The 111,805-nt window shown below is 67.2% G+C and carries 106 protein-coding genes and 1 tRNA gene (2 of these 107 only partly in view); 72 read left to right on the top strand and 35 right to left on the bottom strand.

Annotation, left to right across the window (positions count from 1 at the left end):
- On the top strand, positions 1-1,437 hold the 3' portion of the coding sequence (locus AB4Y79_RS09470) for a phosphoketolase family protein (protein ID WP_441860678.1). It extends 1,020 nt beyond the left edge of the window; only the last 1,437 of its 2,457 coding nucleotides appear in the window; the start codon falls outside the window, past its left edge; the stop codon is at positions 1,435-1,437.
- 3 nt (positions 1,438-1,440) lie between these two features.
- Here AB4Y79_RS09470 and AB4Y79_RS09465 read toward each other — a convergent pair whose 3' ends face one another.
- The 3 genes from AB4Y79_RS09465 to AB4Y79_RS09455 all read right to left on the bottom strand — a co-directional run bounded on the left by AB4Y79_RS09465 (position 1,441) and on the right by AB4Y79_RS09455 (position 4,242).
- Positions 1,441-2,247, bottom strand: a complete 807-nt coding sequence (locus tag AB4Y79_RS09465) for a DUF429 domain-containing protein (RefSeq protein ID WP_441860677.1) — start codon at positions 2,245-2,247, stop codon at positions 1,441-1,443.
- 22 nt (positions 2,248-2,269) lie between these two features.
- A complete protein-coding gene (locus AB4Y79_RS09460) occupies positions 2,270-3,637 on the bottom strand; it encodes a carboxylesterase family protein (protein WP_441860676.1) in 1,368 nt (455 codons plus the stop codon).
- A 116-nt stretch (positions 3,638-3,753) separates the two neighbouring features.
- Positions 3,754-4,242, bottom strand: a complete 489-nt coding sequence (locus AB4Y79_RS09455; RefSeq protein ID WP_159823766.1) for an inorganic diphosphatase — start codon at positions 4,240-4,242, stop codon at positions 3,754-3,756.
- 154 nt (positions 4,243-4,396) lie between these two features.
- Here AB4Y79_RS09455 and dacB point away from each other — a divergent pair, with 154 nt between their 5' ends.
- The 15 genes from dacB to AB4Y79_RS09380 all read left to right on the top strand — a co-directional run bounded on the left by dacB (position 4,397) and on the right by AB4Y79_RS09380 (position 19,350).
- Entirely contained in the window at positions 4,397-5,917 is a 1,521-nt protein-coding gene (dacB, locus tag AB4Y79_RS09450; RefSeq protein ID WP_441860673.1) for a D-alanyl-D-alanine carboxypeptidase/D-alanyl-D-alanine endopeptidase, read from the top strand.
- A gap of 185 nt (positions 5,918-6,102) precedes the next feature.
- Complete coding sequence (locus AB4Y79_RS09445; protein WP_441860671.1) at positions 6,103-7,233, top strand: zinc-dependent metalloprotease; 1,131 nt, start codon at positions 6,103-6,105, stop codon at positions 7,231-7,233.
- Between the two features lie 114 nt (positions 7,234-7,347).
- Positions 7,348-8,421 (top strand): tRNA lysidine(34) synthetase TilS, encoded by a 1,074-nt coding sequence (tilS, locus tag AB4Y79_RS09440; protein WP_441860783.1) that lies wholly within the window; start codon positions 7,348-7,350, stop codon positions 8,419-8,421.
- Between the two features lie 30 nt (positions 8,422-8,451).
- Positions 8,452-9,003 carry a hypoxanthine phosphoribosyltransferase gene (hpt, locus tag AB4Y79_RS09435; protein WP_308928998.1) on the top strand — a complete coding sequence of 184 codons (552 nt, stop codon included), beginning with the start codon at positions 8,452-8,454 and terminating at the stop codon, positions 9,001-9,003.
- Positions 9,004-9,044: 41 nt separating this feature from the next.
- Positions 9,045-10,103, top strand: coding sequence for a LacI family DNA-binding transcriptional regulator (locus AB4Y79_RS09430; protein ID WP_441860670.1), 1,059 nt, complete (start codon positions 9,045-9,047; stop codon positions 10,101-10,103).
- 172 nt (positions 10,104-10,275) lie between these two features.
- Positions 10,276-12,339: an ATP-dependent zinc metalloprotease FtsH gene (gene ftsH, locus AB4Y79_RS09425; RefSeq protein ID WP_441860669.1), complete on the top strand. Its 2,064-nt coding sequence runs from the start codon at positions 10,276-10,278 to the stop codon at positions 12,337-12,339.
- Between the two features lie 9 nt (positions 12,340-12,348).
- A complete protein-coding gene (folE, locus tag AB4Y79_RS09420; protein ID WP_441860668.1) occupies positions 12,349-12,993 on the top strand; it encodes a GTP cyclohydrolase I FolE in 645 nt (214 codons plus the stop codon).
- A 6-nt stretch (positions 12,994-12,999) separates the two neighbouring features.
- Positions 13,000-13,938: a dihydropteroate synthase gene (folP, locus tag AB4Y79_RS09415; protein WP_441860667.1), complete on the top strand. Its 939-nt coding sequence runs from the start codon at positions 13,000-13,002 to the stop codon at positions 13,936-13,938.
- Positions 13,939-13,951: 13 nt separating this feature from the next.
- Positions 13,952-14,344: a dihydroneopterin aldolase gene (gene folB, locus AB4Y79_RS09410; RefSeq protein ID WP_441860666.1), complete on the top strand. Its 393-nt coding sequence runs from the start codon at positions 13,952-13,954 to the stop codon at positions 14,342-14,344.
- The gene (gene folK / locus AB4Y79_RS09405; RefSeq protein ID WP_441860664.1) at positions 14,341-14,886 is read left to right on the top strand and encodes a 2-amino-4-hydroxy-6-hydroxymethyldihydropteridine diphosphokinase; all 546 of its coding nucleotides are present in this window, start codon (positions 14,341-14,343) and stop codon (positions 14,884-14,886) included. Before folB ends, folK begins: the two co-directional genes overlap by 4 nt.
- Positions 14,883-15,428 carry a DUF3180 domain-containing protein gene (locus tag AB4Y79_RS09400; RefSeq protein ID WP_441860662.1) on the top strand — a complete coding sequence of 182 codons (546 nt, stop codon included), beginning with the start codon at positions 14,883-14,885 and terminating at the stop codon, positions 15,426-15,428. The genes folK and AB4Y79_RS09400 overlap by 4 nt, the downstream gene beginning before the upstream one ends.
- Positions 15,409-15,921 carry a PH domain-containing protein gene (locus AB4Y79_RS09395; protein ID WP_441860661.1) on the top strand — a complete coding sequence of 171 codons (513 nt, stop codon included), beginning with the start codon at positions 15,409-15,411 and terminating at the stop codon, positions 15,919-15,921. The genes AB4Y79_RS09400 and AB4Y79_RS09395 overlap by 20 nt, the downstream gene beginning before the upstream one ends.
- Positions 15,918-17,534, top strand: coding sequence for a PH domain-containing protein (locus AB4Y79_RS09390; RefSeq protein WP_441860660.1), 1,617 nt, complete (start codon positions 15,918-15,920; stop codon positions 17,532-17,534). The genes AB4Y79_RS09395 and AB4Y79_RS09390 overlap by 4 nt, the downstream gene beginning before the upstream one ends.
- The gene (locus tag AB4Y79_RS09385) at positions 17,527-18,420 is read left to right on the top strand and encodes a Rossmann-like and DUF2520 domain-containing protein (protein ID WP_441860658.1); all 894 of its coding nucleotides are present in this window, start codon (positions 17,527-17,529) and stop codon (positions 18,418-18,420) included. The genes AB4Y79_RS09390 and AB4Y79_RS09385 overlap by 8 nt, the downstream gene beginning before the upstream one ends.
- Positions 18,421-19,350 carry a 4-phosphopantoate--beta-alanine ligase gene (locus AB4Y79_RS09380; RefSeq protein ID WP_441860657.1) on the top strand — a complete coding sequence of 310 codons (930 nt, stop codon included), beginning with the start codon at positions 18,421-18,423 and terminating at the stop codon, positions 19,348-19,350.
- A gap of 64 nt (positions 19,351-19,414) precedes the next feature.
- On the opposite strand, the gene AB4Y79_RS09375 is transcribed toward AB4Y79_RS09380, so the two are convergent.
- Complete coding sequence (locus AB4Y79_RS09375; protein WP_441860655.1) at positions 19,415-19,681, bottom strand: hypothetical protein; 267 nt, start codon at positions 19,679-19,681, stop codon at positions 19,415-19,417.
- Positions 19,682-20,163: 482 nt separating this feature from the next.
- Between AB4Y79_RS09375 and AB4Y79_RS09370 the strand changes: the two genes are divergently transcribed.
- Together AB4Y79_RS09370 and AB4Y79_RS09365 are read left to right on the top strand one after the other, a co-directional pair.
- The gene (locus AB4Y79_RS09370; protein WP_441860654.1) at positions 20,164-20,730 is read left to right on the top strand and encodes a type 1 glutamine amidotransferase domain-containing protein; all 567 of its coding nucleotides are present in this window, start codon (positions 20,164-20,166) and stop codon (positions 20,728-20,730) included.
- A gap of 127 nt (positions 20,731-20,857) precedes the next feature.
- A complete protein-coding gene (locus AB4Y79_RS09365) occupies positions 20,858-22,357 on the top strand; it encodes a DHA2 family efflux MFS transporter permease subunit (RefSeq protein ID WP_441860653.1) in 1,500 nt (499 codons plus the stop codon).
- Positions 22,358-22,367: 10 nt separating this feature from the next.
- Here the strand turns inward: AB4Y79_RS09365 and AB4Y79_RS09360 are convergent, their stop codons facing one another.
- Both AB4Y79_RS09360 and AB4Y79_RS09355 read right to left on the bottom strand, forming a co-directional pair.
- Positions 22,368-23,204, bottom strand: coding sequence for an alpha/beta fold hydrolase (locus AB4Y79_RS09360; RefSeq protein WP_441860652.1), 837 nt, complete (start codon positions 23,202-23,204; stop codon positions 22,368-22,370).
- Between the two features lie 56 nt (positions 23,205-23,260).
- Positions 23,261-23,932, bottom strand: a complete 672-nt coding sequence (locus AB4Y79_RS09355; protein WP_441860651.1) for a TetR/AcrR family transcriptional regulator — start codon at positions 23,930-23,932, stop codon at positions 23,261-23,263.
- 230 nt (positions 23,933-24,162) lie between these two features.
- On the opposite strand from AB4Y79_RS09355, the gene AB4Y79_RS09350 reads away from it, so the two are divergent.
- Genes AB4Y79_RS09350 through atzF form a run of 5 tightly spaced genes read left to right on the top strand, consistent with a single transcriptional unit; the run spans position 24,163 to position 32,860 of the window.
- Positions 24,163-25,668, top strand: a complete 1,506-nt coding sequence (locus AB4Y79_RS09350) for an amino acid permease (protein ID WP_441860649.1) — start codon at positions 24,163-24,165, stop codon at positions 25,666-25,668.
- Between the two features lie 43 nt (positions 25,669-25,711).
- On the top strand, positions 25,712-26,587 hold the full coding sequence (locus tag AB4Y79_RS09345) for an urea amidolyase associated protein UAAP1 (protein ID WP_441860647.1): 876 nt from the start codon (positions 25,712-25,714) through the stop codon (positions 26,585-26,587).
- Positions 26,584-27,261: an urea amidolyase associated protein UAAP2 gene (locus AB4Y79_RS09340; protein WP_441860645.1), complete on the top strand. Its 678-nt coding sequence runs from the start codon at positions 26,584-26,586 to the stop codon at positions 27,259-27,261. Before AB4Y79_RS09345 ends, AB4Y79_RS09340 begins: the two co-directional genes overlap by 4 nt.
- Positions 27,258-30,989, top strand: coding sequence for an urea carboxylase (gene uca / locus AB4Y79_RS09335; RefSeq protein ID WP_441860643.1), 3,732 nt, complete (start codon positions 27,258-27,260; stop codon positions 30,987-30,989). The genes AB4Y79_RS09340 and uca overlap by 4 nt, the downstream gene beginning before the upstream one ends.
- Entirely contained in the window at positions 30,986-32,860 is a 1,875-nt protein-coding gene (gene atzF, locus AB4Y79_RS09330; RefSeq protein WP_441860642.1) for an allophanate hydrolase, read from the top strand. Before uca ends, atzF begins: the two co-directional genes overlap by 4 nt.
- On the opposite strand, the gene AB4Y79_RS09325 is transcribed toward atzF, so the two are convergent.
- On the bottom strand, positions 32,838-33,752 hold the full coding sequence (locus tag AB4Y79_RS09325; RefSeq protein ID WP_441860640.1) for an alpha/beta fold hydrolase: 915 nt from the start codon (positions 33,750-33,752) through the stop codon (positions 32,838-32,840). The two genes, atzF and AB4Y79_RS09325, sit on opposite strands and share 23 nt — an antisense overlap.
- Before the next feature lie 68 nt (positions 33,753-33,820).
- Between AB4Y79_RS09325 and lysS the strand changes: the two genes are divergently transcribed.
- The 10 genes from lysS (at position 33,821) to AB4Y79_RS09275 (ending at position 44,552) form a co-directional block, all read left to right on the top strand.
- Positions 33,821-35,359, top strand: a complete 1,539-nt coding sequence (gene lysS, locus AB4Y79_RS09320; protein WP_441860638.1) for a lysine--tRNA ligase — start codon at positions 33,821-33,823, stop codon at positions 35,357-35,359.
- A gap of 2 nt (positions 35,360-35,361) precedes the next feature.
- Positions 35,362-35,547, top strand: a complete 186-nt coding sequence (locus tag AB4Y79_RS09315; RefSeq protein WP_441860636.1) for a hypothetical protein — start codon at positions 35,362-35,364, stop codon at positions 35,545-35,547.
- A gap of 143 nt (positions 35,548-35,690) precedes the next feature.
- Positions 35,691-36,023, top strand: a complete 333-nt coding sequence (locus AB4Y79_RS09310) for a histone-like nucleoid-structuring protein Lsr2 (protein WP_308928980.1) — start codon at positions 35,691-35,693, stop codon at positions 36,021-36,023.
- Between the two features lie 342 nt (positions 36,024-36,365).
- Positions 36,366-38,858 (top strand): ATP-dependent Clp protease ATP-binding subunit, encoded by a 2,493-nt coding sequence (locus tag AB4Y79_RS09305; RefSeq protein ID WP_308928979.1) that lies wholly within the window; start codon positions 36,366-36,368, stop codon positions 38,856-38,858.
- A gap of 87 nt (positions 38,859-38,945) precedes the next feature.
- Positions 38,946-41,072, top strand: coding sequence for a prolyl oligopeptidase family serine peptidase (locus AB4Y79_RS09300; protein WP_441860634.1), 2,127 nt, complete (start codon positions 38,946-38,948; stop codon positions 41,070-41,072).
- Positions 41,073-41,232: 160 nt separating this feature from the next.
- Positions 41,233-41,742: an amino-acid N-acetyltransferase gene (locus AB4Y79_RS09295; protein WP_441860632.1), complete on the top strand. Its 510-nt coding sequence runs from the start codon at positions 41,233-41,235 to the stop codon at positions 41,740-41,742.
- 240 nt (positions 41,743-41,982) lie between these two features.
- Positions 41,983-42,984: a dihydroxyacetone kinase subunit DhaK gene (dhaK, locus tag AB4Y79_RS09290; protein ID WP_441860631.1), complete on the top strand. Its 1,002-nt coding sequence runs from the start codon at positions 41,983-41,985 to the stop codon at positions 42,982-42,984.
- A 3-nt stretch (positions 42,985-42,987) separates the two neighbouring features.
- The gene (dhaL, locus tag AB4Y79_RS09285; protein WP_441860629.1) at positions 42,988-43,620 is read left to right on the top strand and encodes a dihydroxyacetone kinase subunit DhaL; all 633 of its coding nucleotides are present in this window, start codon (positions 42,988-42,990) and stop codon (positions 43,618-43,620) included.
- Positions 43,617-44,309, top strand: coding sequence for a dihydroxyacetone kinase phosphoryl donor subunit DhaM (dhaM, locus tag AB4Y79_RS09280; protein WP_441860627.1), 693 nt, complete (start codon positions 43,617-43,619; stop codon positions 44,307-44,309). Before dhaL ends, dhaM begins: the two co-directional genes overlap by 4 nt.
- Before the next feature lie 69 nt (positions 44,310-44,378).
- Positions 44,379-44,552, top strand: a complete 174-nt coding sequence (locus tag AB4Y79_RS09275) for a hypothetical protein (RefSeq protein ID WP_441860625.1) — start codon at positions 44,379-44,381, stop codon at positions 44,550-44,552.
- An 11-nt stretch (positions 44,553-44,563) separates the two neighbouring features.
- On the opposite strand, the gene AB4Y79_RS09270 is transcribed toward AB4Y79_RS09275, so the two are convergent.
- The 3 genes from AB4Y79_RS09270 to AB4Y79_RS09260 form a co-directional block, all read right to left on the bottom strand.
- Entirely contained in the window at positions 44,564-45,046 is a 483-nt protein-coding gene (locus tag AB4Y79_RS09270; protein WP_441860623.1) for a hypothetical protein, read from the bottom strand.
- An 80-nt stretch (positions 45,047-45,126) separates the two neighbouring features.
- A complete protein-coding gene (locus tag AB4Y79_RS09265) occupies positions 45,127-45,558 on the bottom strand; it encodes a DUF3592 domain-containing protein (RefSeq protein WP_441860622.1) in 432 nt (143 codons plus the stop codon).
- Positions 45,559-45,618: 60 nt separating this feature from the next.
- Positions 45,619-46,563 (bottom strand): A/G-specific adenine glycosylase, encoded by a 945-nt coding sequence (locus AB4Y79_RS09260; RefSeq protein ID WP_441860621.1) that lies wholly within the window; start codon positions 46,561-46,563, stop codon positions 45,619-45,621.
- Positions 46,564-46,711: 148 nt separating this feature from the next.
- Between AB4Y79_RS09260 and AB4Y79_RS09255 the strand changes: the two genes are divergently transcribed.
- Entirely contained in the window at positions 46,712-47,395 is a 684-nt protein-coding gene (locus tag AB4Y79_RS09255; protein WP_441860620.1) for a hypothetical protein, read from the top strand.
- A gap of 172 nt (positions 47,396-47,567) precedes the next feature.
- Here AB4Y79_RS09255 and disA read toward each other — a convergent pair whose 3' ends face one another.
- From disA to AB4Y79_RS09240, 3 genes are all read right to left on the bottom strand, one after another.
- Positions 47,568-48,644, bottom strand: a complete 1,077-nt coding sequence (gene disA / locus AB4Y79_RS09250) for a DNA integrity scanning diadenylate cyclase DisA (RefSeq protein ID WP_441860619.1) — start codon at positions 48,642-48,644, stop codon at positions 47,568-47,570.
- A gap of 245 nt (positions 48,645-48,889) precedes the next feature.
- Positions 48,890-49,393 (bottom strand): 2'-5' RNA ligase family protein, encoded by a 504-nt coding sequence (locus tag AB4Y79_RS09245; RefSeq protein ID WP_441860617.1) that lies wholly within the window; start codon positions 49,391-49,393, stop codon positions 48,890-48,892.
- 40 nt (positions 49,394-49,433) lie between these two features.
- Complete coding sequence (locus tag AB4Y79_RS09240; protein ID WP_441860616.1) at positions 49,434-49,676, bottom strand: hypothetical protein; 243 nt, start codon at positions 49,674-49,676, stop codon at positions 49,434-49,436.
- Positions 49,677-49,870: 194 nt separating this feature from the next.
- Here AB4Y79_RS09240 and AB4Y79_RS09235 point away from each other — a divergent pair, with 194 nt between their 5' ends.
- Positions 49,871-51,484 carry a peptide chain release factor 3 gene (locus tag AB4Y79_RS09235; RefSeq protein WP_441860614.1) on the top strand — a complete coding sequence of 538 codons (1,614 nt, stop codon included), beginning with the start codon at positions 49,871-49,873 and terminating at the stop codon, positions 51,482-51,484.
- Positions 51,485-51,489: 5 nt separating this feature from the next.
- Entirely contained in the window at positions 51,490-52,719 is a 1,230-nt protein-coding gene (locus AB4Y79_RS09230; protein WP_441860612.1) for a beta-ketoacyl-[acyl-carrier-protein] synthase family protein, read from the top strand.
- 1 nt (position 52,720) lies between these two features.
- Here the strand turns inward: AB4Y79_RS09230 and AB4Y79_RS09225 are convergent, their stop codons facing one another.
- The 4 genes from AB4Y79_RS09225 to AB4Y79_RS09210 all read right to left on the bottom strand — a co-directional run bounded on the left by AB4Y79_RS09225 (position 52,721) and on the right by AB4Y79_RS09210 (position 56,917).
- Positions 52,721-54,328, bottom strand: a complete 1,608-nt coding sequence (locus tag AB4Y79_RS09225; protein WP_441860610.1) for an aldehyde dehydrogenase (NADP(+)) — start codon at positions 54,326-54,328, stop codon at positions 52,721-52,723.
- 37 nt (positions 54,329-54,365) lie between these two features.
- A complete protein-coding gene (kdgD, locus tag AB4Y79_RS09220; protein ID WP_441860608.1) occupies positions 54,366-55,280 on the bottom strand; it encodes a 5-dehydro-4-deoxyglucarate dehydratase in 915 nt (304 codons plus the stop codon).
- A gap of 165 nt (positions 55,281-55,445) precedes the next feature.
- Entirely contained in the window at positions 55,446-56,330 is an 885-nt protein-coding gene (locus tag AB4Y79_RS09215) for a LysR family transcriptional regulator (RefSeq protein WP_441860606.1), read from the bottom strand.
- A 98-nt stretch (positions 56,331-56,428) separates the two neighbouring features.
- Positions 56,429-56,917 (bottom strand): NUDIX domain-containing protein, encoded by a 489-nt coding sequence (locus AB4Y79_RS09210; protein WP_441860604.1) that lies wholly within the window; start codon positions 56,915-56,917, stop codon positions 56,429-56,431.
- Between the two features lie 115 nt (positions 56,918-57,032).
- Here AB4Y79_RS09210 and AB4Y79_RS09205 point away from each other — a divergent pair, with 115 nt between their 5' ends.
- Positions 57,033-57,272, top strand: a complete 240-nt coding sequence (locus AB4Y79_RS09205) for a hypothetical protein (protein WP_308928960.1) — start codon at positions 57,033-57,035, stop codon at positions 57,270-57,272.
- Between the two features lie 85 nt (positions 57,273-57,357).
- Here the strand turns inward: AB4Y79_RS09205 and AB4Y79_RS09200 are convergent, their stop codons facing one another.
- The 3 genes from AB4Y79_RS09200 to AB4Y79_RS09190 all read right to left on the bottom strand — a co-directional run bounded on the left by AB4Y79_RS09200 (position 57,358) and on the right by AB4Y79_RS09190 (position 61,709).
- Positions 57,358-58,974: a sensor histidine kinase gene (locus AB4Y79_RS09200; protein ID WP_441860602.1), complete on the bottom strand. Its 1,617-nt coding sequence runs from the start codon at positions 58,972-58,974 to the stop codon at positions 57,358-57,360.
- A 179-nt stretch (positions 58,975-59,153) separates the two neighbouring features.
- Positions 59,154-60,527, bottom strand: a complete 1,374-nt coding sequence (gene radA, locus AB4Y79_RS09195) for a DNA repair protein RadA (RefSeq protein WP_441860600.1) — start codon at positions 60,525-60,527, stop codon at positions 59,154-59,156.
- A 54-nt stretch (positions 60,528-60,581) separates the two neighbouring features.
- Complete coding sequence (locus AB4Y79_RS09190; RefSeq protein ID WP_441860599.1) at positions 60,582-61,709, bottom strand: FUSC family protein; 1,128 nt, start codon at positions 61,707-61,709, stop codon at positions 60,582-60,584.
- Between the two features lie 250 nt (positions 61,710-61,959).
- Here AB4Y79_RS09190 and pstS point away from each other — a divergent pair, with 250 nt between their 5' ends.
- The 5 genes from pstS to AB4Y79_RS09165 all read left to right on the top strand — a co-directional run bounded on the left by pstS (position 61,960) and on the right by AB4Y79_RS09165 (position 66,594).
- A complete protein-coding gene (gene pstS / locus AB4Y79_RS09185; RefSeq protein WP_441860597.1) occupies positions 61,960-63,081 on the top strand; it encodes a phosphate ABC transporter substrate-binding protein PstS in 1,122 nt (373 codons plus the stop codon).
- Positions 63,082-63,185: 104 nt separating this feature from the next.
- Positions 63,186-64,118: a phosphate ABC transporter permease subunit PstC gene (gene pstC, locus AB4Y79_RS09180; RefSeq protein WP_308928955.1), complete on the top strand. Its 933-nt coding sequence runs from the start codon at positions 63,186-63,188 to the stop codon at positions 64,116-64,118.
- Positions 64,119-65,231: a phosphate ABC transporter permease PstA gene (pstA, locus tag AB4Y79_RS09175; protein WP_441860595.1), complete on the top strand. Its 1,113-nt coding sequence runs from the start codon at positions 64,119-64,121 to the stop codon at positions 65,229-65,231.
- A gap of 87 nt (positions 65,232-65,318) precedes the next feature.
- A complete protein-coding gene (gene pstB / locus AB4Y79_RS09170) occupies positions 65,319-66,098 on the top strand; it encodes a phosphate ABC transporter ATP-binding protein PstB (protein ID WP_018763202.1) in 780 nt (259 codons plus the stop codon).
- 97 nt (positions 66,099-66,195) lie between these two features.
- Entirely contained in the window at positions 66,196-66,594 is a 399-nt protein-coding gene (locus AB4Y79_RS09165; protein ID WP_441860593.1) for a hypothetical protein, read from the top strand.
- A gap of 31 nt (positions 66,595-66,625) precedes the next feature.
- On the opposite strand, the gene AB4Y79_RS09160 is transcribed toward AB4Y79_RS09165, so the two are convergent.
- The 3 genes from AB4Y79_RS09160 to AB4Y79_RS09150 all read right to left on the bottom strand — a co-directional run bounded on the left by AB4Y79_RS09160 (position 66,626) and on the right by AB4Y79_RS09150 (position 69,218).
- Positions 66,626-67,636 carry an anion permease gene (locus tag AB4Y79_RS09160; RefSeq protein WP_441860592.1) on the bottom strand — a complete coding sequence of 337 codons (1,011 nt, stop codon included), beginning with the start codon at positions 67,634-67,636 and terminating at the stop codon, positions 66,626-66,628.
- Between the two features lies 1 nt (position 67,637).
- Positions 67,638-68,255: a DUF47 domain-containing protein gene (locus AB4Y79_RS09155; RefSeq protein WP_441860591.1), complete on the bottom strand. Its 618-nt coding sequence runs from the start codon at positions 68,253-68,255 to the stop codon at positions 67,638-67,640.
- Between the two features lie 303 nt (positions 68,256-68,558).
- On the bottom strand, positions 68,559-69,218 hold the full coding sequence (locus AB4Y79_RS09150; protein ID WP_018763206.1) for a hypothetical protein: 660 nt from the start codon (positions 69,216-69,218) through the stop codon (positions 68,559-68,561).
- Positions 69,219-69,429: 211 nt separating this feature from the next.
- On the opposite strand from AB4Y79_RS09150, the gene AB4Y79_RS09145 reads away from it, so the two are divergent.
- A tRNA-Lys gene (locus AB4Y79_RS09145) sits at positions 69,430-69,502 on the top strand.
- A gap of 107 nt (positions 69,503-69,609) precedes the next feature.
- Here the strand turns inward: AB4Y79_RS09145 and AB4Y79_RS09140 are convergent.
- Complete coding sequence (locus AB4Y79_RS09140; protein WP_441860590.1) at positions 69,610-70,113, bottom strand: GNAT family N-acetyltransferase; 504 nt, start codon at positions 70,111-70,113, stop codon at positions 69,610-69,612.
- 70 nt (positions 70,114-70,183) lie between these two features.
- Here AB4Y79_RS09140 and AB4Y79_RS09135 point away from each other — a divergent pair, with 70 nt between their 5' ends.
- Positions 70,184-71,197, top strand: coding sequence for a LacI family DNA-binding transcriptional regulator (locus AB4Y79_RS09135; protein ID WP_441860589.1), 1,014 nt, complete (start codon positions 70,184-70,186; stop codon positions 71,195-71,197).
- 61 nt (positions 71,198-71,258) lie between these two features.
- Here AB4Y79_RS09135 and AB4Y79_RS09130 read toward each other — a convergent pair whose 3' ends face one another.
- Positions 71,259-72,203 (bottom strand): ANTAR domain-containing protein, encoded by a 945-nt coding sequence (locus AB4Y79_RS09130; RefSeq protein WP_441860588.1) that lies wholly within the window; start codon positions 72,201-72,203, stop codon positions 71,259-71,261.
- Positions 72,204-72,511: 308 nt separating this feature from the next.
- On the opposite strand from AB4Y79_RS09130, the gene arfA reads away from it, so the two are divergent.
- The 11 genes from arfA (at position 72,512) to AB4Y79_RS09075 (ending at position 82,103) form a co-directional block, all read left to right on the top strand.
- Positions 72,512-74,038 carry an arabinosylfuranosidase ArfA gene (gene arfA / locus AB4Y79_RS09125; protein ID WP_441860587.1) on the top strand — a complete coding sequence of 509 codons (1,527 nt, stop codon included), beginning with the start codon at positions 72,512-72,514 and terminating at the stop codon, positions 74,036-74,038.
- A gap of 59 nt (positions 74,039-74,097) precedes the next feature.
- Positions 74,098-74,685 (top strand): HhH-GPD-type base excision DNA repair protein, encoded by a 588-nt coding sequence (locus AB4Y79_RS09120; RefSeq protein WP_441860586.1) that lies wholly within the window; start codon positions 74,098-74,100, stop codon positions 74,683-74,685.
- Positions 74,685-75,689, top strand: a complete 1,005-nt coding sequence (locus tag AB4Y79_RS09115) for a LacI family DNA-binding transcriptional regulator (RefSeq protein WP_441860584.1) — start codon at positions 74,685-74,687, stop codon at positions 75,687-75,689. The genes AB4Y79_RS09120 and AB4Y79_RS09115 overlap by 1 nt, the downstream gene beginning before the upstream one ends.
- An 87-nt stretch (positions 75,690-75,776) precedes the next feature.
- Positions 75,777-76,079, top strand: coding sequence for an urease subunit gamma (locus AB4Y79_RS09110; RefSeq protein WP_441860583.1), 303 nt, complete (start codon positions 75,777-75,779; stop codon positions 76,077-76,079).
- Between the two features lie 11 nt (positions 76,080-76,090).
- Positions 76,091-76,429 (top strand): urease subunit beta, encoded by a 339-nt coding sequence (locus tag AB4Y79_RS09105; RefSeq protein WP_441860581.1) that lies wholly within the window; start codon positions 76,091-76,093, stop codon positions 76,427-76,429.
- Positions 76,426-78,183, top strand: a complete 1,758-nt coding sequence (gene ureC, locus AB4Y79_RS09100; RefSeq protein ID WP_441860579.1) for an urease subunit alpha — start codon at positions 76,426-76,428, stop codon at positions 78,181-78,183. Before AB4Y79_RS09105 ends, ureC begins: the two co-directional genes overlap by 4 nt.
- A 17-nt stretch (positions 78,184-78,200) precedes the next feature.
- Complete coding sequence (gene ureE, locus AB4Y79_RS09095; protein ID WP_441860577.1) at positions 78,201-78,680, top strand: urease accessory protein UreE; 480 nt, start codon at positions 78,201-78,203, stop codon at positions 78,678-78,680.
- Between the two features lie 126 nt (positions 78,681-78,806).
- Entirely contained in the window at positions 78,807-79,475 is a 669-nt protein-coding gene (locus tag AB4Y79_RS09090) for an urease accessory protein UreF (RefSeq protein ID WP_441860575.1), read from the top strand.
- Between the two features lie 26 nt (positions 79,476-79,501).
- Positions 79,502-80,119, top strand: coding sequence for an urease accessory protein UreG (gene ureG, locus AB4Y79_RS09085; RefSeq protein ID WP_441860573.1), 618 nt, complete (start codon positions 79,502-79,504; stop codon positions 80,117-80,119).
- A gap of 122 nt (positions 80,120-80,241) precedes the next feature.
- Positions 80,242-81,072, top strand: a complete 831-nt coding sequence (locus AB4Y79_RS09080; RefSeq protein ID WP_441860572.1) for an urease accessory protein UreD — start codon at positions 80,242-80,244, stop codon at positions 81,070-81,072.
- Positions 81,072-82,103 (top strand): HoxN/HupN/NixA family nickel/cobalt transporter, encoded by a 1,032-nt coding sequence (locus tag AB4Y79_RS09075; RefSeq protein WP_441860571.1) that lies wholly within the window; start codon positions 81,072-81,074, stop codon positions 82,101-82,103. Before AB4Y79_RS09080 ends, AB4Y79_RS09075 begins: the two co-directional genes overlap by 1 nt.
- A 1-nt stretch (position 82,104) precedes the next feature.
- Here AB4Y79_RS09075 and AB4Y79_RS09070 read toward each other — a convergent pair whose 3' ends face one another.
- The 5 genes from AB4Y79_RS09070 to AB4Y79_RS09050 all read right to left on the bottom strand — a co-directional run bounded on the left by AB4Y79_RS09070 (position 82,105) and on the right by AB4Y79_RS09050 (position 86,742).
- Entirely contained in the window at positions 82,105-82,554 is a 450-nt protein-coding gene (locus AB4Y79_RS09070; RefSeq protein ID WP_308928944.1) for a transferase, read from the bottom strand.
- Between the two features lie 113 nt (positions 82,555-82,667).
- The gene (locus tag AB4Y79_RS09065) at positions 82,668-83,327 is read right to left on the bottom strand and encodes a GntR family transcriptional regulator (protein ID WP_441860781.1); all 660 of its coding nucleotides are present in this window, start codon (positions 83,325-83,327) and stop codon (positions 82,668-82,670) included.
- Positions 83,328-83,446: 119 nt separating this feature from the next.
- Positions 83,447-84,457 (bottom strand): transketolase family protein, encoded by a 1,011-nt coding sequence (locus AB4Y79_RS09060; protein WP_441860570.1) that lies wholly within the window; start codon positions 84,455-84,457, stop codon positions 83,447-83,449.
- Entirely contained in the window at positions 84,454-85,365 is a 912-nt protein-coding gene (locus tag AB4Y79_RS09055) for a transketolase (protein ID WP_441860569.1), read from the bottom strand. Before AB4Y79_RS09055 ends, AB4Y79_RS09060 begins: the two co-directional genes overlap by 4 nt.
- 39 nt (positions 85,366-85,404) lie before the next feature.
- Positions 85,405-86,742, bottom strand: coding sequence for an MFS transporter (locus AB4Y79_RS09050; RefSeq protein WP_441860568.1), 1,338 nt, complete (start codon positions 86,740-86,742; stop codon positions 85,405-85,407).
- A 186-nt stretch (positions 86,743-86,928) separates the two neighbouring features.
- On the opposite strand from AB4Y79_RS09050, the gene AB4Y79_RS09045 reads away from it, so the two are divergent.
- Genes AB4Y79_RS09045 through AB4Y79_RS09030 form a run of 4 tightly spaced genes read left to right on the top strand, consistent with a single transcriptional unit; the run spans position 86,929 to position 90,880 of the window.
- Positions 86,929-87,753, top strand: coding sequence for a sugar phosphate isomerase/epimerase family protein (locus AB4Y79_RS09045; protein WP_441860567.1), 825 nt, complete (start codon positions 86,929-86,931; stop codon positions 87,751-87,753).
- A gap of 39 nt (positions 87,754-87,792) precedes the next feature.
- The gene (locus AB4Y79_RS09040) at positions 87,793-88,566 is read left to right on the top strand and encodes an SDR family NAD(P)-dependent oxidoreductase (RefSeq protein ID WP_441860566.1); all 774 of its coding nucleotides are present in this window, start codon (positions 87,793-87,795) and stop codon (positions 88,564-88,566) included.
- 53 nt (positions 88,567-88,619) lie between these two features.
- Positions 88,620-90,389: a dihydroxyacetone kinase family protein gene (locus tag AB4Y79_RS09035; RefSeq protein WP_441860565.1), complete on the top strand. Its 1,770-nt coding sequence runs from the start codon at positions 88,620-88,622 to the stop codon at positions 90,387-90,389.
- Positions 90,389-90,880 carry an RpiB/LacA/LacB family sugar-phosphate isomerase gene (locus AB4Y79_RS09030; RefSeq protein WP_441860564.1) on the top strand — a complete coding sequence of 164 codons (492 nt, stop codon included), beginning with the start codon at positions 90,389-90,391 and terminating at the stop codon, positions 90,878-90,880. Before AB4Y79_RS09035 ends, AB4Y79_RS09030 begins: the two co-directional genes overlap by 1 nt.
- Positions 90,881-90,987: 107 nt before the next feature.
- Here the strand turns inward: AB4Y79_RS09030 and AB4Y79_RS09025 are convergent, their stop codons facing one another.
- Positions 90,988-91,596, bottom strand: a complete 609-nt coding sequence (locus AB4Y79_RS09025) for a TetR/AcrR family transcriptional regulator (RefSeq protein WP_441860563.1) — start codon at positions 91,594-91,596, stop codon at positions 90,988-90,990.
- Positions 91,597-91,749: 153 nt separating this feature from the next.
- On the opposite strand from AB4Y79_RS09025, the gene AB4Y79_RS09020 reads away from it, so the two are divergent.
- The 3 genes from AB4Y79_RS09020 to AB4Y79_RS09010 all read left to right on the top strand — a co-directional run bounded on the left by AB4Y79_RS09020 (position 91,750) and on the right by AB4Y79_RS09010 (position 95,383).
- Positions 91,750-93,204, top strand: a complete 1,455-nt coding sequence (locus AB4Y79_RS09020) for an APC family permease (protein ID WP_441860562.1) — start codon at positions 91,750-91,752, stop codon at positions 93,202-93,204.
- Positions 93,194-94,834 (top strand): amidohydrolase, encoded by a 1,641-nt coding sequence (locus tag AB4Y79_RS09015; protein WP_441860561.1) that lies wholly within the window; start codon positions 93,194-93,196, stop codon positions 94,832-94,834. The genes AB4Y79_RS09020 and AB4Y79_RS09015 overlap by 11 nt, the downstream gene beginning before the upstream one ends.
- 108 nt (positions 94,835-94,942) lie before the next feature.
- Positions 94,943-95,383, top strand: a complete 441-nt coding sequence (locus AB4Y79_RS09010; RefSeq protein WP_441860560.1) for an SRPBCC family protein — start codon at positions 94,943-94,945, stop codon at positions 95,381-95,383.
- On the opposite strand, the gene AB4Y79_RS09005 is transcribed toward AB4Y79_RS09010, so the two are convergent.
- Entirely contained in the window at positions 95,361-96,917 is a 1,557-nt protein-coding gene (locus tag AB4Y79_RS09005) for a carboxylesterase/lipase family protein (RefSeq protein ID WP_441860559.1), read from the bottom strand. The genes AB4Y79_RS09010 and AB4Y79_RS09005 overlap by 23 nt on opposite strands.
- Positions 96,918-96,966: 49 nt before the next feature.
- On the bottom strand, positions 96,967-97,389 hold the full coding sequence (locus AB4Y79_RS09000; protein ID WP_441860558.1) for a hypothetical protein: 423 nt from the start codon (positions 97,387-97,389) through the stop codon (positions 96,967-96,969).
- A gap of 127 nt (positions 97,390-97,516) precedes the next feature.
- Here AB4Y79_RS09000 and AB4Y79_RS08995 point away from each other — a divergent pair, with 127 nt between their 5' ends.
- The 3 genes from AB4Y79_RS08995 to AB4Y79_RS08985 all read left to right on the top strand — a co-directional run bounded on the left by AB4Y79_RS08995 (position 97,517) and on the right by AB4Y79_RS08985 (position 100,673).
- Positions 97,517-97,801 (top strand): hypothetical protein, encoded by a 285-nt coding sequence (locus tag AB4Y79_RS08995; RefSeq protein ID WP_441860557.1) that lies wholly within the window; start codon positions 97,517-97,519, stop codon positions 97,799-97,801.
- A gap of 35 nt (positions 97,802-97,836) precedes the next feature.
- Positions 97,837-98,274, top strand: coding sequence for a universal stress protein (locus AB4Y79_RS08990; protein ID WP_441860555.1), 438 nt, complete (start codon positions 97,837-97,839; stop codon positions 98,272-98,274).
- Positions 98,275-98,504: 230 nt separating this feature from the next.
- On the top strand, positions 98,505-100,673 hold the full coding sequence (locus AB4Y79_RS08985) for an amylo-alpha-1,6-glucosidase (protein ID WP_441860554.1): 2,169 nt from the start codon (positions 98,505-98,507) through the stop codon (positions 100,671-100,673).
- A gap of 6 nt (positions 100,674-100,679) precedes the next feature.
- Here the strand turns inward: AB4Y79_RS08985 and AB4Y79_RS08980 are convergent, their stop codons facing one another.
- Together AB4Y79_RS08980 and AB4Y79_RS08975 are read right to left on the bottom strand one after the other, a co-directional pair.
- A complete protein-coding gene (locus tag AB4Y79_RS08980; RefSeq protein ID WP_441860553.1) occupies positions 100,680-101,375 on the bottom strand; it encodes a methyltransferase family protein in 696 nt (231 codons plus the stop codon).
- 195 nt (positions 101,376-101,570) lie between these two features.
- Positions 101,571-102,830, bottom strand: coding sequence for a glycoside hydrolase family 1 protein (locus AB4Y79_RS08975; protein WP_441860552.1), 1,260 nt, complete (start codon positions 102,828-102,830; stop codon positions 101,571-101,573).
- Between the two features lie 218 nt (positions 102,831-103,048).
- On the opposite strand from AB4Y79_RS08975, the gene AB4Y79_RS08970 reads away from it, so the two are divergent.
- From AB4Y79_RS08970 to AB4Y79_RS08940, 7 genes are all read left to right on the top strand, one after another.
- On the top strand, positions 103,049-104,605 hold the full coding sequence (locus AB4Y79_RS08970; protein ID WP_441860550.1) for an ABC transporter substrate-binding protein: 1,557 nt from the start codon (positions 103,049-103,051) through the stop codon (positions 104,603-104,605).
- Positions 104,606-104,670: 65 nt separating this feature from the next.
- Positions 104,671-105,624 (top strand): ABC transporter permease, encoded by a 954-nt coding sequence (locus AB4Y79_RS08965; RefSeq protein WP_441860549.1) that lies wholly within the window; start codon positions 104,671-104,673, stop codon positions 105,622-105,624.
- Positions 105,621-107,720 carry a dipeptide/oligopeptide/nickel ABC transporter permease/ATP-binding protein gene (locus tag AB4Y79_RS08960; RefSeq protein ID WP_441860547.1) on the top strand — a complete coding sequence of 700 codons (2,100 nt, stop codon included), beginning with the start codon at positions 105,621-105,623 and terminating at the stop codon, positions 107,718-107,720. Before AB4Y79_RS08965 ends, AB4Y79_RS08960 begins: the two co-directional genes overlap by 4 nt.
- Positions 107,717-108,721: an oligopeptide/dipeptide ABC transporter ATP-binding protein gene (locus AB4Y79_RS08955; RefSeq protein ID WP_441860545.1), complete on the top strand. Its 1,005-nt coding sequence runs from the start codon at positions 107,717-107,719 to the stop codon at positions 108,719-108,721. Before AB4Y79_RS08960 ends, AB4Y79_RS08955 begins: the two co-directional genes overlap by 4 nt.
- Positions 108,722-108,758: 37 nt before the next feature.
- Positions 108,759-111,038, top strand: a complete 2,280-nt coding sequence (locus AB4Y79_RS08950; RefSeq protein WP_441860543.1) for a family 78 glycoside hydrolase catalytic domain — start codon at positions 108,759-108,761, stop codon at positions 111,036-111,038.
- A 71-nt stretch (positions 111,039-111,109) separates the two neighbouring features.
- Positions 111,110-111,574 (top strand): phage tail protein, encoded by a 465-nt coding sequence (locus AB4Y79_RS08945; protein WP_441860541.1) that lies wholly within the window; start codon positions 111,110-111,112, stop codon positions 111,572-111,574.
- A gap of 44 nt (positions 111,575-111,618) precedes the next feature.
- On the top strand, positions 111,619-111,805 hold the 5' portion of the coding sequence (locus AB4Y79_RS08940) for a glycoside hydrolase family 95 protein (RefSeq protein WP_441860540.1). 2,204 nt of this gene lie beyond the right edge of the window; the window shows 187 of its 2,391 coding nt (coding positions 1-187); its start codon is at positions 111,619-111,621; its stop codon lies off the right edge, out of view.

Below are 111,805 nucleotides of genomic sequence, written 5' to 3'. Positions count from 1 at the left end.
CCGCTGTCCGAGGTCCGCACCAACGGCGAACACCTGAAACAGCTGGAAGAGTGGCTGCAGTCCTACCGGCCGGAGGAATTGTTCGACGGCGACGGCCGGCTCCGGCCCGACATTGCTGAGGGCGCCCCTACCGGCGATTTCCGAATGAGCGCCACGCCGCACGCCAACGGCGGACTGCTCAGGCGGGCGCTGAAGCTGCCCGCCTACCGGGACCACGCAGTGGAGGTTCCCACCCCGGGGATCGAGCGGGTCAGCCCCATGGTCACGCTGGGCTCCTGGATGCGGGACGTGATCGCGGCGAACATGGAAAACTTCAGGCTGTTCGGGCCGGACGAGACAGCCTCCAACCGGCTCCAGAACGTCTACGAGGTCACCGACAAGGTGTGGCAGTACAGGATTGACGACGTCGACGAGCACCTTGCGCGCTCGGGCCGGGTCCTGGAGGTGCTCAGCGAGCACTTGTGCCAGGGCTGGCTGGAAGGCTACCTCCTGACCGGCCGGCACGGGGTCTTCAACTGCTACGAGGCCTTCGTCCACATTGTCGATTCCATGTTCAACCAGCACGCCAAATGGCTGAAAGTGTCGCGCGCACTGCCCTGGCGCCAGCCGGTGGCGTCCCTGAACTACCTGTTGTCCTCGCATGTCTGGCAGCAGGACCACAATGGCTTCTCGCACCAGGACCCGGGCTTCATCGACCACGCGGTGAACAAGAAGGCGGAGGTCATCCGGGTGTACCTGCCGCCGGACACCAACACGCTGCTGTCAGTCATGGAGCACTGCCTGGCCTCCACCGACTACGTGAACATCGTGGTCAGCGGCAAGCAGCCCTCGCCCACCTGGCTGGGGCCGGCCGATGCCGCGAACCATTGCCGGCGCGGACTGGGAATCTGGGCCTTCGCGGGGTCCGAAGTGTCAGGCGAGGAGCCTGACGTCGTCCTGGCCTGCGCCGGTGACGTCCCCACGGTGGAGACGGTGGCCGCCGCCGAGCTGCTCCGGGACGGCGCGCCCGGGCTCAAAGTACGCGTGGTCAACGTGGTGGACCTGATGCGGCTGCAGGATGACAGCGAGCACCCGCATGGCCTCCCGGCGCACGACTTTGACGGGATCTTCACCCCGGATAAGCCCATTATTTTCGCGTACCACGGCTATCCGGCGCTGATCCATAGGCTGGCGTACCGCCGCACCAACCAGCAGGGCCTGCACGTCCACGGTTACAAGGAAGAGGGAACCACCACCACGCCGTTCGACATGGCCATGATGAACGGGATAGACCGCTTCACCCTCGCCATCGACGCCATCGACCGCGTGCCCGGCATGGCGGGGAAGCACGCGCTGCTGCGCCAGGACCTGCAGGACCGGCGCAACCGGGCGCGTGAGCATACCCGCACGCATGGCGAGGACCCGGAGGAGATCCGGAACTGGAAGCTCGGCGGCTGAGTCCTAGCCGGGCAGTTCGTCGAGGCGGCAGTCCGGCAGGTGGATCCAGCCTTCGCTGCGCGCGGCCTCCGCATGGGCGCTGTCCGGCAGGAGCGTACGACGCCGGGCTGCGGCGCGGGCGGTCAGCGAGGCGATGACGGCGTCGAACAGGTCGTCCGAGGCCGCCAGGCTGTCGCGGTGCCCGGCCAGGTCCAGCCATGGTGCCTGCTCCTCGAGGGCAGCCAGGAGGAGGGCCAGGCGGTCGGCTTCCGGGATGCCGCGGCCCTTGTACCCGCGCCCGTTGAGGCCCCAGATCTTCAGGGACGCAGCCGGATACACCTCGGCCAGGCGGTCGGAGCCGTCCCTCGGTTGCGGGCCGTGGAGCTGGGCGATCTTCGCCTGGATGACCGCGCATCGCATGGCAGGGTGTGCCAGCCGGTCGGCGGAGACGCTGAGCGGGATGAGTCCCGTCCGGGTGGTGCAGAAACGGTCGGTGTCCCGGTAGGCAAGTAACCGGCGGCCAGCAATTCCGTCGTGATCCAGCACCGGTCCCGGAACGTTGTTCAGGTGGCCGGTAAGGAACGGAATCAGCGCGTCCGGCCAGCCCACGGGGCAGTCGACTCCGGTCATGTCGGTGCTGCCGAACAGCTCCACGATGTGCTGGTCGTCCACGTCCAGGGCAAGGTGCGTGAGCCGGGCCGAGCCTGCTGCTGGGACCCCGCCGGTTGCCCCGTCGCCGGAGCCCCACTCCTGGGAGCCGCTGTCCCATTCGATGACGGCAGCCGCGGTCTTCTTGGGGGCTGCCGCCAGATCCACGCCGAGGGTTCTCATGGGCTGCCTGTCACTACAGCGCTCAGATGGCCCGGTACCGCAGGACGCCCGGGATGCTGCCCGATCCCCCGAGGTCCTGGCCGGAGGCGAAGCCGGCCCACAGGGCCCGCGTCCTGCGGCCCGCCGCCTCCACATCCTCCCAGTCCGCGCCGGCGATGAGGCCCACGCCTTCCCAGGTTTTCCGGTTGCCGAGCAGCAGGGGCAGGTCGATGGTGTGGGCAGCGCCGAAGATGTTGCCGGGGGCGTGCCAGTCCATGACGTACCGGTGGGCACGGCCGCCCGCCTTCACGTGCCGGCGGGCAAAGCGGCGGGTGGCCCGGCCGTAGACAGTTTCGGTGACCACCCAGTCGATGGCGCGGACGGCTGCAGCGCCCACCAGCGGAACCGCGGCCAACCGCATGAGCCGCGGGCTGCGGGGGAGGAACAGCCGGGCTTCCTCCGAGGTGTGCCCGATCAGCACGTCGATTGCCGGCGCGGACCGGTCCCAGGCACCCTCGATGGCACCTTCCTCAGGGAGCGGCTCGTGGCCGTACTGCGTTCCAAACGGCATGGCCGCCAGCATCCCGAACTTCCGCGCCACCTGGGCAACCTGGGCCTCGCGCTCCACAACCTCCATGGCCGGGGTTTCCCCGGTCACGGTGTCGGCGGCGATTCCCATGGCGTGGCTCATTTTGGCGCGTCCCCGGGCAATGCCCAGTGGTGCGCTCTGGATGATGGCGCGCTGGAAGAGTGCCGGTGCCTCCGGGGTGGCCATGAGGTGGGCGATCGCGTCGCCGCCGGCGGACTGGCCGAAGGCGGTGACCCGGCCCGGGTCCCCGCCGAAGGCCGCGATGTTCCGCTGCACCCAGCGGAAGGCCTCAAGCTGGTCCAGGAGCCCCAGGTTTCCGGGCCGCCCGGCCGGCGTGGCCAGGAACCCGAACAGGCCCAGGCGGTAGGTCACGGACACCACCACCACGCGGTTTTCGGCCACCAGCCTGGCCGGATCGAAGATGGCCAGGTCGCCGGACCCGGTGGTGTAGGAACCCCCGTGGATCCACACCATGACGGGCAGCTGTTCTTCCGGCTGGAGGTCCCCGGGCATGGTGATCGAGAGGTTCTGGCAGTCCTCGCTGCCGGGAAGCTCCCCGTATGTGGTGCCCAGGACGTCGTCGAGGAATGGGACCGGGCCTTGCGGGCAAGCCGGGGCCAAGGCCGTGGCGGAGAAGTCGGAGGTCCAGTCCGGCGCCGGGACCGGCGGCTGGAACCGGCGCGCAGTGGCGTAGGGGATGCCGGTGGCGCGGAGGACGTCGCCGTCCCGCCAGCCGGTGACGGGACCGCAGGGAGGACTGAACGACAATGTGGAGTTAAGCGTCGGCTCGGTAGGCACAGGTCCACGATTCCACAGATTCATGGTGGCCGGAGAACAGAAATCCCCGCCTGCCGGACAATTCCCCCTCGCATGCGGCGGGGACTTGTCCGGTAGACGGGGACTTGTGCGAAGACCGCGCCAACGCGGCCCAGGGGGAACTAGTGTGCGGTGGGCACGTAGCGCTTGATGGAGGCTTCCAGCTCGGCTTCGGCGGCGGCGCGGTCGCCCCAGCCCTCGGCCTTGACCCACTTGCCCGGCTCCAGGTCCTTGTAGCGGGTGAAGAAGTGCTCGATTTCCTTGATCAGGAACTCGTTGACGTCGCTGACTTCCTGGATGTGGTCGAAGCGGGCATCCACCGGAACGCAGAGGATCTTGGCGTCTCCGCCGCCGTCGTCGGTCATGTTGAAGACGCCGATGGGGCGGGATTCGACGATGACGCCCGGGTGCAGGTCGAAGTCCTGCAGGAGTACCAGTGCGTCCAGCGGGTCGCCGTCCTCGCCGAGGGTGTTCTCGAAGTACCCATAGTGCGTGGGGTACTGCATGGAGGTGAAGAGGACGCGGTCCAGGCGGACGCGGCCGGTCTCGTGGTCAACTTCGTACTTGACGCGTGATCCCTTGGGGATCTCGATGGTCACGTCGTGCTTCATGGAATGCTCCTCGGCAATTACAGGGGGTGCGCGGCACACTTGACGGCCCACAAAAGCGAGTGTCGGTACCGCCGACTATTATTGAGGATATAGCGAGAGGCCCTGGAATCAGGAACTTGTGGGGAAATTTCAGGACTTGAGGACCAGCACCAGCATGAGCAACACAACCGGCACGGATTCGCGGCGTGCCCGCCGTTCGCGGGGCTCCGGCGGCCCGGTCCAGGGCTTGCGAACCTCCATCGCGCCGGTGCTGGTGACCCTGCTCCTGTTCGTTCTCGCAGTTCCGGCGGCCCTGTTGGTGGCACCCGGATTCGTTGGCCCGGGCTCGCCCGCCCCGGCCCCGCCGACGCCCGCCTGGCAGCAGCTCCCCGCCACCGTTTCCGCCCCGCAGGTCCTTGCCCCGCTCCAGAAGTCCGCGCCGGTGCCCGTACCCTCGGCGGTGACGGCCCAGGTGGATCCGTTGTTGAAGACCGACGGCGGCGGTACGTTCACCGGCATGGTGCAGGACGCGTCCACGGGCCAGGTCCTTTTTGACCGCGGCGGCGCGGAAGGCCGGGTGCCGGCGTCGAACCTCAAATTGCTGACGTCGGTGGCCGCGCTGCGGACCCTGGGACCGGACCACCGTTTCGCCACGAAGGTGCTGCGCGGTCCCGCCCCCGGGCAGGTTGTGCTGGTGGGCGGTGGCGACGTCCTGCTCGGTGCGGGGGAGTCGCAGCCGGAACAAACCCTTGGCCACGCCGGCATGGCCACCCTTGCCGCCCTGGCCGTGGATGCCCTGCGGGCCGCCGGCACCACCGGGGAGGTCAAAGTGCTGCTGGACGATTCACTCTTCACCGGCCCCGCGCTGAACCCTGCCTGGCTGGCCGGCGACGTTGAAGCAGGCGAAATCGCCCCGCTCTACCCGCTGGCCCTCAACTCTGCGCGCTTCGATCCCGCCGTCACCACGGGTCCCCGGCCCCAGGATGCCGCCATGGCCGCGGCCGAGGAATTCGCGGCCCGGCTCCGTGCGGCAGGTGCCGGAGCGGGCCTGACCGTCGCGGCCGGCGTCGACCGTTCACCCGGGGCGGCCACGGCGGCAGGCGCAGCCGGCCAGATGGCGCCGCCCGCGGTGCTGGCACAGGTTGAATCAGCCACCGTGGCCGAGCAGGTGGACCTCATGCTGCAGGTATCGGACAACTACCTGGCGGAAACGATGGGCCGGATGACGGCGGTGGCCACCGGCCGGCCGGGCAGCAACGACGGTGCCACGGCCGCGGTCGGTGCCGAGGCGGAAGCTGCGGGCGTCGGCACGGACACCATCAAACTGGCGGATGTGTGCGGACTCGCGTTGGGCAACCAGGTTTCTGCCCGCCAGTTCACGGACGTGGTCCGCGCCATCACCACTGGCGCAGATTCAAGGCTCCGCGGCGCGCTGAACGGCTTTCCGGTGGGTGGCCTGTCCGGAACCCTGGATACCCGGTACGGGGATGCCGCCACGGCGGGCGGCGCGGGGTTGGTGCGCGCCAAAACCGGGACGTTGAACACCGTCCTGGCGCTGAGCGGCTATGTGGTGGACGCCGACGGCCGGCTCCTGGTGTTCTCGTTCATCGGCAACGGGCTCACGCCGGGGGCTGCCGGGAACAAGCAGGCGCTGGACCGGGCCGCCACCGCGCTGGCCGGGTGCGGCTGCCGCTGACCTACTGCGGCTGCATGCCCAGCAACGTGGCCGTGACGACGGCGGCAGGCACCGCTGCCCGGCCCTTGCGCGGACCTGTGGTCAAGGGAGCGATGGGGCGGTAGGGGGATCATGGTGGCTGTGGAAGTTCGCCGGTCAGCGAACTTTAAGGACGTGCCCCGGGCTGCTGTGTTCTGATGGGAACCATGGAGTCCACTGCGCGCGAGTCCGCACCGACGTTGTCCCCAACGGCCCAGTCCCTGATCAATTGGGACCTCGCTGCTTCCACCGCGGCGCGGCTGGCTCCGGCCGGCCCGGTGCTGGATGAAAAGGCCATTGCCGAGGCGGTGGACAGCCTGCGCCGGCTCGCGGACGAGTCTGTCCCGCATGTCCACGAAATCACCGGCTTGGAAGCCGCGCGGGACTTGAGGGACTCCTCGGTCCTGGTGGTTGACCGGGCGTCCTGGGCCAAGGCCAACACCCAGAGCTTTGCGGTGATGCTCAAGCCCGCCATGCAGAAGATGCTGGACAGCCGCCGCGGGACCCTGAGCCCGTCCGCGGCCAGCGTCGGCGGCGCCATCACCGGCAGCCAACTCGGCGCCGTGCTGGCCTTCCTCTCCAGCAAGGTGCTGGGCCAGTACGACCCATTCGCGGCCCTGGCCGAGAACTCCACCGCCCCCGCAGCCGGCAGGCTCCTGCTCGTGGCGCCAAACATCGTCTCGGTGGAGCGCGAACTCAACGTCGCGCCGGAGGACTTCCGGCTCTGGGTGTGCCTGCACGAGCAGACCCACCGGGTCCAGTTCGCCGCGGCGCCCTGGCTGCGCCACCACATGCTGGAGCAGATCGACGAACTCAGCGGCCACCTGCTGGGCAACGTCGATTCCCTGATGGAGCGCGCCACCGCAGCCGCTCGGTCCCTCAAGGACCGCTCCGCCACCGGAAACACGCCCGGCCGCGGCGCCATCCTGGACCTGCTGCAGGACCCCGAGGAGAAGGCTGCCATCTCGCACCTCACCGCGGTGATGAGCCTCCTCGAAGGGCACGCCAACGTGGTGATGGATGCCGTTGACGCCAGCATCGTCCCTTCGGTGAAGACCATCCGGCAGCGGTTCAACGACCGCGGCAAGGACCGCGGCGTGATCGAGAAGTTCATCCGCAGCCTGCTGGGCCTGGACGCAAAGATGCGGCAGTACTCCGACGGCGCCCGCTTTGTCCGCGCTGTGGTGGACGTGGCCGGCATGGAGGGCTTCAACAAAGTGTGGGAGTCTGCGGACAACCTGCCCACGGAGCCTGAGATCCACGACGCCAAACTGTGGATTGACCGGATGGGCCTCTGATTGCCGGACGCCCAGCCGCCCCGCCCCTCCATGCCTGAAGCTCCCTCCACCCCGCGACGCAGCGGACGACGCCGGCCCGGAAGGCTCGCGCCCGTCGTCGGCACTGCACGCAAAATGCTGCAAAAAGCCCTCGCCGAAGCTGGATACCCGCGCCGCGTCACCGTGGCGTGCAGCGGCGGGCCCGACTCCCTGGCGCTCGCCGCGGTGGCCGCCTACTTTGCCCGTCGCGGAAACGTTGACGGCCACCCGCTGGCCGTGGGCGCCGTAGTAGTGGACCACCAGCTGCAGGCCGGCTCGGCCCAGGTTGCCGCCCGCACCGCGGAGGCACTGCGGGAGCTGGGCCTCGAACCCGTGGAAATCCGCTCTGTCACGGTCTCGGCCGCCGGCATGGGGCCCGAGGCCGCGGCCCGGGAGGCCCGGCACGCCGCGCTGGAGGCAGCAGCGGAGCAGCAGGGCGCCGGCGCCATCCTTTTGGGCCACACCCTCGACGACCAGGCCGAGCAGGTGTTGCTGGGCCTGGCCCGCGGCTCCGGAACCCGTTCCCTCGCCGGGATGCGGCCCGCCCGGGCAGGAAACGGAAAAAGCGTCCTGCTGCGCCCGTTCCTGGGGCTGCGCCGGGCGGACACGGAGGAGATCTGCGCCGTGGAGGAACTGGACCCCTGGCACGATCCCACCAACTCAGACCCCGCCTTTGCCCGGTCGCGGACCCGGGTGGAGGTGCTCCCGCACCTTGAGGAGAAACTGGGCCCCGGCGTCGCCGAATCCCTGGCCCGGACAGCCGCGATCCTGCAGCTTGACGCGGACTACCTCGAGGATGTGGCGGAAAGCACCTACGCGTCCCTCGTGGAGCGGGAAGGGAGTGCCCTGGCCTTGCCAGAGGAGGCGCTGCGCGCCCTGGCCCCTGCCATCAGGTTCCGCGTGATCGCCAAGGCAGCAGCCGACGTCGGCGGCCAGCAGCCAAGCTACCAGCGCCTTTTGGCGGCGGAAGCGCTGCTGCGGCGACACGGTTCCGCCGGCCCGGTGGAGCTTCCCGGCGGCGTGAGGGTGTACCGGTTATCACTGGCCCAACTGGAACGGCCGGCCGAGGCCGGCGGGCCGGGGAGCCCGGGAGGCGCCGGTTCCGTTCCCCGTGAACGGGTGCGCTGTGGGAAGCTAGTATTCCGGCCTCAAAAACCGCCCGAAAATTAGTCGCACCCCGCATCTAAACAGGAGCCATTGGTGGATTCAAACGACGTCCAGGCAGACCTCAAGCACGTTCTCTACACCAAGGAACAGATCCAGCAGCGGATCACCGAACTCGCCGCGCAGATCGACAAGGACTACGAAGGGCGCGAAATCCTCATTGTCGGTGTCCTGAAGGGTGCCGTGATGGTCATGGCGGACCTGGCCCGGGCCCTGCACAGCCACGTTTCGATGGACTGGATGGCAGTGTCCTCCTACGGCTCCGGGACCCAGTCCTCCGGCGTGGTGCGGATCCTGAAGGACCTGGACACCGACCTGATGGGCAAGGACGTCCTGATCGTCGAAGACATCATCGATTCCGGCCTCACGCTGTCCTGGCTGAAGACCAACCTGGAATCCCGCGGCACCGCCTCGGTGGAGATCTGCACAGCCTTCCGCAAGCCCACCGCCGCCAAGGTGCAGATCGACGTCAAGTACGTCGGCTACGACATCCCCAACGAATTCGTGGTGGGCTACGGCCTGGACTACGCCGAAAAGTACCGCAACCTGGACTTCGTGGGAACCCTCGCCCCGCACGTCTACGAATAAGCTGCCCGCGACCGCAGCCCCTGCTGCCCGAGGCAACCACCGTGAGTAGCAGGAACATCGGCATCAGGGACGTGGCACGGGCGGCCGGGGTGTCCGCCACCACCGTCTCCCACGTCCTCAATGACGCGCCGTATGCCCGCGTCAGCCCGGAGACACGCGAAAAAGTGAAGACGACGGCGGTCCGGCTGGGGTACGGGCCCAACCGGCTGGCCCGGGCCCTCCGCAGCCGCAAGTCCGGCGTGCTGGGCCTGGTCAGCGAGGATGTTGCCACCACACCGCACGCCGGCCGCATCATCCTCGGCGCCGATGAAGCGGCGCGGGCCCGCGGCTACACCCTGATGATCATCAATACCGCGGGCTCGGCGGACCACGGCTCCCGCGAAGCGGACGTTGAGTCCCTGCTGGAGCGGCAGGTGGACGGCATCCTCTACGCCACCATGTACCACCGGTACCTGGTGGTGCCCGCCAACCTCGGCAAAGTCCCTTCCGTCCTGGTGGATGCCGTCACGGCCGACGACAGCTTCCCGGCCGTGGTCCCGGACGAGTACGGCGGTGCGGCCGCCGCGGTGGACGCACTGCTTGCCGCAGGCCACACCCGGATCGGGTTCATCAACAACACCGAGCACGTTCCCTCCACCGTCCGGCGGCTCCAGGGTTTCCGGGACACGCTGACCCGTGCGGGCCTGGACGGTGCCTCCGCCCCTGTCCAGCCGGCGTCGTCCGATGCTGCCGGCGGATACGCTGCCGCCCTGAGGCTGCTGGGAGCCGGCCACCCGCCGTCGGGCCTCTTTTGCTACAACGACCGCATGGCCATGGGTGCCTACCGCGCGGCGGCGGAACTGGGCCTCTCCATCCCGGGCGACTTGTCGGTCGTCGGCTTCGATGACCAGGAATTGATTGCCGCCAGCCTCCACCCCGGCCTGACCACCGTAGCCCTGCCGCACTACGGGATGGGGGCCTGGGCGGCCGACCGGTTGATCGACGCGATCGAAGCCGGCCCGGGCGGCGCCGGCGACCCCGACGGGGCCACTGACCCGGTGCTCCTCAGCTGCCCGCTGGTCACCCGTGGGTCCATTGCAGCGCCGCGGGAACAGCCCTGACCGGGGCATTCCCGGATCTCCGGGCCGGCTACGCCCACAGGGAACTTTTGCTTTTCGCTATGCGTGATGTACTCCGGACGGTGTATAGCTAGAAGCTGACGCAGCACCATCACGCGCGCAGACTACTCGCCGTGAAGCACTACCGGAAGGGACGGGGCGAGCCCCCGAACAGATGAAAGCTAAGAACTTCTTCAAAGGCCCGGGCATCTGGATCGTCGTTGTGGTCGGTCTGCTCCTGGTGGCTTTTGCGACGCTCGCCCCCGGCGGTGCGGCCCGGATCGACACGGACAAGGGCCTGGAACTGCTCTCCAGCAACAAGGTGGAGCAGGCCAAGATCTTCGACGGTGAGAACCGCGTTGACCTCACCCTGAAGGACAACCTCCAGGTGGACGGGCAGGACAAAGGCAAGAGCGTGCAGTTCTTCTTCGTGGACGCCCGTGCACAGGATGTGGTGAAGGCCGTCACCGACGCCAAGCCGGCCCAGGGCTTCACCGACCAGCCGATCGAAAGCAATTGGTTCTCCGGCCTGCTCTCGCTCCTGATCCCCGTCATCCTGCTGGGCGCCTTGTTCTGGTTCCTGATGACCCGCATGCAGGGCGGCGGCTCGAAGATCATGCAGTTCGGCAAGTCGAAGGCCAAGATGGTCAGCAAGGACATGCCGCAGGTGACCTTCGCCGATGTCGCAGGTTCCGATGAGGCCGTGGAGGAACTGCAGGAGATCAAGGAATTCCTGCAGGAGCCGGCCAAGTTCCAGGCCGTCGGCGCCAAGATCCCCAAGGGTGTGCTGCTCTACGGTCCCCCTGGCACCGGTAAGACCCTGCTGGCCCGCGCTGTCGCCGGTGAGGCAGGCGTGCCATTCTTCTCCATCTCGGGCTCCGACTTCGTTGAGATGTTCGTCGGCGTCGGCGCCTCCCGCGTCCGCGACCTCTTCGAACAGGCCAAGGCCAACTCGCCGGCCATCATCTTCGTGGATGAGATCGACGCCGTCGGCCGGCACCGCGGCGCCGGCATCGGCGGCGGCAACGACGAACGTGAGCAGACCCTCAACCAGTTGCTGGTGGAGATGGACGGTTTCGATGTCAAGACCAACGTCATCCTGATCGCCGCCACCAACCGGCCTGACGTTCTGGACCCGGCCCTTCTGCGGCCGGGACGCTTCGACCGCCAGATTGGTGTGGACGCGCCCGACATGATTGGCCGCGACCAGATCCTGCAGGTCCACGCCAAAGGCAAGCCCATGGCGCCCGGCGTCGACCTCAAGGCCGTGGCCAAGAAAACCCCCGGCTACACGGGTGCCGATCTCGCCAACGTCCTCAACGAAGCCGCGCTCCTGACGGCGCGCTCCAATGCAAACCTCATTGACGACCGCGCCCTGGACGAGGCCATTGACCGCGTGATGGCCGGCCCGCAGAAGCGCAGCCGCGTCATGAAGGAACACGAGCGCAAGATCACCGCCTACCACGAGGGCGGGCACGCACTGGTGGCAGCAGCCTTGCGGAACTCCGCACCGGTCACCAAGATAACCATCCTGCCCCGCGGCCGGGCCCTGGGTTACACCATGGTGGTGCCGGACAACGACAAGTACTCCGTGACCCGCAACGAACTCCTGGACCAGATGGCGTACGCCATGGGCGGCCGTGTCGCCGAGGAGATCGTGTTCCACGATCCGTCCACCGGCGCCTCCAACGACATCGAAAAGGCCACCGGCACCGCACGCAAGATGGTTACCGAGTACGGCATGAGCGAACGCGTCGGCGCGGTCCGGCTGGGCCAGGGCGGCGGCGAGCCGTTCCTGGGACGCGACGCCGGGCACGAGCGCAACTACTCGGACCAGATCGCCTACGTTGTGGACGAGGAAGTCCGCCGGCTGATTGAGCAGGCCCACGATGAGGCATACGAAATCCTCACCGAAAACCGGGACATCCTGGACTTCCTGGCCCTCGAGCTGCTGGAACGGGAAACCCTGAACCAGGCCGAGATCGCCGACATCTTCCGTGACGTCCGCAAGCGTGATTTCCGTGAGGTGTGGTTGTCCAAAGAGACCCGCGCCGTGCAGCTCAACGGACCGGTGGAAAGCCGCCGGGAGAAGGCCGAGCGCGAGGCCCAGGAGGAAGCCAAGAAGGCCCGGATGGATGAGCCGCTGGATGCCCAGCCACCGCATTCGCAGGGCGTTCCGGAGGATGCACCGTTTCACGGAGGCGCCCCCGAATCGGGGCCCGGGACCCTTCACGGCTAAGCTTTCCCTGTGACTTCCTTCGACGACGACGACGTTTCCGCCTCCGCCGAACACCTGGCGGAGGACGGTCACCGGTCCTCAAAGCATGAAAAAGTGGACCGGCCACGGATCGAGGCCGCCGTCCGTGAGATCCTCCTCGCCATCGGCGAGGACCCGGACCGCGGCGGCCTGGTGGATACCCCCAAAAGGGTTGCGAAGGCGTACGCCGAGGTGTTCGCCGGACTGCACCACAACCCTGCGGACGTCCTGTCCACCACCTTTGACCTGGACCACGAGGAGCTGGTCCTGGTCAAGGACATCCCGTTCTACTCCACGTGCGAGCACCACCTGGTGCCGTTCCACGGGGTGGCCCACGTTGGCTACATCCCATCGCATGAGGGCAAAGTCACCGGGTTGAGCAAGCTGGCCCGGCTGGTGGACATCTACGCCCGCCGCCCGCAGGTGCAGGAGCGGCTGACCACGGAGATCGTTGAAGCGATGGTCCGCTACCTCAAGCCCCGCGGGGCGATCGTCGTCGTTGAATGCGAGCACATGTGCATGTCGATGCGCGGCATCCGCAAGCCCGGAGCGAAGACCGTCACCAGTGCGGTCCGCGGGCAGCTGCATGACCCGGCCACCCGTGCCGAGGCCATGAGCCTCATCCTCGGAAGGTAACAAACCATGGATTCACTCGCTGCAGCCCCCGGAACGGGGCCGGCAACCTCCCCGCTGCCCATCCTGCGCAAGCCCCGTCCGGCGGCGCGCTTCGAAGACCTCCCCACCGACCGCACGCTGGTCATGGGGATCCTGAACGTCACCCCGGACTCGTTCAGCGACGGCGGGAAGCACCCCACCGCGGACACCGCGATCGCGGCCGGCCTGCGGATGTTGTACGCCGGGGCGGACATTATTGACGTCGGCGGCGAGTCCACCCGGCCAGGCGCCGAGGACGTTACGCCGGAGGAAGAGCAGCGGCGCGTCCTGCCGGTCATCGAAGCACTTGTGAAGGCCGGTGCGCTGGTCAGCATCGACACCACCCACGCCTCCACCGCGGCCGCCGCGCTGAAGGCCGGCGCCGGCATCATCAATGACGTCTCCGGGCTGAGCATCGAACCGGAAATGGCCGAGCTCGTCGCAGCGTCCAAGGTGCCCTACGTCCTCACGCACCGCCGCGGGGACGCCCGGACCATGAATTCCCTCGCCGAGTACACGGACGTGGCCGGCGAAGTTGTGGCGGAGCTGGCGGGGGTACGCGACAAGCTTTACGCCGCGGGCGTCAGCCCCGAACAGATCATCGTTGACCCGGGCCTGGGATTCGCCAAGAACGATTCCCACAACTGGGAGCTGCTGCGGAACCTGGACCAGCTGGACAGCCTGGGGCACCGCGTGCTGGTGGCGGCCTCCCGCAAGAGGTTCCTTGGCACGCTGCTCACCGTCGCCGGCAAGTCCGCCGCTCCGGAGGAACGGGATGGTGCCACGGCGGCAATCACCGCCATCAGCGCCGCCCGCGGTGCCTGGGCCGTCCGCGTGCACGACGTCGGGTCAAGCCTTGACGCCGTCAAGGTGGCTGCCCGCATGGCTGCGGTACCCACGCCACAAACCGTACCCAAAACACACTAGGGCCGGGGGACCCATGGACAGGATTACGCTGACGGGTGTGACCGCCGTCGGCCATCACGGCGTGTTTGATTTTGAACGCCGCGAGGGCCAGCCTTTTGTGGTGGACGCGGTCCTCTACCTGGACTTCACCGCAGCGGCGGACTCCGATGACGTCCGTGACACCGCGCACTACGGCGAGGTGGCGCAGCGTATTACCGAATGGATCTCCGGGGAACCACTGAACCTCATCGAGGCCCTGGCCGTCCGGATTGCCGGCAGCCTTCTGTCCGAGTTCAAGCTCCAGGCCGTGGACATCACCGTGCACAAGCCCCAGGCTCCCATCGAGGTGCCCTTCGGCGACGTCGCCGTGACCGTCCACCGGACCTGCACCCCCGCCGGCAGCGGCCCGTCCGGGGAGCAGGCATGAACGGCGCCTACAGCAAAGCCGTGCTGGCCCTTGGCAGCAACCTGGGCGAGCGGAACGAAACCCTGACCGAAGCCGTCGCCGACCTGGTTGACCCGCCGGAAGTCCGGCTCCTGGCCGTGTCCCCGATCGTCCAGACCAAGGCCGTGGGCGGCCCGGCCGGCCAGCCGGACTTCCTGAACATGGTCATCACTGTGGAAACCAGCCTGAGCCCGCAAGACCTGCTGGAGCACTGCCAGGCGGTGGAGAACAAGCACCACCGCGTCCGCGAGGTCCGCTGGGGGCCGCGGACGCTCGACGTCGACATCATCACCTACGGCGACCTGCGCAGCGACGATCCCGCACTGACCCTCCCGCATCCCCGTGCTGCCACGCGCGCCTTCGTCCTGTATCCCTGGTCCCTCATCGAACCGGCCGCCACCCTGGACGGGGAGCGGATCAGCGCCCTGGCGGTCCGCGCCGAGGACTATGGCGACCTCGCCCCGTTCGACGGCTTCGGGGACTTCGACGGGATGCCGACAGCGGGAGCAGTGGAGCCGCGATGAAGCCCATCAACCCGCTGCGCCTGATGCTGATCGGCGTCGTCCTTGCCGTCGCGGGCTGGGCGGCGACGGTGGTGACCAGCCGCTACAGCATTGCCACGCCTGTCCTTCCGGCCACCGCGCTGGCCACCATGGGCGTCATCGTCATCATCACGTTGATCCTGGGCATCCGGGTTTGGCGGTGGCGCAACAGCCAGAAGCCCGGCAGCAAGGCAAAGAAGACCCAACTGGATCCGCTGCTGGCTGCGCGGACATTGATCCTTGCCCAGGCGTGCGCCTACGCCGGAACGGTTCTGCTGGGCTGGCACGTGGGCATCTTCCTGGACCAGTTGCGGATCTGGAGCCTGCGAAGCGACCAGGGCATCACCTGGCTGGCGCTGGCCATGGCCGGGGGCGGCCTGGTGATGATCGTGGTGGGACTGCTCGTGGAGCGGTTCTGCAGGATTCCCCCGGAGGACGGCGACACCAACAGTGCCGACGGAAAGGGCCGCCCTGCCCGCGGGGAGGCCGCCGGCGAAGGTGAATATGCGTACCGAGGCGATTGACCCGCCCGGTATTGCCTGGCAGCGGGTGTCAGCACGGTACGTCACGGTACGGCTGGCGGAATGGGCCCTGGGCAACCTGGTCGCGGTGCTGGTCCTGTCCGCTCCGCTGGTGTTTGTCCTCCTCGGCTGGTGGTCCTGGCCGCCGCTGTGGCTGGCCGTGACCGTCCCTGCCGCCATGCTGGTGCTGGCCTTGTGGCGGCTGGTGCTCATTCCGCGGCAGGTCCGGGCTATCGGCTACGCCGAACGGGATGAGGACCTGCTGGTCAGGGGCGGCATCTTCTTCCAGCGCACCATGGCCGTGCCGTATGGCCGCATGCAGTATGTGGATATCGCCGTCGGGCCGGTGGAGCGCGCCCTGGGCCTGTGCACGCTGAAACTCCACACCGCCTCGCCCGGCACCAACGCCCGCCTTCCTGGCCTCCCGGCGGCTGAGGGCGCCCGGCTGAGGGAAGAACTGACTGCCCGCGGCGAAGCCAGGCTGGCCGGGCTGTGACCGCTGACGGCCAGCTGCCTGCCAGGCCGACTGCTGCGGCCGGCCGGGACACCGCTGCAGCGTCCGACGACGGATGGCTGCGTGTGCACCCCGCCTCGCCGTTCGTCAGGGGCTGGTTTGCCCTTGCCGCCATTGCGTTCTTCTTTGGCCGGGACATCTTCGAACGGGTCCTGCAGGGCCAGCCCATTTTCGAGGAAGGCCTGGCCCGGCGCGCCCCGTGGCTCCTGGGCGGTGGAGCAGCAGTGCTGGCGGTGGCGGTGCTGGGATTCGTGCTGACCTGGTACTTCACCAAATACCAGGTGTCCGGCGGCTACGTCCGGGTCACCAGCGGCCTGCTGTTCCGCCAGCACCGGCAGGCCCGGCTGGACCGGGTGCAGGCCATCGACATCGTGCAGCCGCTGCTGGCCCGCATCTTCGGCCTGGCCGAACTCAAGTTCGAGGTGGCCGATGCGGGGGAGTCCGCGGTGCGGCTCGCCTACCTCAAGATCGACGATGCACGCCAACTCCGTGCCACCATCCTGGCCCGGGCGTCGGGTGCCGCAGCCGTCGCCGCGTCCGGAGCCGGCGTCGTTTCCGGGGCCGAACAGCCGGCCCGGCCCGCACCCGAGGCGCCGGAATTCCCGTTACTTTCCGTCCCGCCGTCGCGCCTTCTTGGATCGCTGCTGCTCAGTGAGCAGAGCTTCTTTGTTGTGGTGGGCGGCGCCGCCTCCGTGGTGTTGTCCGCGGTGACTGACAACCGGGCCTTCTACTTCTACCTGGTGCCGGCGGCCCTGGGCCTGGCGGCGGGCTACTGGAATTACTTCAACCGGGGCTACAACTTCAGGGCTGCGGTCTCGCCGGACGGTATCCGGCTGCGGTACGGCCTGCTGGACACCCAGACGCAGACCCTTCCGCCCGGCCGGATCCAGGCCGTGAAGGTTGCCCAGTCGCCGCTGTGGCGCCCCTTCGGCTGGTACCGGATGCAGGTGAATGTGGCCGGTTACGGGCAGTCCGGCAACGCCGTCGAGGGCAATACCAGGACCATCCTCCTGCCCGTGGGCACGTTGCCGGACGTCCTGGCCATGCTCTCCCTGGTGCTGCCGGACCCGGGAACCCACCGGCCCGCGGCGGTTTTTGCCGCCGGCCTGACGGGGCGGGATTCGGACGGTGGGTTCGTCACCACGCCGCGGCGGGCGTGGCTGCTGGCTCCCTTCACCTGGCGCCGCAACGGCTTTGCCGCCACGGACACCGCCCTGTTGATCCGCTCCGGGCGGTGGTGGCGGGAGCTCGTGGTGGTTCCCCACCAGCGAACGCAGTCGATGGCCCTTCAGCAGGGGCCCGTGGCGCGGCGGTTCCGGGTGGCAGACCTGGTGCTGCACACCACCGCCGGACCCGTCGCCCCGCGGCTGACGCAGGCGGGGCTGGATGAGGCACGGCAACTCTTCAACGACCAGTCCGCGCGTGCCCGGCTGGCGCGGAAGCGGCAAACCACGGAGCAGTGGCTGCGGCAGGTTGCCCCGGCCGTTGACCCGCACCACCCGTTTGGAACCGAACCGGTGGTTGAGCCTGGAGCCACCACGGAGCCTGTGAAAGCGAGCACCCCCTACCAACAGGAAGGCCAGCAGCATGGCTAAACCCGGACGCCTCGGCGTCGGAATTATTGGCGCCGGCAAGGTGGGAGCCGTGCTCGGTGCGGCCTTGCGCGCCGCCGAGCACGCCGTCGTCGGGGTTTCGGCGGTCTCGGACGCAAGCCGTGAACGTGCCGAGGCCCTCCTGCCGGGTGTTCCCATCCTGGAGGTGCAGGACATCGTGGAGCGCGCCGAACTGGTGCTGCTGGCCGTGCCCGACGACGCCCTGCCGGGCCTGGTGGAGGGGCTGGCGAAGCTCGGCGCCTGGCAGCCCGGCCAGCTGGTGGCCCACACCTCCGGCCGCTTCGGCGTGGGCGTGCTGCATCCGGTGCGTGCCGCCGGTGCCGTGCCGCTGGCCCTGCACCCGGCCATGACGTTCACCGGCATGAGCCTGGACCTCACCCGGCTGCTGGACTGCACCTTCGGTGTAACGGCCGATGCCGCCATGCTGCCCATCGCCCAGGCCCTGGTGGTGGAGATGGGCGCGGAACCGGTGGCCATCGCGGAAGCGGACAGGACCCTCTACCACGCTGCCCTGGCCCATGGTTCCAACCACATGGTCACCCTGGTGGCGCAGGCGTCACAGCTGCTGCGCGAGGTAGGGGTGGAGCTGCCGGAGCGCATGCTGGGCCCGCTGCTGCGGGCAACGCTGGAAAACGCGCTGGCCTCCGGGGAATCGGCACTGACCGGCCCGGTGGCCCGCGGGGATGTGGGGACGGTCCGGGCCCACGCCGAAGCGTTGCGGGAGTTCGACGGCGGGGGGCACGGTGACGTGCTGGCGGCCTACCTTGCCATGGCCCGGGCCACAGCCCTCCGGGCAGAGGGGCGTGGACTGCTCAAACCCGACCAGCTGAAGGGGCTGCGCGAGGCCCTCGATCCGAAGGAAGACTGAATGTCCATTCAACTCGTCACCACCGTCGCCGGCCTGCACGCCGAAAGCGCCCGGCTCCTCAGCGCCAAGCGAGGCGTTTCACAGGGGCTGGTGCCCACCATGGGCGCACTCCACGAGGGCCATGCAGCGCTGGCGCGTACCGCCGTCGAACATAATGACGTGGTGGTGGCGAGCATCTTCGTCAACCCCCTGCAGTTCGGCGACGCGGTGGACCTGGACCGCTATCCAAGGACGCTTGACGCGGACCTTGCCCTGCTGGAGGAACAGGGCGTGGACCTGGCCTTCGCGCCTTCCGTGGAGGAGGTCTATCCCGGCGGGGAGCCGCTGGTGCGGATCACCTCCGGCCGCCTCGGCGACAAATGGGAGGGCGCATCACGGCCCGGCCATTTCGACGGGGCGTTGACCGTGGTGGCGAAGCTCCTGCACTATGGCATGCCGGCGACAGGGCTTCCGGCCGGGTCCGCGGACGCAGCTTCCCCCGGCGGTGGCTTGCCGGCGTACCGGGCCTACTTTGGGCAGAAGGACGCCCAGCAGCTGGCCCTGGTGCGGCGGATGGCGGCGGACCTGAACTTCCCGGTGGAGATCGTCGGCGTGCCCACGGTGAGGTCGGCGGACGGGCTGGCATTGTCCAGCCGCAACCGGTTCCTCTCCGATGACCAGCGGGACGCCGCCCTGGTCCTGTCCCGGGCGCTGCGGCTGCTGGAAGAGCGGGCGAATGCCCACGAGCCCCTGGACCTTGAATCGGCGCTGGCCCTGGTGGAATCACAGCCGCTGGTGGAACTGGACTACTTCGATGTGGTGGATCCCGGCAGGCTCGAGCCGTTGGCGGAGAACTGCAGGGAGACTCCCTTCCGCGGCGACGCGCTGGCCCTCATCGCGGCCAAGGTGGGCCCGGTCCGGCTGATCGACAACCTGCCGCTCAGTTCCTAAGCGCCGGGTTCCGGGCTCCCCGGGTTGCCGCGCAGGCCGGGGGCGCGGGCGACATTGGTGCGGACTACAAGCCGGACTTGTCCGGGCTGGTCATGAGCTGCTCGAGCAGCGCGCGCTCCGGACGCCCGGGATTCCTGGCCACACACCCACGGAGCCGGTCCCGCACCCACTCTTCCCTCGGATCCTTGCTGCAGAGCACCTCATCGATGATCTCCTGCGCTTGCCATCGGAGCGATTCGATGGCGAACTGCCGGACGTCCTCAGGAGTGTCGCCGGTCATCCACGGATCCGGGTCCGAGGGAACGCCTTGGAACATCCGCTCTACTGTCATCGGGGCCTCCTTGCACCAATCCGAAGTGGCCCGTGGGGTGGCCGCTGCGGCTTCGAGAGCACTGCGCGTAGGTGAAACCTTACTGCCGGAAAGCGGGTTCTGTCTGTACTCGCGGGGCGCCTAAACCCGCAGCACCAGAGTCGAAGGTCCCGAGTACCGGGTGGGACCGTTGCCGAGGCTTGATTGGGGGGCTTGGCGGCCGGGGCTTGACGGGCGACACGCATATCTACCTGCGACACGCATCTTCACCTGCGAGGCAGACGTTCCTTTCCGCCCGCTATATGTCGGCGCGGCCAGGAACCTCTGCGTCGAAAATGGAGAAGCGCATCGCCAGGCACACCAAATTACGCGCATAAACCAATATAGTCAGCTTGCTTATTACTTTCACCTTTCCTAGGCTGGAAATCGTCAGGAAATCAACTCTGGAAGCGGAACGTCGTACGCCGCAAGGCTGCGTGGTCCGCCTCAGGCGAGGAGGAACAATGTCCGAGCACAGCATCGCAGGCAAGAAGGTCGCATTCCTGCTGACTGACGGCGTGGAGCAGGTGGAGCTGACCAGCCCCTGGCAGGCCGTGAAGGACGCCGGCGGCGAGCCCACCCTGGTGGCCCCCAAGAGCGGCAAGCTGCAAGGCTACAACGGTACGGAGAAGGGTGACACCTTCGACGTCGACCTCACGGTGGCGGAAGCAAACGCCTCCGACTACGACGCGCTGGTCCTTCCCGGCGGCGTTGTCAACGCGGACCACCTCCGCGTGGACAAGGACGCGCAGAGTTTCACGCGCAGCTTCTTTGAACAGCACAAACCGGTGGCATCCATCTGCCACGGTCCCTGGCTGCTGATCGAGGCCGGAGTCATCAGGGGCCGCAACGTCACGTCCTACTTCACCCTTGAAACCGACCTGAAGAACGCCGGCGCCAACTGGACGGACCAGGAAGTGGTGGTGGACCAGGGCCTGGTGACCAGCCGGAACCCGGATGACCTCCCGGCCTTCAACAACAAGCTGGTGGAAGAGATTTCCGAAGGGGAGCACGCAGGCCAGACGGCATAAAGCCGCAATTGTTCCCTCAGGATTTAGGAGAAATACCCGTGCCGGGGAATTACTCCAGCGGGTAGAGTGTTGCCATCTGCAGCGGCGCCGACCGCGCATCACTCAAAAAACCCCCGAGGGAACACCTATGTCTACCGAAATCTCTCCCAACGCCGGCGGCCAGCCCGTTCCGGTCGAAGGAACCCTCGCGGAACCCCGCGCAGGCACGCTGCCCGCTGCGCCGGAGAAGATGTCCCGGGAGTCGGTGACCATCATCAGCACGCTGCTGGTGGCGACGTTCGTGGTGATCCTCAACGAGACGATCATGAACGTTGCCCTGCAGCGGCTCATGGTGGACCTCCGCGTGGACCCGCCCACCGTCCAGTGGCTGTCCACCGGCTTCATGCTCACCATGGCCGTGGTCATCCCCACCACGGGCTTCATCCTGCAAAGCCTGTCCACCCGGGCCGTGTTCATGCTGGCCATGGGCCTGTTTGCCGGCGGTACCGCGCTGGCCGCGGTGGCTCCCGGGTTTGAAGTCCTGCTGCTGGCACGCATCGTCCAGGCCGGCGGCACCGCCATCATGCTCCCGCTGCTGATGACCACCATCCTCACCCTGGTCCCGCTGGCCAAGCGCGGCGCCGTCATGGGCAACGTCAGCATCGCCATCTCCGTTGCCCCCGCCATGGGCCCCACCGTTTCCGGGCTGATCCTTGAGCACTTCACCTGGCGCTTCATGTTCGTGTTCGTGCTGCCGGTGGCCCTCGCCGCCCTGGCCATCGGCGCGAAGTTCCTCACCAACGTGGGCGAGACGGAAAGGACCAAACTGGACTTCTTCTCCGTGCTCCTCACGGTCCCGGCTTTCGGCGGCCTGGTCTACGGGCTCAGCCAGATCGGCGGCAGCCACGGTGGCCAAGCCGGTCCCGGTGCCGCAGCCATCGCGGCCCTGGTCATCGGCGTGGCTGCCCTGACGGTTTTCGTCCTCCGCCAGCTCCGCCTGCAGAAGGCCGCCGCGCCGCTGCTGGACCTGCGCGCCTTCAACTTCCGGATGTTCACCGTCTCGGTCCTGCTGATGGTGGTGGCCATGATGGCCTTGTTCGGCGGGGTCATCCTGCTGCCGCTCTACCTGCAGGAAGTCCGCGGCCTTGGCTCGCTGGAAACCGGCCTCGCCCTGCTCCCCGGCGGCCTGGCGATGGGACTGCTCGGCCCGGTGATCGGACGAGCGTTCGACAAGGTGGGCCCGTTGCCGCTCACCGTGACCGGGTCCATCCTGATGGTGGTGACGCTCTGGCAGTTTTCAATGCTCGACGCCGGCACTGCGGTTTGGTGGATCATCACCCTGCACGTCGGGCTGAGCTTCGGCCTGGCCCTGCTGTTCACCCCGGCCTTCACCACCGGCCTGAACCCGCTGCCGCCGCACCTCTACTCGCACGGCTCGGCGATCATGAGCACCACCCAGCAGGTGGCCGGCGCTGCCGGCACGGCGCTTCTGGTGTCCATCTTCGCGGTGGTGAGTGCGACGTCGGGACTCGTCGCCGGGATGAGCGCCGCCTTCCTGACGGCAACAGTCATAGCCCTTGCCGCCGTCGTGCTGTCCGCGATGATGCGCAAGACTGAAGGCGCCGCGGCAGGGCACGGCGGCCACTGAGTCTGCGGGATCAGCCGGCGAAGAAGTCGCTCAGTTCCTTGATCAGCTTGTCCGGGGCCTTGATGGCGCCGTCGTGGCCGAAGCCGGGCAGGATGGTGTAGCTGGAGCCGGAGAGGACGTCGTGGATCTGGCCGCAGGCGATGCCGAAGTAGGCCGGGCTCTTTTCGCCCACCACGATCAGCGTCTCCAGGGGGAGTGCCTGGAACGGTTCGGCCGGCATGTCCGCGGCGATGATGGCCTTGATTTCGCGGACGCCGGTGCGCATCAGTTCGCGTTGCTGCTTGCCCTCGGTGGTGCCTGCGGTCAGCTTGTTGGCCAGCGTGAGCATGGACAGCGGCATCCTTGATGAGAACGTGCCGCCGGCCTCGAGGCCCCGCTGGATCACTGCCAGGGCGCGGTCGTCGTCTCCGGCGGCGACGGCGCGTTCGTATTCCACAATCCAGCTGGCCGTAACGCTGCCGTTCACCGAGACCGCGGGGTCGTAGACGGCCAGCCGTTCCACCGGCAGGGTCCGTGCCGCGTGCAGGGCAACGGCGCCGCCGAAGCTGTGGCCAAAGACGTCCGTGCTGGAGGTGTGCTTCATGACTGTGTCCAGGTCCCGTATGTCCACGTCCAGCGTGTAGTCCTCGGGCTGCGGGGACGAGGATCCACGCCCGCGACGGTTGAAGGTGTGCACCGGGCGGCCCAGGGCGGCGCTCAGTTTCTGGGCAAATTTGGTGTAATCCGCAGCCGTCACCATGGAGGGCGGCACTACCACCACGCCCGAACCCGCCGAAGCGAGATCCGCACCGGTGGAGAAGAGCTCCACAGTGCCGCCGTCGGGGGTCCTGATGTTCTCTCGCGTCATGTTCCGAGCCTAGCCGAGCAAGCCCGGTGCGGGCATCACGGACGGCGCGGGCGGGTTCAGGCGAGCCGCTCGATCAGGCGCCGGCTGGCCGTGCGGATGGCCGGCAGTTCCGGGCCGAGTCCGCAGAGGATGAGCCCGGCGTCCGCCGCCTGCAGTGCCGATTCGGCGTTTGCCGCTCCATCGGCGCGAAGGTAGATCAGCGATTCGACCAGGCGGAACGTGAAGTCCCCGCCGTCCGGTCCGGAGGCAGTGGCCGACAGTCCGCTGCCAAGCTCGCCGTAGAGCCGCCGCAGTTCCTGCCGGTCGGCCAGGAACCGGGCAAAGCGCGTGCTCCGGACCTCGGGCAGGTGGTAGAGGACGCCCAGGTTCCAGCGCGCGCTGCACAGTTGCGTCCCGTCATAAAGCGCGACGGCGTGCAGCCGGCTCCCGGCCGGGCTTTCGGTTCCTGGGCTGCCGGCGGGCAGCGCGGCCACGGCCCGGGCGAACTCCAGGCCGCCGGACACCGTTCCCTCGAGCAGGTCCTCGAGGATGTCGTCCTTGGTTTTGAAGTGGTGGTAGAGCGATGACTGCCGGATCCCGACGGCGTCCGCAATGGACCGGGTGGACGTGCTGGCGAAACCCTGGGTGGTGAACAGTTCCGCCGCGGCGTCGAGTATCTCGTCGCGGGCGGTGGCGCCTGGCCGTGAGGGCTGTTGGTGGCGGGGGCGTCCCGGTCCGGCGTAAGTCACTGCCTCATTCTTGCACTGCCGGGCACGCGCAGAGTTGCCCGGCCAGGACGGTGAGGGGACGGAAATCCGCCCGAAACACGATGTCTATCCGCCTTTTACAGAGGTGAAACTGTTTGGGGACATCCCGCTGGAAAACTATCAAGTGACCGGTAATCAGCAGCCTTCGGCCGAGCGCTGCAGTGCCGGGAGGCTTCGCCCCCAAGATCCCTTTCCAGTTCCGGAGATTCCCGATGACATCCACCGTTCTCCCCACCGTCCACCAGGACGATGCAGACCTGACGTCCCTTGGCTACCAGCCCACCCTGCACCGAAAGCTCGGCCGCTACGCTTCGTTTGCCGCCGGCTTCTCTTTCGTTTCCATCCTCACCACCATTTTCCAGCTCTTCGCGTTCGGCTACTCCTTCGCAGGTCCTGCGTTCTTCTGGACCTGGCCGGTGGTGCTGGTTGGCCAGCTGCTCGTGGCCCTCAACTTTGCCGAGCTCGCCGCCCGCTACCCCCTGTCCGGCGCCGTGTACCAGTGGGCTCGGCGCGTCGGCGGGGAAGCCGTGGGCTGGTTCGCCGGCTGGTTCATGGCCATCGCACAGGTGGTCACCGCCGCTGCCGCCGCCATCGCCCTGCAGGTGGTGCTGCCCCAGCTGTGGGACGGATTCCAGGTGGTGGGCGGTGACCCTGCCCTCAACACCGTCACCGGGGCTTCGAACGCCGTGATCCTGGGCGCCGTCCTGCTGGTGGCCACCACCATCATCAACTCCCTGGGCGTCAAACTCATGGCGCACGTGAACTCCGTCGGCGTCACCTGCGAAATCGTCGGCGTCGCGGCCGTGATCCTGGCCCTCATCAGCGCCGCCCAGCGCGGACCGGACGTGGTGGCGGACACCACCGTCCTCCAAGGCTCCGACCTCGGCGCCGTGGGAGCCTTCCTGGTCTCGGGGCTCATGGCCGCGTACGTCATGGTGGGCTTCAACTCCGCCGGTGAGCTATCCGAGGAAACCAAGGACCCGCGCCGCACCGCACCGCGGACCATCCTCTCCGCCCTGCTCATCTCCGGCATTGGCGGCGCCCTGATGATCATCACCGCCCTGATGGCCGCCCCCAGCCTGGACGACGGACGCCTCGCCACCGAAGGCCTGCCCTACGTCCTCACCGCGGTCCTGGGCACCTTCTGGGGCAAGGTCCTGCTGGTTGACGTTGCCATCGCCATCTTCGTCTGCACCCTGGCAATCCAGACTGCCGGTTCCCGCCTCGTATTCTCGATGGCCCGCGACGGCAAGCTCCCGGCGTCGGCCCTGCTCTCCTCCGTCCACCCCACCCGGGGCACGCCCATGTGGCCCTCCATCGTGATCGGCGCGCTCGCAGTTGCCGTGCTGGCCATCAACGTGGGCAATGCGGCGTTGTTCACGACCCTCTGCAGCGTCTGCATCGTGATGGTTTACATCGCCTACCTCCTGGTCACGGTCCCGCAGCTGGCCAACCGGCTCCGCGGGGACTGGGACCGGGTGGGGCAAACCATGCCCGCCGGCCTCTTTTCCCTGGGCCGGTGGGGACTGCCGGTCAACATCCTCGCCGTCCTCTACGGGGGCGTCATGGTGGTCAACCTGGCCTGGCCCCGTCCCGAGGTGTACGACCCCTCCGGCGAAAACGGGCTCCTCCTCTGGTCGGCACCCCTCATGGTGGCCGCCGTCCTGCTCCTGGGCTTCTGGGTCCGGAGCAGGAACCTGGCAGCCGCCAAGGCCTGACACCCATTTCTCCCATCGTTCCCGACATAAACCAGGACTGACCATGACACAGACCATCGAAACGGCCGCCACAGGTACCGCCACCACGGCCGGCGCCCGCGCCCACGCAAGGGAACAGCACGGCAAGACCGCCGAAACCATGCGCTTCGTCCCGGCGGCCTCCGCACCGGGCCACCTTCTGGCAGGAATGCCCGACGGCGCGTCCCCCACCTGGGCGGAGTCCCTCGCCTTTGGCCGCTACACCACCATGTCCCTGGCCCGCGGTACCCGCATCCGGCTTACGGACACCGCCGGCGACGCCTGCGTGCACACCCTCCTGTACCGTGCAGGTGCCCTGCATGAACGCCTCAACGCCGCGGACACCGTCAAAGTCCCGTGGCAGGCCTACCCGACGGCGGGCCACCCGCTGCTCTCCGACTCCGGCCGGCTGATGGCCACCCTCGTGGCCGATACCTCCTCCCGGCACGACGCCCTCACCGGCGCCACCACCCTCGCCGGAAACACCGCGAAATACGGAGCCGGCACCGTGCACAGCGCATCCCCGGCCGCGCGCGAGCTGCTCACGCTGGGCGCCCTGAAAAACGGGCTGGGTCCCCGGGACGTTGCCCCGTCGCTGTCCTTCTTCAAGGGCATCACCGTTGACCCGGCCGGCAGCATCACCTTCACCGGCAGCGCCGGGCCCGGTGCCGCCGTCGAACTCCTCCTCCACATGGACGCCGTGCTGGTCCTGGCCAATACCGCGCACCCGCTGGACCCGCGCGCGGACTTCACCGGCACCGCGGTGGACATCGTCGCGTGGCACGCGCCCCGAGACCTCGCCGCACTGGAAGCCGGCAGCCTTACCGGACCTCTGGCCCCCGAACACCTGCAGGCCCTCCGCAACACCGAACACGACCTCGCCGCAAGGAACGCCCGATGAACACCGCCATTGACACCCAGCCCATCCCGGACGCCGCCCACACCGCCCTCGCCCCAGGCGCCGTGATCCTTGACGAGTTCGTCGAAGCCCGCGGCCCCTGGTCCGCAATGGTGGCAGCCGGAGACGTCCTCACCATCGTGGACCTGGAAGGCAACCAGGCCGTGGACTGCCTGCTCTACGCCGCGGACGACACCACCGTGCGCTACTCCGCCGCCACCACCATCGCCGCGCAACAGTCGATCGTCCTCACCACAGGCTCTGTCCTGCGGGCAGACACCGGCGCGCCGCTGATGACGGTCGTGGCGGACGAAGTGGGCGTGCACGACACTATCGGCGGCGCCTGCTCGCAGGAATCCAACACCCTCCGGTACGGGCAGCACACCCGGGAGCAGCACGCCTGCGTGGAGAACTTCCTGATCGAAGGCTCACGCTGGGGCCTGGGCAAGCGGGACCTGGTGTCCAACATCAACTGGTTCATGAACGTCCCCGTTGACCCGGACGGCGCCCTGGGCATCGTGGACGGCCTGTCCGCCCCCGGCAAACGCGTGGCCCTGAAGGCGGAGGTGGACACCCTGGTGCTCGTCTCCAACTGCCCCCAGATCAACAACCCGTGCAACGGCTTCAACCCCACGCCCGTCCGCATGATCGTCACCCGGCCGGAGGCCGCCCTGTGAATACGTTCGACACCCTCCTGATCGCCAACCGCGGAGAAATTGCGTGCCGCATCATTGAATCCGCGAGGAAGCTGGGACTGCACACCGTCGCCGTCTTCTCCGAGGCGGACCGCGGCGCCAAGCACGTCCGGCTCGCCGACGAAGCCGTGCTGCTGGGGCCGGCGCCGGCCAAGGAGTCCTACCTCCGGATGGACGCAATCCTGACAGCGGCCAAGGCCACCGGAGCGGGCGCCATCCACCCCGGTTACGGCTTCCTGTCAGAGGACGCCGCCTTCGCCGAAGCCGTGGAAGCAGCCGGGCTCGTCTTTGTAGGCCCCACGCCTGAACAGCTGCGTATTTTCGGCACTAAGCACACAGCACGCGACGCCGCCCGCGCAGCAGGGGTGCCTATGATCGCCGGCTCGGGGCTGCTGGAGGACGTGGACGCCGCCGTCGCAGCCTCCGCAACCATCGGCTTCCCGCTGATGCTCAAGGCCACCGGCGGGGGCGGCGGGATCGGCATGACGGTCTGCCGCAACGAGGCCGAACTCGTTGAAAGCTTCCCCCGCGTGGCCCGCCTGGCCGGCGCCAGCTTCGGCACCGCAGGGGTGTTCGCCGAGCGGTACGTGGAGAACGCCCGGCACGTCGAGGTACAAATCTTCGGCGACGGCGAGGGCCGGGTGGTCAGCCTCGGCGACAGGGACTGCTCGCTGCAGCGCCGCCACCAGAAAGTACTGGAGGAAGCCCCGGCGCCGGACCTGCCTGAGGAACTGCGCGAGGAACTCCACCGCAGCTCCCGCTCCCTCTGCGCCTCCCTTAACTACCGCTCCGCCGGCACGGTCGAGTTCGTCTATGACTCCGCCCGCCAGGAAGCCTCTTTCCTGGAAGTCAACGCCCGGCTGCAGGTGGAGCATCCTGTCACCGAATCCGTCACCGGAGTGGACCTGGTGGAATGGATGCTCCGCCTGGCCCAGGGCGGCGCCGAAGCCGAAACGGTATTGGCGGACGTGCCGGACGCGTTGCCCGTGTCCGGCCACGCCGTGGAAGCCCGCGTCTACGCGGAGGACCCGGCCCGCGGTTTCCAGCCCAGCGCCGGTACCGTCACCAATGCCGCCTACCCCGCCCCGGCAGCGGCCCGAGTGGACGCCTGGGTGGAAACCGGCACCGACGTTTCCACCAACTACGATCCCCTCCTGGGAAAGATCATCACCTCCGGCCCAAGCCGCGCCGACGCGTTTGACCGGCTCGCTGCCGCCCTGGAAGGCACCCGGATCGACGGCATCGAGACCAACCTCGGCATGCTCCGCGCCGTCGCCGGAATGGAGGTGGTCCGAAGCGTCGGGCACTCCACCAGCACCCTGGACTCAGTGGGCGACCCCGAACCGCGGATCACCGTGGAACGCCCCGGGCTGCAGACCAGCGTGCAGGACTGGCCGGGCCGCACCGGGCTCTGGCAGATCGGCGTTCCGCCCAGCGGCCCCATGGATGACCTCTCCTTCCGCCTGGGCAACACAGCGCTGGGCAACCCGGAAGGGGCCCCGGGCCTGGAGTTCACCATGACCGGCCCCAGCCTGACTTTCACGCATGCCACCACCATCTGCGTCACCGGCGCGGAGGTCATGGTGACGATCGACGGCGCGGAGGTGCCCGCCTGGACGCCCGTGACCGTCCCGGCAGGAGGAACGCTCGACGCCGGCACGGCCACCGGCAAGGGCCTGCGCGGTTACATCCTGTTCCAGGGCGGCCTGGACATCCCCACATACCTGGGCAGCGCCTCCACCTTCACGCTTGGCCAGTTCGGCGGCCACGCCGGACGGGTGCTCCGGGCAGGTGACGTGCTCCGCGCGGTGAAGTACGCCGTCGAACCAGCCCCCACGGCCGCCGTCCCGATCGACAGCCGTCCGGCCCTCACCACAACCTGGGAGCTGGCCGTGGCCGAGGGGCCGCACGGTGCCCCGGAGTTCTTCCAGCGCGAAGACATCGAGGAACTGTATGCCGCGGAGTACGAGGTGCACTTCAACTCCGCCCGCACCGGTGTCCGGCTGATCGGCCCCAAACCCCGCTGGGCGCGGTCCGACGGCGGCGAGGCAGGCCTGCACCCGTCCAATATCCACGACACCGCCTACTCGGTGGGTGCCTTGGACTTCACCGGCGATACCCCCATCCTGCTTGGCCCGGACGGACCCAGCCTGGGCGGATTCGTCTGCCCGGTCACCGTGGTCACCGCCGAGCGCTGGAAACTCGGCCAACTCCGCCCGGGGGACAAAATCCGCTTCGTGCCCATCAAAGCCAGCCAGGCGCCGTCGGCCACGGACCTGGGACCCGGCCGCCAGCTGGTCCTGCCGGGCGACGCCGGCTGGCCGGGCGGTGCCTCAGTGAACCTTCCGGCGGGGGCTTCGGCAGGGCCGCGGCTGCTCCGCGGCGATGGCGACGACGGCGTGCTGGGCCGGGTGCCGGAAGAAACCGGCCGGCCCGCGGTCACCTACCGCCGCTCCGGCGATGACAACCTGCTGGTCGAATACGGTGACATGGTGCTGGACCTTGGCCTGCGTGCCCGGGTTCATGCCCTGCACCAGCAGATCGACGGGCTCCGTTTGCCCGGCATCGTGGACCTCACCCCGGGAATCCGGTCGCTGCAGATCAAGGTGGACCCATCCGTCCTGTCCACCGCCCGGCTGCTGGACCTGGTCCGGGAAATCGAAGCCGCGCTGCCCGCGAGCTCCGAGCTGGTGGTGCCCAGCCGCACCGTCCGGCTCCCGCTGTCCTGGGACGATCCCGCCACTCGCGAGGCGATCGAACGCTACATGGCAGGCGTCCGTGACGACGCGCCCTGGTGCCCGTGGAACATCGAATTCATCCGCCGGATCAACGGCCTGGACTCCGTCAAGGACGTCTTCGACACCGTCTTTGACGCCGAATACCTGGTCCTGGGCCTGGGTGACGTGTACCTGGGTGCGCCCGTGGCAACGCCGCTGGATCCGCGGCACCGCCTGGTCACCACCAAGTACAACCCGGCGCGCACCTGGACGCCGGAGAACGCGGTGGGCATCGGCGGCGCGTACATGTGCATTTACGGCATGGAGGGCCCCGGCGGCTACCAGTTCGTAGGCCGCACCACCCAGGTGTGGTCGCGGTACGCCGATTCCGCTCCGTTCGAACCCGGCTCGCCGTGGCTGCTCCGCTTCTTCGACCGGATCTCCTGGTACCCCGTCAGTCCCGAGGAACTCCTGGACCTGCGCGCCGACATGGCAGCCGGACGCGGCCGCGGCGTGGAGATCGAGGACGGCACGTTCTCGCTCGCTGAGCACGAACAGTTCCTTGCCGAAAACCGCACGTCCATCGATGCGTTCCGGGAAAAGCAGGGTGCGGCCTTCGCCGTGGAACGGCAGGCCTGGGCCGACGCCGGCGAGTTCGATCGTGCCGAGGCGCTCGCCGCCGTCGCCGCCCCCGAGGCGGACGACGTGGTGGTTCCGGACGGCGGGTCCCTCGTCTCCGCCCCGTTCGCCGCGAGCGTCTGGAAGGTGGATGTGGCCGAAGGCGACCGCGTGGCCAAGGGGCAGCCCCTGGTGTCACTGGAGGCCATGAAGATGGAAACGGTCCTGGAGGCACCGTGCGATGGCGTAGTGCTCCGGGTCCTGCCGGCGGCCGGCTCCCAGGTGGTGGCCGGCGAGGCAGTGGTTGTCCTCGGCGGCACCGACCTTGCGCTGATCGAGGTCGAGGACCTGGAACTGGAAGAGGCAACGGTATGAACCCGGCACCCATTGGCTCCGCCACACGGCGCGCCGAAGCAGCCCTCGCAGCGCTCGAAGCAGTGGACCGGCCCGAAATCTGGATCACCCTCCGCAGCGGGGAGGACCTGCTGGCCGAAGCGGCAACCATCGACGCCGCCGTTGCCCGCGGTGCGGACCTGCCGCTGGCCGGGCTGCTCCTGGCCGTCAAGAACAACGTTGACGTGGCCGGCATCCCCACCACGGCGGCCTGCCCCGGCTTCGCATATACGCCGGAGCAGGATGCCGAAGCGGTGTCGCGCCTCCGTGCCGCGGGTGCCCTGGTGCTGGGTGCCACCAACCTGGACCAGTTCGCCACCGGTTTGGTGGGGACCCGCAGCCCCTACGGCGCCGTCCGCGATTCCCGCCGGCCGGACCGGATCTCCGGCGGGTCCAGCTCCGGGTCCGCCGTGGCGGTGGCGCTGGGCCTGGTGGATATCGCCCTCGGCACCGACACCGCCGGCTCGGGCCGGGTACCGGCGGCCCTGCAGGGCATCGTCGGGATCAAGGCAACCCTGGACGTGGTCTCGACGGCCGGTGTGGTGCCGGCCTGCCGCTCGTGGGACGCCGTCACCATCTTTGCCCGCAACTTGGCCACCGCAGAGCTCGCCATGGGCGTCATGGCGGGCAACGCCCGGCCGTGGCCCGCGGACACAAAGCTCGCGGCGCCGGCCAGGGCGCGGGTGGCATACCCGGCCGTCCTCCCCGCCCTGCCGGCGGAATGGGCGGCGGAGTTCGGCTGCCAGGTTGACCGCCTGCGGGAGGCGGGAGTGGACGCCCAGCCGATCGAGTTCGACGCCTTCCTCCAGGCTGCACGGCTGCTCTACGACGGCGGGCTGGTGGCAGAACGCTATTCCGCGGTTGGCGGCTTCCTCGAAACGGCGCGCGGCACGGGAACGTCCGACGCCGGAGCGCCGGGGCATGCGGGCATCGATCCCACGGTGGCAGGCATCATCCGGGCGGCCGGGACAGTCCCGGCGCACCGGTACGTCGCCGATACCGCGCGGCTCGAGGAGCTGAAAGCCACTGCCATGGCCCAACTCCAGGGCTTCGATGCCCTCCTGGTCCCCACAGCACCTTTCCACCCCACCCTGGCCGAGGTGGCCGCGGACCCGGTGGGGGTGAACTCCTTGTTGGGCACCTACACCAACTTCTGCAACCTGTTCGATCTTTGCGCCGTGGCCGTCCCGGCCGGTGAAGTGGCCGGTGCCCAGTTCGGCGTCACCGTGGTGGGCCGGGCCTTCGATGACGCCGTGGTGGCGGACATCGCCCGCCGGATGGAAACGACGCCCGCCGCCCCCGAGCTGTATGCTTCCGGCGCGGTGGCCGCCGCGCCGGAAGACGGCTTCGAAGGCGCCCGGCCGTCGTCGTCCATTCCCTGGCCGGTTGCCGCCGGCGCAACAGCCCTGCCGCTGGTGGTGGTGGGCGCGCACCGCAAGGGCCAGCCGCTGGCCCACCAGCTGGAGGAACTCGGCGCCTGCTGGGATGGGCCGGTCCGGACCGCCGCGCGCTACCGGATGGTGGCCCTGGACACCGTGCCGCCGAAGCCGGGCGTGTACCGGTCCGACGACGGCGCAGAGCTGGCAGGGGAGCGGTGGCTGTTGCCGCCAGCGGCCTTGGGGACGTTCCTTGCCTCGCTTCCCGAACCCATGCTGCTCGGGTCCGTTCAGCTCCGGGACGGGTCCACCGCCGTCGGGTTCGCCTGTGACGCCCTGGCCGCCGCAGGCGGCGAGGACATTACCGCCTGGGGCGACTGGTTGGCTGACCGGAGCGTGGAACCCAAACCGCGGACCGTCTGGCGGGACTTGGGAGTTGCCGCCCTGGCCGGGTTCAGCCGCGGGGAACGGGCATAGCGTCGGTGGAATCCGGGCGGGGCGGGCCGTCCGGATTCCCTCCCGTGAAGTACGTGGAAATATCCGTCACAAGTTCCTTGACCGCCGCCGGGATGGAGCCGTGGAAGCATTTAGGGGAGAGCTGGTAGGTGCTGCCGGGAACGGCTGCGTGCAACCGCTCAGCCGTCGCCTTGTAATAGCTGGGGCTCTTCCCGCCGGCCATGAAATGGGTGCCGGCCGGCAGCACGCTGAAGTCGCGGGCGTGGTCCTTTTCGTCGAAGGCTGCGCGCAACTCGCCCACTCCGCTGGGCATCACCTGGCGGAACAAGGTGTTCACCTTGGTCCGCGACAGCACGGCCATCAGCCCTGCCAGCACGGGATCGGGGATCCGGGCCATGACGGAGCCGGGGCTGGTGGCCTTCTTCATGTACGCCAGGGCGCGGCCCACCTTGCCGTTGTTGACCGCGTCCTCGAATCCGTCCAGCCAGTCGGTGTCGATGCTGTCGTCGATGTTCACCGCGGCGTCGTACACCGCCAGTTTGTCCGGCACGCAGCCGGTGCCGGTGAACTCCTGCACGGCATTGAGCGCCACCGCACCGCCCAGGCTGTGGCCCAGGATATTCCGTGCGCCGGTCGCATCCATCACGGTCCGGACGTCGGAGATCTCGGTGGCCATGGAGTAGTCCGGGGGCTGCTCGGAGGAATTGCCCCGGCCCCGGCGGTCGTACACGTCCACCGCCCAGCCTTCGCCCAGGCCCTTCGCCAGTTCGATCGAGAAGGGGCGGTAAATCGAGGCGGTGAGGAACGCGCCGCCAATCAGCACCACGCGCCTTTCTCCCGGCGCATCCTCGGTGCCGTAACTGTAGAGAGCCAGCCTGCCGCCGTCGTGCGTTGGAAGTACCCGTTCTTTCACCCGCCCATCCTAGGGGGCAAGCCTGCGGGCCGGCTGAAAGTCCCGGTGGCCAAGTCCCGGTAAACTTGATGATTGTGACTTCCCAAAACACCCCCGCGCCCAAGAACGCCCCGGAGCCCCTCGACGCCAGCGAGCAGATGCGGGTCCGCATGGAAAAGCGCGCCAAGCTTCTTGAGCGCGGCGCGGAGGCGTACCCCGTGGGAGTGGAACGCACGCATTCCCTCGCCGAGATCCGGGAAAAGTACGCCCACCTCGAGGCGGACGACACCACCGGCGACACCGTGGGCGTCACCGGCCGGGTGGTTTTCGTCCGCAACACCGGCAAGCTTTGCTTCGCCACCCTGCAGGAGGGCGGTACGGACGGCAAGGGCACGCGCCTGCAGGCCATGCTGAGCCTGGCCAACGTGGGCGAGGAAGCCCTCGCGGAATGGAAGGCCCTGGTGGACCTGGGCGACCATGTGTTCATCAAGGGTGAAGTCATCTCCTCGCGCCGCGGCGAGCTGTCCGTCATGGCCGAATCCTGGTCCATGGCATCCAAGGCACTCCGCCCGCTGCCCGTCCTGCACGCGGACCTGAACGAGGAAACCCGGGTCCGCCAGCGCTACGTGGACCTGATGGTCCGCGACGAAGCCCGCGAAATGGTCTACACCCGCGCCGCCATCACCCGCTCCATCCGCGAAACGCTGTTCCGCCACCGCTACGTGGAAGTGGAAACCCCCATCCTCAACCTGGTCCACGGCGGCGCCCTGGCGCGTCCGTTCGAGACCCACATGAACGCGTTCGACCAGAAGATGACCCTGCGGATCGCCACCGAGCTGTACCTCAAGCGCGCAGTGGTGGGCGGCATCGACCGCGTCTACGACATGGGCCGCGTGTTCCGCAACGAGGGCGTCGACTCCACCCACAGCCCCGAATTCACCACCCTTGAATGCTACGAGGCCTGGGCAGACCAGTTCGTCATGGCGGAGCGGATCAAGGAGATCATCCTCGACGCCGCGGACGCCGTGGGGGCCGGACGCGTATTGCAGACAGAGTCAGGGGAGATCAACCTCGACGGCGAATGGGCCTGGCTGCCCGTCTATCCGGGCCTTTCCGACGCCGTCGGGCAGGAAATCACGCCGGACACGTCCGCGGAGGTGCTCCGCGAGCTCGCAGCCAAGCACGAGGTCAAGGTGGATCCCAAGTGGGATGCCGAGAAGCTGGTGGTTGAGCTCTTCGGCGAGATCGTGGAGCCCACATTGCTGAACCCCACCTTCGTTTACGACTACCCGCCCTCGGCCCAGCCGCTGGCCCGCCCGCACCGTGAGGACGGCCGGCTGATCGAGGCCTGGGACCTGATCATCGGCGGCATGGAACGCGGTACCGCCTTCTCCGAACTGATCGACCCCGTCATCCAGCGCGAGCGGCTCACCGAGCAGTCCCTGCACGCGGCCGCCGGCGACGTCGAGGCCATGCAGCTGGATGAGGACTTCCTGCGCGCCCTCGAGTACGGTGCTCCGCCCATGGGCGGCATCGGCCTTGGCATTGACCGGCTGGTAATGCTGTTCACCGGAGCCGGTATTCGCGAAACCATCCTGTTCCCGCTGCTGAAGCCAGAAGGGCACTGACCATGGAATACGTAGCAGTCATCCTTCCGTCCCTCGTGGTGGGCCTGATTTTCTGGTTTGCCATGAAGGCGATCTTCAACGCGGACAAGGCCGAGCGCCAGGCCGAGGCCCGCGCACAGGCTGAGGCCGATTCCCTCCCGGCACAACCGGTGCTGCCCGCGGACCGCCCGCGGCCGGATTCAAAATAGATTAAATCCCCGCCGTCTTTCTGCCTTTATCCACCGGGAACCAAAAGCCGCTTTGACGCGTTGCCAGCATAAGAGTCATACTTTTTAGGGAAACATCCTGCTTTTCTGAAAAATCGAACTTTCCAGCAAGAGGAAGACTTTTAATGGCACAGAAAGTAAACATCATCCTCGTTGATGATCTGGATGGGGGATCCGCAGACGAGAATGTGAAGTTTGGCCTCGACGGGGTCAACTACGAAATTGACCTGTCGGCAGCCAATGCCTCCGAACTCCGGTCTTCGCTGGAGCGGTTCATTGGCGTCGCACGCAAGGCTTCCGGAGCGGCCCGGGCCCAACGGGCCAAGGCACCCGCCGGCGGCCGCGGCCACGATTCGGCGCAAATCCGGCAATGGGCGCGGGACAACGGCTACACCGTTAACAGCCGCGGCCGAATTCAAGCCGAAATCCAGGAAGCCTACCAAAAGGCAAATTCCTAGGGCGGCTTTAGCTCCACGGAAAACCCCGCTTACCGCCGCCAGGCGGAGCGGGGTTTTCCATTTTTGAAAAACCGGCTGCATGGGCCGCCGCCCGCTTTGCCCAATTGGCTATTCAGGCGGCTTCGATCGGGTCCGCCGCCGGGAACATTTGGACCGTCCCGGGCGTTGAAACCGCCGGCCGCCCGGGCTTCCGGCTTCGCAGATCGCCCGGGTGCGGGCTGCCCCGTCCGGCCACCGCGGCTATTCCCGCAAGCGGCCCGGTTTCCCCTGTGGCGAACACGCTCCACAACTCAGGACCGGGCACGTAGCATCAAAGTACGTCGTAGCTAGGAGTGTGGCGAAATGTTTGAGCGATTTACGGACCGTGCCCGTCGCGTAGTTGTGCTTGCCCAAGAAGAGGCACGCATGCTGAACCACAATTACATCGGTACCGAACACATCCTCTTGGGTCTGATCCATGAGGGTGAGGGTGTTGCCGCCAAAGCTCTTGAGTCCTTGAGCATTTCGCTCGACGGCGTTCGCGAGCAGGTGCAGGAGATCATCGGGCAGGGCCAGCAGGCTCCGTCCGGCCACATCCCCTTCACCCCCCGTGCCAAGAAGGTACTGGAGCTCTCCCTGCGCGAAGCCCTCCAGCTGGGCCACAACTACATCGGCACTGAGCACATCCTGCTCGGCCTCATCCGCGAGGGTGAGGGCGTTGCCGCCCAGGTGCTGGTCAAGCTCGGCGCAGACCTCAACCGGGTCCGCCAGCAGGTCATCCAGCTCCTCTCCGGCTACCAGGGCAAGGAAACCACCGGCGCAGGCGTCGGCGGCGGACAGCCCGAAGGCGCACCTGCCGGTTCCGTCGTCCTGGACCAGTTCGGCCGCAACCTGACCCAGGCTGCGCGCGAGAACAAGCTGGACCCGGTGATCGGCCGCGAGCAGGAAATGGAACGCGTCATGCAGGTCCTTTCCCGCCGCACCAAGAACAACCCTGTCCTCATCGGCGAGCCCGGCGTCGGCAAGACGGCCGTCGTCGAGGGCCTGGCCCAGGCGATCGTGCGCGGCGATGTTCCGGAAACCATCCGCGACAAGCAGCTCTACACCCTGGACCTTGGCTCCCTGGTGGCAGGTTCGCGCTACCGCGGCGACTTCGAAGAGCGCCTTAAGAAGGTCCTCAAGGAGATCCGCACCCGCGGCGACATCATCCTGTTCATTGATGAGATCCACACCCTGGTCGGTGCTGGTGCCGCCGAAGGCGCCATCGATGCGGCCTCGATCCTGAAGCCCATGCTGGCCCGCGGTGAGCTGCAGACCATCGGCGCCACCACGCTTGACGAGTACCGCAAGCACATCGAGAAGGACGCCGCGCTGGAGCGCCGCTTCCAGCCCATCCAGGTCAAGGAACCCTCCGTGGCGCATGCCATTGAGATCCTCAAGGGCCTGCGTGACCGCTACGAAGCGCACCACCGCGTCACCATCACCGACGGCGCCCTGGCCTCCGCTGCCAGCCTGTCCGAGCGCTACATCTCGGACCGCTTCCTGCCGGACAAGGCGATCGACCTGATCGATGAGGCCGGCGCCCGGCTGCGCATCCGCCGCATGACCGCTCCGCCGGAGCTCAAGGCCATGGACGAGCGCATCGCCAAGCTGAAGATGGAGAAGGAATCCGCCATCGACGCGCAGGACTTCGAAGGCGCCGCTTCGCTCCGCGACAAGGAGCAGAAGATGATTTCCGAGCGCGCGGAGAAGGAACGGCACTGGAAGTCCGGCGGCATGGACGACATCTCCGAGGTGGATGAGGATCTCATCGCCGAGGTGCTGGCCAACTCCACGGGCATCCCCGTCTTCAAGCTGACCGAGGAAGAGTCCTCGCGCCTGCTCAAGATGGAAGATGAACTGCACAGGCGGGTCGTCGGCCAGGACGAGGCCATCAAGGCGCTCTCCCAGGCCATCCGCCGCACCCGTGCAGGGCTCAAGGACCCCAAGCGCCCCGGTGGCTCGTTCATCTTCGCCGGCCCCACCGGCGTCGGAAAGACCGAGCTCGCCAAGGCACTCGCCGAGTTCCTGTTCGGTGAAGAGGACGCCCTCATCACGCTGGACATGTCCGAGTACTCCGAGAAGCACACCGTTTCCCGGCTCTTCGGTGCCCCTCCGGGCTACGTGGGCTATGAGGAAGGCGGCCAGCTGACCGAGAAGGTCCGCCGCCGTCCGTTCTCCGTGGTGCTGTTCGACGAAGTTGAGAAGGCCCACGCGGACCTCTTCAACTCGCTGCTGCAGATCCTGGAAGACGGCCGCCTGACCGACTCCCAGGGCCGCGTGGTGGACTTCAAGAACACCGTGATCATCATGACCACCAACCTGGGTACCCGGGACATCTCCAAGAGCGTCGCCACCGGCTTCCAGTCCGGCACCGACACGCAGACCGGCTACAACCGCATGCGTGCACGGGTCACGGAGGAACTCAAGCAGCACTTCCGCCCCGAGTTCCTGAACCGTGTTGACGACGTCGTGGTGTTCCCGCAGCTGACCCAGGACGAGATCATCGAGATCGTGGACCTGTTCGTCACCCGCCTCGAGAAGCGCCTCAAGGACAAGGACATGGGCATCGAGCTCACCAAGGCCGCCAAGGTGCTCCTGGCAACCCGCGGCTACGATCCCGCCATGGGTGCCCGGCCGTTGCGCCGCACCATCCAGCGCGAGATCGAGGACCAGCTCTCCGAGAAGATCCTGTTCGGCGAGATCCACCCCGGCGACATTGTCGTCGTGGATGTTGAAGGCGAGGGCGACGACGCGAAGTTCACCTTCGCCGGCAACGCCAAGCCGCGCATCCCGGAGATCGCCCCGAGCGTCTAGCCTCCACAGCCAAAGCCCCGCCACTCCGCAAGGAGCGGCGGGGCTTTCGCATTGTGATCGGCGGCACAAACCGTGTTGAATCGGGGAATGGCTAACTTGGAACCGGTGATCCCGGATGAGCAACCACTGACCCCCTTCCACGACCTCGACCACTACCTCTCCATCCCACGGGTAAGCGGCCTGGCGTTGAGCCCGGACGGCTCGCGGCTGGTCACCACGGTCAGTACCCTGAACGGCAAGGGCACCGAATTTGCCACGGCATTGTGGGAGCTGGACCCGGCGGGTCAGAAGCACGCACGCCGTATCACCCGCAGCGCCAAGGGCGAGGCCGGTGCCGCGTTCGCGGCCAGCGGTGACGTCTACTTCACGTCCGCACGCCCGGACCCGGACAGTCCGGATGAGGAGCCCGTCAACGCGCTGTGGATGCTTCCTGCCGACGGCGGTGAGGCCAGGGTGGTCCTCAGCCGGCCGGGCGGCATCAGCCGCATCATGACGGCCAGGGACGCCGACGCCGCGTTCGTGACGGCAGAGGTCCTGGCCGGATCCGCCGATGAGGACGACGACGCCGAACGCCGCAAGGCCCGCAAGGACAAGAAGGTTTCGGCCATCCTGCACAGCGAATATCCGGTCCGCTACTGGGACGCGGACCTGGGGCCGGGCCAGCCGAGAATCTTCGCGGTGGAACCGGGGGACGACAAGGCGCCGGGCAAGCCCGCCACGGTCGATGCCACGGCCCCCCTGGTCCTGCGCAACCTCACGCCTGATGCCGGCCCACGGCTGCGCGAAGCGGAAACTGTGGTCAGCCCCGACGGGAAGACCATCTACAGCAGTTACACCAAGCCCCTCGCCAAGGCTGACAGCCGTTTCATGCTCGTGGCAGTCGACGTGGCATCGGGCAGCCACAAGGTGCTGCTGGACCGGGAAGGCATGAGCTACTTTCCAGGGCCCGTCAGTCCGGACGGCAAGACGCTCGTGGTGGTCAGCGAGTCCGACTCCACTCCGCGCCAGGCGCCCGAGATCAAACTGCACCTGCTCGACGTGTCCGGTGAGGCCGCTGCCGAAGACGCCGCCGGCCTGCAGCCCCTCGCCCATGACTGGGACCGCTGGGCCAAGCCCGCGGCCTGGCTTCCGGACGGCTCCGCCATCCTTGTCACGGCGGACGACGACGGCGCGTCGCCGGTTTTCCGGGTCAGCGTTCCGTCTGCTGCCGCCCAGGTGGGCGTCGCCCGGGTGACGCAGGACGCCGCGGCGTACACCGACGTCGTCGTCTCGCCGGAGGGGCGCCATGCGTACGCCCTTCGCAGCTCCTACGCATTCCCTGCCGAGGCCGTGCGCCTAGATCTGGCAACCGGGGAAACCACCCGCCTGCCCGCACCGGCCGAACGCCCGTCCTGCCCCGGGCGGCTGGAGCGCATTGCCGCCACGGCCGCTGACGGTTCCCGTGTCCCCGCCTACCTTGCGCTGCCGGACGGTGCCTCTGCGGAGTCCCCGGCGCCGCTGCTCCTGTGGATCCACGGCGGCCCGCTGGGCTCCTGGAACGCGTGGACCTGGCGTTGGAACCCCTGGCTCCTGACGGCCAAGGGGTACGCCGTCCTGCTGCCGGACCCGGCACTGTCCACCGGTTACGGGCAGTCGCACATCCAGCGCGGCTGGGGTTCCTGGGGCAAGGCGCCGTACACCGACCTCATGGCCATCACGGACGCCGCCGTGGAACGACCGGACATCGACGGGACCCGGACCGCCGCGATGGGAGGCTCCTTTGGCGGCTACATGGCCAACTGGGTGGCGGGCAACACGGACCGGTTCAAGGCGGTGGTCACCCACGCCAGCCTGTGGGCCCTGGACCAGTTTGGTCCCACCACGGATGCCTCCCAGTACTGGCTGAAGGAAATGACCGAGGAGATGGCGCTGGAGAACTCCCCGCATCTGCGCGCCGAGAACATCAGCACCCCCATGCTGGTGATCCACGGCGACAAGGACTACCGGGTACCCATCGGCGAGGGCCTCCGCCTCTGGTACGAACTCCTGTCCAGGTCCCGGCTGGCCGCGGACGACGACGGGCAGACACCGCACCGGTTCCTCTATTTCCCGGATGAAAACCACTGGATCCTCCAACCGCAGCACGCCAAGGTCTGGTACCAGGTGGTGGAGTGGTTCCTGGCACGGAACGTCCTGGGCACGGACATCGAACTGCCGGTGGAACTGGGCCTCTAATTTCCCGCTAACAGGCACAAAGCATCGCTCGATGGGGAAGATCCCGAGGTGAAGGGGGCTGGGGCATTTACGTAGCGTGCGTCTAAGCGAGGAACGAGCGAGCACGCGGTAAATGTCGCAGTCCCCGAGCCGAAAGCCCTTCGCCTCGTAGGATGGCTTTGTGACTGACTCCTTCCACATCCGCCCAGCACGCACCAGCGACGTCCCGGCCATCAAGAAGCTTGTGGCGCCCCTGGCCGAGGAACGCATCCTGATGGCGAAGGAGACGGTTGCCTACTACGAGAGCCTCCAGGAGTTCCGGATCGCCGAGTCCAGCGACGGCGAAATGATCGGCTGCGGGGCGCTGCACGTTATGTGGGAGGACCTCGCTGAAATCCGTACCCTCGCGGCCTCCGGACAGTGGCGGGGCAAAGGCGTGGGGCACGTCCTGGTGGAGGACCTGTTGGAGGGGGCACGGGCCCTCGGCGTGGCCCGGGTTTTCTGCCTCACGTTCGAGGTGGACTTCTTCAAACGCCACGGCTTCGAGGTGATGGCCGACCAGTCAGCCGTGGACCCCGAGGTGTATTCGGAGCTCCTGCGCTCCCACGACGAAGGCGTTGCTGAGTTCCTGGACCTGGCACGCGTCAAGCCGAACACCCTGGGCAACACCAGGATGATCCGCATTCTTTGAACGGGCAGTTCGGGGAGGGCAGTGATGCCCCATCCTTGCATTATTCGAATTGATGGATAAACTATTGGAGGCCGGGATATGGGGGGCCTCAGGAAAGGGACAGTCATTGGGGGCTGTCCCTTTGCTGCGTCCGGGGCAGGTGTCCGGGGAGAGCCGGTACGGACGAACCTACCGCCGGCGGTGACCCCGGTAGTAGGGTCGAAAAACACATCCTCCAGGAGCGCAGCCAGGAGCACCGCCGTGAAGAAACTCATCAACGATCCCAGATCCGTCGTCGAGGAAGCCGTCCAGGGGTTTGGCCTGGCATATGCCGGGCTCGTTACGGTCAGCGAAGACCCCACCTACATCACGCGCAAGGATGCGCCGGTGGCCGGCAAGGTGGGGCTGGTTTCCGGCGGAGGCAGCGGCCACGAGCCGCTGCACGCCGGCTATGTGGGGCAAGGAATGCTCGACGCCGCCGTGCCGGGGGCGGTGTTCACCTCACCGGCGCCGGACCAGATCCTTCCGGCCACCCTTGCCGTCAACTCAGGTGCCGGCGTGGTGCACATCGTCAAGAACTACACCGGCGATGTCCTGAACTTCGAGACGGCGGCCGAGCTCGCCGAGGCTGAAGGCGTCAGCGTCCGCACCGTCCTGGTCAACGACGACGTCGCAGTGGAGGATTCGCTCTACACGGCCGGCCGGCGCGGAGTGGGCGGCACGGTCCTGGTGGAAAAGATCGCCGGTGCCGCAGCGGAACGCGGGGATGACCTCGACGCCGTGGCCGCCATTGGTGAAAAGGTCAACGCCAACGTCAGGACCATGGGCGTTGCGCTGTCCGCCTGCACGGTTCCCCATGCGGGCACCCCGAGCTTCGACCTTGGCGAGGACGAGATCGAAATCGGCATCGGCATCCACGGCGAGCCCGGCAGGCATAAGATCCCCATGGAAAACGCCGACAGCATCACCAACCGCTTGCTGGAACCCGTCCTTGCCGACCTGGAAATCAGCCCCGGGGACAAGGTGCTGCTCTTCGTCAACGGGATGGGCGGCACCCCGCTGAGCGAGCTCTACATCGTGTACCGCCGGGCCGTGCAGGTGCTCGGCGAGGCAGGCGCTACGGTGGAACGCTCACTGGTGGGCAACTACATCACCGCCCTCGAGATGCAGGGCTGCTCCATCTCGGTGCTCCGGCTCGATGACGGGCTGACGGAACTGTGGGACGCCCCCGTCCACACCGCCGCCCTGCGCTGGGGCGTGTAAGCCATGGTGCTGGACGCGAACTGGGCCGTGAAGTGGCTGACCCTCTGCGCGCAGGCCATGGCCGAGCACCGGGTTGAACTGATCGAACTGGACAGGGCGATCGGGGACTCGGACCACGGTGAGAACATGGACCGCGGCTTCCAGGCTGTCCTGGCCAAGTTGGACGAATCCATCCCGGAGACGCCCGGTGCGGCTTTGAAGATGACGGCTATGACCCTGATGTCCAAGGTGGGCGGTGCTGCCGGCCCCCTCTACGGCACCGCGTTCCTTCGTGCCGCCACCGCCGTGGGTGATGCCGCTGAGATTGGTCCGTCCGCGTGGGCCGATGCGCTGGCAGCCGCCCGGGACGGGATCGTGGCGCGCGGGAAGGCGGAGCCCGGGGACAAGACCATGGTGGATGCATGGACACCAGCGGTTGACGCTGCCCGTGCCGCCGCGGACGGCGGCAGCGAGGACCTCCTCAGCGTCCTCGTGGCCGCTGCGGAGGCTGCCGAGGCCGGTGCTGTTGCCACCGATCCGCTCATCGCCCGCAAGGGACGCGCCAGCTACCTGGGCGACCGCAGCGCCGGGCACCGGGACCCCGGGGCCGTATCCAGTGCGCTGATCCTGCGCGCGGCAGTCGGGGCGGCTGCGTGACCGTGAGCATCGTAGTGGTGTCCCACAGCGCAAAAATTGCCGACGGCGCCATAGAGCTTGCCGCCCAGATGGCACCTGACGTCGTGCTCCTGCCTGCCGGGGGCACTGACGACGGCAGGATCGGCACCAGCCTGGAAAAAGTCCTTGCCGCCCTGGAACAGGCCGGCGGAGACGGGGCTGTGGTCCTCACGGACCTGGGATCAGCCGTGATGACCGCCGAATCGGCTCTCGAGTTCCTGGGAAATCCCGAAGGCGTCCTGCTCGCGGATGCACCCCTGGTGGAAGGCCTCGTTGCCGCAGCGGTGGCCGCGCAGGGCGGGGCGGACGTGCAGGCAGTCAAACAGGCCGCTGAGGCCGCGCGGTGTCCGGCCCGCCAACCGGAGCCAGGTTCCGCGGAGGTCGCGGGAGAGCGGCCGGGCGCCGGCACGCCACCGGACTGCACCGGCGACTTCGAACTGGTAAACCAGGCCGGCATGCACGCCCGGCCTGCCGCGAAAATGGCGGGCGGCCTGTCCGCCCTTGACGCGGAAGTGACCATCAACGGGGTGGACGGCGCCTCCATGACGGGCCTGATGACCCTTGGCGCCGGCAAGGGCTCGGTCCTGCATGTGGAAGCCTGGGGCACGGATGCCGAACGGGCAGTGAATTATGTGGGCGGCCTTGTTCAGTCCGGCTTCGGTGAACCGTGACGCTCCAATCCAGTGCTCCGCGGTGTGTTCCGGAGGCCTGCGTGCTTTCCTGGGAATAAGCTCGATGCCATGGAACGGCCGCCTGCAGAGAACTCCCCGGATATCGAAGTCCTGGATGGCCAGATATCCGTAGAGGAGCTGCTCGCGGAACTCGGGTTCGAATGGAGCGCTGAACCGGTGGACAGCGGCGGGGAGCCCGGAACGCCGGCAGGGGAAGCCTTCAGCCAGCCCGCGCTGTTCTAGCCCATGGAATGTCAGGTGCGCGGATGAAGCCCTGAGCTGTCCAGCGTGACCGACGCCGACACGACCTTCCCGCATTGCTCCCCGAAGGGATAGGCCGCCTGCGGGTGGAAATCGAGGGTCCGCACAGGCAACGCAGATCCGTCCGTGGCCATACCGGAAGCGGTTAGGGCCATAGGTGATTCCGTCAGGGTTTCCAGCATGAGTATCCCCACTCTGGTGCCGTCGGGCGAGGCCGTGGCGGAACAGACCTCACCGGCGCAGCCTTGGTCAATGGAGGCGCTGCCGGGACGCAGTTCGAGGTCGGCCTCCTTGCAGGCGCCGTCCTGGCAGGCGCGGAGATGCAGCCTGTTGATCTGCGGAGCGTAGTCCGCGCTGACCGTGACGGAAACAGCGGTGGCCTGCGCAATTGCCGGGCAGGCGCTCGCGGTGGGCCCGCACGCAGAGAGGGACACCGCTGCGGTTATCAAAGCCAAGAGAAGCCCGGGCCTGCCCATGCCTTCAGGCTACGTCCGGAGGTGGCGGCACGGGGCCGCCCCTCACGGATTGGCGGCAACATCGTTACGCGCCCACATCCCTAGCCCACCGGGAAAATGCCGATGAACCAGAACAGGACGATCGCAAAGACGGCGAAGAACGGAATCAGGCACCCGAGTGCGAGTCGGGACGATGAGGAGACTTGGAGCGATTGGTTGGGGTTCGCCGGGTTGTACGCCACCTCCAGCAACGATCCGGGCACAGGCTGCTCCGCAAGGGAGACCTCGGACTTGCCCATGAACAGGGTGCCCTGCGGGTCCGTGAACTGGTAGGTGGGGTAATACCGGAGGTTCCGGTTGGACCCGCCCACACCGCTGGTCCAACCCGTAGTACTGCCGGTCACGGTGGCCTGCGTCTTGGGCCAGGCCGCCATCAGTTGTTCCTGCTGCCTGGTTTTGCGGACCGAGCGCACCAGCGCGACTACGGCGGCGGCAACAAACAAGGCCCACACGATGTACAGAATGATCTTCATGGCTTCCCCCGGTTCCGGTCACCAAGAAGTATGCCATCCCCGTTCCGCGTGCCGGGCGCGTCAGGCCGGGAGGCGGTAACCGCCGTCGTGCATCTCTGCCAGACCGTCCGCCAGCAACCCGGCCAGCGCCCGTTCCAGCTGCTCGGGCGCGGAGTTGAGCCGGTGAAGGGCGGCAAGGGGCACGCCGACGCCTTCCGGGGCGTAGCCGAGATCGGCGGGTTCACGCTGGAACATGTCAGGCGGCACGGGCGCGTCAGCCAGCCGCAGGACGGCCATGACGGCGCCGCGGACCTGCCGGTCGGTCCCGTGCCAGGCTTGGCCTTTAGGCACGTACGACGGCGGCGGCTCACCCGCCGCGAGCCACGCGCAGGAATCTTTCACCGGGCAAGCGGTGCACTTGGGTGCCCTGGCCGTGCACACCAGCGCCCCCAGCTCCATGACCGCAGCGTTCCAGCGCACGGAAGTGTCGGCGTCGTCCGGCAGCAGTGCCGCGGCCAGGCGCATCTCCGCCGCGGTGAGCGCCGGGGCGGGAAGGGCGACGCCGGAGACCAGCCGGGCGTGCACCCGCCGGATGTTGGTATCCACCACTGTTTCCCGGCGGCCGTACGCGAAGGCGGCCACCGCCGCCGCCGTATAGCTGCCCACCCCGGGAAGCGCCAACAGGTCCGCATACGTGTCCGGGACCTTCCCGCCATGATCCTGCACGATTGCCGTGGCCGCGGCATGCAGCCGGAGTGCCCGCCGGGGGTAGCCCAGCCTGCCCCAGGACCGCACGGCTTCTCCGGCCGGTTCGCCGGCCAGGCCGGCCGGGGTGGGCCAGCGCTTGAGCCACTCGTGCCAAATGGGAAGGACCCGCACCACGGGGGTCTGCTGCAGCATGATCTCGCTGACCAGTACGCCCCAGGGTGAGCAGTCAGGCTCGCGCCAGGGAAGATCGCGGGCGACGCCTGCGAACCAGTCGTTGATCCGGTGATGGAGCAGCCGCAGGCCATCCGGGCCGGGCATGGCAGGGTTGGTGGAGGTGGTTTGAGTGTCGATTCCAACACTGTAGTTGATGGGTTCGGGCGCGCTGAAAACCGGTTGTGACCAGAGCGATGGCGGCGCGGCGGCGTGGTGGCGGTGCAGAAGCGGAGGCGTTCCCTAGCCTAGGAGGATGGGCAGGCAAGGCAATTCTTCAGCACGCGGCACGGCATCCGGTTCCAGCAGCGTCCGGAAGCCGAGCCCCGCCGTCTATCGTCGCCGGCGGCTGGTTGCCGGCGGCGCCCTGCTCCTGGTGATTGCCCTGGTGGTGGGCGGCTTCGCCTTGGCCGCAGCCTTCAAGGGCGGCTCCCAACAGGCTTCATCAACCCAGCCTTCCTCCGTTGACCCGGCTGCCTCCCCGGCACCGTCCGCCACCCCTTCCGCGACGCCCTCCGCACCGCCGTCGCCCACTGCTGCCGCAACACCCACCTGCAACCAGAACCTGGTGACGGTGACGGCCTCCACCGACAAGGCCGCATATGGTCCGGGCGAAAACCCGATGCTCACGCTGAAGGTCACCAACGGCGGCACAGTGCCGTGCGAGATCAACATGGGAACCTCGCAAATGGAGTTCCTGGTGACCAGCGGCTCGGACCGGATCTTCTCTTCCAAGGATTGCCAGGCGTCAAGCGAGGACCTGGAGAAGGTCCTTGCCCCCGGCGCCAGCGAAACTGCGAACTTCCCGTGGGGCAGGAACCGCAGCGCCGATGGCTGCAAGGCCGTTGCTGCAGCACCCGGTGGGGGCGGGGCGTATTACATCTTCACCGCCAAGCTGGGCTCGCGGGCCAGTCCGAAGGCCGTGTTCCAGCTGAACTGACCCCCACCGTCCATCGATTGCTCCCCACCGGTTCCCTCGCCTCGCAAGCTCGGCCAGGGAACCCTCCCGGCGTGGGCCCTTTGTGGCTTTCAGGGCTGAAAACGGCAGGTACGGAGCAATCGATGGGGGAAAGCCGCGGGGATTGCCCGGTGCGCGGGAGCCGGGGTGATGTTTAGAGGAAGCGGTCCAGGAGGCTCGCTTCGGCCATCCGGCTCAGGCCTTCGCGGACGGTGCGGGCGCGCTGGTCACCGATGCCGTCCACGGTCATCAGGTCATCAATGGTGGCGGCCATCAGGAACTGCAGTCCACCGAAATGGTCCACCAGGCGGTCAGCCACGGCCTTGGGAACTGCCTTCAGGCCGGACAGCAGCCGGTAGCCGCGCGGCTGCACTACGGCATCGAGGTTGGCCTCGCCGCCGGCGAATCCCACGATCGCCGAAATCTTGCCCAGGTCGATCAATTCCGTTGGCCCCAGGTTCACCAGTTCGCTGACGGCCTTCTCGATGTCATCCGCGGACGCGTTGGGGCTGGCGTAGTCGCGGATGATCACGTCGCTGCCGGGGCCGCGGCCCACCGTGAGCTCGTCGAGCTGGAGGGATAGAAGCCGGCCGTCTTCGCCGAGTTCCAGGACATACTGGGAGATTTCCTCGGAGATGCGGCGGACCATTTCCTGCCGCTGCAAGGTCACGGCCACATCCCGGACCGTCACCATGGCCTCAATCTCCAGGGCCGAGAGCGAGCTGGTGACCTGATCCAGCCGGGCGCGGTAGCGCTCAAGCGTGGCAAGGGCCTGGTTGGCGCGGGCCAGCACGTTTTCGGATCCCTCCAGGACGTGCCGCAGGCCGTTGACGTAGAGGGCGATGATCTGCATGGACTGGCTCACGGAGATCACGGGGACACCGGTCTGCTTGGCCACCCGCTCAGCGGTGCGGTGCCGGGTTCCGGATTCCTGCGTTTCGATGCTCGAATCCGGGACCAGCTGGACGGCGGCCCGCAGGATGTTGCCGGCGTCCTTGTCGCAGATGATGGCGCCGTCCATCTTGGCCAGCTCGCGCAGGCGGGTGGGCGAGAACTCGATCCCGATATCGAAGCCGCCGGAACAGATGGAATCGATGGTGCGGTCAGAGCCCAGGACGATCAGCGCGCCGGTACGCCCGCGGAGGATGCGTTCCAGGCCGTCGCGGAGGGGCGTTCCGGGGGCCACCCTGCCCAGAGTGGCCCGCAGGGATTCTTCGGGGCTCCGCGCCATAGGTGTTTCCCTTCAAAGGTGCGGACCGCCGACCGCGGGAATGCCGGCATCCGCAATTGGCCGGCAGGATCAAAAAGTGCGCTGATTCCCGCAAGCTCAATGATAGGGGTAAGAAACGCCACTTCCGCACGGGCAAGCCCCAAAGTGCCCCATTAGGGGGTGCACGGAACAGCCGGAAAAGTGCCCGACGGGGCCGCGGCCGTGAGGGCACTTTCCCACCCGTGGACCCGGGGCCTTGGCCCTGCTCAGGAGGATCCGTTGCCCAGGGGCGTCACGGTCCTGGTGCTTCCGTCCCAGAGCCTGGCGCCGGTGCACCGGCCCTCGACACGCAGGTCCAGCAGGTCCATCGCTGTTCCGAGCTGATGCCCGGCAATGCGGCGGGCAATGGTGACATGCGGCGTCCAGGCCCCCGGACGCGTCAGCGGAAGCGCCCCGGACAAGTCCCGGTGCAGGGCGCGGTGCAGGTCCAGGAGGGCAGGATCAAGCAGGACCGAGCGGGCCAGGACGTACTTCCCCGTGCCCGCGGGAAAAATGATTGCGCCGGAAAACGTCACGTCCAGTGGCAACTGCTCCCAGGGTCCATCCGGTCCTGCCTCCAGTTCAGTGCCTGCAGCCAGCGTGATGTGCGGGCTGTTGCTGGGGGAGGAGTGGGCCGCCAGGCTCGGGAGGCCGACGGCCGCAAGCCGCGCCCAGTCGGCCCTGACCAGGGAATCGGTGGGGCCATCGAAGACCAACTCGATGCTGCGCATGAACACATCATGCCGTTACCGCAGCACGGCGGTGGGAACTTCAGCGTTTACGCTCCCTGAGCATCCGCTCCAGGTCACTGCTCACTTTAAATAGGGAAGCTGCCCGCAGCGCCCTGTGTTCGGCCGCCGACTGGACTCCGCGCTTCCGCGCCGCCCCGGGCTGCCGGGCGGAATCCGGGTCGGCAGGCCCTGCGGTGGCCAGGCCTGCCACGAGGTTATTGCCGAGGTTGGTGGCCAGCGGATCGAAGAAGAGGTTGCCGGAGAAGGTGGGACCTTGCATCATCCGCCCAAGCTAGCCGCTGCGCATTTCACGGCCTTGAACGTCCGGTTTCGCACTCGTTAAGCGGGACGGGTCTCGTTTGCGGCCCTGCGATAAACTTGTACTTTGGCCGCTTGCCAATGATATTCCCGCCCTTGAGTCGCAGCGCACCACCCGACAGGCCCCTGGGCAGCCACAACCGCAGCGAAAGTAGCACCGTGTCCCAAGATGTCCTGACCCCCGCCCGGATCTCCGAGATTCACAAGGAAGCGGGCCGCCGCAGGACCTTCGCCGTCATTTCCCACCCGGACGCCGGCAAGTCCACGCTCACCGAAGCGCTGGCGCTGCACGCAAAGGTCATCGGCACGGCCGGGGCCTCCAGCGGCAAGGCCAACCGCAGGGAAACGGTCTCTGACTGGATGCAGATGGAAAAGGACCGCGGCATCTCCATCAGCTCGGCGGCGCTGCAGTTCTCCTACCGCGATACGGTCATCAACCTGCTGGACACCCCCGGCCACGCTGACTTCTCCGAGGACACCTACCGCGTGCTCGCCGCCGTCGACTGCGCCGTGATGCTGGTGGACGCCGCCAAGGGCCTGGAAACCCAGACCATGAAGCTCTTCGAGGTCTGCAAGCAGCGCAACCTGCCCATCATCACCGTCATCAACAAGTGGGACCGGCCAGGCTTGGACGCCCTGGCCCTGATGGATGAGATCACCGAGCGCACCGGCCTGCAGCCCATGCCGCTGACCTGGGCCGTGGGCATCTCGGGTGATTTCCGTGGCGTCTGGGACTTGCGCAATGACCGCTTCGCCAGGTTCCAGCGAAACAACGCCGGCGCACAGATCGCCATCACGGAGTACTTCACTCCCGAGGAAGCCGCGGAAAACCAGGGCAGCAACTGGTCCGACGCCGTCGACGAGGCCGGACTGGTGATCGAGTCCAACCTCGAGTTCGACGTTGACGCCTTCCACGCCGGCAAGGCCACCCCCATCCTGTTCAGTTCGGCCGCACTCAACTTCGGCGTCAAAGAACTGCTGGACGCGCTGGTGGACTTCGCCCCGCCCGCGGCTCCCAGGCCGGACATCGACGGCAAGCCCCGCGCGGTGGAAGCCCCGTTCTCCGGCTTCGTGTTCAAGGTCCAGGCCGGCATGAACAAGGCGCACCGCGACCATGTCGCCTTCATCCGCGTCTGCTCCGGCGTCTTCGAGCGCGGCATGGTGGTTACCCAGACGCGCACCGGCAAATCCTTCGCCACCAAGTACGCGCAGCAGGTCTTCGGCCGCGAACGCGAGGTCATCGACGAGGCCTACCCGGGCGACGTGGTGGGCCTGGTCAACGCTTCCTCACTGCGGGTGGGCGACAGCCTGTTCCTGGAGGAAGCGGTGGAATACCCGGCCATCCCGCTGTTCGCCCCGGAGCACTTCCAGGTGGCGCGGTCCAAGGACCCCAGCAAGTTCAAGCAGTTCCGCCGCGGCATCGAACAGCTCGAGCATGAGGGCGTTATCCAGCTGCTCCGCTCCGACCTCCGCGGCGACCAGGCGCCGGTGCTCGCCGCCGTCGGACCCATGCAGTTCGAAGTGGTGGAGGACCGCATGGCGCACGACTTCAGCGCCCCCATGCGCCTGGAACGCCTGCCGTACTCCCTGGCTCGGATTTCGACGGCGGACGCCATGCCCGCCCTGGCCAACGTGCCGGGCGCGGAGGTGCTCCTGCGGTCCGACGGCGAATACCTCGCCTTGTTCAACGACGTCTGGGCGCTGCGGCGGATCGAGAAGAACCACCCGGACCTGACGCTCGTGCCCATCGGCACGCACAACCCGGCGAAGTAGCCGTGATGACCGCAAGCCAACCACGCGTCCTGGTCACCGGCGCCGGCACCATCAACCCGCTCGGTTCCACCGTCAAGGAAACCTGGGAGGCCCTGCTGGACGGGCGCTCCGGCATTGCGGCGCTGACCCAGGACTGGGCGGAGCAGTTGCCGGTCAAGATCGCCGGGCAGGTCACGGCAGACCTTTCGGAGCACCTGAGCACCCGTGAGATGAAGCGGATGGACCGTTGCGGCCAGCTGGCGCTGATTGCGGCGCGGGAAGCCTGGACCCAGGCCGGTGCCCCGGACGTGGACCCCGAGCGGTTCGGCGTGGTGATTGGCTCTGCCTACGGCGGGCTTGGCTCTACCCTTGAGCAGGACCGCACGCTGGCCCGCTCCGGCCCGCGCAAGGTGTCCCCGCACACCCTCACCCGGCTGATGGTCAATGGACCCGCCGCCTGGGTTTCCATCGACCTTGGCGCCCGCGGTGGCGCCCGGACGCCCGTCAGCGCCTGCGCCTCCGGGGCTGAGGCGATTGTCCAGGCAGCCGAAATGATCCGCTCCGGCGCGGCCGACGTCGTGATTGCGGGCGGGGTGGACGCCTCAGTGAACGACCTCGTGATCAGCGGCTTTTCGCAGATCCGTGCCCTGTCCACGCGCTCCGGTGATCCGCAGCTTGCCTCCCGCCCGTTCGACGGCGGCCGGGATGGCTTTGTGCTGGCAGAAGGCGCCGCGGTGGTGGTGCTGGAGAGCGAGGCCCACGCACGTGCCCGAGGTGCCGCCGTGCTGGGGGCCGTGGCCGGTGGCGCGGTGACTTCCGACGCCAACGACATCGTGGCCGCCGATCCTGCCATGCAGCGCCGGGTCATGCAGAAGGCGCTGGACTCCGCCGCGATGCAGCCGGAGGACATCGGGTTCGTCCATGCGCACGCCACCTCCACGCCCGTGGGTGACCGGTTGGAAGGCCAGGCAATCAACGCGGTTTTCGGCGCTGACGTGCCCGTCACCTCCACCAAGGGGCACACCGGCCACCTGCTGGGCGGTGCCGGTGCGCTTGCCGCCGTCGTGGTCCTCGAAGCCCTGCGGACCGGCCAGGTCCCGGGAACACTGAACGTGGAAGCTCAGGACCCGGAAGTGGACCTTAACGTAGTCACCGAAGGCACCCACCGGCTTCCGCCGGGCTTTGCCCCGGCAGGGCTGGTGAACGCCTTCGGTTTTGGCGGCCACAGCGTGGCCCTGGTCCTTACCCGCGCGTAGGTTACGCGCCCAACGCTGCTGCCTCCGCGGCGGCGGCCATGGCGCCGTCGATCCGCCGGTTCAGGTGCCAGGGGTTGGCGTCCTGAAGTGCTTCGGGGAGTAGTTCCTGGGGCAGGTTCTGGTAGGCCACCGGGCGGAGGAAACGGGTGATCGCCAAGGTTCCCACCGAGGTGGTGCGGCTGTCAGAGGTGGCGGGGAAGGGGCCGCCGTGGACCATGGCGTGGCCTACTTCCACGCCGGTGGGCCAGCCGTTGACGATGATGCGGCCCACCTTCTGTTCGAGTACGGGGATCAGGCGTGCCGCGGTCGGGTAGTCCTCTTCGGTGAGCTGCAGCGATGCGGTGAGCTGGCCCTCAATCCGGGAAGCAGCCTGCAGCAGGTCCTCAACGCTGTTGTAGCGGATCACCAGGGACGCGGCGCCAAAGATCTCTTGGTGCAGGACGTGGTTGGCGGTGAACTGGTCCACACCGGTGCCGAAGATGGCCGGCGCCGGGGCGTTTTCGGTTGGGCCGGGGGTGCCTTGGCCAATGAGTTCGACGCCGGCGGCCGAGCTGAGTGCCTCGGTTCCGGTGTTCCAGGACGTGGCGATACCTTCGGTGAGCATGGTCTGGCCGGTACTGGCGGCGATGGCGCGTCCGACGGCGGCTGCGAGTTTGTCTCCCGGCTCGCCTGCGGGGGCGAACAGCAGGCCGGGGGAGGTGCAGAGCTGGCCTGAGCTGCCCGTGACGGAGGCGACGTACTGCTGGGCCAGTGCCTCGACGTCGCCGTCTTCGAGGGCGCCCTCGAAGACGAAGACGGGGTTCAGGGACGACATTTCGGCGTAGACCGGGATGGGTTCCGGGCGTGCGGCGGCCGTGCGCATGAGGGCGACGCCGGCCGTCTGGGAGCCGGTGAACCCGACAGCCTTGATGGCGGGGTCCGCGACGAGGGCCTGGCCGATGCTGGCGCCGGGGCCGTAGATCAGGGAGAACACGCCGGGGTGCAGGCCTGCGTCCTTGACGGCCTTGGTGACGGCCTGGCCTACGAGTTCGCTGGTGCCGGGGTGGGCGTTGTGGGCTTTGAAGACCACCGGGCAGCCTGCGGCGAGGGCCGAAGCGGTGTCTCCGCCCGCCGTCGAAAAGGCCAGCGGGAAGTTGCTGGCGCCGAACACTGCCACCGGGCCGAGCGGGATCTGGCGCTGGCGGATATCGGCACGGGGGAGCGGCGTGCGGTCGGGGAGGGCGGGGTCGATCCGGACCCCGCGGAAATCGCCCTGGCGGACCACGCCGGCGAAGAGGCGCAGCTGGCCGGTAGTGCGGGCACGCTCACCCTGGAGCCGCGCCGCCGGCAGGCCGGTTTCCTGCCCGGCGCGCGCGATGAGCTCATCACCAATGGCCTCGATGTTGTCCGCGATGGCTTCGAGGAACGCGGCGTGGGTTTCCGGGTCGAGGGCGCTGAAGGAGGGGAATGCTTCCTTGGCTGCGGACGTGGCGGCCTTGAGCTGCTCCGCGGTGAGCAGGGAATAGGCCGGTTCCAGGGCCTGGTTGGTAGCGGGGTTGAAGCCGGTGGTGGTCTTGCCTTCGCCGGTAACCGTCCGGCCGGCGATGAGTGAATGTCCGGTGAGGGTCATGGGTTCCTCCTGTGGTGGGAGTGGTGCTGTCTGACGGTCAGGAAATGGTGGCGATCAGGGCCGTGAGGTCCGCGAGGTCCTGCGGGGCCAGGTTCTGCAGCGGCGTGCGTACCGGCCCTGCCGAACGGCCGATGGCGTCCAGGCCGCCCTTCACGATGGACACCGAATAGCCTTTCACACGGTCCCGGATGTCCAGGTACGGGATCACGAACCCGTTGAGCTTCTTGTTGACTGCGGCGCGGTCGTTGTTGCGGACATCCTGGTAGAAATCCAGCGCGAACTGCGGGACGAAGTTGTACATGGCGCTGGAGTAGGTGCTCATGCCCAGCTGCAGCAGGGGCAGGGCGAAGGTTTCGGCGGTGGGCAGGCCGCCCAGGTAGAAGAGCCGGTCGCCGAGCTTGGCGTAGACGCGGGCGTCGTGTTCCAGGTCTCCCACGCCGTCCTTGAATCCGATCAGGTTCTGGTGCCGCTCGGCCAGGGTTGCCACGGTGGTGTCCTTGTAGATGGCGTTGGCACGGTTGTAGATGATGACGCCGAGCGACGTTGCGCGGCAAACGGCGCTGACGTGCTCTGCCAGCCCGGCCTGATCCGCTTCGGTCAGGTAGGGCGGCAGCAGCAGAATGCCTTCGGCGCCGGCGGCTTCGGCCGCCTTGGCGTTTTCGATGGCCTGGGCGGTGGACCCGCCGGCCGAAGCCAGCACGGGGACCCGTGCTCCTACTTCGTCGACGGCGGTGCGCACCACCCGTTCCGACTCGGCAGGGGTGAGGGAGAAGCCTTCGCCGGTGCCGCCGGCAGCGAACAGGCCGGCGACCGGGAAGCTTGCCTGCCACGCCAGGTGTTTGCGGTAGTTCTCTTCGTCGAACTGCAGGTTCGCGTCGAAGGAGGTCACGGGAAAGGACAGCAGCCCTTCTTTGAGCGTGTCCGCCAGTTCCTGGGGTGTGTACTTGGCCACGGGTTCCTCCGGTGTGTGTGCCGCGGGCGGCAGGCTGGATGGTTTCCCTCCAGCGTAAGAACCCTCGCTGATGCCTGTCCAAGTGCATTTCTAGATGCTTTGATACCTTGACGGCATAGCGGGAGCCGGACGCTTTCGGCGCCGGAGGCCGGCCCGGGGGTGGCCTTACCCTCTGGCGAATTCCAGGTCCCGCAGGAGACGGGAAAGTGCGGGGTTGGTGATCCGCCGGTTCCACAGGGCATGCAGTTCCACTTGCTCGCGGCTCCCGCCCTCGAGCGGAAGGAATCCCACACCGTGGATGCCCAGCATGGTGGCCGAATGCGGGACGAATGCCAGCCCGCGCTTCGCCGCCACCAGGGACACCATGGTCAGGATCTGGCTGACCGTGTGCACCACGTTGGCATGCCGGACGGGGAACATGCGCACGACGAGGTCGTAGAAGTACCGGGCCTGGGTGGGGGAGTGCATGATCAGCGGCTCGTCGCTGAGATCGTCCGCGGTGACCGGCCGGTCCAGCAGCGAGAGCGGGTGACCCTCGGGTACTGCAAGCACCATGGATTCCCGGTAAAGCAGGCGCGAGTCAAAGGTGGCCTGGTCGAAGGGCGGCCGGGCGAGGCCCAGATCCAGCTCGCCTGTCAGGAGGCCGGTCAGTTGCTCGCCGGTGACCAGTTCCTGCAGTTCGATATCGACGTCGGGGATGATGCGTGACAGCTCGTCCAGCACCGGGCCCAGGATGCTGAACCCGCTGGCCGCCGTGAAGCCGATGCGCAGGACGCCGGCCCTTCCGGAGGCGATCCGGCGGGCAGTTGCCGGTGCGCGTTCCGCCAGTGCCATGAGCCGGCGCGCCTCGTCCAGGAACGTCCGGCCGGCGGATGTTAGCTCCACCTTCCGGTTGTCCCGCTCCAGCAGCTCGGCCCCGACGATCTTCTCCAGTTTCTGGATCTGCCGGCTCAGGGGAGGCTGCGTCATGTTCAGGCGCTCGGCCGCCCTGCCGAAGTGCAGTTCCTCCGCTACGGCGATGAAACCGGCCAACTGGTCGAAGGTAAACATGATGCCTTCCGGGTATCAAGAGATGAAGACTTTGGCTTAGTCAGGCATCATAACGTCCGCGGGCGCCAAAGACGGCAGCGAAGCTCCTCCTTATGTCCTTAGGCCAGCGAAAGGTCCTTGAGCAGCGCATCCAGGATGGGCAGCTGGCCTTTCACGAGTTTGAGCCGGGCCTCCTGCTCCGTGAACCACCGGGCGTCGTCGATCTCGGGGTAGTGCTGGATTTTCCCGGATCCCTTGGGCCATTCAAGGGGGAATGTGTTGCTGCGGATGGCTTCCGGAGCAAACCCGGCGTGGGCCGTGAAAACGGCAATGACTTTTCCCGATGACTGCCGGAATTCGCCCAACAAGCGATATTCGGCCTCAGGGGCGGGAACGCCCATTTCCTCGGCGAACTCGCGCAGCGCCGCGGCCTGGGCATTCTCGCCGTCGGAATACTCGCCTTTGGGGATGGACCAGGCGTGGGCGTCCTTGCGGCTCCAGAACGGGCCGCCCATGTGGGCGATCCATACCTGCAGCCCATCGGTGGCGCCGGGCGCCTGGCCCGGAGGCCGCTGGTACAGCAGGATCCCTGCACTTCGAACCGGCATGGGTCCCCTCCTTGGCTGCTGTTGATGACGCGTAATTGCCGTCCGCCGTTAACGTTGTATTCACGGCCCTGCTTTAGGTTATTCCTTCAGGCACTCTGCTCGAAGGGACCCGGTCATGGCCAATATTGCTGAGGTTTTGGGACGGCTCACGCCGGAGGAAGTTGCTGAACTCCGTAGCCTTGGTCCGCAGGGCCACCTGCCGCGGCACCTGGTGGAAGCACTGGACCGCGCCGCCGGAGGAACAGGATCGGGCCGCGGCTACTACGTTGCCAACGGCAACGTCAGCTCAACCGGCGGCCCGCTTATGGTGCTGCGCAGTGACGTTTCCAGCTGGTTGACCGGCGCCGATTCCTGACCGCGACCTCCGGCCGGGGTTACCGGCGTACCGGTGTACCGGCCGGAGCTTTGGGAAGGTCCCGCCGGGAACCCGCCCGGGCTGCTCAGGATTCCGGCAGGATGAAGGTGGCGCTGGTGCCCGCGCCGGGTTTACTGGCCAGGCTGATCGATCCACCGTGGCCCTCCACAATGGTTTTGCTGACCGGCAATCCCAGGCCCGCCCCCGGGATGGCTGTCGACCGCGACCGTGCGGAGCGGAAGAACTTGGTAAACGCCTGTTCCTGCTCCTCCTCGCTCATGCCCACGCCGGTGTCCGTGATGGAACAGACAAGCCCGGCCTCGGTCCTGGTGGCGGTGGCGGTGATGAGTCCACCGTCCGGGGAGTATTTGACGGCGTTGGACAGCAGATTGTGAAGAACCTGGCTGATCCTGGCCGGGTCTGCACGGACAGGCAGGGGCTGTTCCACCTCGAGCTTCACCTGCAGGCCGTTCCCGGCCGCGCGGGGAAGGGCGGCATCCACCGCACGGGTCACCAACTGGGCAAGGTCCGTCTCCTCCAGGGACAGTTCCACGCGCTCCGAGGCCACGGCAATGAGGTCATTGACCAGGCTCATCAAATGGTCAGCGTTGCGCCGGACCACCAGCAGCTCCGCCCGGATGTCGTCGTGGCCAGGCTCGTCCAGGACCAGTTCCAGGTAACCGAGTATTGATGTCAGGGGAGTTCGCAGCTCGTGCGAAACGGTGGCTACGAAGTCGTCCTTTGCTGCCAGCGCGCCGATCAGGTCGGTCACATCCGCGAAGGTGATGACCCCGCCGGCCTCCTGGCCGCCTGCGGCAGGAAAGCCATGGGAACTTACAGAGTAGGCGCGCTGGCCGTCCGCGGGTCCGGCCCAGTAGAGCTCGTCCATGAACGCCTCCCCGGCTGCCGCGCGCTCAGCCGGAAGCGACCCGGCAGGGACGGGGGTGGTGCGGTCTGCCGCCAGCAGCTGGTTTTTTTCGCCACGTGGTTCAACAAGGCCTGCAAGGGCGGGATCGGACTGAAGGGTCCTGTTCGTCAGCACCGTGTTGCCTTTGCGGTCCACCACCCAGACGCCCACGCCCACGGCCCCGAGTACTGCATCAAGCAGGTTCTGGCGCCGGACGCTTTCGTCCAGCGTCCGGCCAAGGTGATACTCGCTGTCCATCAGTTTTACGCGCTGGCGGTAGATGGTGGTGGACACGACGTGGGCCGTTACGGCGATGACGGACATGACCAAGGGCAGGAAGATCGTGCGGATCATGGAGTCGCCCGCTGGCGGTTCCCCCCGAAATGAAGAGGGGACAACGGTGCTTAGGATGGTGGCCACAATGGCCAGCACTGGCAGGAACTTCCGGAGTTGGGCCGAGAGCCAGATGACCGGAAACACCAGCATAAGGCTGAGGACATTGAAGGCAGGTCCACCTGCCTCCCGGGTGAATCCGATGGCAAGGCAGTCAAGGACCGGAATCACCGCGAAGGCCGGTCCCGGCAGGCTTGACCAGGGAACGGCCATGCAACAGCAGAGGATGGCCAAGTGGAACAACAACGCCATCTCAAACATGGGGTCCGACAAAGTCTCCGGGCTAAAAATCGCCGCGGCGATCACCACTAGTCCCACGGTCACCGTTACCGGCAATTGGCTGGCCATCACCCGCTTGCGGGCGCTGAGGCCGCCGAAGAGCCCATCCAGACGATCTGACACCACAGGTTCCGGCATCGTTTTGCGCGCCCGGACGCGCACATCGGTGTTGCCTTGCTGTTCCCGGATTACCACGCTGCCCCCAGCACAGAAATGTCATGCCCCCGTCTGCAAGAAGGTCCTGCAGCCACAGTACCCGGGTGGATGCAGGTTCTCACGATAGATTGCGCTACTGGCAGCGGCTATCCGATCAAGAGGCTCAGCGCCTCCGTCAGGTGTTCCACTTCCCGCACCGAGAAACCGGCAGGCACCGGGCCCGGTCCCGTGTGGCTTGCGGGAACCACTGCATGCGTGAATCCCAGCCGGTGGGCCTCCTGGATGCGCTGGTTGATCCCCGGTACCGGCCGGACTTCACCGGCGAGCCCCACCTCGCCGAAGGCGATCAGCCGGATGGGCAGGGGCTTGCGGGCCTTGGCAGACGCCACGGCAAGGGCCACCGCAAGGTCCGTAGCGGGTTCACTGAGCTTGACGCCGCCAACGGTGGCAACGTAGGAATCGTCCTTGTGCAACATGGTTCCGGCGCGCTGCTGCAGTACGGCAAGCAACATTGAGACCCGTGAACTGTCCAGGCCGCTCGTGGCCCGGCGGGGCTGCGCGTTGGGACTTTCGGCCAGCAGCGATTGAACCTCTGCGAGCAGGGGGCGGCGTCCCTCCATGGTGACGGTGATGCAGGTTCCCGAAACCGGCTCCTTGGTGCGGCTGACGAACAACCCGCTGGGATCAGCCAGGCCCTCGATCCCGTTTTCATTGAGGTCGAAGCAGCCCACATCATCGGTGGGTCCGTACCGGTTCTTCACTGCGCGCAGCAGCCGCAGCCGGGAATGCCGCTCGCCCTCGAACTGGCACACCACGTCAACCAGGTGTTCCAGCAAGCGCGGGCCCGCGATGGAACCGTCCTTGGTGACGTGCCCCACCAGCAGGGTGGTCATGTTCCGCCGCTTGGCCGCGGCAATGATGGAGGCCGCCACCTCGCGCACCTGGGAAACACCGCCGGCGCTGCCGTCCACGTCGGCGCTGCTGAGGGTCTGCACGGAGTCCACGATCAGCAGCCGCGGCTCAATGTTTTCCACCTGGCCCAGTGCCTGGCCCAGGTCCGTCTCGGCGGACAGGTACAGGGATTCGGCGACGGCGTCGATCCGTTCCGCGCGCAGCTTTACCTGCGCGGCCGACTCCTCCCCGGTGACATAGAGGACGTCCTGGGCGGTGCGCGCGAACTTGGCGGCCACGTCCAGCAGCAGGGTGGATTTGCCCACGCCGGGCTCGCCCGCCAGCAGGATGACCGCGCCGGGAACCAGTCCGCCGCCGAGGACGCGGTCCAGCTCGTCCACCCCGGTGGGCAGGAACGCGGCGGTGGTGGCGTCCACGTCCGCAATCCGCCGCGCAGGCTCCGCCACCGTTGTGGCGGCGGTGGTCCGCGCCACCGCTGTGCCCGTTTCCTCAACCGTGCCCCACGCCTGGCATTCACCACAGCGCCCCACCCATTTGGCGGTGGTCCAGCCGCACTCGGCGCATTTGTAGGCGGGCGCCTTGGAGGCCCGGGAAGTCTTTGTTGCCATGGGTTCAACCCTAGTGGCGGGCACCGACATCGGTCCCCATCCGCCCACCCGTAGCTACAGTGCGGGCAGGACGTCCCGGGCCTCGGCCGCGTCCATGCCGGTGGCCTCGAGCAGGTCCACCATCAGCGGCCGGAACAGCATGACCACCGTTTCGCCCTCCAGCCGCTGCACCTCCAACAGCTTCGGGTGCAGCCGCAGCGCAATTTCGCTGAGGTCGCGCCTGGCCGTTCGCAGGTGGGCGCGCCGGACGCCGTCGTGCGTTTCCGCCAGTCCCAGTGAGAGCTCATCAATGGCGGCAGCGGTCTCCTGGAGCACCCCGGCGATGCTGTCCGTGGCCTCGTCCGAGAGCGCCGTGTGGTTGATGGCGCTGGTCAGCCGCCGCGCGAAGACGCGGCTGTTCCGCAGCGCCAGGTCGATGTAGTCCAGCGACTGTTTGAGCCGGTCCAGTTCGTCCCGGTGCCGCCGGTAGGCAGGCGCCAGCGTGGCCACCTCCCCGGACGCCCGCAGGGACTGGCGCATCGCGTCCACCAGGGGCTGGCAGTTCCTGCCGCGGATCAAGGCATGCCAGGCCTGGGTGGAGTCGCTGTTGACCAGTGCACCCGCGCATTCGCGCAGGACCTCGGCCAGTTCATGCAGCAGTTTCTGGACGTCGCGGCGCGGCTCCCGGCGGGGGTCTTTTGGTACCAGGATGGTCACCAGCAACGCGCACAGGCCGCCCACCACGGCGTCGATACTTCGGGTGAACGGGCCGCCGGAGGGCGCCGGCAGCAGCACCACCAGCAGCGATTGCAGCGCTAATTGGGTGGTGAAGATGTTTCCGCTGTCCAGGAACCGGGCCAGCAGGATGGAGAAGAGAAGCACGACGGCGGCCACCCAGATTTCGCCGCCCAGCCAGTGCAGGAGCAGGTCGCCCACCGCGATGCCAATGGTGCAGCCAAGTCCCACTTCCATCACCCTGCGCAGCCGTGGCTCACGCGAGAAACCGAGGGCGATCAGTGATGACGTGGCAGCGAACAGGGGGCCGGAGTGGCCCAGGACGTACTCCGCGAAAGCGTAGGCACCCACCGCGCAGACCGTCATCTGGATGGCGGGGACAAAGGAGTTGCGGCTGCGGATCAGACCGGTCCGGACGCGGGTGCGCAGGAACCGCCGGCTTGCTGAGAGTCCTGCTGGGATGGCCATGGGTTCAAGTCTATTCAGGTCCCGTCCACTGCCGGGTGGGGTCCACTACGGCTGGACGTGTGATCTGCGCAATGGTGACCCGGCATTTGTCAGCCAATATCCCGCCGTCGTTAATCATCCGTTCACTTTGGACAGCCCATCCCGTTACCTGCGGCCCATAGCTTTCTTGAAGGTACACAACGTACGCATCGCGCAGCAGGGCTCTCCGTCCCTGTCCCGCACCTGAATAACCCTGGAAGGGGTACATCTAGTGAAGGCACTTCGCTTCGGCCGCCACGCGGCTATCGCTGTTATCGCTGCGGGCGCACTCGCGCTGTCCGCCTGCGGTTCAGACAACGCCACGGGCACCACGCCTGCAGGCAACCAGGCTTCCTCCGGCACCAAGGTCACCGGCACCCTGACCGGCATCGGTTCCTCCGCGCAGGGTGCGGCCATGGATGCATGGAAGACGAACTTTGCCTCCGCCAACTCCGGCGCCAGCGTGCAGTACTCCCCGGACGGCTCCGGCGCCGGCCGCAAGGCAATCCTCGACGGCTCGGCCCAGTTCGCAGGCTCGGATGCCTACCTGAAGGACGACGAGTACGCCTCCTCCAAGTCCGTCTGCGGCCCTGACGGCGCCATCAACGTCCCGGTCTACATCTCCCCGATCGCCGTGGCCTTCAACGTTCCCGGTGTCACCGACCTGAAGCTGGACGCCACCACCGTTGCCAAGATCTTCCGCGGCCAGATCGCCAAGTGGAACGACCCCGCGATCGCCGCCCTGAACGCAGGCGTCTCGCTGCCCGACCTCAAGGTCACCCCGGTGAACCGCTCCGACGACTCGGGCACCACACAGAACTTCACGGACTACCTGGCCGCCGCAGCCTCCGACGTCTGGACCGACAAGGCCGCCGGTGTATGGCCCGCCAGCCTGCAGGGCGAGAACGCCAAGGGAACCTCCGGCGTGGTCAAGACCGTGACGGACACCCCGGGTGCCGTGACCTACGCTGACGACTCCGCCGTGAGCGGCAAGATGGGCGTTGCACAGATCAAGGTGGGCGATTCCTTCACCAAGATCTCCGCCGATGCCGCCGCCAAGGCAGTGGACGCCGGCAAGCCCGTTGACGGCCGCGCCGCCAACGACCTCTCCATCAAGCTGGACCGCAAGACCACCATCGCCGGCGCCTACCCGATCGTCCTGGTGTCCTTCCACGTCCTGTGCACCACGTACGACAAGCAGGAGACCGTTGACCTGGTCAAGGCTTTCGAGCACTACGTAGTTTCCGCTGAGGGCCAGAAGGCCGCTGCGGACTCGGCCAAGTCCGCTCCGCTGTCCTCCGACCTCGCAGCCAAGGCCGCCAAGGCCATCGACTCGATCAAGGTCAAGTCCTAACTATCGCTGCAAAAACCGGGTTCCCCGCCTGCCGGAAGGCAGTGCGGGGAACTTGGCTTTGCACCCTGCTTCCTTAATCCAGCAACGAATCGAAGGGCCGTCGAATGACCGCCACCTCCCTGACCAGTACACAGGGCGCCGGCCGCACCGGGGACAAAGTCTTCTCCGGAGCCGCGCTGGCCGCCGGCTGCCTGATCCTCGCCGTCCTCTTCGGCGTCGCACTCTTCCTGGTGGTCCAGGCAATTCCCGCGCTGACCGCGCCGGCTGACAAGATCCAGGGCGGACAAGGCTTCTTCGCCTACATCTGGCCCATCGTCATCGGGACCCTCATCGCCGCCGTCATCGCGCTGGTGATCGCCACCCCGGTGGCCATTGGAGTGGCGCTCTTCATCTCGCATTTCGCGCCGCGCCGACTCGCCTCCGGACTCGGCTACGTCGTGGACCTGCTCGCCGCCATCCCCTCCGTGGTCTACGGCGCCTGGGGCGCAGCGTTCCTGGCCAAGCAAATCTCCCCCGCCTACGGGTGGCTTGCGGAGAACATGGGCTGGCTTCCCATCTTCGAGGGCCCCGCCTCCACCACCGGGAAGACCATCCTCACCGCGGGCATCGTCCTGGCGGTCATGGTCCTGCCGATCATCACCTCGCTGTCCCGCGAGATCTTCCTGCAGACCCCCAAACTGCATGAGGAGGCGGCGCTGGCGCTCGGCGCCACCCGCTGGGAAATGATCAAGATGGCCGTGCTGCCCTTCGCCCGCCCTGGCATCATCAGCGCGGTCATGCTGGGGCTGGGCCGCGCGCTGGGCGAGACCATGGCCGTTGCCCTGGTCCTGTCCTCCGGCGCCCTGACCGCCAGCCTGATCCAGTCCGGCAACCAGACCATCGCCGCAGAGATCGCCCTGAACTTCCCGGAAGCCAGCGGCATCAAGGTCAGCACCCTGATCGCCGCCGGCCTGGTCCTGTTCGTCATCACCCTGGCCGTGAACATGATCGCCCGCTGGGTCATCACCCGGCACAAAGAATTCTCGGGAGCCAACTAAATGACCTCCACGCTTACCCCGGTCCGCAGCAAGCGGTCGGCGCTCACCAAGGGCCAGCTGCCCAAGTACGCCCCGTACGCCGTCCTTGCTGCGGCGTTGATCGTCGGCGCCGCCATCCTTGCCCTGATCGGCTTCAATGCGTTCGGCTGGGGACTGGTCTCGGCCCTGCTGTTCGCCATCGGCCTGGTGTCCTGGAGCGCGGCGGTGGAAGGCTCCCGCAGGGCCAAGGACAAGCTCGCTACCTGCCTGGTGGTCGGCTCGTTCCTGGTGGCCCTGCTGCCGCTGGTGTCGGTGATCTGGACGGTGCTGGTGAACGGCATTCCGGGGCTTACGGATCCCGGGTTCCTCACCACCTCCATGAACGGCGTCACGGGCGCGTTCGACAACAAGGCCGTGGAGAGCGGCGGCCCGGTAATGGGCGGCATTTACCACGCCATCCTGGGCACCGTGCAGATCACCCTGCTGGCCACCGTGATCTCCGTTCCCGTGGGTCTGCTCACGGCCATCTACCTGGTGGAGTATGGCCACGACGGGCGCCTGGCCAAGGCCATCACATTCTTCGTGGACGTCATGACCGGCATCCCCTCCATCGTGGCCGGCCTCTTCGCCGCGGCGTTCTTTTTCGTGGTCGTGGGCCCGGGCACCAAGACCGGTGCGGTGGCCGCCGTCGCCCTTTCGGTGCTGATGATCCCCGTGGTGGTCCGCTCCAGCGAGGAAATGCTCAAGATCGTCCCCAACGAGCTGCGCGAGGCCGCCTACGCCCTGGGCGTGCGCAAGTGGCGGACCATCCTCAAGGTGGTCATTCCGACGGCGATCTCAGGCATCGCGTCCGGCGTCACCTTGGCAATCGCGCGGGTCATTGGCGAGACTGCGCCCATCCTGGTCACCGCGGGCTTCGCCACGAGCATCAACTCCAACGTGTTCGGCGGCTGGATGGCCTCGCTGCCCACGTTCATCTACACCCAGATCCTGAACCCCACCTCACCGTCCAACCCGGACCCGTCCTCGCAGCGGGCCTGGGGAGCGGCGCTGGTGCTGATCATCCTGGTCATGGTCCTGAACCTGGCGGCACGCCTGATCGCCAGGATCTTCGCCCCCAAGACCGGCCGGTAACGGGCCGGCGGCCGAACCGGCCCGGCCTTCCGCCCCACCGCGGCGGATCCTAGACTTCAACCCATACCCAGTTAGTGAAGGAACACCATGTCTAAGCGGATCGACGTCAAGGACCTGAACGTGTACTACGGCGATTTCCTCGCCGTGGAGGACGTCAGCATCAACATCGAGGCCAAGTCCGTCACCGCGTTCATCGGACCGTCCGGCTGTGGCAAGTCCACGTTCCTGCGGACCCTGAACCGCATGCACGAGGTCATCCCCGGCGCCCGGGTGGAAGGCGAGGTGCTGCTGGACGGCGACAACCTCTACGGCCCCGGCGTGGATCCCGTGACGGTCCGTTCGCAGATCGGCATGGTTTTCCAGCGCCCCAACCCGTTCCCCACCATGTCCATCCGGGACAACGTGCTGGCCGGGGTCAAGCTGAACAACAAGAAAATCTCCAAGGGCGAGGCCGATGTCCTGGTGGAGCGCTCGCTCAAGGGCGCCAACCTGTGGAACGAGGTCAAGGACCGGCTGGAGAAGCCTGGCTCAGGCCTCTCCGGCGGCCAGCAGCAGCGCCTCTGCATCGCCCGCGCCATCGCCGTGGAGCCGCAGGTGATCCTGATGGACGAGCCCTGCTCCGCGCTGGACCCGATTTCCACCCTGGCCATTGAGGACCTCATCAATGAGCTCAAGGACCAGTACACCGTGGTGATCGTGACCCACAACATGCAGCAGGCTGCCCGGGTCTCGGACAAGACGGCGTTCTTCAACATTGCCGGCACCGGCAAACCGGGCAAGCTGATCGAGTACGGTGACACGCACACGATCTTCAGCAACCCGGTGCAGAAGGCCACTGAGGACTACGTCTCCGGACGCTTCGGATAAGAGGCGGGCTCTGCCCTTGTTGGCGAACCGGGCCGCATTTAGTACGCTAAACTAGATACTTTTGAAACTAGTGGTAAGCGAGCTTAGGAGTTTTGCCATGACGCAGGCCGCCAGCAACCCCGGCCCCCAGCTTACGGTTTCCATACCCGCCGCGGGCGCACTGGCGCAGCCTGCCGCGCACGTGCAGGACTTCGACGCGGCGGCCGGGCTTGCCGCTACCCTTGGCGGCGGCCCCTTGGTTCCGCAGCTTGACCCGGCGGCCGCATTGGCTGCCGGGGACGCGGACGATGTGCTGTCAGAGGTGTGGCGGACCAGTTCCTACCTTGAGAGCAAGCAGTGGGAGTTGGACAGCGCCCTGGAGGCATTGCGCCAGGCCGTTCAGAAAGCGGCGTCTGCGGGAGTGGCCCAGGATGAACTTTGCACGGCGGCGAACATGTCGGCCGAAGAGCTGGCCGCGATCCTGCCGGCACCCGACGCCGCGCCCGCTGCCATCTAGGACCACGCCTTTCGGGTCCCGCAGTCCGCGGCTACCCCGCCAGCGGTGACAGCGCCAGTGCCAGCACGAAGGCCAGGGCGCAGGTGGCCACCGGCGTCAGGACCCAAAGCCAGATGATCCTGATGACCAGCTTCCGGTTCGTCACGGAGAAATGCTGGTTCTCGCCCGCGCCCAGGGCGCCGGCCGTGACCGTGTGGGTGGTGGAGAGTGGCCAATGCAGCCCGATGGCACCCACAAACAGCATCAGCGCGCTGAAGGTCTGGGCCACCGAGCCGCGCAGGGGATCGATCCGGGTGATCTTGTAGCCGATGGTGTACGAGATCCGCCATCCTCCGAACAGGGTCCCGGCGGTCATCATCACCGCTGAAAGCAGCGCGACCCAGACGGGAATCCCGCCGTCGGCATACCCTGCCGCCAGCAGGGCCAGCAACAGCACGGCACTGACCCGCTGCCCGTCCTGCAGGCCGTGACCAAAAGCCACCGCACCGGCAGCGATGGCCTGCCCCCTGCGGAACCGCTGGTTCACCACGTTGGGTTGGGTGTACCGCGCGCCCCAGGTTGCCGGATACACCAGCAGGAAAGATCCGCTGTAGGCCACCAGCGGGGAAAGCACCAGCGGCAGCACCACCTGGAACAGCAGCGATTGATCCACGCCGGCCACCCCAGGGCCTCCCACCGCCAGGCTGGCCAGGCCGGCCCCGGCAAGTCCACCCACCAGGGCGTGGGTGGAGGAGGCAGGGATGCCGCGGCGCCACATCAGCAGGCCCCAGGCGCAGGCGCTGGCCAGGCCGGCCGCCAGGATGGCGAGGCCGCCCGGCCCGGCTGGAAGGTTGATCCAGGTCCGGCTGGCGGCGACGGCGAGCATCGCGCTCAGCAGTGCGCCCACGAAGTTGAAGAACGCGGCGAGGAGCACGGCCACGCTGGGCGTGAGGGCGCGGTTCCGCACGGCAAGGGCCACCGAGGTGGATGCGTCACGGAAGCCGTTCAGGAAGGCAAACACTGCTGCCAGCAGGACCACCGCCGCGAAGATGGCTGGCGCCACGTCAGGATTCCTTGACGATGATGCTGCCTACCTGGGTGGCCACCCGCCGCATGTCCTTGGTGACCTCCACCAGCTGGTTGGCGATGTCCCGGTTGCGGGAGAACTGCGCCCACTTCATGTCGGCGATCATGTCGGCAACCCACACCCGGTGGGTGCGCTCGGCCCGTTTGGCAAGGCGCAGGATCTCGATCCAGTAATCTTCGAGGTCATCCAGGTCATTGAGCCGGCGCATGGCATCAACTGTCAGCTCCGCCTGCCGGCTGATGATCTCCAGCTGGTCGGCCGCCCGCTTGGGCAGGCGGTCCAGCTTGTACAGGGCCACCAGCTCCGCCGCCGCATCCATCTTCTCCATGGCCTCGTTGAGGTAGCGGGACAGCGCGTACATGTCCTCGCGGGGGAGCGGGTTCACAAAGCTGGTGCGCATGTGGGTCAGCAGCGCGAAATGCAGCTCGGCGGACTTGGCCTCGAGGTTGTGCATGTCCTCCACGAGCTTGCCGTGCTCGTCCGCGGGTACGCCGAGGATTTCGGCCAGGGTTGCACTGGCCAGCACGATCTGTTGTGCCATCTGCGATAGGAGGTTCAGCCCTTCGGGCTCCTGGGGAAAAAGGCGCAGCTTCACGTGGTTACCGGTCTCCGGGGACTGTTCAAGGCGGGCGTTGCTGCCGTGTGACTTGACTCCGGCGCGCAACTGTCGCCTACTCTACCGGCCCGAAACAGTGTGCCTTGAATTGGCCGCCGCGAAGAGGGCAGAAAAATGGTGCCGAACCGGATACGCCTCTCGGCGGTAGGCCGCTCTAGGCGGCTAATTGTTGAAGCCCGGGGGTTTCGCGGCTCGGCACCGGTTTCAGTCTTCTACTTCGCCCCGCCCAAGTCAATCTTGACAGCCGGCCCTTGGCGGGTCAGGAAAACGGCTGTACGGCGGTCAATCGAGTTCGCCCAGGCGCCACGCGTTGGCGGCGTGTTCCAGGTCCTCGGCGGTCTTGACCAACTGATGCGAATTGCGGGTCAATTTGCTGGCGTGGGCCTCGTTGGCGTGCTCTGCTCCGTCGGCGAGGGTGGCCTGGCCGAGTGCCACCACCCGGCAAAATGCCGCGGAACGCTCCAGGGCGACGTCGAAATCGCCGTCAAACGCGCCGGAGAGGATGGCGTCTGCCATGGTGCGCATTTCATCCGCGCCCGGCGGCTCGGCGGCACCGGCCACCACGTTGGACACCTGCGCGGTGTCCCTGCCGGCGCGGAAGTAGACGGAGATCCGTTCAGGGTCACGGACCGTGGCGGCGCGGAGCGCGTAGAGCCGCCAGAGCGCACCGGGCAGGGAACGGGCGGGACTCTCAGCCCACATCTCGGCGATGGCGTCCAGGCCCTGTTCGTCGGCGAGCTTCACCAGGCGTTCAGTGATCACGGGATCATCGCTGTCCCGGCCATGGCGGACCAGCGCCTGAGCGGCCAGGTGGGCGGCTTCCGAGACGCGGGCGGGATCGGCGCCGCCGGCGAACGGCTCGAAATCCATCGGGGCGAACGGCTTTGGCTTGTGGTGCCGGTTGCTGCCGCCGTACGGGCTGGTTCCTGCTTGCTCGCTCATGCCCCCACGCTACTCCTGTGCCACGGTGTAAATCGAGCATGCGCGGGGGCTGGGCAGGGGTACCCGGACAGGGCCTCGGGCGGGCGGGGAAACCGGCCGACGACGGCGGCCGGGCCGTGTGCGAAGACGCCGGAACCATGGGTTAGAGTATTAACGTCCAGAAATGGATTGGGCCGGGCGGAACGACACAGCGTGTCTGACTGACCGGCAGGGGCCTTTAGCTCAGTTGGTAGAGCATCGGACTTTTAATCCGTGGGTCGTGGGTTCGAGCCCCACAGGGCCCACCCATGTTTCACCCGGCACCCCTGGCTGGCCGGATCGTACTGGAAGGCGCGTGCCTCCTGTGCGCAGCGGCAGGCGGCCGCGATCCTGCACCATGGGAAAGCTGCCGTCAGTGCGTGGCGGACCCGCGCTCCATACAGAGAAGCCGCGGACGGTCGTCCCATGCCGGAACAACGCGGAATCCCCGTTTTCCGTACAGCCGTATCGCGTCGCCGCGCCAGTCCCAGACGGTCAGGCGCACAGGCAGGTCCTGCTTCCTGAGCGCGGCATCGATCAAAGCGGACCCCACCCGGTGTCCCCTGGCCCCGGGGTCAACCCATACCCGCTTGATTTCCCGTTCCGAGGCTGTTTCCTGCAGGACCGCGACCCCCACGGGCGAATCGCCGAGTTCCGCCACCAGCACTTCCGCGCCCTCATAGGCGTGGGCCGGATTTTCGATTTCCGGGCGATAACGCCCGGGAACGTGGCCGTCGGCAAATGCCTGGCCCAAATGGACGGCCTTTTCGCGTTCAGTCTGGAGCAAATATGCCGTCACCAGGCGCCGGACCGCTTCGGCGTCCGGGCCCCAGAGATCGGCTGGGCGGACTGTCAGCGCACTGCGTTCGGTATCCACGGCACCATTCTGCCAACCACGCCCGGTCCTGCGCCCATGCCGCCAACACGGCAGCAGGCACAATAGGCACATGGCAAAAACCAGCAAGGGCCGGATGCCGCGCCTGGAAGACGTTGCCGAGCTCGCCGGCGTCTCCCACCAGACAGTTTCCCGGGTGGTCAACAACCACCCCAACGTCAGCAAGGTGACCCGCGAAAAAGTGGAGGCGGCCATTGCCGAACTGGGGTACCGGCGCAATACAGCGGCCCGGAGCCTGGTCACCCGGCGCTCGCAGACCATCGGCGTCCTGGCAAGCGAGCTCTCACAGTACGGCCCCGCCAACACGCTGCTGGGGGTGGAACAGGCCGCCCGCGAAGCCGGATACTTCGTGAGCATCGCGGCCTTGCGCGAGGTGGGCCCGGACTCCATTGCCAACGCGGTGAGCCACTTCATGGACCAGGCAGTGGACGGGATCGCCGTGCTGGTGCCGCATTCGGACACCCTTGCCGTGCTGGAGCAAATGAATCTTCCCGTTCCCGTAGTGGCGGTTGGATCCGCCGGAAGCGACTCCGTCAGCGGCGCAATGGTGGACCAGCGCGCCGGGGCGAGGCTCGCCGTCGAACACCTCATCAAGGAAGGCCACCGGCGGATTGGCCACGTGGCCGGGCCGGCCGGCTGGACGGACGCCACCCAGCGTTCCGACGGGTGGCGGGCCACGCTGCGGGAGGCAGGACTGGACGAGTCCCTGCTGGTGGAAGGGGACTGGAGCGCAGGAAGCGGCTATGCAATCGGCCGCCGGCTGGCGTCCGAACTGACAGCCACGGCTATCTTCGTGGGCAACGACCAGATGGCCCTGGGCCTGCTGCGCGCCTTCACCGAAGCAGGGGTCAAAGTGCCCGACGACGTCTCCGTGGTGGGCTTCGACGACCAGCCGGAAGCGGGCTACTTCACTCCGCCGCTGACAACCATCCGGCAGGACTTCGAAGAATTGGGGCGGCGCTGCATGGACATCATGCTCAAGGAGATCGAGTCCGGCGCCGCCGTAAGCTCCACCGTGGTCCCGGCGGAGCTGGTCCTGCGCGCCAGCACTGCAGCACCGGCGTAGCGGCTGTGCGTCCTGGCCGTCAAAACTTGGGCGCAGCAAGAGCGCAGCCCTCAGGGACCGGCTAGTGCCCGAAGTGCGGCGGCGGGGCGCCTTCCGGAAGCCGTTCCAGGATGTCTTCGGCCACCTTGCGGACCTTGATGTTCCGGTGGCTCGACGCCTTGGCGAGGATGGCGAACGCCTCCTCGTAGGAGCACCTGTTCTGGGCCATGATCACGCCGCAGGCAATATTGATGGACGTCCTGCTGTCCAGGGCCGAGTGGAGGTCGGCCGCGAGGGAACGGGCTGCGTGAAGGTTGATGGCCATTTGGAGGCTCCGCGCCGCCAGGGCGACGAAACCGCGGGCTTCGGCGATGACCTGGAGCGGGAAGGCCTTCGCGTCCGGCGCGAAGAAGGCGAGGGCCGCGGTTCCCCAGCCGGGGGCGCCTTCCCCCTGAAGTGTTTCCGTGCCCGGAAGTCCGGCGTCCAGCTGAAGCCGCACTGCCAGGACGCTGCCAAATCCGGCCGACTGCAGTTGACCGGAGTACTGCCGCCAGCGGAAGTCCCCGTTCCGTTGAAGAACCGCCACGGGATGGCCTCCGGACAGGACGTCGGTCACCGGCCCCTCGGATGCCTCGCGTTCCCAGCCGAGCAGGCGGAGCACCTCTTCGGTGGTGCCGGCTATCGCCGGACTCCGCTTTGGCTGGTGCAGCACCAAGCCGCAGCCGACCTCGATCCCCGCGGTCCTGGCAACATGCCCGGCGGACGCGGCCACCAGCATGTCCAGGGAGTCGGCGAGGGTTTGCGCACCGTTGACCACGTCCAGCAAAAGCGCCGGATTCAGGCGGCTTTTGAGCCCTGGGTTGGCGGGCGCAGCAATGGCAGTGCTGCCCCTGCGGGAGCCGGATGCTGGAGGGCCGGCGACGGCTGGGGGAGAGCCCTTGGTCTCAAAGGGCTCCTCGTCGCCGGCCCCGCTTAGTACCCGAGCCCTGTGGGCCGGGAAACCTGTGCCTGCGTGTGGTGCATTCATGGCCAGTCCCACACCCCCCTAGTGAGCCAAGTACCGAGAGCCAGAACTGGTATTGCCTCTGGGAAAAACCTAGTGGCCAGGCAGCCCCCGGTGAATGCGTAGTTGATACCTGTTTTTGGGATGGTGCAGTACTTGGAATCCCGCCGTGTGACGCCAGGCAGGCATTGCTGCAGGTGGGATCCGGCCCCGCCGCGACCTCCCGGGGACTTCGACAAAGCGCGCCGAAAATTCACGTCCCTTGACTCGCCGGACGGAACCGCAAACAATACTTCTATAACGTTGTAAAAATCTGAGACAAGGATGTTTTCGTGACCCCAGCAGAATCGACCCCGGCGACGATCACCATCGATCCCGCCTTCATCGTGGGCCCCGTCCGGCGGCGCACCTTCGGCGCCTTCGTGGAGCACCTCGGGCGTTGCGTATACACCGGGATCTTCGAGCCGGAACACCCCGACGCCGACGAGGACGGCTTCCGCAAGGACGTGCTTGAACTGACCCGTGAACTGGGGGTCTCTACGGTGCGGTATCCCGGCGGCAACTTCGTCTCCGGATACCGCTGGGAGGACGGAGTAGGGCCGGTGGACCAGCGGCCCGTCCGGCTGGACCTGGCCTGGCACTCCACCGACCCCAACTCCGTGGGCGTGGACGAGTTCGCCAAATGGTCCGCCAAAGCCGGCGTGGAACCCATGATGGCCGTGAACCTGGGCACCCGCGGCGTCCAGGAAGCCCTTGACCTGCTGGAGTACTGCAACATCGACGGCGGCACCGCACTCTCCGAGCAACGTCGCGCCAACGGTGCCGCCGACGGCTACGGCATCCGGATGTGGTGCCTGGGCAACGAAATGGACGGACCCTGGCAGATCGGGCACAAGAACGCACAGGAGTACGGCAGGCTTGCCGCGGATACCGCCCGCGGGATGCGCATGATCGACCCCGGCCTGGAGCTCGTGGCCTGCGGCAGCTCAGGCCCCACGATGCCCACCTTCGGCGAGTGGGAGCGGGTGGTCCTCACCGAAACCTACGACGTGGTGGACCTGGTCTCCGCGCACCAGTACTTCGAAGACGCCGGCGACCTCCAGGAACACCTCGCCGCCGGGCACAAGATGGAAGCCTTCATCCGCGACATCGTCAGCCACATCGACCATGTGAAGTCCGTCAGGAAGTCCACCAAGCAGGTGAACATCTCCTTCGACGAGTGGAACGTCTGGCACATGAGCCGTGGCGAATCCAAAGTGCCCAGCGGCAACGACTGGCCGGTGGCCCCGGTCCTGCTGGAAGACACCTACACGGTGGCGGACGCCGTGGTGGTGGGGGACCTCCTGGTTACGCTGCTCCGGAACACGGACCGCGTCCATTCGGCAAGCCTTGCGCAACTGGTGAACGTCATCGCCCCCATCATGACCGAACCCGGCGGCCGGTCCTGGAAGCAGACCACCTTCCACCCATTCGCCCTGACCTCCCGGCACGCATCCGGCACCGTCCTGCAGCTCGCCGTCGAATCCCCTCTGGTCAGCGGCGGCACGACCGCCGACTTCGCCGCACTGTCCGCCGTCGCCACCTATGACGAAGCAAAGGGCGAGGCCGTGGTGTTCGCCGTCAACCGCTCCGCCACCGGGGCACTCACCCTGGACGCCGTCGTCGCCGGCCTCGGCAATGTCAGTGTCATCGAGGCGCTGACCTACACCAATAAGGACCCCTACTGGCAGGCCACCGCCGACGATTCCAGCTCCGTCCTGCCGGCGGAGAACGTCACGGCCAAGGCCGGCGGCGGACACCTCACGGCCGAGCTTCCGGCCGTGTCCTGGTCCATGATCCGGCTCGCCGTGGAGGCCTGACCGGGCCGCGCGCCAGGGCGGAGGGGTCCTTATGACGACGACGGCCCGCAGGTGGGAGGATGGACGGCATGGAACTGCACATCACGGGCGATCCCGCCGCGGACAAGTTGTTAAGTGAGGACGCCTTCGCCCTGCTGACCGGCATGCTGCTGGACCAGCAGGTCACCATGGAATCGGCCTTCGCCGGACCGGAAAAGATCAGGACCCGGATGGGCTCCCTGACGCCCGAGGCCATTGCCGGGCACGATCCCGCGGAGTTCGTGGAGATGTTCAAGGAGCGGCCCGCCGTCCACCGGTTCCCCGGATCCATGGCTGCCAGGGTGCAGGCGCTCGCCGAGGCTGTCCGGGACGAATGGGACGGCGACGCCGCAGCCATCTGGACCAAGGGCTCACCCGACGGCGCGGAGGTGCTGAAACGGCTCAAGGCGCTGCCCGGTTTTGGCGAGCAAAAGGCAAAGATCTTCCTGGCCCTGCTGGGCAAGCAGCGTGGCCTTGAAGCGCCCGGGTGGCGGGAAGCGGCCGGCCATTACGGGGAAGAAGGCTCCTACCTGTCCGTAGCCGACATCGTGGACCCGGAATCCCTGGCCAAGGTCCGGGCCAGCAAGCAGGCAGCCAAGGCGGCGGCGAAGGCAGGAAAAGAACGTTAATGGCAGTCACCATGAACGACGTCGCCCGCGCGGCCGGCGTTTCGCTCAAAACGGTCTCCAATGTCCTGAACGACTACGAGTTCATCCGCCCGGCCACCAAGCAGCGCGTGCAGGACGCCATCGCCGAGCTGGGCTATGAGGCCAACCTCACCGCCCGCAGCCTGCGCTCCGGCAAGACGTCCATGCTGGGACTGGTCTTCTCCGACCTCTCGGCACCCTATTACGCGGAACTGGCGTCACGGCTGATGAAGGCCGCGTCACGCCACGGCTACCGGGTTCTGGTGGAACAGTCCGGCGCTGACGCTTCCGTTGAACTCGGCGCCCTGCACGGGACGTTCCGGCAGCTCACCGACGGGCTGCTCTTTACGCCGCTGGTAGTGGACGCGGACGCCATCGCCGCCCGCGCCGGCACGAAACCCCTGGTGATGCTCGGCGAGCACATCATGGATCCCCGCTTCGACCTGGTCACCATGAAGAACGAGGAAGCCGCGGCTGCGCTGACCACGCACCTGCTGCAGGCCGGCCGCCGTCGTATTGCCGTCATTGGCGCCAACGCCGGGGAGTCCACCGGGACCGCGGGCCTGCGGATGAACGGGTACCGGAAGGCGCTGGACAAAGCCGGGATCCCGTTCGACGCCGGTCTGGTGGCCCCTGCTCAATGGCGCCGCGATACGGGTGCTGCCGCCGTTGCAGGCCTGATGGCATCGGGCGTCCAGTTCGACGCCGTCTTCGGCCTGAACGACGTCCTGGCACTCGGCGCGATGCACGAACTGTTGATCCGGGGCGTCAACGTGCCGGGCGACGTGGCGGTGGCAGGTTTTGACGACATTGACGAGGCACGCTTCGCGTCCCCGTCCCTGACCACCATCTCCCCGGGCATGGACGAGATCGCGGAGCGTTCGATCAGCCTGCTGCTGGACCGGATCGGCGGACGCGAAACATCCGGGCAGGGCGTGCACGTGGAATCGGGGTTCGAGCTGAAGATCCGGGAGTCCGCGCCCTAGGTTCGGTCCGGATGATGGACCTGAAACGTGGCGGAAACGTGACCGGCTTAGGCTGGCAGCACGCCCCAGGCCGTCGAAGGGAACCCCATGCATCTGATGCCGCGTGAGCAGGAAAAGCTCCTGATCGTGGTGGCCGCCGACCTCGCCCGCCGCCGCCAAAGCCGGGGACTCAAGCTCAACTATCCCGAGGCCGTGGCCATCATCAGCTACGAACTGATCGAAGGTGCCCGGGACGGCAGGACCGTGGCCGACCTCATGAGCTACGGCACCACCCTGCTGGGCCGTGACGACGTCATGGAAGGCGTGCCGGAGATGATCCATGACGTGCAGATCGAGGCTACCTTCCCTGATGGCACCAAGCTGGTCACCGTCCACAACCCGATCCGCTAAGGAGCGCCGCAATGATTCCAGGCGAGTACGTCCTCCGGCCTGAACCCGTGACGGCGAACCGCGGCCGGGAGGCCATCGAGGTTGCGGTGACCAACACCGGTGACCGGCCCGTCCAGGTGGGCTCCCACTTCCACTTCGCCGAGGCCAACGCTGCCCTGTCCTTTGACCGGGAGGCGGCCTACGGCCGGCGCCTGGACATTCCGGCCGGAACAGCCGCCCGGTTTGAGCCCGGCGACTCCCGCAGCGTGCGGCTGATCGAACTGGCCGGCTCGCGCGAGGTGTACGGGCTCAGCAACGCGGTCAACGGAAAGCTCGACGGCGGCACGCGCCAGGAAGGGGATGCCAAGTGAGCTTCGAGATTCCACGCCGGCAGTACGCGGACCTGTACGGCCCCACCGCCGGGGACAAAGTCCGCCTGGCGGACACCGACCTGTTCCTCGAGATCGAAAAAGACTTCACGGCCTACGGCGAGGAGGTGGTGTTCGGCGGCGGCAAAGTGATCCGCGACGGCATGGGCCAGAACGGCCAGGCCACCCGCGACCAGGACATCCCTGACACCGTCATCACCAACGCCGTCATCCTTGACTACACCGGCATCTACAAAGCCGACATCGCGCTCAAGGACGGCCACATCTTCTGCATCGGCAAGGCGGGCAACCCGCAGATCACCGACGGCGTGGACATCGTCATCGGGGCCAGCACTGAAATCATCGCCGGGGAACGGAAGATCCTCACCGCCGGCGGCATCGACACCCACATCCACTTCATCTCCCCGGACCAGGTGCCCACCGCACTGGCCAGCGGCGTGACCACCATGATCGGCGGCGGCACCGGCCCTGCCGAAGGCACCAAAGCCACCACCGTGACCCCCGGAAAATGGCACATCCAGCGGATGCTGCAGGCAGCTGAAGGGTTGCCGATGAACATCGGCCTGTTCGGCAAGGGCCACGCGTCCGCCGTCGAACCCCTCGCCGAGCAGATCCGCGCCGGCGCCATCGGCCTGAAGGTCCACGAGGACTGGGGATCCACCACTTCCTCGATCGACACCTCCCTCACCGTCGCGGACGAATACGACGTGCAGGTGGCCATCCACACCGACACCCTGAACGAGTGCGGCTTCGTGGAAGACACCATCCGCGCCATCAACGGCCGGGTGATCCACACCTTCCACACCGAAGGCGCCGGCGGCGGACACGCCCCGGACATCATCAAGATCGCGGGCATGCCCAACGTCCTGCCCGCCTCCACCAACCCGACCCTGCCGTACACCCGCAACACCATCGAAGAGCACCTGGACATGCTGATGGTCTGCCACCACCTCAACCCGGACATCCCCGAGGACGTGGCCTTCGCCGATTCCCGCATCCGCGCCGAGACCATCGCCGCGGAGGACGTCCTGCAGGACCTGGGCATCTTCTCCATCACCTCCTCCGACTCCCAGGCCATGGGCCGGGTGGGCGAGGTGATCACCCGCACCTGGCAGGTGGCGGACAAGATGAAGAAGCAGCGCGGCGTTCTGGAAGAGGGCGACGGCGGGACCGGACCGGGTGCCCACGGCGCCGCTGCTGGGTCGGGGCAAGGCAGCGACAACTTCAGGCTCAAGCGGTACGTGGCCAAGTACACCATCAACCCGGCCATTGCGCAGGGCATCGCGGACTCGGTGGGCTCCGTGGAAGTGGGCAAGTTCGCCGACCTGGTCCTCTGGGATCCGGCCTTCTTTGGCGTCAAACCGGAACTGGTGCTCAAGGGCGGGCAGATCGCCTACGCACTCATGGGCGACTCCAACGGGTCCATTCCCACGCCGCAGCCGCGCACCATGAGGCCCATGTTCGCCACGTTCGGCAAGGCCATGCAGCAGTCCTCCATCACCTTCCTGTCCCAGGCGGCCATCGACGCCGGCGTGCCCCGGGAATTGGGGCTGGAGAAGGTCATCCGGCCCGTCTCAGGCATCCGCAACCTCACCAAAGCCGACCTCAAGTACAACGACGCCACCCCGGACATCCAGGTGGACCCGGAAACCTACCAGGTGACGGTCGACGGCGAGGACGTCACCTGCGAGCCGTCCGACGTCCTGCCCATGGCGCAGCGCTACTTCCTGTTCTAAAACCCCGGAGAAACCACGTGATCATCGACAAAGTCCTCGGCAACCTGCACGAGCTGCCGGACCCTGAAGCCTACGCCGGCCTGCACCAGGAAAAGGTGGTCCTGCCCAGCGCCCAGTTGGTCAAACGCATCCAGCGCGCCACCACCGACCACGGCAAGGAGATCGGCATCCGCCTCCCGTCCGGCTCCGGCGACCTCCGCGACGGCGACATCCTCCACGTGGAAGAGTCCAACATGATCGTGGTGTCCGTGCTCCCCACCGACGTCCTGGTGATCGCACCCCGCACCATCTCCGAAATGGGCGTCACCGCACACTCCCTGGGCAACCGGCACCTCCAGGCACAGTTCTTCGACGCGTCCTCCGAATACGGGGCCGAGGTCATGGTGTGCGCCTACGACCACACCGTCGAGGACTACCTCCGCCACAACTCGGTGCCCTACTCCCGCCAGGAACGCGTCATGCCTGTGCCTTTTCGCCATGCTGAGCACTCGCACTAGGGACGACGACGGCGTGGCGTGGGACGCCGCGAGGGATATGGGGCCGTGCCCGCTCCGCGGTGCCCGCCACGCCGCGGCCCCATATCCCTCGCGTCGCTTGCGTTCCTCACCTTGGGTGCGGCTTCAGTGAGGGAATATCAGCTGGCGCTGCAGCAGCTCACTGACTCTGCGCTTCCTACTGGGGCTTTTGCGCACTCGCTTGGGTTTGAGACTTATGTCGACGCCGGTGTTGTCGCTGATGAGGCTGGTTTTGGGGCTTGGTTGTCCGCGTTCGTCTCGCAGTCGCTGACTTATTCTGATGGGCTTGCCATTCGGTTCCTTTATGAGGGGGCTGATGTTGGGGAGCTGGATGCTCTCTTGTCTGCTTCTCTTTTGCCGCGGCAGGTTCGGGAGGCGAGCTGCAAGATGGGGCTTCGGTTGCTGGAAATCGGGGGGGAAGTGTTTCCGTCGGCCGGGCTCGCACTGTACCGGGACCTGGTGACCACTGGCCGGGCCGCCGGGCACCAGCCACTCGCGTTCGCCGTCGTCGCCCGCTCCCTGGGCGTTCCGCTCCAGGAGGCGCTCGCCGCCTACCTTTTCGCCACCGTCACCTCCCTGACACAGAACGCCGTCCGCGCCCTACCGCTGGGCCAGAACGCCGGGCAACGGGTGCTGCGGAAAGCGCACGACGACGTCGCTGCCGCCATCGACACCATCGCACACCTCACGCCGGACGACTTCGGGGCCGTCAGCCCCGGGCTGGAAATTTCACAAATGCGGCACGAACGCCAGCGTGCCCGGATGTTCATGAGCTAGCTGTGCTTTCGAATTCAGGAGGAAAAATGAGCGAACCCATCAAAATCGGCATCGGCGGACCCGTGGGAGCTGGCAAAACCCAGCTCGTGGAGCGGCTCACCCGGCACATGAGCGCCGAGATCTCCATGGCCGCCATCACCAACGACATCTACACCATCGAGGACGCCAAGATCCTTGCCGCCAACGGCATCCTCCCCGTGGACCGGATCATCGGCGTCGAAACCGGCGGCTGCCCGCACACCGCCATCCGCGAAGACACCTCCATGAACACCGCCGCCATCGAGGAACTCAAAACCCGCCACCCCGACCTGCAGGTGATCTTCGTCGAATCCGGCGGCGACAACCTCTCCGCCACCTTCAGCCCCGAACTCGTGGACTTCTCCATCTACATCATCGACGTCGCCCAGGGCGAAAAAATCCCCCGCAAAGCAGGCCAGGGCATGATCAAGTCCGACCTCTTCATCATCAACAAAACCGACCTGGCACCCCACGTCGGCGCAGATTTGTCAGTCATGGAGCGGGATTCGAAGGAGTTCAGGGGCGACCGCCCATTTTGCTTTACAAATCTGAAGACTGACGAAGGACTTGAAAAGGTCATTGATTGGATCCGGCACGACGTCTTAATGCTCGACTTGGCTTCATGAGTACGACGGCGGGAGCGCCACCGGCGGCTTCACCGGATGTAAGGGGCCGTGCCCGCTCCGCGGTGCCCGCCACGCCGCGGCCCCTTACATCCGGCTCCGCCGCCTCAGCGGATACGTCACCTATGGGGCGGCTTGAGTTGGGCATCAGTCTGCGGGGCGGCCGGTCAGTTGCTTCGCACCAGTTCCATGAGGGTGCCTTAAGGGTGATGCGACCGCACTACTTGGATGACTCCGGGCAGGTTTGTTATGTGGTGGTGAATCCCGGCGGGGCTTATCTTGGGGCCGATCTCTTTGTGATGGATGTGGAGGTCGCTGATTCTGCTTCTCTGTTGTTGACCACGCAGTCCGCCACCAAGGTTTACCGGACTCCCGGGTCCTTTGCCGAGCAGCGGATGGAGGTGCGGCTGGGGGAAGGGGCGCGGCTTGAACTCATGCCGGACCAGCTCATCGCCTACCGGGAGGCCAGCTACCGGCAACGGACCTCCGTGACCCTGCGGCCGTCGTCGTCCCTGGTCGTGGCTGAGGTGGTCACTCCTGGCTGGTCGCCGGACGGTTCCGCTTTCGGATACGAGGAAGTGCGGCTGCGCAACGAAATCCGCGTCGAAACCGACGGCGGAACCCACCTGCTGGCGCTGGACAACCTGCTGATCCGGCCGTCGCTGCACGACGTCACCGGACTCGGCTTCATGGAAGGCCACAGCCACCTCGGGTCGCTGGTGGTGGTGGACGCACGCGTGGACCAGGTGCTCGCCGACGAGCTGCACGGGCTCACCGCCGGCCGCGAAGCGTTGACCGGCATCTCGCTCACCCGCACTGTTGCGGGGATCTCCGGCCTGGTGCTGCGGAGCCTCTCCAACAGCACGGACGAACTGAACCGGCTGCTCCGGTCCTGCACCGACCTGCTGCGCGCCCGCTGGTACGGCCAAGGCCCGCTGGACCTGAGGAAGCACTGATGACCAGCATCGCCGCGCTCTACCGGGACCGCGCCTCGCTGCCGCTGCGGACCCGGGCGCTGCTCACCTTCGGTGCGGTGGCAGCCCTGCATGCCGCCGCCGTCGTCCTCCTGCTCGCCGGAACCATCAACGGCCAGGGGCAGCCGCTGAACTGGGGCCTGGTCCTCACCGCCTACCTGGCCGGCGTGAAGCACAGTTACGACTGGGACCACCTCGCTGCCATCGACAACTCCACCCGCAAGTTCGTGGCGCAGCGGCAGGACCCTGTGAGCGTGGGATTCGCGTTCAGCCTGGGGCACAGCTCGGTGGTGACCCTCGCAGGGGTACTGGTTATTGCCGGAGCATCCTTGGCGGGCGGACTGATGCAGGACGGTTCAACAGGCAATCTTGTCCTGGGCCTGATCGGCAGCGGCGTGTCCGGCCTGTTCCTGCTGGCCATGGGACTGTTCAACGGCTCCGCCTTCGCACGTTCTGCCGGCGCATACCTGCGCGCCCGCAACGGTGCCGCCGTCGATCCCCGGGACCTGGAGCCGCGGAGCCTGGTGGCCCGTCTGCTCGCCCGGCCGCTGTCCAGCGTGCGACGGCCGCGGAACATCTACGTGATCGGGTTCCTGTTCGGCCTGGGCTTTGACACCGCCACCACCATCGGGCTGCTGATGATGACGACGGCGGCCTCACTGGCCGGGGTGCCGCCGTTGGCGTTGCTCGCGCTGCCACTTGCCTTCGCTGCCGCGATGACCCTCTGCGACTCCGTGAACGGCATGGCCATGATGCGGATGTACCGCTCCGCGTTGGACCACCCCCGGCGGACGCTTGGGTTCAACGCCTTGGTTACGGGCATCTCAGCGGTGTCCGCCCTGTTCATTGCCGTGATCACGCTGGGCGGTTTCCTGCACGCCGCGTTCTCCCTTGACGACCCAGTGACGGGGTGGCTCGGATCGATCGACCTGGGCGACGCCGGCCTGCTGCTGGTGGCGTTGTTGCTGGCGGTGTGGGCCGGGGCGGCGCTGAAACAGCGGAAAGCAGGTTGACTCAGGCAGCCATCCCGCCCCTGGTTTTCCGGTGCGGCCGGTGTCTTGCCGCTGCCAGGCGCGAGTGTTCCCCGGCGAGGACTTCGCTGCCGTCGGGCACCGTGCTGTCCGTTACCAGGTGGGCGCCGTGCTCCACCAGGACGCTGGAGCCGATCCTGGAATGGCTGCCAATATGCACGCGGTTGCCGATGACCGTGCCGCGGCCGATGCGCACACCGTCGCCGATCACTGTCCGGTCCCCGATCCGGGCGTCACGGTCAATCCAGCTGCCATGCCCGATCCTGCAGCCTGAACCCACCTGCGCACCGTGTTCCACGTAGGTCATGGGGCCGATCCGGGCGCTCTCGGCCACTTTCGCTCCTGGAGCGATGAGCCCGCCGCCGTTGTCGTGGCGGGCATACCGGGTGACCTTCCCGGCGTCGTCCTCAACTGACACAAACTTTGCGGTCATACCGTCCCTCGTTAACGCTGCGGCACTCTACCGCACAGTAGGTTAACGGCCGGGAGGGTTTTGGGATTCCCAAACAGGCGAAGGCTGGGTGGTTTTGGTTCCGCCGCGGGGCGTCACGCCACGAGGTTGGCGGCGGCGGTGTCCATGTGTTCCAGGATGGTTTTCCGTGCCAGCGCGGCATCGCCGGTATCGATAGCGGCGACGATGTCCTTGTGCCGGTCCACGCTCATGTTTCGGACGCCCTTTTCCAGGCCGGCGAACATGATGGACATCCGGATGGAGCCCTCCAGGGATTCCCACGAGTGGAGCAGTGTTTCGTTGCCCGTGAGCCGGCAGAGGGTGCGGTGGAATTCGAGGTCGGATTCGATCCGTTCCTCGAGGCTGCCGCCGGCGGCGGCATCCATGGCGTCGATAGCCTTGTGCAGGGACCCAGTGACCTGCTGCCGGTCCGGCAGTTCGCACAAGGTCCGGGCGGCCAACGACTCCAGGGCGGCGCGGACGGAGTAGATGTCCCGGATTTCCTTCTCGTCCAGGTGCCTGACCGAGAGCCGGCCGCGGGGTCCGGCGGACAACAGGCCTTCCTGCTCCAGCTGTCGGAGGGCCTCCCGCAGGGTGCCCCGGCTGATCTGCAGCATCTCGGACAGTTCCGTTTCCACCAGGTGCCGGCCCGGTTCCAGTTCGCCACTGGTGATTGCGGTCCGCAGTGCGGAGAGCGCCTGCTCCCGCAGGCTCTTCTTTTCCAGTCCCAGCAGCGGGGCGGTCAGTCCGGCCATGGCTTCTGTCCTCAATGTCATAAGTCGACTGTTTACAGTCGGTAGTGGTTTCGATAGTACGGCAGAAAGCACGGCTCCGGCGGAGACCGGTGCCGTGCTTTCTCCATCCGCTTGTGCCTCTAGCCGAGTTCGGCCAGGACCTTGGCCACGATGCGGTCAACGGCCAGGCCGTAGCGGTCATGCAGTGTGGGCAGGGCGCCGGCGTCCAGGAACTGGTCCGGCAGTGCCACAGGAACCACGCGCTTACCCAGGCCCGCGGTGACGACGGCGGAGGCGACGGTTTCGAACAGGCCGCCCACCACGGAGTGGTTTTCCAGGGTGACGGCGAGGCGGTCCGTGTTGATCTCCGCAAGGACGGTTTCGGCGTCGAACGGCTTGATGGTGGGAGTGTGCACGACGGCGACGTCCACGTTGTGTGCCGCCAGGGCCTTGGCTGCCTCGAGGGCGCGCATGGTCATCAGCCCGGAGGAGATGAACACGACGTCGTTGCCGCCACGGAGGACCTTGGCCTTGCCGAGTTCGAAGGTGTAGCCGTACTCGTCCAGGACGGTGGGGACGTTGCCGCGCAGCAGCCGCAGGTAGGTGGGGCCCTCCGACGCTGCCAACTGCGGCACGGCCTGCTCGATGTCCACCGAGTCACAGGGGTCCACGATGGTCAGGTTGGGCATGCCGCGGAAGATCGCCATGTCCTCGGTGGCCTGGTGGCTGGGGCCGTAGCCGGTGGTCAGTCCCGGCAGGCCGCCAACGATGTTGACGTTCAGGTTGGGTTCGGCGGCGTCCAGGCACAGGAAATCGTAGGCGCGGCGGGCCGCGAACACCGAGTAGGTGGACGCGAAGGGCACCAGTCCCGTTTCGGCCAGGCCGGCGGCCGCGCCGAAGAGCAGCTGCTCGGCCATGCCCATCTGGAAGAACCGTTCCGGGAAGGCCTTGGCGAAGATATGCATGTCCGTGTACTTGCCCAGGTCAGCGGTGAGGCCAACGATTTTGTCGTTTTCCTGCGCAGCCTTGACCAGGGCGTGCCCGAACGGTGCGGAGGAGGTCTTCTGCCCGGGGTCGGCGAAGGAGGCGATCATCGCCGAGGTCTTCAGCTTCGGCTTGGCGGGCGTGGCCGTCGTCGTGGTGGTGCTCATGCTGAAGCCTTTCCTTCGTAACCGGCGGTGAGCTGCTCGCGGCAGGTCTGCCATTCGTGTTCTTCGATGCGCATGAAGTGCGCCTTTTCGCGGTCTTCCAGCAGCGGGACGCCGCGGCCCACCTTGGTGTCGCAGAGGATCACGGAGGGACGTCCGACGGCGGCGGCCTGGGCGGCTGCGTTGTCGAACGCTGCCAGTAGCGCGGCGACGTCGTTTCCGTCCACGCGCTGGGTGTACCACCCGAACGACTCCCACTTTTCAGTGATGGGCTCGGTGCGGAGCACGGTGTCCGTCTTGCCGTCCGCCTGCAGGGCGTTGATGTCCACCATGGCGGTGAGGTTGCCCAGCTGGTGGTGGTGCGCGCCCATGGCCGCCTCCCAGGTGGAGCCCTCGTCCAGTTCGCCGTCGGAGAGGAAGTTGAACACCCGGGCGTTGGAGCCCTGGTAGCGCAGGCCCAGGGCCATGCCGACTGCGATGGTCAGCCCGTGCCCCAGCGAACCGCCGGAGATTTCCATACCGGGGGTGTAGGTGGACATGCCGGACATCGGCAGCCGCGAATCATCGGAGCCGTAGGTTTCCAGCTCCTCGACCGGGACGATCCCTGCCTCTGCCAGGGCCGCGTAGTGGCCGATGGCGTAGTGCCCGGTGGAGAGGAGGAACCGGTCGCGGGCTTCCCAGTGCGGATCCTCGGCCTTGAACCGCAGCTGGTCCCCGTAGACGGTGGCGAGCATGTCCGCGGCGCCGAGGGCCTGGCCCACGTAGCCCTGGCCCTGGACCTCGCCCATGTTCAGGGCGTGGTGCCGGATGCGGTACGCGGCGGCGCTGATCTTGTCCACCCGCTCCGGGGTCACCGCAGTCTGCAGTGTCTGTCCCTGCGGGGCGGCGTCCTGGACGGTATCTGTAGGCATTGCTTGCTCCGTGATTCTCTGGTGCGTGGTGGTGGTCATTCAGGCGTTGACGGTGTTGGGGGTGCTTTTGGTGGCTTCGTCAGCCAGTTGGCGCTCCCGCTTGCCCCAAGTTTCCCGGGTGGCGATGGCGGCCCAGAGTCCGATCAGGGCGTAGGCGCCGAAGAGCAGTGCCGGTCCCATCCAGCCGAAGCTGACGAACAGCAGGGTGGTGATGAACGGCGTGAAGCCGGAGACCATGGCGGAGATCTGGTAGGCCAGGCTGGCGCCGGAGGCGCGGGTCTTGGCTTGGAAGAGCTCGGGGAACCATGCACCCTGGGCGCCGGCCAGTGAGTTCTGGCAGACCGCGTAGGAGATCACGATGGTGAGGATGATGGCGATGAACAGGCCGGTGTTGACCAGCAGGAACATTGGGATCGCGAACAGCGCGGCGAAGGCCGTGGACCAGACGTACAGGGGGCGGCGGCCGATGCGGTCTGTCAGCGCAGCCCAGGCCTGGGTGGCGAAGATGCCGATTGCCGAGGCGATGCAGAGGGCGACGAGGGTCTGGGTCTTGTCTGCCAGGTGCTGGCTGTTGAGGTAGGAAATCATGTAGGTGATGGAGACGGCGTAGCCGGCGGTCTCGGCGATGCGGAGGCCGATGCCCTTGACGATGTTGCGCCAGTCCGTCTTGATGACCTCGACGATGGGTGCCTTCACGATGGTGCCGCTGTCCTTGACCTCGTCGAACACGGGGGATTCGGGAACCTTGGACCGGATGATCAGGCCCACGATCACCAGCAGGATGCTGGAGAGGAACGGGATGCGCCAGGCAAGTTCACCACCGAGGCCGGCGCTCGCGAGGAAGGTCAGGTTGGCCAGCAGCAGGCCCACGGGGAAGCCGGCCTGGACGATGCCGGTGAACTTGCCCTTGCTCTTCCACGGCGCGTGCTCGTAGCTCATCAGGATGGCACCGCCCCACTCCGCGCCGAAGGCCAGGCCCTGGACGATACGGACAAAGACCAGCAGTGCCGGGGCCAACAGGCCGACGGCGGCGTAGGTGGGGAGCAGGCCGATGGCGAACGTTGCCAGGCCCATCAGGATCAGCGAGGCGACCAGGACGGGCTTGCGGCCCACCTTGTCACCGAGGTGGCCGCCGATGATGCCGCCCAGCGGGCGGGCGGCAAAGCCGACGCCGAGGGTGGCGAAGGAAGCAAGGGTTCCCGTGACGGGATCGCTCCCGGGGAAGAAAGCCGTGCCGAAGTACAGTGCGGCAGCGGTGCCGAAGCCGATGAAGTCATAGGTCTCAATCACGGCTCCCACGCCGGATCCGATGGCAACGCGGCGGGCGTCCTTGGTGCCGTGGACCGGACCGCGCATGGTCAGAGCATCTTTGCTCATGGTGGTTCCCTTTCGAAAAGCGGCTGAAGAAAGTCCGCCGCTGTCGACTGTTAACAAATGATATGTCCCAGTGTGACCCGCATCATCTTTACTGTCAACAGTCAACTTTGAGGGTTGACTGTTGACAGTTAACTTCGCTACTGTGGTGACCATCACTATCGCCCGGCACGAACCAAAGGATCAACGATGTTCCACTCCAGACTTGGGTGCTCGTCCATCAGCTTCCGGCACCAGGACCTGGGCAGTGCCCTGCGCACCATGAAGGCACTGGGTTTCGAGGAGATCGATCTGGGCGCCCTGCCCGGTGTGTGCGATCACGTCCCTTACGACCTGGATGCGGCGGCCGTGGCCGCGGTATCCGCGGAGGTCAACGCCTCCGGTCTCCGGGCGCGTTCCGTCAACGGCGACGTCGGGGACCTCAACAGGGTGCTGGACGCCGACGGCCAGGGTGCGCGGCAACGCCACCTCGACGCCCTGCTCACCCTGACCGCCAATATCGGCGCGAAAGCGCTTGTCCTCCCGTGCGGGGCCCTGGACCACAATCCTGTCCGGAGCGTCGACGAGGACCTGGACCTCATCGCCGGCCAGCTCATCGACGCGGCCGAACGCGCTGCCGGGTTCGGCGTCGAACTCTGGACCGAATCGCTGCACTTCCTGCGGTTCTGCTGGAACCTGGAACGCGCCGGAATGCTGGCGGACCGGCTGGCCGGATCCGGCGTCGGAATCGTCATGGACTTCAGCCACATCGTGGCATCCGGCGAGGACATCCAGACCTACCTGGACCGGCACGCCGGCCGCATCAGCCACGTCCACCTGCGCGATGCCGTGCCGGGAAACATCAACCTCAGCATCGGCAACGGGGACGCCGACTTCGCCGGGGGCTTGAAGCGGCTCGCCGCCGACGGGTACACCGGCCACTTCTCACTCGAACTGGAAACCCGGGACGTCACCAACGACGAACGCCCTGCGGCCGCCGCCAAAGCAGCCAGCTTCATCACCGACCTCATCTGAACCGCCCAGCTAAACCAAACAATTTCAAGGAGCACCACCATGACCGCCATCCAGCGCACCGCCGTCCTCACCGGAGCCACCTCGGACCGGGGCATCGGCATCACCACCGCCCGCCGCTACGCCCGTGAAGGCTGGGGCATCGTCATCCTGGACCTCGACGGCGAAAAGTCCGCCAAGGTCGCAGCCGAAATCGGCAACGAATTCAACGTCCCGGCCTTCGGCCACGAGATCGACGTCGCCAACGAAGCCTCCGTGAACGCTGCACAGGCCGCCGTCGCCGCCGAAGTCGCGGCCGGCAACCTCCCGCCCGTCGGCGCCCTCGCCAACATCGCCGGCATTACCTCCCCGATTCCGTTCCTGGAAACCACCCTCGAGCTGTGGCACAAGGTCATGGACGTCAACGCCACCGGCACCTACCTGGTGACCAAAGCCTTCCTGCCGGCCATGATCGAGAACGGCTGGGGCCGGATCGTGAACATGTCCTCCGTGTCCGCCCAGCGCGGCGGCGGCGTCTTCGGCAAGGTGCCCTACTCGGCTGCCAAAGCCGCCATCCTCGGCTTCACCAAGGCCCTCGCCCGTGAACTCGGCACCACCGGTGTCACCGTCAACGCCATCACCCCCGGCGCCGTGGACACCAACATCCGCGTGGGCAGCACCGAGGAACAGGAAGCCGCGATCAACGCCGGCATCCCGCTGGGCCGGAACGCCACCACGGAAGAAGTGGCCTCCGTCATCAGCTTCCTGTCCTCCGAGGACTCCGCCTACCTCACCGGCACCACCATCGACATCAACGGCGGCAGCCACATCCACTAGCAGCCACCACCAGCCCAGACCTGAAACCACCCCGGACGCCGGAGAACCCCACCATGACAAAGATCTTCAACGACCCCTCGGACTTCGCCGAGGAAGCCCTCGCCGGGTTCTGCGACGTCCACTCGGACCTGGTCCGGCAGGTTTCCGGCGGCGCCGTCCGCCGCTACCGGCCGGTGCAGCCCAAGGTTGCCGTCCTGGCCGGCGGCGGCTCCGGCCACTACCCGGCGTTCGCCGGGCTGATCGGCACCGGCTTCGCCGACGGCGCCGTGGTGGGCAACATCTTCACCTCCCCCTCGGCCCAGCAGGCCTACTCGGTGGCCAAGGCCGCCGAGTCCGGCGCCGGCGTCGTCTTCACCTACGGCAACTACGCCGGCGACGTGATGAACTTCGGCATGGCCAGCGAACGGCTGGCTGCCGAGGGCATCGCCGTCGAGAACGTCCTGGTCACTGACGACATCGCCAGCGCACCGCCGTCGGAATCCGCCAAGCGCCGCGGAATCGCCGGTGACTTCACGGTCTTCAAGGTCATGGGCGCCGCAGCCGAGAACGGCGCGGACCTGGCCGAGGTGGTCCGCCTGGGCCGCAAGGCCAACGAGCTCACCCGCACCATCGGCAGCGCGTTCGCCGGCTGCACCTTTCCGGGCGCCGAATCACCGCTGTTCACCCTTCCCGAAGGGCAGATGGGCCTGGGCCTTGGCATCCACGGCGAACCCGGCCTGCATGACACGGCCCTGCCGTCGGCCAAGGACCTGGGCGAGGAACTGGTGTCCCGGGTGCTCGCGGAAACGCCGGCCAACGCCGGCAAACGGATCGCCGTCATCCTCAACGGCCTCGGCTGCACCAAGCACGAGGAGCTCTTCGTCCTCTGGGGCACCGTGGCACCGCTGCTGCGCGCAGCCGGCTACACACTGGTGATGCCTGAAGTTGGCGAGCTGGTCACCAGCCTGGATATGGCGGGCGTCTCGCTGACCGTCACCTGGCTGGATGAGGAGCTGGAGCCGCTGTGGGCCGCCCCTGCGGAGACGCCCGCCTACCGCCGTGGCAACGCCGCCCTGGAGGCCGGGGCCCGGGGCGTTGAGGAAACGTACGACGACGGCGCAGACCAGGACGCGTTCGTCGCCTCAGAGTCCTCCCGCGAGTACGCCCGCGCCTGCGTTGCGGCCATCGCCGCCGCCCGTTCGTCGCTGCACGACGCCGAGGAGCGGCTGGGCAGGATGGATGCGGTTGCCGGTGACGGCGACCACGGCCGCGGCATGGTGCGCGGCGTGGACGCGGCCGCCGCGGCCGCGTCAGCTGCACTGGCCCGCGGGGCCGGTGCAGGTGATGTGCTGGCGGCAGCCGGAGATGCCTGGGCGGACAAGGCGGGTGGAACCTCCGGCGTCCTGTGGGGAGCTGGATTGCGGGCATTTGGCGAGACGCTGGGTAACTCCTCCGCGCCCGCACCCAGCGCCCTGGCCGCATGCGTGACCGCATTCGCTGACCGGATCATCCAGCTGGGCAAGGCCGAAACAGGGGACAAGACCATGGTGGACGCCCTGCTGCCCTTTGTCGCCGGGTTCAGCCGCGCGGTGGCTTATGGCGTGGAACCGGGCCGGGCATGGCAGGAGGCGGCACGTGAGGCGGCGGCCGCGGCGGAAGCCACCGCGGACCTCCTTCCCCTCAAGGGCCGGGCCCGCCCCCTTGCGGAAAAGAGCCTGGGCACGGCGGATCCCGGCGCGACCTCCCTGGCCATGGCCTTCGCCGTCATGGGACCGCACTTCACCGGCGGAGCCGGATCCGGGGGGACCCTCAAAACCACCGCTGCAGCGGCGGCCGCTGAGTAATGACAACGGAAGGAAACGCCATGGGGCTGCGGCTCATCGTCGGCGCGGATGAAGCGGGCGTCGACTACAAGGACAAGGTGCTGGCGGACCTGCGGCAGGATCCGCGGGTCAGCGAGGTCATCGACATCGGGGTCAACCGAAGTGACGCCCCGGACGACTTCACCAGGCCCTACCCTTACGTGGGCATCACTGCCGGCGAGATGATCCGGGACGGTGCCGCGGACCGGGCCATCCTGTTCTGCGGTACCGGAATCGGCGTGGCGATCGCCGCGAACAAGGTGGAAGGCATCCGCGCCACCGCCGCGCACGACTCCTTCTCCGTGGAGCGCTCGATCCTGTCCAACGACTGCCAGGTACTCACCATGGGCCAGCGCGTGGTGGGGATCGAACTCGCCAGGCGGCTCGCAAAGGAATGGATCGGCTACACATTCGATCCGGCGTCGGCCTCGGCTGACAAGGTGAAGGTCCTCACCGACTTCGAGTCCTGCTAGCACGCGGCCTGCAAGAGGGAACATGCTGTGCTTCAAAATGGCTGCCGTCCAGTTGCAGGTCCCGCCGCCGTGCGCTGGGCAGCGTCACCGGCCTTGAAGTGTTTGGCTCAGCCAGCCAGTTTTGCCCGCAGTCCTCCGATGATGACGTCGAGCCCGAACTCAAAGGCATGGCTTCCGCGCTCCGTAGACGGGCCTGCATGGCTGAGGGCGCGCTTCAGCGTGGGATAGCCTTCGGCAGGCGGATCCCAGACAACTTCGGGAGCCGCCAGGTCCAGTGCGGCGCCCAGCGCAAAGCTGTCGATCGTGGAAATGGCCGACACTACATCCCTGCCCCGGAACCCGGCAGCCTCCAGCGCAAGCGCCAGGTCCTCATACAGCCCAATGACCTCGGGGTCGGTGATGGACTGCAGCACCAGGAGTGGTGCCAGCCGCGGATGCCGCGCAAAAGCGTTCCGGTAGGCGCGGATAAGGACCCGCAGGGCGGCTTCCCAGTCCTGGTGGTGCACAGGGGGATATGGCTCCTCGGTGATGATCCGGTGCCTCAGCAGCTCCAGGATCTCGTCCCGCCCACTGACGTGGTTGTAAATCGAGGACTGGCTGACGCCGATCTTCCTGGCCAGCTTGGGAAAGCTGAAATCCCCGCTCTGATCGACCAGTTCCAGCGCGGCCGTCGTCAGGGCCTCCACGGAAATCAACGGGAGGGGCGGGCGGCCCATCGGTTCTCCTGACTGCAGCTCTCGGACATCGGATCCAGCCTAGCGGCACGACATAAATTCCCCGTTCCTAAAAAACTGTTGTGCTCTGCACTACTTGGTCCCATACTAAACGAAAGCCTTTCGTTTAAGTGGGCTCCAGGAAAGGACCGAGCTGTGCCTGAGACCAAAACCAGACCAAAGACGCCGTCCGCAGACGGCGCACTCAAACGCAACGCCCTGGGTACCGGAGGCATCGCCTTCCTGGTGATCTCGGCGGCGGCGCCCCTGACAGTGATGGCAGGCGTTGCCCCGGTGGCGATCGGAGTCGCGGGCATCGGCGCCCCTTCCGGTTACCTCCTGGCGGGCATCGTGCTGACCCTCTTCGCCATCGGATTCATGGCAATGACCCGCCATGTCAAAGCCTCCGGCGGCTTCTACACCTACATTTCCATTTCGCTGGGGAAGACCGTGGGGCTGGCGTCCGCCATCCTGGCGATCGTCTCCTACAACTGCCTCCAGATCGGCGTCTATGGACTCTTCGCCGTACAGACGCACGACATGCTGCAAGTCCTCTTTGGACTGGACGTTCCCTGGCCCGCTGTAGCCCTTGCCGCCGTCGTGGCCGTCTGGTTCCTTGGATACCGGGGGATCGACGTCGGCGCCAAGGTTCTCGGCGTTCTCCTGGTCGCGGAGACCGGTATCCTCGCCGTGATGGGTGCGGGCATCCTCGGCAGCGGAGGCGCGCACGGTATCAGCATGGAGTCCTTCAACCCCGGGCAGGCCTTTGGGCCGGGCGTCCTGGCGATCCTGGGCATCTGCTTCGCCGCCTTCATGGGTTTCGAATCCACAGTTCTCTACCGCTCTGAAGCCCGCAACCCGGACAAATCCGTCCCGCGGGCCATGTATATCGCGGTGGCATTCATGTCGGTCTTCTATGCCTTCATCGTCTGGGCAGTCATCCAGGCCTTCGGCGACGACAAGGTGGTTGAAGCCGCAGGGGAGCTGTCCGGCGGAATGTTCTTCCAGACCATCGGCCAGTACGTGGGGCCGTGGGCCGAAACCGCCATGTATGTGCTGATCGTGACCAGCGTCTACGCGTCACAGCTGGCCTTCCACAACGCCATCAACCGGTATGTCTACATGCTCGCCAAGGACGGTGTGCTGCCGGCCTTCCTTGGCCGCACTCACCACCGGTTCCGGTCCCCGCACCGCGCCGGGCAGCTGCAGACCCTGCTGGCCGCTGTGGTGATCACCATCTGCGCCATCCTCAACGCAGACCCCTACCAGCAGCTCCTGATCTGGGTAAACACTCCGGGGATCTTCGGAATCGTGGGTCTGCAGGGCCTGGTCTCCGTGGCCGCGTTCCTCTACCTCCGCCGCAACCCCGATGCTGCCAACAAAGTGCTGGCGCCGCTCAGCCTTGTCTCGGCCATCCTGCTCTTCGGCGTGGTCCTGCTCATCGCACTGAACATTGAACTCCTTACTGCCGCTGACGCCCTGACCAACACCGTCCTGATCCTGGTCACGCCGGTGGTGTTCGCCGCGGGACTGCTGGCCGCCCGGTGGGTGCGCCGCCGTCGTCCTGCCACCTTCGACCGAATTGGAAGCTTTGAAGAACATGAATCCTGACCTGATCATCCTGGCCGGCACGGTGCATACCCTGGACGGGGAGCCCGGCAGCCTTGCCCCGCAGGCGGTAGCCGTCCGAGGTGGGCGGATATCTGCACTCGGAACCCGGCAGGATGCGCAGTCCTGGGGTCCGGCCGAAATCGTCGATTTCGGCGACGCGGTCCTCACACCCGGCCTGGTGGACTGCCACGTCCATCCAGTCATGGGCCTGGACATGACACGTGGCTGCGACCTCTCCGGCATTACCGACCTCGCCGCCGTCCGGGCAATCCTGCGGGCGGAAGCGGAAGCGACCCCGGCAGGGGAATGGGTCCGCGGGTGGGGGCTGGATCCAAATGCTTTCGGCTCGGTACCGGTGCACCGGGAGCTGATGGACGACGTCGTGGCCGGCCGCCCGGCCCTGATCCGGCTGTTCGATGCCCATTCCGCCCTGGCCAGCACGGCTGCGCTTGAGCTCGCCGGAATCACCGGGCCCCGGCACTTCGACCAGGCTGCGGAGGTGGTGTGCGACGGCAAGGGCACACCCACCGGGCTCCTGCTCGAGGCCGCGGCCCTGGACCTGGTCCTAAAACACATGCCCCAGGAGACCTTCCAGGAACGGAAACGCCGGTTGGGCGGGCTCTTTGAGTCGTACTCCCGGGCGGGCCTGACGGGCATCCATGTCATGGACTGCGGGGAAGGAACCCTCGAACTCCTGGCCGCCCTGGAACAGGATCTCGCCGGCACCGGGCGCGGGCTTCCACTGCGCGTCCGGGTTTCGCCCTGGTGCATGCCGGGCAGCGACGAGGCTGAGTGGCAGCGGCTGGCCGCGCAGGTCGCGACTGCGCGCGGCGCCCGGTGGGAAGTGGCCGGGATCAAGCTGTTTGTTGACGGCACGGTGGACAACGGCACAGCGTGGCTTTTCGAGCCCGACAGCCACGGCCAGTCCATTGTCCCCTTCTGGCCCAGCCCGGAGGAGTACAACCGGGCCATCAGGTTTTTCGCCGGCCGGGGCATCCCCACCGCGACCCATGCCATCGGTGACGCAGGGGTAGCGGCCGTGCTGGCCGCTTTCGAGGGCCTCCCGGCGGACCTGCCCCGGGCGCCACACCGGATTGAGCACATCGAAACGGTTCCGGACGAACTTATCGAAAGATTCGCCAGGTCCGGCCTGATCGCCAGCATGCAGCCCAGCCATTGCACCCACTACTCGCGGGCAGACCAGACGGACAACTGGTCAACCCGGCTGGGGAAACAACGGGCTGACCGCGGATGGCGGTCCGCCGACCTCCGGTCGGCCGGCGTAACGCTCGCGCTGGGCTCCGATTGGCCTGTGGCCCCGTTCGAACCCCTGCCGATCCTCGCGGACGCCCAGCTGCGACGGCGGTCCGGCCATCCGGAGGAACAACCGATTAGCCCCGCCCAGGCCCTCAGCGCCCGCCAGGCGCTGGAAGGATATACCTCCCATGCCGCCAAAGCTGCAGGGGAATGGGCGGCGTCGGGTTCGATAACTGTTGGCAAACGTGCCGATTTCACCGTTTTCGACGTTGATCCGTTGTGTGCGGCGCCGGATGACCTGGCAGCGGCCCGCGTATTGGCCACTATGCTGGAAGGTCAGTTCCGGCATCTCGCCGTCGGAGTCGCGGGGTAACGGACCACCGCAGTGCGGCACCCGCCCCCGCTCGCAGGGGGCGGGCCGCCGGAAACCGGGGCCGGAAATGGCTGCCGCCCGGCTCCGGGGTACTCCTACACTGGGGTGATGATCACAGTCACCGGAAGTGTGGAAACCAACCTGTCCCCGGAAAAGGCCTTCGCCTTCCTGAGCGAGTTCGAGAACACCAGCAAATGGGACCCCAACACCCCCGTCATGGACAAGATCACGCCTGGACCGGTGGCGGTGGGGCACAAGTACCACGCCGAATCCGAGTTCCGCGGCAAACGCCAGGCCCTGACCTACGAGGTCATCGAACTGTCGGAAAACCACATCAAGCTCCGGGGCGAGAACAAGACCGTCACCTCGTTTGATTCCATCGACGTGAGCCCCAGCGGGACCGGCTCGGTGGTCAAGTACACGGCCGAGTTCAGCATCCACGGACCGGCCAAGATCATCCAGCCGCTGCTGAAACCCGCTTTCAATTCACTGCGGGACCCCGCCTTGAACGGGATCCGGGACACGCTTAACTCGCTGGCAGCGGGCTGACGGCCTCAAAAAACGCGCGGATCCCGCCGCGCGGGTCCGTCTCAAGGCGCGGCTCGTCGTCGAGCACCATGGTGCTGCGTCCGTGCCCGTACTCGGGCCACACGAGCTGTGCCGTGCCCGGTGATCCCGTCCGCGCAAAGGCCGCCCATGCCCCGCTCATCGCATCGCTGAGCTGCTGCGGTGCCCTGCCCCGGGTAAGGAAGGCCGCCTCCGGCGCGTCCAGGTGGCGGAAAACGAACGGGATCTCCAGCGCATGGCAGGCGCCGAGCTTGCCGCCCATGGCCGGGCTGCGCCACGTGAACAGGTAGGCAAAGTTCTTCCCGGCGGTTCCGGCGTGCGCAGCTGCGTGGCGTGCCGCCAGGAGCCGGTTGCTGGGCTGCCGGTACACGGAATCGGCAATGGCCGCTTCCAGGAGTTCCTTGCCTGCCGGTTCCCTGCCCAACAGCCGGCCGAGTGCCTCCGCGTAGCCGGCGGCGTGGCCGGCAGGAACCCCGGCGCCGGCCAGGACAGCGGCGGCACGCTCCGGGTAGCCGGGATCGGCGGGAGAGGGTGGGCGCATCTCCACCGCAAAAGAGCCCTCGTTGAGGTTGGTTCCGACCAGCAGGTCAACGCCGCTGTTCACCCCGTTCCGGATGCTGTCCAGCGGTGGCTCCGGCAACGACGGGGTCCCCACCGTGGGCTGGAAGGGCAGCGGGACCGCCCAGGACTCCGCGGCGGCGCGCTTGTCAAGGTCTTTTTGTGCGGCCAGCAGCTGTCCCACCGGGAGCGTGAGGAGTTCCGCGGCGCAGGAGGGGGAGAGTCCGCACAGCTCCAGGAACGCGGAGCTGACCTTCGAGGATTCCTCCGGTTGGCGGTACCGCTCGGCCGTTCCGCTTTGCATGATGGCCCGGTGGAAGAGCCCTTCCGACGCCGGCATGCCCAGCAGGGTGCCGATTGCCGCGGCACCTGCCGACTCGCCGAAGATGGTCACGTTTCCCGGGTCGCCGCCAAAGGCGCCGATGTTGCGGCGGACCCAGCGCAGGGCCTCCAGCTGGTCCAGCAGGGCCAGGTTGGACGAATCCCCGTACCGGTCACCGAGCAGGTCTGCCAGGTGCAGGAAGCCCAGCGCGCCCAGCCGGTAATTGATGGACACCACCACCGCGCCCGCCGCTGCGACGAGCCGGGCGCCGTCGTACATTGCATCACTGTTGGCGCCCATGAGGTAGGCGCCGCCGTGGATCCATACCATCACGGGTTTTGCCGGTCCGTCCGTCTCCGGCGTCCAGACGTTCAGGTTGAGGCAGGCGTCCTCGCTCCAGGTCCGGGGCACGGAGCCCGGAGGCGCCGGGGACTCAGGGTTCTGCGGTGCCGCGGGCCCGGCGGCGGTGCAGTCCAGGACCCCACCCCACGGCGCCACGGGCACCGGCGGCCGGAATCGGTTGGCGCCCGACGGCGGCCCGGCGTACGGGATGCCAAGGAACCGGTGGACGGTGGTCCCGCCGGTTCCAAGGGAGCTGCCGCGGATGGAACCGCAGGGGGTGGAGAGGATGGTCATGGTTGACAGATTACGTCGTGGCCCCGGCCCGGGGCGGCCTCCCCGCTGCTTAGCCGTGCGGGCCTCCCGACTGGGAGTCCTTCGGGGTGCGCAGGAGGAGCACGGCGGAACTGCTCAGTGGTGCCCGGAGCGGCAGGCCCTCGGCTGCGCAGCGCTCATTCACGGCCAACGCCAAGGCGTCCCGCTCTTTCGCCGACAGGGTGGCCTCGCCGGCGCAGTAGTCACGGATGAGCTGCTCGGAGGCGTCCCCGCCCAGCCCCACGAACTCGAGCCACAGCTGCCCGATATCCAGCCCGTGTTCTTTAATGACAGCCCCGGTCAGGGCTTGCTGGTCCACGGCATCCATCGTCCCGTCCAAGCCTTTAGTGCACTTCTTCCTCTGGACTTCGGAGCGGAAGCCGGGCTGGATGGGTGAGCCTCGTGTCCGGTCCTGGGCGGAGCTGGAGCTCGTGGCGAACTGCCAAAGGTCCATGGACTCGCCCGAACGCTACCTCCGCCACCTCTAGCTGCCGGAGGACCTTCGCCCCTAGGCAGGTAATGCCTGGACGCGGTCAACTTGAGTGTCCGGAGCAGGCAGCAATAAACAGGAGGCAGGGACCATGGGCGCGTGCGATGTCTGCGGCAGCAGCGAGGGCCGCATGTTCACCGTCAGTATGGGCAACCAGACCGGCACGTTCGACAGCTTTGAGTGTGCAATCCACATGATGGCTCCCGCCTGTGAGCACTGCGGCTGCCGGATCCTGGGTCATCCGGTGGAGAGTGAAGCAGGCATCTACTGCTGCCTGCACTGTGCCAAGGAGGCGGGAAATCCGCATCAGGCCGCCAAAGCCGAGCACTCGACCGTGGCCGTTCAGGCCCAAGGCGCCACAACCGGCCAGGGCTGACCAAGCCGGGAATTCTTAAGCGGAAACGGGGAGCCATGGCCGGTAACGGAAAGTACAAGATCGTGGTGGGGGCGGACGGATCGGAGCAGTCCCGGGCGGCAATGGACTGGGCAGTGCAGGAAGCCAGGCTCCGGAAGGGCGAGGTGCAGGCAGTGACCGCCTGGAACTTCCCCTACGTCAGCGATGCCCTCGGCACTGCCTGGGATTACGAGATCTTCCAGAAAGACGCCCAGGCCATCCTGGAGGCGGAGCTGGAACGCGTCAAGGACCAGGACGTGGCCATCACCGGCCGCATCGTGGAGGGCAACCCGGCCTCGGCGCTCATCGAGGCGTCCAAGGACGCCGACCTCATAGCGGTGGGCTCGCGCGGCCACGGCGGATTCAGCGGAATGATGCTTGGCTCCGTTTCGCACCAGACCATCCACCACGCGCACTGCCCGGTGCTGGTCATCCGCGAACCGGGCGTCGACTAGGACGCCCGGCGGGTTCCGGGCATTCTGGCGCAGGTTCCGGCCGACGACTTGGGCGGACTGGGACCGAGCCGCCGGGTTGTTCCACCAGGCGCCGAAGGACCTGCGCCCGGAGCCTTTCGTCCAGGCTGCCTTAGGCGTAGCGTCTATCCAGCAGGCAGGCAGCACTCCGCCCGAGGCAGGATCCGGGTGTCGGGTTGCCGCCTCGGTCTTGGGCCGTTGAAGGAGCGGGCATGGCTGGATGGAATGCTGATACTGCTGCCGGACCTGTTGGTGCCGGAAACGTCACCCTGGTGGAGGGATCGTGCTTCTGTATTTCCCTGGCCAATGGAGACATTCATCCCGAACATCCCCACGGCGCTTTCCACGAGGACACACGGATCCTGTCGCGCTGGAACCTGACGGTGAATGACCAGCCCCTTGAGCCGCTGACGGCGGAGACTAAGGAGCCCTACCGGGCACTGTTCATCGGCCGTGTTCCGCGCTCGGACGGGTACGCCGACAGCCCCCTGATCGTGGAGCGGCTGCGGGAAGTGACGGCCGGAATCTTCGAGGAGATCACCCTCAGGAATTACTCCGCTGACGCCGTCGAGTGCAACATTTCCATCAGCGTTGAAGCCGACTTCGCGGATCTCTTCGAAGTAAAAGAGGCGCGGGTCCAGCGCCACTGGGAGGAATCCCGGCATCCTTTGGATGATTCCCTGACCATCAGGGCTGTGTGGCACGACGTCCTGAAGGCCGTCAGCGTGACCGGGCGGGGCGCCATCGCCACCCCGCATGCCCTCAAGTACCAGGTGGTTGTTCCGCCACGCGGCGAATGGAGCACGCTGGTGAGCGTGGTACCTGTTTCCGACGGCGCCACTGCACCGGTGGCCCCGCCCTTCGAGGAGGCTGCGCGCGGCGTGTCCCCGAATGACCGCAGACGGCAGGAATGGGTTGCGAAAATTCCCAAACTCCATATGGGAAACCGTTCCATCGAACGTACGCTCCGCCGCAGCTATGACGATCTCGGGGCCCTCCGCATCGAAGATCCCGCACATCCGGATCGGATCGTGGTCGCCGCCGGTGCACCATGGTTCATGACGCTGTTTGGGCGTGATTCGCTCTGGGCTTCGGAAATGGCCCTTCCGGTGGACCCCAGCCTCGCCCTTGGAACGTTGCAGACGTTGGCTGACCGCCAGGGCAAGGTGGTGGATCCGATGAGCGAGGAGGAACCCGGGAAGATCCTGCACGAGGTCAGGCTGGGTGTCTCCAGCGGACTGGCTCTGGGCGGCAAGTCGGTGTACTACGGCAGCGTTGACGCTACTCCCCAGTTCGTCATGACGCTTGGATCGGTCAGCCGCTGGGGCTTTGCCAAGGACACCATCGCCGCTCTCCTGCCGTCCGCGGACCGGGCGCTGGACTGGGTTCGCGAATATGGCGACAAAGACGGCGACGGATTCGTCGAGTACTCCCGGCTCAATGACCAGGGCCTGATCAACCAAGGCTGGAAGGACTCGTGGGACGGCATCAATTTCGTCGACGGCGCGCTGGCGGAGCCTCCCATCGCACTGTGCGAAGTGCAGGCTTTGGTCTATTCGGCGTTGCTGTCACGAGCGTGGATGGCATACGACGCCGGGGACGCACCCCTGGCCGCGCAGCTAACTGACGAGGCGGCGCGGCTCAAGAAAAAGTTCAACGACGAGTTCTGGCTGCCTGACCGTGGCTACTACGCTATGGCGCTGGACGGCAGGAAGCGTCCGGTGGACGCCTGCGCCTCCAACATGGGGCAATGCCTCTGGCACGGCATTGTCGATGACGATAAAGCACCGCTCGTTGCGGAGCGGCTCATGTCACCGGAGATGTTCAGCGGCTGGGGTATCCGCACGCTGGCCACGGACATGGGGGCCTACAACCCCGCCAGCTACCACAATGGGTCCGTGTGGCCGCACGACAACGCCATCATCGCTGCAGGCCTGCTGCGATACGGCTTCGTGGAAGAGGCGCAGCGGATTGCCACCGCCCTCCTGGAAGCAGCCGATTACTGCAACGGTCGGCTCCCGGAGCTATTTTGCGGCTTCAGCCGTGAGCAGGTCAGCGAGCCTGTCCCGTATCCGACGGCATGCTCGCCGCAGGCGTGGGCGGCGACCACACCAATTATGTTGATCACCAGCCTCATGAGGTATGACGCCCATGTGTCGCGCGGAGGCTTCTGGATGGACCCGGTACTGCCGGAAGCCTACGGAGACCTCCACATCACCAACGCGCCTATTGCCGGGGGCCGGATGAGCATCGATATCACTGGTTCCGAGCCGTCGGTGCAGGGTCTGCCGGAGGGCATAAGGTTCCATCGCGAACACCGGCCGTGGCTGACAGAACTGTTGGCGCAAGCCGGCCTGGGAAGTGAGCCTGGGCGGCCATGACCAGCCTTACCGCGAACCTGCCGCCGACTGGGTTCGGCGGGTTCCGGGGACTCTGGGGATCCAGCAGCGGACCGAATCGCGGTACTGCCGGAACTCGTCGCCGAACCGCTCCGTGAGGTCCGCTTCCTCAAGGGGCCGCACGGCGTAGTTCCACACCAGTGAGCCGAGGACTGCGTATCCCACGACCAGCCACGATTGCAGGATCAGGCCCACCGCGGCTCCCTGGACAATGCCCGCCACCGCCATCGGGTTGCGGATCCAGCGGTAGGGGCCGGCTATAACCAACCGGTTGGCCATCGCAGACGGCAGCGGTGTTCCGCCCCCGAGGGTGGACATCACGGCGGCAGACCAGATCCCCAACGCGCTGGCAAGGATGAGGGTTACGACGCCGGCCGGGGCAGCAAATGCGGGAAAGGCCACTGCTAGCCCCCAGCGCTGTTCGAGAACGGCCAGGCAGGCCGGTATCAGCCCCAGAAAGAAACCCCAGAACACCACAATCTGCCCGAGCGTGGCCGCCACGTGGAATCCCGCGTTGGTGCGTTTCCGGGCCGGACGGAAGGCAAACGGGCCCCGGACAATCCACTCAGTGGGAATGCGGCCGAGCAGGACGAGGCAGACTGCGGCGAGCGAACCTGCCGTGGCCGCGCTCATGGCCAGCACGCCGATGCCCGCTTGGGTTGTCACCGTGGCATAGACGGCCATGGCGACCGGCGACAGCCTGAACGGCAAAGTACGCCCTGCCCCACTGGCTCGACCGCGGCACAGATCCCCCGAATCCATTGACGCCGCGAAAGTCCGCGGCGCGTCCCAGCCTAGCGAAGGCGGCCGCGGCTCCGGCTGCGGCGGACATCGAAATGGTCCGGACTTCCCTGGGAAGTCCGGACCATTTCTTTCGCCTTAAACGGGCTGCGGCGCAGCAGCCTTGGCGTGCTCCCGGGCGCATCTGCCCAGCCAGCGCGCACTCTCCTTGGGAGTCCGTTCCTGGGTGGAGCGGTCGACGGCGATCAGGCCGAACTTGGGACCGTAGCCGAAGACCCACTCGAAGTTGTCGAACGCGGTCCAGGCGATGTACCCGCGGACGTCGATGCCGTCCGCGATGCAGGCGGCAACGCCGTCGACGGCTGTCCTCAGGTACGCCACCCGCTGTGTATCGTCCTCGGTGGCCAGGCCGTTTTCGGTGACGATCACCGGGATGCCGGCGATCCTGTGGGCCTCACGGATGGTGGCCTCCAGCGCCTGGGGGTAGATTTCCTCACCCATCTGGTTGGTGGGCACACCCTCCGGTGCCGGAGCGTGGCCGTCCGGACCGTACACGGTGCGGCCGTAGGTCTGGATGCCCACAAAGTCGTCGCCCCTGGATACCTCGAGGAAGCGCTCGTTGACATCGCGCCGGACTTGGTCCGCAAGCTCTTCGCCACCCGGGATGGCCTGGATGTCGGAGTTTGCGAGGGTCCAGCCCACCTGAAGATCGGGGCGGCGGGCCTTGATGGCAGCAATGGCAGCCCGGTGCGCAGCCAGTTTGACGGTGAAACCGGCGTCCGTGGAACAGAACTGGAACGGCGCGATGGTGGCGGCATCCACGCCCAAACGCTCAGCGGCGGCTGCCCAGACGGGCACCGAACCGCGGTTCTCCGGTGCTTCCCCGCCGATGCCGAATGATTCCAGCAGCCAGGGGAGGTTGGGTTCGTTCAGCGTGCAGGCGACGCCGATCAGGTCGCCAAGGTGCGCCATTGCCCGGTCGCAATACCGCGCAAAGAGTTCGGGCGTCCGGTCGCCCTCCCAGCCGCCGACCCGAAGGAGCCAGAGCGGTGACGTGAAATGGTGGAACGTGACCACCGGGGTGAGGCCATGCTCGTGGCAGGCCTCCAGCACCCGCTTGTAGTGGTCCAAGGCAGCCATCGAGAAGTGGCCTTCCTCAGGCTCGATCCGGGCCCATTCCAGGGAAAACCGGTAGCTGGTGAAGCCGAGGCCGGCGATCAGTGCGATGTCCTCGCGGTAGCGGTGGTAGTGGTCCACGGCATCCCCGGACGGCTCCGCGAAAATCGTCCCGGGCAGGTGCTCCAGGAACCAGGTATCGCTGTTGACGTTGTTGCCTTCCACTTGGTGGCCTGCGGTGGCCACGCCCCAAAGGAAGTCGCTGGGGAACGGTTTGGTCATGGGGTTCCTTTCGTGATGGACGCGCGCAGGCGTCCCAGGCTTCGCTGCCTTCCCTCCATCCTGTCGCCCGGCGTGACCGCCGCTACGATACTTTTTCAATCAATGACATTGTCATGTTTGGTGCCTGTGGCCCCGGCCGATTCTTGAAGGGAGCCGGCGAGCAGCCAGCCCCCACAACCGTTCCTCCGTCGTCACATCAGAATGCAAAGGCGCACTACATGAAACTTCCGAACTCCACCGCCCGTGCGAGCTCCGCCGTTCTGGCCGGTGCCCTGCTGATGGGTTCCCTGGCCGCCTGCGGCGGCGGGTCCAGCCAAACAGCCGCGAAGGCTGACACCAGCAGCCTGACCCTGGCCATCGACAGCGACTCGGCCTCCTTCGGTTTCGACCCGCTGCGCGTCTCCGCAGCCCAGCGCCAGTTCTTCGAAGGCCTCTACGACAGCCTGATGACCCTTCAGCCGGACGGTTCCGCAGGTCCGGGCCTGGCCAAGGACTTCAGCTACAACGCGGACAACACCGTCCTGACGCTGAACCTCAAGGACGATGTGACGTTCACCGACGGCTCCAAACTGGATGCCGCACTGGTCAAAGCCAACCTGGACCGCCGGTCCGATCCCGCACTGAGCGCCTACTCCGCCGTCGCCAAGGGCGGCGCCCAGGAAATCACCTCCGTGGACGTGGTCAGCCCTACCCAGGTGGCCCTGACCTTCGCCAAGCCGCAGCCCGGATTCGAGAAGAACCTGGCCTCCACCACCGGCATGATCGTGGGCAAGAACGGTGTCACGGACACCTCCAGCCTTGCTGCGACCCCCGACGGCTCCGGCCCTTACACCCTTGACCCCTCCACCATGAAGGGCAACAAGTACGTCTTGGTGAAGAACGATAAGAGCGCTGACGCTGCCAAGTACGCCTTCAAGAAGGTTGTTTTCAGCGTGGTCCAGGACCCGCAGGCCCGCGCCAACGCCCTGGTTTCCGGCCAGGCGGACGTGGCCATGCTGACGTCGCCCACGGTGGACTTCGCTAAGTCGAAGGGACTGGGCGTTTCCCAGATCGGCGGCACGGTGCACACCATGGTCTCCTTCGACAAGATCGGCAAGACCGCGCCGGCATTCGCACAGGAGAAGGTTCGCCAGGCGTTCCAGTACGCCATCAACCGCCAGGCCCTGGTGGATGCGCTGCACAAGGGTGACATTGCTTCCTGGAACGCCCTCCCCAAGGATTCGGCCGGCTTCACCAAGGACCTTGAGACCAAGTACGCCTATAACCCGGAGCAGGCCAAGAGCCTCTTGTCGGAGGCCGGCTACGGCAACGGCTTTGAGTTCACCATTGTTGGCAGTGCTGAAACCCAAACCGACCTGCAGGCCGTCCAGAAGGACCTCGCCGCCGTCGGCATCACCATGAACATCAAGATGGCCGCCTCCACCGACGAAGCCTTTGCAGCAGTTGCCACCACGCCCCTCGGCTACGCCGCACTTGGTTGGGACAACCCGGTTGGGCTGATGTACGGCGTCGTCCTCAACGGTTTCACGAATGTCCAAAAAGCTACGGATGACCAGCTGACCGCTGCGACAGGTGAAGCCGCAGCCGCCAAGGACGATGCCGCCAGGAAGGCTGCATTGACCAAGCTGAACACCCGCTTGGTGGAATCCGGTTGGATGATCCCGCTCTACGAATCCCTCACGAACCAGGGCTACAACACCAAGAAGGTGGCCCAGGTGAAGTTCGCGGGCGCCAACGCCTACCCGCTCCTCTCGTCCTACACGCCGGCCAGCTAATACCCGCACCGTCCCGGGCGGCCCTTGTCCACGAGGGCAAGGGCCGCCCGGGAGGGGCCTGACCGATGGAGGTCACCATGGCACTATTCATCACTAAGCGCCTGCTGATGGCGCTGGCCACCGTGCTGGTGGTTGCGGTACTGGCATTCCTGCTGGTGCACGCGATGCCGGGCAGCCCCGGGGCGGTGTCCCTCGGCGCCGGCGCCTCCCAGGAAGCGATCGACGAGGTCAACCAGCGGATGGGCTGGAACGATCCGCTGTTCACGCAGTTCTTCACCTGGCTCGGGTCCGCGGTCCAGGGCGACCTGGGCGTCTCGCTCATCGATGGCCGGTCAGTCAGCGCCGACCTCGCCAGCCGGCTGCCCGTCACCGCCTCGCTGGCTGCCGGCGCCACCATCCTCAGCGCTGTCCTGGGCATCGCCCTGGGCGTCACCGCAGCCGTCCGCGGCGGCGTCGTGGACCGGATCATCGGTGGAGTGGCAGGCATGGCCGTTGCCCTGCCCGCCTTCTGGATCGGCATCATCTTCGTCTACCTGCTGGCAGTCCAGTCCTCCGTCTTCCCGGCGACCGGCTATGTCCCCTTTGAAGCCTCCCCACAGGACTGGGCCCTGTCCCTGGCGTTGCCCGTGATCACCCTGGCTGTGGGTGGAGGGGCATTCATTGCCCGGCAGACCCGTGCCTCCATGCTCGAAGCCCTGCAGCAGGAACACATCCGCACGCTGCGTGCCACGGCCACCCCCACCTGGAAGATCCTCTACGTCCATGCCCTGCGCTACGCCAGCCTCCCGATTGTGGCCGGCATCGCCCTGCAGTTCATCCAGCTGTTCGGCGGTTCGGTCATCGCGGAGCAACTGTTCGCCATGCCCGGCCTGGGCCAGGCCGTCCAGAACTCCGTCAGCACCCATGACGCCCCGTCCGTGCAGGGCGTGGTGGTGATCGCCACCGTGGTGGTGGTCGCCGTGAACCTGGTGCTGGAGCTCGCCACCAAGTTCCTCGACCCGAAGTTGCGTGCCTCATGATTCCCAACGCTGCCCCCGCGCCCGCAGATCAAGAACAGCCGACGACGGCCGCGGACCTTCGCAAGACACGTCGCCAAGGCGCGCCGAAGAAGTTCACCGGCAGCAAGCTGTTCGGCTCGCCCGGGAGCATCGCAGGGGTGGCCTGGCTGGCCGCCCTCGTGGCCGCCTCCCTGACTGCCCCGCTGTGGCTGCCGTTCAAGACCGAGGACCAGGACTTCACCGCCGTCCTCTCCGGCCCAACCGCCGCGCACTGGCTTGGCACGGATGAACTGGGCCGTGACCTCCTGAGCCGGATCTTCGCCTCCGCAGCCGGCACTCTCGGAACATCAATGATCACGGTGATTGTCGCCGTCGGACTCGGAACCCTCCTTGCGATGCTGGCCGCAGCCGCCGGCGAGCGCGTGGAGAACGCCGTCAGCCGCATTACCGAGATCATGATGTCGCTACCCGGCACCGTGATCATCCTTGCCGTGATCGGAGCCGTGGGAACCAATATTCCGATGATCATGGGAATCCTGGGCTTGCTGATCTCGGCCGGCATCTACCGTGTGATGCTCGGGCAGGCCAAATCCCTTCAATCGCAGCTGTACGTGGACGCCGCCAAAGTGGACGGTGTCAGTACCGCGGGCATCAGCCTGCGCCATGTGCTGCCCGGCCTGACCAACACAATCGTCGTCCAGGCGGCGCTGATCTTCGCCGTCGGCATGCTCATCCAGGCAGGCCTGGCGTTCATCGGATTTGGCCCGCCCATCCCGCAGCCCAGCTGGGGCGGAATGATCCAAGGCGCCTCCCAGCACGTCTACGACGCACCTTGGATGATGGTGCCCACCGGCGCGGTGCTGGCGCTGACTGTCCTGTCCGCCAACGCCATCGGCAACGCCTTGGGCAAGGCACCCAACGCTGCCGCCCCGCACCTGCCCTCCGCCGCTGCCCGGCGCCAGCGCGCCAGGGCAGTTGCCGCCATCGCCTCGGCCGCCCCCGCCGCCTCCGGGGAAACGGCCAAGGGAACGCTTAGCGTCCGGAACCTCTCCGTCGGCGTCGACAGTGCTGGTGCAGGCAACGGCCTCCGCCTGGTCACCGATGTCTCCTTCGACGTCGAACAGGGCACGGTCCTGGGCCTGGTGGGGGAGTCCGGCTGCGGCAAGACGATGACCGCACTGTCCGTGCTCGGGCTGCTGCCGTCCGGTGTGTCCGTCACGGGTGGCCAGATCCTCTGGAACGGCAGGAACCTTGCCGCCACCACGGACAAGGACATGGAAGCAGTCCGCGGCCGGGAAATCGCCCTGATCAGCCAGGAACCCATGCGCGCCCTGGATCCCATGTTCACGGTGGGCTACCAGCTCACCGCCACCATCGGGCGGCTCCGCGGAATGGGCAGGGCGGAGGCCCGGGAGGAAGCCCGGAACCTTCTGGCGAAGGTGGGGATCGTTGACGCTGCACGCATCCTGAAGACTTACCCGCACCAGATCAGCGGCGGCATGGCCCAGCGCGTGGCCATCGCCCTGGCGCTCGCCGGGCAGCCGAAACTGCTGGTGGCTGACGAACCAACCACTGCCCTGGACGTCACGGTGCAGGCCGAGATCTTGTCCCTGCTGCGCGCCCTGGTGAGGGACACCGGCATGTCCGTAGTGATGGTGACACACGACCTCGGCGTGGTGGCGGACATCTGCGACCAGGTGGCCGTCATGTACGCCGGCCAGGTGGTGGAGCACGGCAGGACGGACAGCATCCTGGACAATCCCCGGCACCCCTACACCCTGGCCCTGCTTGCCGCAGACCCGCACGCCAACCATGCAAACGACATGCCCGAACGCCTCGCCACGATTCAAGGGCAGGTACCCCAGCCCAAAGACTGGCCCACCGGCTGCCGGTTCGCCGCCCGCTGCCAGTTCGCCGGTTCCGCCTGCCTGGAACCAGTCCCGCTGCTGTCCTCGGGTGCCGGCACAGGCGTGGTGCGGTGCGTCAAAGCGGACCAGCTCGCCGTCGAAGGCATGGACTGGCTCGCCACGGACGTACCCGCCGCCCGCACATTGGAGATCACTCCCACGCAGAACCAGCGCACTTTGCAGACCATCGTCGAAAAGGACCTGGCATGAGCACCGCAGTCACCGAACGCCGCGATTCCACACCGTCCTCCGCCGCCCCCATGCTGGAGGTCAAGGACCTGGTGGTCCGCTACGGCCGGGGCCGGAAGGCCGCCGCGGCTCCTGCCGCCGTCGACCATGTCAGCTTCAGCATCGCACCCGGGGAGACCGTGGGCCTGGTGGGGGAGTCAGGCTCCGGAAAGTCCACCATCGGCAAGGCAATCCTTGGCCTGCAAAAAGTCTCCGGCGGCACCATCACCTATCAGGGCAAGGACATCACCTCCGCCAGCGCCGCAGAGCGCCGGGCCCTGGGCGGGGAACTGCGGGCCGTCTTCCAGGACCCCAACTCCTCGCTGAATCCGCGGAACACCATCGGCGCCTCCCTGGCGGAACCGCTGCGCCTCCGCGGCGTGTCCGCGGCAGAGGCACGCGCCAAGGCCGGGGACATGCTGGAACGCGTGGGCCTGCCGCGCGACGCCGTTGACCGGTACCCCAGCCAGTTCTCCGGCGGCCAGCGCCAGCGCATTTCCGTGGCGCGTGCCCTCATCTGCGATCCGCAGCTGGTGGTCTGCGACGAAGCCGTCAGTGCCCTGGACCTCTCCACCCAGGCCCAAGTGCTCAATCTGCTGGCCGACCTCCGCGACGAACGGGGCCTGAGCTACCTGTTCATCGCCCACGACATCGCCGTGGTCCAGTTCCTGGCCCAGCGCGTGGTGGTTCTCTACCGCGGGCAGGTCATGGAAAGCGGACCTGCCGCCGCCGTCACCGAAAACCCGAGACACCCCTTCACCCAGGCCCTCGTGGCCGCCTCCCCGGTGCCGCGTCCGGCGGAGCAGGCGGCGCGTCGCGAAGCCCGCCAATCCCTGGGCGTCCGTACCGGGGCCGCTGCGGTGCCCGAACCAGGCGGCTGCCCCTTCCGGCTCCGCTGTCCCCTGGCCACCGACCTGTGCGCGACCGAACGGCCGGCGCTGCGCCGGGTGGGGACGGCCGACGTCGCCTGCCACTACGCCTGAACCTCCTTGCTCAACTTCCAGAACGGACCCTCCTTCCATGACTTCCACTCCCTGGCTCGCTGCCATGATTTCGCCCGCGCAGGACTTCGACGGCGCCCCGCTGCTCCGCAAGGAGTTCGCGCTTGAGGAGGGGCGCGGAGCAGTTGTGAAGGCGACGCTGCGGGCCACCGCCTTAGGCGTCTATGAGGCGTTCATCAACGGCTCACCGGTGGGGCCGGACGTGCTGAGCCCGGGCTGGAGCTCCTACGAGTGGCGGCTCCGGTACCGCAGCTACGACGTCACCTGCCTGCTCACGCCCACCAGCGTGCTGGGTGTGGAACTCGGCAACGGCTGGTACCGCGGCCGGCTCGCCTGGCACGGCTTGTCCAACCTGTACGGCAGCGAGTTGGGCTTCTTCGGCCAGCTGGACATCGAGTTCGCCGACGGCCATATCCAGACCATCGCCTCCGATTCCTCCTGGCAGGCCGGCCCCTCCGCCACCACCTTCAACGACCTCTACGACGGGCAAACCATCGACGCCCGCCGCCGTCAAAAGGGCTGGGCGGACCCCGGCTTTGGGCCGGGCACTGACTGGACCGGCGTACGGGAGCTGGCGTTCGACGCCGCCCGGCTGGCTGAGCCGGTGGGCCCGCCCGTGGTGCGGGCCGGCGTCGTGCGTCCCGTGGAAATCTTCACCTCGCCCTCGGGAAAGACTCTGGTGGACTTCGGCCAGAATCTGGTGGGCTGGCTCCGGTTCACGGTGCAGGGCGAAGCCGGGCAGGCCATCACCGTGCGGCATGCCGAGGTGCTGGAAGACGGCGAGCTGGGCGTCCGGCCGTTGCGGTCGGCCAAGGCCACGGACATGTTCATCCTTTCCGGAGGCGAGGACTCCTTCGAGCCCACCAAGACCTTCCACGGCTTCCGCTACGCCGAAATCACCGGCTGGCCGGGCGACCTCACCGAAGGTGACCTGGAAGCCGTGGTGGTCCACTCCGACCTTGAGCGCACCGGCACGTTCGAATGCTCCAATGAGCTCGTCAACCAGCTGCACCGCAACATCGTCTGGGGCCTGCGCGGAAACTTCCTGGACCTTCCCACCGACTGCCCGCAGCGTGACGAGCGGCTGGGCTGGACCGGTGACATCGCCGTGTTCGCCCCCACCGCCGCCTACCTGTACGACGTCAAGGGCTTCCTGCAGGACTGGCTGCTGGACCTCGCCGTGGAGCAGCAGGCCGCAGACGGGCTGGTCCCCATCACGGTGCCGGACATCCTGAAGTACTGCCCGCAGCCGCCGGAATTCCCGTCACCGGAATCCTCGGCACTGTGGAGCGAGGCCTCGGTGTGGGTGCCGTGGGCGCTGTGGGAGGCGTACGGGGACCTCAGCGTGCTGCGCAACCAGTACGCATCGATGGCCTCGCACACCGGCCGGGTCGAAGGCCTGCTCTCGGCGAACGGCCTGTGGGATTCCGGTTTCCAGTTCGGCGACTGGCTGGACCCCGACGCCGCGCCGGACCAGCCGTGGGCAGCCAAAGCGGACACCGGTGTGGTGGCCACCGCCTGCCTGTACCGGACCGCGAGACTGACCGCGCAGGCCGCCGGGCTGCTGGGAAAGCACGACGACGAAGCGTACTTCGAGGCGCTCGCCGCCCGGGTGCGCACCGCCTTCGCCGAGCACTACGTCGCAGCCGACGGCACCGTCTCCAGCGACTGCACCACCGTCTACGCGCTGGCCATCGCCTTCGATGTCCTGCTGACGCCGGAGCTGCGGGAGTTCGCCGGGAACCGCCTGGCCGAACTGGTCAGGGACAACAACTACCGGGTGTCCACCGGGTTCGCCGGGACGCCGTTCATCACCCACGCGCTCACGGACACCGGGCACGTGGACGAGGCCTACCGGCTGCTGCTGGAGGAAGGCTGCCCGTCCTGGCTGTACCCCGTGACCATGGGTGCCACCACCGTCTGGGAACGCTGGGATTCCATGCTCCCGGACGGCACCATCAACCCCGGTGAGATGACCAGCTTTAACCACTACGCCCTGGGCGCGGTGGCCGACTGGATGCACAAGGCCATCGGCGGCATCCGGCCGCTGGAGCCCGGCTACGCCCGGGTCCTCATCCAGCCGCAGCCCGGGGAGGGGATCAGCTGGGCCAAGACCTCGCTGAAGACCCCGCACGGGATGGTCCGGGTGGAATGGACGCTCGACGGCGACGGGTTCCGGCTTGAGGTGACCGTCCCTGCCGGGGTGGCGGCCGACGTCGTCCTTCCGGACGGTGCGCGGCATGCCATGGGCGGCGGCACGGGCTCTTTCACCGCCGAACTGGGCGCTTTGGTGAAGTAGGGCGCATTTTTCACCCGGCCCGGGCCGGAATCTGCAACGATGTACGCAGAATAGACTTCCCAGGAGGACTCATGCCGTACACCGTGGATTTCAAGAACGTGTCCACCGTCGGGTTGGAATCGTCGCCGGTTGCCGACGCGCTGGCCGGGCTGCGGGCCAACGAGGCACGCTATTACAAGAACAAATACGACCACGACTTCACCGTGGTCCCCGCGGACGAGGCGCCGGAGACGGTTGACTACGTCCACAACATCCTCTCCACCGAGCGGAACCTGGTGATCTCCTCCAAGCCGCTCGAGGTGTCCTCCTTCGAGGTGGACGGGCTGCGGATGGCGTACGTGTTCTACGAGTCCGGGCTGTCCATCAACGTCATGTACGGCATAGAGGAGGGCGGCAAGCGGGCGGTTGGCTTCAAGCTTTCCGACGGTATGGAGGTGCCCGAGGAACTGGCGGCGAGCTTCAAGTTTGCCCGCCAGAAGTCGAAACTTGCCGGCACCATCCGCGGCTCATACTTTGTGATCAAGGGCCAGTACTGAGCGGGGGATGCGGGGCACTGTCCGGTTCCGCGGGTCCGATCGGAGTGCCCGGCCCGGAACCCGGCCATGTGCTCTGGTACCGGGGCCCGGCGGAGCGGTTCGTCGAGTCCCTGCCGGTGGGCAATGGACTCGCAGGGGCCACGGTGCGCGGCCTGGTGGGCGGCGAGCGCCTCCAGCTCAACGAGGGCTCGGCGTGGTCCGGGCCAACAAGCCGGTCCGCACCCGCACTGG

Origin of the sequence: Pseudarthrobacter sp. YAF2 (assembly GCF_052113345.1) — a bacterium.
Taxonomy (GTDB): domain Bacteria; phylum Actinomycetota; class Actinomycetes; order Actinomycetales; family Micrococcaceae; genus Arthrobacter.
The sequence above is the reverse complement of the archived record's forward strand: the minus strand, read 5'-3'. Positions and strand labels throughout refer to the sequence as shown.

What these genes read in the sequence shown, in the direction of transcription:
- AB4Y79_RS09465 (WP_441860677.1), bottom strand. Translation starts at nt 2,247, where the DNA reads ATGAGAACCCTCGGCGTGGATCTGGCGGCAGCCCCCAAGAAGACCGCG.
- AB4Y79_RS09460 (WP_441860676.1), bottom strand. Translation starts at nt 3,637, where the DNA reads ATGAATCTGTGGAATCGTGGACCTGTGCCTACCGAGCCGACGCTTAAC.
- AB4Y79_RS09455 (WP_159823766.1), bottom strand. Translation starts at nt 4,242, where the DNA reads ATGAAGCACGACGTGACCATCGAGATCCCCAAGGGATCACGCGTCAAG.
- dacB (WP_441860673.1), top strand. Translation starts at nt 4,397, where the DNA reads ATGAGCAACACAACCGGCACGGATTCGCGGCGTGCCCGCCGTTCGCGG.
- AB4Y79_RS09445 (WP_441860671.1), top strand. Translation starts at nt 6,103, where the DNA reads ATGGAGTCCACTGCGCGCGAGTCCGCACCGACGTTGTCCCCAACGGCC.
- tilS (WP_441860783.1), top strand. Translation starts at nt 7,348, where the DNA reads ATGCTGCAAAAAGCCCTCGCCGAAGCTGGATACCCGCGCCGCGTCACC.
- ftsH (WP_441860669.1), top strand. Translation starts at nt 10,276, where the DNA reads ATGAAAGCTAAGAACTTCTTCAAAGGCCCGGGCATCTGGATCGTCGTT.
- folP (WP_441860667.1), top strand. Translation starts at nt 13,000, where the DNA reads ATGGATTCACTCGCTGCAGCCCCCGGAACGGGGCCGGCAACCTCCCCG.
- folB (WP_441860666.1), top strand. Translation starts at nt 13,952, where the DNA reads ATGGACAGGATTACGCTGACGGGTGTGACCGCCGTCGGCCATCACGGC.
- folK (WP_441860664.1), top strand. Translation starts at nt 14,341, where the DNA reads ATGAACGGCGCCTACAGCAAAGCCGTGCTGGCCCTTGGCAGCAACCTG.
- AB4Y79_RS09400 (WP_441860662.1), top strand. Translation starts at nt 14,883, where the DNA reads ATGAAGCCCATCAACCCGCTGCGCCTGATGCTGATCGGCGTCGTCCTT.
- AB4Y79_RS09395 (WP_441860661.1), top strand. Translation starts at nt 15,409, where the DNA reads ATGCGTACCGAGGCGATTGACCCGCCCGGTATTGCCTGGCAGCGGGTG.
- AB4Y79_RS09385 (WP_441860658.1), top strand. Translation starts at nt 17,527, where the DNA reads ATGGCTAAACCCGGACGCCTCGGCGTCGGAATTATTGGCGCCGGCAAG.
- AB4Y79_RS09380 (WP_441860657.1), top strand. Translation starts at nt 18,421, where the DNA reads ATGTCCATTCAACTCGTCACCACCGTCGCCGGCCTGCACGCCGAAAGC.
- AB4Y79_RS09375 (WP_441860655.1), bottom strand. Translation starts at nt 19,681, where the DNA reads ATGACAGTAGAGCGGATGTTCCAAGGCGTTCCCTCGGACCCGGATCCG.
- AB4Y79_RS09370 (WP_441860654.1), top strand. Translation starts at nt 20,164, where the DNA reads ATGTCCGAGCACAGCATCGCAGGCAAGAAGGTCGCATTCCTGCTGACT.
- AB4Y79_RS09365 (WP_441860653.1), top strand. Translation starts at nt 20,858, where the DNA reads ATGTCTACCGAAATCTCTCCCAACGCCGGCGGCCAGCCCGTTCCGGTC.
- AB4Y79_RS09360 (WP_441860652.1), bottom strand. Translation starts at nt 23,204, where the DNA reads ATGACGCGAGAGAACATCAGGACCCCCGACGGCGGCACTGTGGAGCTC.
- AB4Y79_RS09350 (WP_441860649.1), top strand. Translation starts at nt 24,163, where the DNA reads ATGACATCCACCGTTCTCCCCACCGTCCACCAGGACGATGCAGACCTG.
- AB4Y79_RS09345 (WP_441860647.1), top strand. Translation starts at nt 25,712, where the DNA reads ATGACACAGACCATCGAAACGGCCGCCACAGGTACCGCCACCACGGCC.
- AB4Y79_RS09340 (WP_441860645.1), top strand. Translation starts at nt 26,584, where the DNA reads ATGAACACCGCCATTGACACCCAGCCCATCCCGGACGCCGCCCACACC.
- atzF (WP_441860642.1), top strand. Translation starts at nt 30,986, where the DNA reads ATGAACCCGGCACCCATTGGCTCCGCCACACGGCGCGCCGAAGCAGCC.
- lysS (WP_441860638.1), top strand. Translation starts at nt 33,821, where the DNA reads ATGATTGTGACTTCCCAAAACACCCCCGCGCCCAAGAACGCCCCGGAG.
- AB4Y79_RS09315 (WP_441860636.1), top strand. Translation starts at nt 35,362, where the DNA reads ATGGAATACGTAGCAGTCATCCTTCCGTCCCTCGTGGTGGGCCTGATT.
- AB4Y79_RS09310 (WP_308928980.1), top strand. Translation starts at nt 35,691, where the DNA reads ATGGCACAGAAAGTAAACATCATCCTCGTTGATGATCTGGATGGGGGA.
- AB4Y79_RS09305 (WP_308928979.1), top strand. Translation starts at nt 36,366, where the DNA reads ATGTTTGAGCGATTTACGGACCGTGCCCGTCGCGTAGTTGTGCTTGCC.
- AB4Y79_RS09300 (WP_441860634.1), top strand. Translation starts at nt 38,946, where the DNA reads ATGGCTAACTTGGAACCGGTGATCCCGGATGAGCAACCACTGACCCCC.
- dhaL (WP_441860629.1), top strand. Translation starts at nt 42,988, where the DNA reads ATGGTGCTGGACGCGAACTGGGCCGTGAAGTGGCTGACCCTCTGCGCG.
- AB4Y79_RS09275 (WP_441860625.1), top strand. Translation starts at nt 44,379, where the DNA reads ATGGAACGGCCGCCTGCAGAGAACTCCCCGGATATCGAAGTCCTGGAT.
- AB4Y79_RS09270 (WP_441860623.1), bottom strand. Translation starts at nt 45,046, where the DNA reads ATGGGCAGGCCCGGGCTTCTCTTGGCTTTGATAACCGCAGCGGTGTCC.
- AB4Y79_RS09265 (WP_441860622.1), bottom strand. Translation starts at nt 45,558, where the DNA reads ATGAAGATCATTCTGTACATCGTGTGGGCCTTGTTTGTTGCCGCCGCC.
- AB4Y79_RS09260 (WP_441860621.1), bottom strand. Translation starts at nt 46,563, where the DNA reads ATGCCCGGCCCGGATGGCCTGCGGCTGCTCCATCACCGGATCAACGAC.
- AB4Y79_RS09255 (WP_441860620.1), top strand. Translation starts at nt 46,712, where the DNA reads ATGGGCAGGCAAGGCAATTCTTCAGCACGCGGCACGGCATCCGGTTCC.
- disA (WP_441860619.1), bottom strand. Translation starts at nt 48,644, where the DNA reads ATGGCGCGGAGCCCCGAAGAATCCCTGCGGGCCACTCTGGGCAGGGTG.
- AB4Y79_RS09245 (WP_441860617.1), bottom strand. Translation starts at nt 49,393, where the DNA reads ATGCGCAGCATCGAGTTGGTCTTCGATGGCCCCACCGATTCCCTGGTC.
- AB4Y79_RS09240 (WP_441860616.1), bottom strand. Translation starts at nt 49,676, where the DNA reads ATGATGCAAGGTCCCACCTTCTCCGGCAACCTCTTCTTCGATCCGCTG.
- AB4Y79_RS09230 (WP_441860612.1), top strand. Translation starts at nt 51,490, where the DNA reads ATGACCGCAAGCCAACCACGCGTCCTGGTCACCGGCGCCGGCACCATC.
- AB4Y79_RS09225 (WP_441860610.1), bottom strand. Translation starts at nt 54,328, where the DNA reads ATGACCCTCACCGGACATTCACTCATCGCCGGCCGGACGGTTACCGGC.
- AB4Y79_RS09215 (WP_441860606.1), bottom strand. Translation starts at nt 56,330, where the DNA reads ATGTTTACCTTCGACCAGTTGGCCGGTTTCATCGCCGTAGCGGAGGAA.
- AB4Y79_RS09210 (WP_441860604.1), bottom strand. Translation starts at nt 56,917, where the DNA reads ATGCCGGTTCGAAGTGCAGGGATCCTGCTGTACCAGCGGCCTCCGGGC.
- AB4Y79_RS09205 (WP_308928960.1), top strand. Translation starts at nt 57,033, where the DNA reads ATGGCCAATATTGCTGAGGTTTTGGGACGGCTCACGCCGGAGGAAGTT.
- radA (WP_441860600.1), bottom strand. Translation starts at nt 60,527, where the DNA reads ATGGCAACAAAGACTTCCCGGGCCTCCAAGGCGCCCGCCTACAAATGC.
- AB4Y79_RS09190 (WP_441860599.1), bottom strand. Translation starts at nt 61,709, where the DNA reads ATGGCCATCCCAGCAGGACTCTCAGCAAGCCGGCGGTTCCTGCGCACC.
- pstC (WP_308928955.1), top strand. Translation starts at nt 63,186, where the DNA reads ATGACCGCCACCTCCCTGACCAGTACACAGGGCGCCGGCCGCACCGGG.
- pstA (WP_441860595.1), top strand. Translation starts at nt 64,119, where the DNA reads ATGACCTCCACGCTTACCCCGGTCCGCAGCAAGCGGTCGGCGCTCACC.
- pstB (WP_018763202.1), top strand. Translation starts at nt 65,319, where the DNA reads ATGTCTAAGCGGATCGACGTCAAGGACCTGAACGTGTACTACGGCGAT.
- AB4Y79_RS09165 (WP_441860593.1), top strand. Translation starts at nt 66,196, where the DNA reads ATGACGCAGGCCGCCAGCAACCCCGGCCCCCAGCTTACGGTTTCCATA.
- AB4Y79_RS09150 (WP_018763206.1), bottom strand. Translation starts at nt 69,218, where the DNA reads ATGAGCGAGCAAGCAGGAACCAGCCCGTACGGCGGCAGCAACCGGCAC.
- AB4Y79_RS09135 (WP_441860589.1), top strand. Translation starts at nt 70,184, where the DNA reads ATGGCAAAAACCAGCAAGGGCCGGATGCCGCGCCTGGAAGACGTTGCC.
- AB4Y79_RS09130 (WP_441860588.1), bottom strand. Translation starts at nt 72,203, where the DNA reads ATGAATGCACCACACGCAGGCACAGGTTTCCCGGCCCACAGGGCTCGG.
- AB4Y79_RS09120 (WP_441860586.1), top strand. Translation starts at nt 74,098, where the DNA reads ATGGACGGCATGGAACTGCACATCACGGGCGATCCCGCCGCGGACAAG.
- AB4Y79_RS09115 (WP_441860584.1), top strand. Translation starts at nt 74,685, where the DNA reads ATGGCAGTCACCATGAACGACGTCGCCCGCGCGGCCGGCGTTTCGCTC.
- AB4Y79_RS09110 (WP_441860583.1), top strand. Translation starts at nt 75,777, where the DNA reads ATGCATCTGATGCCGCGTGAGCAGGAAAAGCTCCTGATCGTGGTGGCC.
- AB4Y79_RS09105 (WP_441860581.1), top strand. Translation starts at nt 76,091, where the DNA reads ATGATTCCAGGCGAGTACGTCCTCCGGCCTGAACCCGTGACGGCGAAC.
- ureG (WP_441860573.1), top strand. Translation starts at nt 79,502, where the DNA reads ATGAGCGAACCCATCAAAATCGGCATCGGCGGACCCGTGGGAGCTGGC.
- AB4Y79_RS09080 (WP_441860572.1), top strand. Translation starts at nt 80,242, where the DNA reads ATGGGGCGGCTTGAGTTGGGCATCAGTCTGCGGGGCGGCCGGTCAGTT.
- AB4Y79_RS09075 (WP_441860571.1), top strand. Translation starts at nt 81,072, where the DNA reads ATGACCAGCATCGCCGCGCTCTACCGGGACCGCGCCTCGCTGCCGCTG.
- AB4Y79_RS09070 (WP_308928944.1), bottom strand. Translation starts at nt 82,554, where the DNA reads ATGACCGCAAAGTTTGTGTCAGTTGAGGACGACGCCGGGAAGGTCACC.
- AB4Y79_RS09065 (WP_441860781.1), bottom strand. Translation starts at nt 83,327, where the DNA reads ATGGCCGGACTGACCGCCCCGCTGCTGGGACTGGAAAAGAAGAGCCTG.
- AB4Y79_RS09060 (WP_441860570.1), bottom strand. Translation starts at nt 84,457, where the DNA reads ATGAGCACCACCACGACGACGGCCACGCCCGCCAAGCCGAAGCTGAAG.
- AB4Y79_RS09055 (WP_441860569.1), bottom strand. Translation starts at nt 85,365, where the DNA reads ATGCCTACAGATACCGTCCAGGACGCCGCCCCGCAGGGACAGACACTG.
- AB4Y79_RS09050 (WP_441860568.1), bottom strand. Translation starts at nt 86,742, where the DNA reads ATGAGCAAAGATGCTCTGACCATGCGCGGTCCGGTCCACGGCACCAAG.
- AB4Y79_RS09045 (WP_441860567.1), top strand. Translation starts at nt 86,929, where the DNA reads ATGTTCCACTCCAGACTTGGGTGCTCGTCCATCAGCTTCCGGCACCAG.
- AB4Y79_RS09040 (WP_441860566.1), top strand. Translation starts at nt 87,793, where the DNA reads ATGACCGCCATCCAGCGCACCGCCGTCCTCACCGGAGCCACCTCGGAC.
- AB4Y79_RS09035 (WP_441860565.1), top strand. Translation starts at nt 88,620, where the DNA reads ATGACAAAGATCTTCAACGACCCCTCGGACTTCGCCGAGGAAGCCCTC.
- AB4Y79_RS09030 (WP_441860564.1), top strand. Translation starts at nt 90,389, where the DNA reads ATGACAACGGAAGGAAACGCCATGGGGCTGCGGCTCATCGTCGGCGCG.
- AB4Y79_RS09025 (WP_441860563.1), bottom strand. Translation starts at nt 91,596, where the DNA reads ATGGGCCGCCCGCCCCTCCCGTTGATTTCCGTGGAGGCCCTGACGACG.
- AB4Y79_RS09015 (WP_441860561.1), top strand. Translation starts at nt 93,194, where the DNA reads ATGAATCCTGACCTGATCATCCTGGCCGGCACGGTGCATACCCTGGAC.
- AB4Y79_RS09010 (WP_441860560.1), top strand. Translation starts at nt 94,943, where the DNA reads ATGATCACAGTCACCGGAAGTGTGGAAACCAACCTGTCCCCGGAAAAG.
- AB4Y79_RS09005 (WP_441860559.1), bottom strand. Translation starts at nt 96,917, where the DNA reads ATGACCATCCTCTCCACCCCCTGCGGTTCCATCCGCGGCAGCTCCCTT.
- AB4Y79_RS09000 (WP_441860558.1), bottom strand. Translation starts at nt 97,389, where the DNA reads ATGGACCTTTGGCAGTTCGCCACGAGCTCCAGCTCCGCCCAGGACCGG.
- AB4Y79_RS08995 (WP_441860557.1), top strand. Translation starts at nt 97,517, where the DNA reads ATGGGCGCGTGCGATGTCTGCGGCAGCAGCGAGGGCCGCATGTTCACC.
- AB4Y79_RS08990 (WP_441860555.1), top strand. Translation starts at nt 97,837, where the DNA reads ATGGCCGGTAACGGAAAGTACAAGATCGTGGTGGGGGCGGACGGATCG.
- AB4Y79_RS08985 (WP_441860554.1), top strand. Translation starts at nt 98,505, where the DNA reads ATGGCTGGATGGAATGCTGATACTGCTGCCGGACCTGTTGGTGCCGGA.
- AB4Y79_RS08980 (WP_441860553.1), bottom strand. Translation starts at nt 101,375, where the DNA reads ATGGCCGTCTATGCCACGGTGACAACCCAAGCGGGCATCGGCGTGCTG.
- AB4Y79_RS08975 (WP_441860552.1), bottom strand. Translation starts at nt 102,830, where the DNA reads ATGACCAAACCGTTCCCCAGCGACTTCCTTTGGGGCGTGGCCACCGCA.
- AB4Y79_RS08970 (WP_441860550.1), top strand. Translation starts at nt 103,049, where the DNA reads ATGAAACTTCCGAACTCCACCGCCCGTGCGAGCTCCGCCGTTCTGGCC.
- AB4Y79_RS08965 (WP_441860549.1), top strand. Translation starts at nt 104,671, where the DNA reads ATGGAGGTCACCATGGCACTATTCATCACTAAGCGCCTGCTGATGGCG.
- AB4Y79_RS08960 (WP_441860547.1), top strand. Translation starts at nt 105,621, where the DNA reads ATGATTCCCAACGCTGCCCCCGCGCCCGCAGATCAAGAACAGCCGACG.
- AB4Y79_RS08955 (WP_441860545.1), top strand. Translation starts at nt 107,717, where the DNA reads ATGAGCACCGCAGTCACCGAACGCCGCGATTCCACACCGTCCTCCGCC.
- AB4Y79_RS08950 (WP_441860543.1), top strand. Translation starts at nt 108,759, where the DNA reads ATGACTTCCACTCCCTGGCTCGCTGCCATGATTTCGCCCGCGCAGGAC.
- AB4Y79_RS08945 (WP_441860541.1), top strand. Translation starts at nt 111,110, where the DNA reads ATGCCGTACACCGTGGATTTCAAGAACGTGTCCACCGTCGGGTTGGAA.